General features: G+C 69.8%; 107 protein-coding genes and 1 pseudogene (2 of these 108 running past the window's edge). 68 read left to right on the plus strand and 40 right to left on the minus strand.

Annotated elements, in window-relative coordinates; genetic code table 11:
• Positions 1-165, minus strand: partial view of an endo-1,4-beta-xylanase gene (locus ACRSBM_RS14930; protein ID WP_434443975.1) — the beginning only. 1,179 nt of this gene lie to the left of the window's left edge; only the first 165 of its 1,344 coding nucleotides appear in the window; the start codon lies at positions 163-165; the stop codon falls past the left edge of the window.
• 403 nt (positions 166-568) lie between these two features.
• On the opposite strand from ACRSBM_RS14930, the gene ACRSBM_RS14935 reads away from it, so the two are divergent.
• Positions 569-1,105: an AAA family ATPase gene (locus tag ACRSBM_RS14935; RefSeq protein WP_434443976.1), complete on the plus strand. Its 537-nt coding sequence runs from the start codon at positions 569-571 to the stop codon at positions 1,103-1,105.
• On the opposite strand, the gene ACRSBM_RS14940 is transcribed toward ACRSBM_RS14935, so the two are convergent.
• Positions 1,094-1,729 carry a TetR/AcrR family transcriptional regulator gene (locus tag ACRSBM_RS14940; RefSeq protein ID WP_434443977.1) on the minus strand — a complete coding sequence of 212 codons (636 nt, stop codon included), beginning with the start codon at positions 1,727-1,729 and terminating at the stop codon, positions 1,094-1,096. The two genes, ACRSBM_RS14935 and ACRSBM_RS14940, sit on opposite strands and share 12 nt — an antisense overlap.
• Positions 1,730-1,817: 88 nt before the next feature.
• Here ACRSBM_RS14940 and ACRSBM_RS14945 point away from each other — a divergent pair, with 88 nt between their 5' ends.
• The 7 genes from ACRSBM_RS14945 to ACRSBM_RS14975 all read left to right on the plus strand — a co-directional run bounded on the left by ACRSBM_RS14945 (position 1,818) and on the right by ACRSBM_RS14975 (position 9,342).
• Entirely contained in the window at positions 1,818-3,830 is a 2,013-nt protein-coding gene (locus tag ACRSBM_RS14945; protein ID WP_434443978.1) for an FAD-binding oxidoreductase, read from the plus strand.
• 99 nt (positions 3,831-3,929) lie between these two features.
• Entirely contained in the window at positions 3,930-4,739 is an 810-nt protein-coding gene (locus tag ACRSBM_RS14950) for an SAM-dependent methyltransferase (RefSeq protein WP_434443979.1), read from the plus strand.
• 235 nt (positions 4,740-4,974) lie between these two features.
• The gene (locus ACRSBM_RS14955) at positions 4,975-5,886 is read left to right on the plus strand and encodes a DMT family transporter (protein ID WP_434443980.1); all 912 of its coding nucleotides are present in this window, start codon (positions 4,975-4,977) and stop codon (positions 5,884-5,886) included.
• Positions 5,883-6,524 carry a serine O-acetyltransferase EpsC gene (gene epsC / locus ACRSBM_RS14960; RefSeq protein ID WP_434443981.1) on the plus strand — a complete coding sequence of 214 codons (642 nt, stop codon included), beginning with the start codon at positions 5,883-5,885 and terminating at the stop codon, positions 6,522-6,524. The genes ACRSBM_RS14955 and epsC overlap by 4 nt, the downstream gene beginning before the upstream one ends.
• 22 nt (positions 6,525-6,546) lie before the next feature.
• Entirely contained in the window at positions 6,547-7,539 is a 993-nt protein-coding gene (gene cysK, locus ACRSBM_RS14965; RefSeq protein ID WP_434443982.1) for a cysteine synthase A, read from the plus strand.
• Between the two features lie 5 nt (positions 7,540-7,544).
• Positions 7,545-8,036, plus strand: a complete 492-nt coding sequence (locus tag ACRSBM_RS14970) for a cupin domain-containing protein (protein WP_434443983.1) — start codon at positions 7,545-7,547, stop codon at positions 8,034-8,036.
• 286 nt (positions 8,037-8,322) lie between these two features.
• Positions 8,323-9,342: a Ppx/GppA phosphatase family protein gene (locus tag ACRSBM_RS14975; RefSeq protein WP_434443984.1), complete on the plus strand. Its 1,020-nt coding sequence runs from the start codon at positions 8,323-8,325 to the stop codon at positions 9,340-9,342.
• 336 nt (positions 9,343-9,678) lie between these two features.
• On the opposite strand, the gene ACRSBM_RS14980 is transcribed toward ACRSBM_RS14975, so the two are convergent.
• On the minus strand, positions 9,679-12,171 hold the full coding sequence (locus ACRSBM_RS14980; RefSeq protein WP_434443985.1) for a transglycosylase domain-containing protein: 2,493 nt from the start codon (positions 12,169-12,171) through the stop codon (positions 9,679-9,681).
• A gap of 215 nt (positions 12,172-12,386) precedes the next feature.
• Here ACRSBM_RS14980 and ACRSBM_RS14985 point away from each other — a divergent pair, with 215 nt between their 5' ends.
• The 10 genes from ACRSBM_RS14985 to ACRSBM_RS15030 all read left to right on the plus strand — a co-directional run bounded on the left by ACRSBM_RS14985 (position 12,387) and on the right by ACRSBM_RS15030 (position 21,456).
• On the plus strand, positions 12,387-13,193 hold the full coding sequence (locus ACRSBM_RS14985) for a lysozyme (RefSeq protein ID WP_434443986.1): 807 nt from the start codon (positions 12,387-12,389) through the stop codon (positions 13,191-13,193).
• Positions 13,194-13,196: 3 nt separating this feature from the next.
• The gene (locus tag ACRSBM_RS14990; protein ID WP_434443987.1) at positions 13,197-13,586 is read left to right on the plus strand and encodes a hypothetical protein; all 390 of its coding nucleotides are present in this window, start codon (positions 13,197-13,199) and stop codon (positions 13,584-13,586) included.
• A 78-nt stretch (positions 13,587-13,664) separates the two neighbouring features.
• Positions 13,665-14,195, plus strand: a complete 531-nt coding sequence (locus ACRSBM_RS14995; protein WP_434443988.1) for a hypothetical protein — start codon at positions 13,665-13,667, stop codon at positions 14,193-14,195.
• Between the two features lie 101 nt (positions 14,196-14,296).
• Positions 14,297-15,427, plus strand: a complete 1,131-nt coding sequence (locus ACRSBM_RS15000; RefSeq protein ID WP_434443989.1) for a hypothetical protein — start codon at positions 14,297-14,299, stop codon at positions 15,425-15,427.
• The gene (locus ACRSBM_RS15005; RefSeq protein WP_434443990.1) at positions 15,424-16,134 is read left to right on the plus strand and encodes a hypothetical protein; all 711 of its coding nucleotides are present in this window, start codon (positions 15,424-15,426) and stop codon (positions 16,132-16,134) included. Before ACRSBM_RS15000 ends, ACRSBM_RS15005 begins: the two co-directional genes overlap by 4 nt.
• A gap of 17 nt (positions 16,135-16,151) precedes the next feature.
• Positions 16,152-17,030, plus strand: a complete 879-nt coding sequence (locus tag ACRSBM_RS15010; RefSeq protein WP_434443991.1) for a DUF3152 domain-containing protein — start codon at positions 16,152-16,154, stop codon at positions 17,028-17,030.
• The gene (locus ACRSBM_RS15015) at positions 17,027-18,253 is read left to right on the plus strand and encodes a glycosyltransferase (RefSeq protein WP_434443992.1); all 1,227 of its coding nucleotides are present in this window, start codon (positions 17,027-17,029) and stop codon (positions 18,251-18,253) included. The genes ACRSBM_RS15010 and ACRSBM_RS15015 overlap by 4 nt, the downstream gene beginning before the upstream one ends.
• Before the next feature lie 172 nt (positions 18,254-18,425).
• Positions 18,426-19,742: an extracellular solute-binding protein gene (locus ACRSBM_RS15020; RefSeq protein ID WP_434443993.1), complete on the plus strand. Its 1,317-nt coding sequence runs from the start codon at positions 18,426-18,428 to the stop codon at positions 19,740-19,742.
• Positions 19,742-20,638, plus strand: coding sequence for a carbohydrate ABC transporter permease (locus ACRSBM_RS15025; RefSeq protein WP_434443994.1), 897 nt, complete (start codon positions 19,742-19,744; stop codon positions 20,636-20,638). The genes ACRSBM_RS15020 and ACRSBM_RS15025 overlap by 1 nt, the downstream gene beginning before the upstream one ends.
• Positions 20,635-21,456: a carbohydrate ABC transporter permease gene (locus ACRSBM_RS15030; protein WP_434443995.1), complete on the plus strand. Its 822-nt coding sequence runs from the start codon at positions 20,635-20,637 to the stop codon at positions 21,454-21,456. The genes ACRSBM_RS15025 and ACRSBM_RS15030 overlap by 4 nt, the downstream gene beginning before the upstream one ends.
• A 44-nt stretch (positions 21,457-21,500) precedes the next feature.
• Here the strand turns inward: ACRSBM_RS15030 and ACRSBM_RS15035 are convergent, their stop codons facing one another.
• The gene (locus ACRSBM_RS15035; protein WP_434443996.1) at positions 21,501-22,010 is read right to left on the minus strand and encodes an SRPBCC family protein; all 510 of its coding nucleotides are present in this window, start codon (positions 22,008-22,010) and stop codon (positions 21,501-21,503) included.
• A gap of 130 nt (positions 22,011-22,140) precedes the next feature.
• Here ACRSBM_RS15035 and ACRSBM_RS15040 point away from each other — a divergent pair, with 130 nt between their 5' ends.
• Together ACRSBM_RS15040 and ACRSBM_RS15045 are read left to right on the plus strand one after the other, a co-directional pair.
• Complete coding sequence (locus ACRSBM_RS15040; RefSeq protein ID WP_434443997.1) at positions 22,141-23,016, plus strand: helix-turn-helix domain-containing protein; 876 nt, start codon at positions 22,141-22,143, stop codon at positions 23,014-23,016.
• A 63-nt stretch (positions 23,017-23,079) separates the two neighbouring features.
• Positions 23,080-24,042 (plus strand): SMP-30/gluconolactonase/LRE family protein, encoded by a 963-nt coding sequence (locus tag ACRSBM_RS15045; protein ID WP_434443998.1) that lies wholly within the window; start codon positions 23,080-23,082, stop codon positions 24,040-24,042.
• An 81-nt stretch (positions 24,043-24,123) separates the two neighbouring features.
• On the opposite strand, the gene ACRSBM_RS15050 is transcribed toward ACRSBM_RS15045, so the two are convergent.
• The 4 genes from ACRSBM_RS15050 to ACRSBM_RS15065 form a co-directional block, all read right to left on the minus strand.
• A complete protein-coding gene (locus tag ACRSBM_RS15050) occupies positions 24,124-25,545 on the minus strand; it encodes an FAD-dependent monooxygenase (protein ID WP_434443999.1) in 1,422 nt (473 codons plus the stop codon).
• A gap of 150 nt (positions 25,546-25,695) precedes the next feature.
• Positions 25,696-26,433, minus strand: a complete 738-nt coding sequence (locus tag ACRSBM_RS15055; RefSeq protein ID WP_434444000.1) for a D-Ala-D-Ala carboxypeptidase family metallohydrolase — start codon at positions 26,431-26,433, stop codon at positions 25,696-25,698.
• Between the two features lie 164 nt (positions 26,434-26,597).
• Positions 26,598-28,082 (minus strand): family 43 glycosylhydrolase, encoded by a 1,485-nt coding sequence (locus tag ACRSBM_RS15060; protein ID WP_434444001.1) that lies wholly within the window; start codon positions 28,080-28,082, stop codon positions 26,598-26,600.
• Positions 28,083-28,361: 279 nt separating this feature from the next.
• Positions 28,362-31,121, minus strand: coding sequence for a sensor domain-containing protein (locus tag ACRSBM_RS15065; protein ID WP_434444002.1), 2,760 nt, complete (start codon positions 31,119-31,121; stop codon positions 28,362-28,364).
• A gap of 204 nt (positions 31,122-31,325) precedes the next feature.
• Between ACRSBM_RS15065 and ACRSBM_RS15070 the strand changes: the two genes are divergently transcribed.
• The 10 genes from ACRSBM_RS15070 to ACRSBM_RS15115 all read left to right on the plus strand — a co-directional run bounded on the left by ACRSBM_RS15070 (position 31,326) and on the right by ACRSBM_RS15115 (position 42,414).
• Positions 31,326-32,486 carry a beta-ketoacyl synthase N-terminal-like domain-containing protein gene (locus ACRSBM_RS15070; protein ID WP_434444003.1) on the plus strand — a complete coding sequence of 387 codons (1,161 nt, stop codon included), beginning with the start codon at positions 31,326-31,328 and terminating at the stop codon, positions 32,484-32,486.
• A 468-nt stretch (positions 32,487-32,954) separates the two neighbouring features.
• A complete protein-coding gene (locus ACRSBM_RS15075) occupies positions 32,955-33,893 on the plus strand; it encodes a ParB N-terminal domain-containing protein (protein WP_434444004.1) in 939 nt (312 codons plus the stop codon).
• A 277-nt stretch (positions 33,894-34,170) separates the two neighbouring features.
• Entirely contained in the window at positions 34,171-35,412 is a 1,242-nt protein-coding gene (locus tag ACRSBM_RS15080; RefSeq protein ID WP_434444005.1) for an MFS transporter, read from the plus strand.
• 11 nt (positions 35,413-35,423) lie between these two features.
• Positions 35,424-36,599 carry a radical SAM protein gene (locus ACRSBM_RS15085; protein ID WP_434444006.1) on the plus strand — a complete coding sequence of 392 codons (1,176 nt, stop codon included), beginning with the start codon at positions 35,424-35,426 and terminating at the stop codon, positions 36,597-36,599.
• Between the two features lies 1 nt (position 36,600).
• On the plus strand, positions 36,601-36,861 hold the full coding sequence (locus tag ACRSBM_RS15090) for an acyl carrier protein (RefSeq protein ID WP_434444007.1): 261 nt from the start codon (positions 36,601-36,603) through the stop codon (positions 36,859-36,861).
• On the plus strand, positions 36,858-38,120 hold the full coding sequence (locus ACRSBM_RS15095; protein WP_434444008.1) for a hypothetical protein: 1,263 nt from the start codon (positions 36,858-36,860) through the stop codon (positions 38,118-38,120). Before ACRSBM_RS15090 ends, ACRSBM_RS15095 begins: the two co-directional genes overlap by 4 nt.
• Positions 38,110-39,105, plus strand: a complete 996-nt coding sequence (locus ACRSBM_RS15100; RefSeq protein ID WP_434444009.1) for a Gfo/Idh/MocA family protein — start codon at positions 38,110-38,112, stop codon at positions 39,103-39,105. The genes ACRSBM_RS15095 and ACRSBM_RS15100 overlap by 11 nt, the downstream gene beginning before the upstream one ends.
• Positions 39,102-40,061: a phosphotransferase family protein gene (locus ACRSBM_RS15105; RefSeq protein WP_434444010.1), complete on the plus strand. Its 960-nt coding sequence runs from the start codon at positions 39,102-39,104 to the stop codon at positions 40,059-40,061. Before ACRSBM_RS15100 ends, ACRSBM_RS15105 begins: the two co-directional genes overlap by 4 nt.
• Entirely contained in the window at positions 40,058-41,116 is a 1,059-nt protein-coding gene (locus ACRSBM_RS15110) for a hypothetical protein (protein ID WP_434444011.1), read from the plus strand. The genes ACRSBM_RS15105 and ACRSBM_RS15110 overlap by 4 nt, the downstream gene beginning before the upstream one ends.
• On the plus strand, positions 41,113-42,414 hold the full coding sequence (locus ACRSBM_RS15115) for a condensation domain-containing protein (protein WP_434444012.1): 1,302 nt from the start codon (positions 41,113-41,115) through the stop codon (positions 42,412-42,414). The genes ACRSBM_RS15110 and ACRSBM_RS15115 overlap by 4 nt, the downstream gene beginning before the upstream one ends.
• A gap of 179 nt (positions 42,415-42,593) precedes the next feature.
• Here ACRSBM_RS15115 and ACRSBM_RS15120 read toward each other — a convergent pair whose 3' ends face one another.
• From ACRSBM_RS15120 to ACRSBM_RS15160, 9 genes are all read right to left on the minus strand, one after another.
• The gene (locus ACRSBM_RS15120) at positions 42,594-43,604 is read right to left on the minus strand and encodes a UDP-glucuronic acid decarboxylase family protein (RefSeq protein ID WP_434444013.1); all 1,011 of its coding nucleotides are present in this window, start codon (positions 43,602-43,604) and stop codon (positions 42,594-42,596) included.
• A gap of 246 nt (positions 43,605-43,850) precedes the next feature.
• Positions 43,851-45,158 (minus strand): glycosyltransferase family 2 protein, encoded by a 1,308-nt coding sequence (locus tag ACRSBM_RS15125; protein WP_434444014.1) that lies wholly within the window; start codon positions 45,156-45,158, stop codon positions 43,851-43,853.
• Positions 45,159-45,283: 125 nt separating this feature from the next.
• Entirely contained in the window at positions 45,284-46,804 is a 1,521-nt protein-coding gene (locus ACRSBM_RS15130) for a carbamoyltransferase C-terminal domain-containing protein (RefSeq protein ID WP_434444015.1), read from the minus strand.
• Positions 46,805-46,813: 9 nt separating this feature from the next.
• Positions 46,814-48,313, minus strand: coding sequence for a glycosyltransferase (locus ACRSBM_RS15135; protein WP_434444016.1), 1,500 nt, complete (start codon positions 48,311-48,313; stop codon positions 46,814-46,816).
• Between the two features lie 37 nt (positions 48,314-48,350).
• Entirely contained in the window at positions 48,351-49,598 is a 1,248-nt protein-coding gene (gene ectB / locus ACRSBM_RS15140) for a diaminobutyrate--2-oxoglutarate transaminase (RefSeq protein WP_434444017.1), read from the minus strand.
• Positions 49,595-50,545: an ornithine carbamoyltransferase gene (locus tag ACRSBM_RS15145; protein ID WP_434444018.1), complete on the minus strand. Its 951-nt coding sequence runs from the start codon at positions 50,543-50,545 to the stop codon at positions 49,595-49,597. The genes ectB and ACRSBM_RS15145 overlap by 4 nt, the downstream gene beginning before the upstream one ends.
• 20 nt (positions 50,546-50,565) lie before the next feature.
• The gene (locus ACRSBM_RS15150) at positions 50,566-51,696 is read right to left on the minus strand and encodes an inosamine-phosphate amidinotransferase 1 (RefSeq protein ID WP_434444019.1); all 1,131 of its coding nucleotides are present in this window, start codon (positions 51,694-51,696) and stop codon (positions 50,566-50,568) included.
• Positions 51,697-51,738: 42 nt separating this feature from the next.
• Positions 51,739-52,719 (minus strand): TauD/TfdA family dioxygenase, encoded by a 981-nt coding sequence (locus ACRSBM_RS15155; protein ID WP_434444020.1) that lies wholly within the window; start codon positions 52,717-52,719, stop codon positions 51,739-51,741.
• Positions 52,720-52,729: 10 nt separating this feature from the next.
• Positions 52,730-53,854, minus strand: coding sequence for a glycosyltransferase family 2 protein (locus tag ACRSBM_RS15160; RefSeq protein ID WP_434444021.1), 1,125 nt, complete (start codon positions 53,852-53,854; stop codon positions 52,730-52,732).
• 76 nt (positions 53,855-53,930) lie between these two features.
• Between ACRSBM_RS15160 and ACRSBM_RS15165 the strand changes: the two genes are divergently transcribed.
• The 5 genes from ACRSBM_RS15165 to ACRSBM_RS15185 all read left to right on the plus strand — a co-directional run bounded on the left by ACRSBM_RS15165 (position 53,931) and on the right by ACRSBM_RS15185 (position 60,098).
• The gene (locus ACRSBM_RS15165) at positions 53,931-54,950 is read left to right on the plus strand and encodes an ABC transporter ATP-binding protein (protein ID WP_434444022.1); all 1,020 of its coding nucleotides are present in this window, start codon (positions 53,931-53,933) and stop codon (positions 54,948-54,950) included.
• Entirely contained in the window at positions 54,947-55,732 is a 786-nt protein-coding gene (locus ACRSBM_RS15170) for an ABC transporter permease (protein ID WP_434444023.1), read from the plus strand. The genes ACRSBM_RS15165 and ACRSBM_RS15170 overlap by 4 nt, the downstream gene beginning before the upstream one ends.
• A gap of 4 nt (positions 55,733-55,736) precedes the next feature.
• A complete protein-coding gene (locus ACRSBM_RS15175) occupies positions 55,737-56,525 on the plus strand; it encodes an ABC transporter permease (RefSeq protein ID WP_434444024.1) in 789 nt (262 codons plus the stop codon).
• A 573-nt stretch (positions 56,526-57,098) separates the two neighbouring features.
• Positions 57,099-59,471 carry a dTDP-4-amino-4,6-dideoxy-D-glucose ammonia-lyase gene (gene desII, locus ACRSBM_RS15180; RefSeq protein WP_434444025.1) on the plus strand — a complete coding sequence of 791 codons (2,373 nt, stop codon included), beginning with the start codon at positions 57,099-57,101 and terminating at the stop codon, positions 59,469-59,471.
• A gap of 147 nt (positions 59,472-59,618) precedes the next feature.
• Positions 59,619-60,098 (plus strand): hypothetical protein, encoded by a 480-nt coding sequence (locus tag ACRSBM_RS15185; protein WP_434444026.1) that lies wholly within the window; start codon positions 59,619-59,621, stop codon positions 60,096-60,098.
• A gap of 272 nt (positions 60,099-60,370) precedes the next feature.
• Here the strand turns inward: ACRSBM_RS15185 and ACRSBM_RS15190 are convergent, their stop codons facing one another.
• On the minus strand, positions 60,371-60,742 hold the full coding sequence (locus tag ACRSBM_RS15190; protein ID WP_434444027.1) for a MerR family transcriptional regulator: 372 nt from the start codon (positions 60,740-60,742) through the stop codon (positions 60,371-60,373).
• A gap of 761 nt (positions 60,743-61,503) precedes the next feature.
• On the opposite strand from ACRSBM_RS15190, the gene ACRSBM_RS15195 reads away from it, so the two are divergent.
• The 9 genes from ACRSBM_RS15195 to ACRSBM_RS15235 all read left to right on the plus strand — a co-directional run bounded on the left by ACRSBM_RS15195 (position 61,504) and on the right by ACRSBM_RS15235 (position 71,315).
• Complete coding sequence (locus tag ACRSBM_RS15195; RefSeq protein ID WP_434444028.1) at positions 61,504-63,012, plus strand: sugar ABC transporter ATP-binding protein; 1,509 nt, start codon at positions 61,504-61,506, stop codon at positions 63,010-63,012.
• Positions 63,009-64,040: an ABC transporter permease gene (locus ACRSBM_RS15200; RefSeq protein ID WP_434444029.1), complete on the plus strand. Its 1,032-nt coding sequence runs from the start codon at positions 63,009-63,011 to the stop codon at positions 64,038-64,040. Before ACRSBM_RS15195 ends, ACRSBM_RS15200 begins: the two co-directional genes overlap by 4 nt.
• Positions 64,041-64,083: 43 nt before the next feature.
• Complete coding sequence (locus ACRSBM_RS15205; protein WP_434444030.1) at positions 64,084-65,115, plus strand: substrate-binding domain-containing protein; 1,032 nt, start codon at positions 64,084-64,086, stop codon at positions 65,113-65,115.
• A 53-nt stretch (positions 65,116-65,168) separates the two neighbouring features.
• The gene (locus ACRSBM_RS15210) at positions 65,169-66,308 is read left to right on the plus strand and encodes a Gfo/Idh/MocA family protein (protein ID WP_434453085.1); all 1,140 of its coding nucleotides are present in this window, start codon (positions 65,169-65,171) and stop codon (positions 66,306-66,308) included.
• Positions 66,309-66,322: 14 nt separating this feature from the next.
• Positions 66,323-67,330, plus strand: coding sequence for a sugar phosphate isomerase/epimerase family protein (locus ACRSBM_RS15215; protein WP_434444031.1), 1,008 nt, complete (start codon positions 66,323-66,325; stop codon positions 67,328-67,330).
• Between the two features lie 89 nt (positions 67,331-67,419).
• Positions 67,420-68,652 carry an ROK family protein gene (locus tag ACRSBM_RS15220; protein ID WP_434444032.1) on the plus strand — a complete coding sequence of 411 codons (1,233 nt, stop codon included), beginning with the start codon at positions 67,420-67,422 and terminating at the stop codon, positions 68,650-68,652.
• Between the two features lie 317 nt (positions 68,653-68,969).
• Positions 68,970-69,173, plus strand: coding sequence for a hypothetical protein (locus ACRSBM_RS15225; RefSeq protein ID WP_434444033.1), 204 nt, complete (start codon positions 68,970-68,972; stop codon positions 69,171-69,173).
• A 199-nt stretch (positions 69,174-69,372) separates the two neighbouring features.
• Positions 69,373-70,632 (plus strand): IS701 family transposase, encoded by a 1,260-nt coding sequence (locus tag ACRSBM_RS15230; protein ID WP_434444034.1) that lies wholly within the window; start codon positions 69,373-69,375, stop codon positions 70,630-70,632.
• Positions 70,633-70,934: 302 nt separating this feature from the next.
• A complete protein-coding gene (locus ACRSBM_RS15235) occupies positions 70,935-71,315 on the plus strand; it encodes an ISL3 family transposase (protein ID WP_434444035.1) in 381 nt (126 codons plus the stop codon).
• Here the strand turns inward: ACRSBM_RS15235 and ACRSBM_RS15240 are convergent.
• From ACRSBM_RS15240 to ACRSBM_RS15255, 4 genes are all read right to left on the minus strand, one after another.
• The gene (locus ACRSBM_RS15240) at positions 71,209-71,565 is read right to left on the minus strand and encodes a transposase family protein (RefSeq protein WP_434444036.1); all 357 of its coding nucleotides are present in this window, start codon (positions 71,563-71,565) and stop codon (positions 71,209-71,211) included. The genes ACRSBM_RS15235 and ACRSBM_RS15240 overlap by 107 nt on opposite strands.
• Before the next feature lie 492 nt (positions 71,566-72,057).
• Positions 72,058-72,552, minus strand: coding sequence for a peptidase inhibitor family I36 protein (locus ACRSBM_RS15245; RefSeq protein ID WP_434444037.1), 495 nt, complete (start codon positions 72,550-72,552; stop codon positions 72,058-72,060).
• A 458-nt stretch (positions 72,553-73,010) separates the two neighbouring features.
• A complete protein-coding gene (locus ACRSBM_RS15250) occupies positions 73,011-73,439 on the minus strand; it encodes a hypothetical protein (protein ID WP_434444038.1) in 429 nt (142 codons plus the stop codon).
• A gap of 42 nt (positions 73,440-73,481) precedes the next feature.
• On the minus strand, positions 73,482-73,667 hold the full coding sequence (locus ACRSBM_RS15255; protein ID WP_434444039.1) for a hypothetical protein: 186 nt from the start codon (positions 73,665-73,667) through the stop codon (positions 73,482-73,484).
• Between the two features lie 651 nt (positions 73,668-74,318).
• Here ACRSBM_RS15255 and ACRSBM_RS15260 point away from each other — a divergent pair.
• The gene (locus ACRSBM_RS15260; RefSeq protein ID WP_434444040.1) at positions 74,319-74,642 is read left to right on the plus strand and encodes a LuxR C-terminal-related transcriptional regulator; all 324 of its coding nucleotides are present in this window, start codon (positions 74,319-74,321) and stop codon (positions 74,640-74,642) included.
• A 284-nt stretch (positions 74,643-74,926) separates the two neighbouring features.
• On the plus strand, positions 74,927-76,864 hold the full coding sequence (locus ACRSBM_RS15265) for a protein kinase domain-containing protein (protein ID WP_434444041.1): 1,938 nt from the start codon (positions 74,927-74,929) through the stop codon (positions 76,862-76,864).
• A gap of 57 nt (positions 76,865-76,921) precedes the next feature.
• On the opposite strand, the gene ACRSBM_RS15270 is transcribed toward ACRSBM_RS15265, so the two are convergent.
• The gene (locus tag ACRSBM_RS15270; RefSeq protein WP_434444042.1) at positions 76,922-78,445 is read right to left on the minus strand and encodes a carboxylesterase/lipase family protein; all 1,524 of its coding nucleotides are present in this window, start codon (positions 78,443-78,445) and stop codon (positions 76,922-76,924) included.
• Positions 78,446-78,474: 29 nt separating this feature from the next.
• Entirely contained in the window at positions 78,475-79,386 is a 912-nt protein-coding gene (locus ACRSBM_RS15275; RefSeq protein ID WP_434444043.1) for an NmrA family NAD(P)-binding protein, read from the minus strand.
• Between the two features lie 95 nt (positions 79,387-79,481).
• Here ACRSBM_RS15275 and ACRSBM_RS15280 point away from each other — a divergent pair, with 95 nt between their 5' ends.
• Positions 79,482-80,054 carry a TetR/AcrR family transcriptional regulator gene (locus ACRSBM_RS15280; RefSeq protein WP_434444044.1) on the plus strand — a complete coding sequence of 191 codons (573 nt, stop codon included), beginning with the start codon at positions 79,482-79,484 and terminating at the stop codon, positions 80,052-80,054.
• Positions 80,055-80,071: 17 nt separating this feature from the next.
• Here ACRSBM_RS15280 and ACRSBM_RS15285 read toward each other — a convergent pair whose 3' ends face one another.
• The 4 genes from ACRSBM_RS15285 to ACRSBM_RS15300 form a co-directional block, all read right to left on the minus strand.
• Positions 80,072-80,431 carry a hypothetical protein gene (locus ACRSBM_RS15285; RefSeq protein WP_434444045.1) on the minus strand — a complete coding sequence of 120 codons (360 nt, stop codon included), beginning with the start codon at positions 80,429-80,431 and terminating at the stop codon, positions 80,072-80,074.
• A complete protein-coding gene (locus ACRSBM_RS15290; RefSeq protein WP_434444046.1) occupies positions 80,431-80,928 on the minus strand; it encodes a SigE family RNA polymerase sigma factor in 498 nt (165 codons plus the stop codon). The genes ACRSBM_RS15285 and ACRSBM_RS15290 overlap by 1 nt, the downstream gene beginning before the upstream one ends.
• 6 nt (positions 80,929-80,934) lie before the next feature.
• Positions 80,935-81,126: a hypothetical protein gene (locus ACRSBM_RS15295; RefSeq protein ID WP_434444047.1), complete on the minus strand. Its 192-nt coding sequence runs from the start codon at positions 81,124-81,126 to the stop codon at positions 80,935-80,937.
• 133 nt (positions 81,127-81,259) lie between these two features.
• Positions 81,260-81,991, minus strand: coding sequence for a TetR/AcrR family transcriptional regulator (locus ACRSBM_RS15300; protein WP_434444048.1), 732 nt, complete (start codon positions 81,989-81,991; stop codon positions 81,260-81,262).
• 85 nt (positions 81,992-82,076) lie between these two features.
• On the opposite strand from ACRSBM_RS15300, the gene ACRSBM_RS15305 reads away from it, so the two are divergent.
• Positions 82,077-82,940, plus strand: coding sequence for an NAD(P)H-binding protein (locus ACRSBM_RS15305; protein ID WP_434444049.1), 864 nt, complete (start codon positions 82,077-82,079; stop codon positions 82,938-82,940).
• A gap of 7 nt (positions 82,941-82,947) precedes the next feature.
• On the opposite strand, the gene ACRSBM_RS15310 is transcribed toward ACRSBM_RS15305, so the two are convergent.
• Genes ACRSBM_RS15310 through ACRSBM_RS15320 form a run of 3 tightly spaced genes read right to left on the minus strand, consistent with a single transcriptional unit; the run spans position 82,948 to position 84,492 of the window.
• Entirely contained in the window at positions 82,948-83,262 is a 315-nt protein-coding gene (locus ACRSBM_RS15310; protein WP_434444050.1) for an NIPSNAP family protein, read from the minus strand.
• Between the two features lie 23 nt (positions 83,263-83,285).
• A complete protein-coding gene (locus tag ACRSBM_RS15315; RefSeq protein WP_434444051.1) occupies positions 83,286-83,717 on the minus strand; it encodes a nuclear transport factor 2 family protein in 432 nt (143 codons plus the stop codon).
• Entirely contained in the window at positions 83,680-84,492 is an 813-nt protein-coding gene (locus ACRSBM_RS15320; protein WP_434444052.1) for an MOSC domain-containing protein, read from the minus strand. The genes ACRSBM_RS15315 and ACRSBM_RS15320 overlap by 38 nt, the downstream gene beginning before the upstream one ends.
• A 397-nt stretch (positions 84,493-84,889) precedes the next feature.
• On the opposite strand from ACRSBM_RS15320, the gene ACRSBM_RS15325 reads away from it, so the two are divergent.
• Together ACRSBM_RS15325 and ACRSBM_RS15330 are read left to right on the plus strand one after the other, a co-directional pair.
• Positions 84,890-86,215: an FAD-dependent oxidoreductase gene (locus tag ACRSBM_RS15325; RefSeq protein WP_434444053.1), complete on the plus strand. Its 1,326-nt coding sequence runs from the start codon at positions 84,890-84,892 to the stop codon at positions 86,213-86,215.
• The gene (locus ACRSBM_RS15330; RefSeq protein WP_434444054.1) at positions 86,205-87,392 is read left to right on the plus strand and encodes an MFS transporter; all 1,188 of its coding nucleotides are present in this window, start codon (positions 86,205-86,207) and stop codon (positions 87,390-87,392) included. Before ACRSBM_RS15325 ends, ACRSBM_RS15330 begins: the two co-directional genes overlap by 11 nt.
• Here the strand turns inward: ACRSBM_RS15330 and ACRSBM_RS15335 are convergent.
• Entirely contained in the window at positions 87,389-87,790 is a 402-nt protein-coding gene (locus tag ACRSBM_RS15335) for an arsenate reductase ArsC (RefSeq protein ID WP_434453087.1), read from the minus strand. The two genes, ACRSBM_RS15330 and ACRSBM_RS15335, sit on opposite strands and share 4 nt — an antisense overlap.
• Positions 87,791-88,198: 408 nt before the next feature.
• Positions 88,199-88,426, minus strand: a pseudogene (locus tag ACRSBM_RS15340) (hypothetical protein); the annotation flags it as partial.
• On the opposite strand from ACRSBM_RS15340, the gene ACRSBM_RS15345 reads away from it, so the two are divergent.
• The 3 genes from ACRSBM_RS15345 to ACRSBM_RS15355 all read left to right on the plus strand — a co-directional run bounded on the left by ACRSBM_RS15345 (position 88,425) and on the right by ACRSBM_RS15355 (position 90,865).
• Positions 88,425-88,754 (plus strand): ArsR/SmtB family transcription factor, encoded by a 330-nt coding sequence (locus ACRSBM_RS15345; protein ID WP_434444055.1) that lies wholly within the window; start codon positions 88,425-88,427, stop codon positions 88,752-88,754. The pseudogene ACRSBM_RS15340 and the gene ACRSBM_RS15345 overlap by 2 nt on opposite strands.
• Before the next feature lie 70 nt (positions 88,755-88,824).
• On the plus strand, positions 88,825-89,898 hold the full coding sequence (gene arsB / locus ACRSBM_RS15350; RefSeq protein WP_434444056.1) for an ACR3 family arsenite efflux transporter: 1,074 nt from the start codon (positions 88,825-88,827) through the stop codon (positions 89,896-89,898).
• Positions 89,885-90,865 (plus strand): ArsO family NAD(P)H-dependent flavin-containing monooxygenase, encoded by a 981-nt coding sequence (locus ACRSBM_RS15355; protein WP_434444057.1) that lies wholly within the window; start codon positions 89,885-89,887, stop codon positions 90,863-90,865. The genes arsB and ACRSBM_RS15355 overlap by 14 nt, the downstream gene beginning before the upstream one ends.
• On the opposite strand, the gene ACRSBM_RS15360 is transcribed toward ACRSBM_RS15355, so the two are convergent.
• The 3 genes from ACRSBM_RS15360 to ACRSBM_RS15370 all read right to left on the minus strand — a co-directional run bounded on the left by ACRSBM_RS15360 (position 90,855) and on the right by ACRSBM_RS15370 (position 92,248).
• Complete coding sequence (locus tag ACRSBM_RS15360) at positions 90,855-91,211, minus strand: ArsR/SmtB family transcription factor (protein WP_434444058.1); 357 nt, start codon at positions 91,209-91,211, stop codon at positions 90,855-90,857. The two genes, ACRSBM_RS15355 and ACRSBM_RS15360, sit on opposite strands and share 11 nt — an antisense overlap.
• Before the next feature lie 540 nt (positions 91,212-91,751).
• Positions 91,752-91,955 (minus strand): cold-shock protein, encoded by a 204-nt coding sequence (locus ACRSBM_RS15365; RefSeq protein ID WP_434444059.1) that lies wholly within the window; start codon positions 91,953-91,955, stop codon positions 91,752-91,754.
• Complete coding sequence (locus tag ACRSBM_RS15370) at positions 91,952-92,248, minus strand: hypothetical protein (protein WP_434444060.1); 297 nt, start codon at positions 92,246-92,248, stop codon at positions 91,952-91,954. Before ACRSBM_RS15370 ends, ACRSBM_RS15365 begins: the two co-directional genes overlap by 4 nt.
• A gap of 1,666 nt (positions 92,249-93,914) precedes the next feature.
• Between ACRSBM_RS15370 and ACRSBM_RS15375 the strand changes: the two genes are divergently transcribed.
• From ACRSBM_RS15375 to ACRSBM_RS15405, 7 genes are all read left to right on the plus strand, one after another.
• Entirely contained in the window at positions 93,915-94,376 is a 462-nt protein-coding gene (locus ACRSBM_RS15375; RefSeq protein ID WP_434444061.1) for a DUF6292 family protein, read from the plus strand.
• 193 nt (positions 94,377-94,569) lie between these two features.
• A complete protein-coding gene (locus tag ACRSBM_RS15380; RefSeq protein ID WP_434444062.1) occupies positions 94,570-95,082 on the plus strand; it encodes a DUF5994 family protein in 513 nt (170 codons plus the stop codon).
• A complete protein-coding gene (locus ACRSBM_RS15385; protein ID WP_434444063.1) occupies positions 95,079-95,234 on the plus strand; it encodes a DUF6307 family protein in 156 nt (51 codons plus the stop codon). The genes ACRSBM_RS15380 and ACRSBM_RS15385 overlap by 4 nt, the downstream gene beginning before the upstream one ends.
• Before the next feature lie 23 nt (positions 95,235-95,257).
• Complete coding sequence (locus ACRSBM_RS15390; protein ID WP_434444064.1) at positions 95,258-96,100, plus strand: transglutaminase-like domain-containing protein; 843 nt, start codon at positions 95,258-95,260, stop codon at positions 96,098-96,100.
• A gap of 139 nt (positions 96,101-96,239) precedes the next feature.
• Entirely contained in the window at positions 96,240-96,398 is a 159-nt protein-coding gene (locus tag ACRSBM_RS15395; RefSeq protein WP_434444065.1) for a hypothetical protein, read from the plus strand.
• Between the two features lie 62 nt (positions 96,399-96,460).
• On the plus strand, positions 96,461-96,607 hold the full coding sequence (locus ACRSBM_RS15400) for an RGCVC family protein (RefSeq protein WP_434453088.1): 147 nt from the start codon (positions 96,461-96,463) through the stop codon (positions 96,605-96,607).
• Positions 96,604-97,188: a GNAT family N-acetyltransferase gene (locus tag ACRSBM_RS15405; protein WP_434444066.1), complete on the plus strand. Its 585-nt coding sequence runs from the start codon at positions 96,604-96,606 to the stop codon at positions 97,186-97,188. The genes ACRSBM_RS15400 and ACRSBM_RS15405 overlap by 4 nt, the downstream gene beginning before the upstream one ends.
• 16 nt (positions 97,189-97,204) lie before the next feature.
• Here the strand turns inward: ACRSBM_RS15405 and ACRSBM_RS15410 are convergent, their stop codons facing one another.
• Entirely contained in the window at positions 97,205-97,435 is a 231-nt protein-coding gene (locus tag ACRSBM_RS15410; RefSeq protein WP_434444067.1) for a hypothetical protein, read from the minus strand.
• 77 nt (positions 97,436-97,512) lie between these two features.
• A complete protein-coding gene (locus tag ACRSBM_RS15415; protein ID WP_434444068.1) occupies positions 97,513-99,525 on the minus strand; it encodes an ATP-dependent Clp protease ATP-binding subunit in 2,013 nt (670 codons plus the stop codon).
• Positions 99,526-99,727: 202 nt separating this feature from the next.
• Here ACRSBM_RS15415 and ACRSBM_RS15420 point away from each other — a divergent pair, with 202 nt between their 5' ends.
• The 3 genes from ACRSBM_RS15420 to ACRSBM_RS15430 are packed head-to-tail and all read left to right on the plus strand — an operon-like array spanning position 99,728 to position 103,066.
• On the plus strand, positions 99,728-100,783 hold the full coding sequence (locus ACRSBM_RS15420; protein WP_434444069.1) for an NAD(P)/FAD-dependent oxidoreductase: 1,056 nt from the start codon (positions 99,728-99,730) through the stop codon (positions 100,781-100,783).
• On the plus strand, positions 100,780-102,141 hold the full coding sequence (locus ACRSBM_RS15425; RefSeq protein ID WP_434444070.1) for an amidohydrolase family protein: 1,362 nt from the start codon (positions 100,780-100,782) through the stop codon (positions 102,139-102,141). The genes ACRSBM_RS15420 and ACRSBM_RS15425 overlap by 4 nt, the downstream gene beginning before the upstream one ends.
• Entirely contained in the window at positions 102,119-103,066 is a 948-nt protein-coding gene (locus tag ACRSBM_RS15430) for a LacI family DNA-binding transcriptional regulator (protein ID WP_434444071.1), read from the plus strand. Before ACRSBM_RS15425 ends, ACRSBM_RS15430 begins: the two co-directional genes overlap by 23 nt.
• 35 nt (positions 103,067-103,101) lie before the next feature.
• Here the strand turns inward: ACRSBM_RS15430 and ACRSBM_RS15435 are convergent, their stop codons facing one another.
• Positions 103,102-103,746 (minus strand): dihydrofolate reductase family protein, encoded by a 645-nt coding sequence (locus tag ACRSBM_RS15435; RefSeq protein ID WP_434444072.1) that lies wholly within the window; start codon positions 103,744-103,746, stop codon positions 103,102-103,104.
• A gap of 186 nt (positions 103,747-103,932) precedes the next feature.
• Between ACRSBM_RS15435 and ACRSBM_RS15440 the strand changes: the two genes are divergently transcribed.
• The 4 genes from ACRSBM_RS15440 (at position 103,933) to ACRSBM_RS15455 (ending at position 109,167) form a co-directional block, all read left to right on the plus strand.
• A complete protein-coding gene (locus ACRSBM_RS15440) occupies positions 103,933-104,760 on the plus strand; it encodes a class I SAM-dependent methyltransferase (protein WP_434444073.1) in 828 nt (275 codons plus the stop codon).
• Positions 104,753-105,559 carry a class I SAM-dependent methyltransferase gene (locus ACRSBM_RS15445; protein ID WP_434444074.1) on the plus strand — a complete coding sequence of 269 codons (807 nt, stop codon included), beginning with the start codon at positions 104,753-104,755 and terminating at the stop codon, positions 105,557-105,559. Before ACRSBM_RS15440 ends, ACRSBM_RS15445 begins: the two co-directional genes overlap by 8 nt.
• Before the next feature lie 324 nt (positions 105,560-105,883).
• Positions 105,884-107,380, plus strand: coding sequence for an ABC transporter substrate-binding protein (locus ACRSBM_RS15450; RefSeq protein ID WP_434444075.1), 1,497 nt, complete (start codon positions 105,884-105,886; stop codon positions 107,378-107,380).
• An 11-nt stretch (positions 107,381-107,391) separates the two neighbouring features.
• Entirely contained in the window at positions 107,392-109,167 is a 1,776-nt protein-coding gene (locus ACRSBM_RS15455; protein WP_434444076.1) for an ABC transporter permease subunit, read from the plus strand.
• On the opposite strand, the gene ACRSBM_RS15460 is transcribed toward ACRSBM_RS15455, so the two are convergent.
• A complete protein-coding gene (locus ACRSBM_RS15460) occupies positions 109,124-111,004 on the minus strand; it encodes a heavy metal translocating P-type ATPase (RefSeq protein WP_434444077.1) in 1,881 nt (626 codons plus the stop codon). The two genes, ACRSBM_RS15455 and ACRSBM_RS15460, sit on opposite strands and share 44 nt — an antisense overlap.
• Positions 111,005-111,054: 50 nt before the next feature.
• Between ACRSBM_RS15460 and ACRSBM_RS15465 the strand changes: the two genes are divergently transcribed.
• Positions 111,055-111,287 carry the 5' portion of an ArsR/SmtB family transcription factor gene (locus ACRSBM_RS15465; RefSeq protein WP_434444078.1) on the plus strand. Its footprint extends 130 nt past the window's final position, so only the first 233 of its 363 coding nucleotides appear in the window; it begins with the start codon at positions 111,055-111,057; the stop codon falls past the right edge of the window.

Consider the following 111,287-nt stretch of genomic DNA (forward strand, 5'->3'; position numbering starts at 1 on the left):
CGAGACGGCGGTGCCGAAGTACCGGCCGCTCTGCTGGGCCGCCGCGGCGAGCGTGGAAGCGGCGCCACTGGCGGGCGACGCGGCGATGACCGCGGCACCCACAGTGGCGGCGACCAGGGAGGACACGAGCGCGACCCGTGCGACTGACTTCGCTGTCAGCGTCATATTCGGCGCTTTCTGAGTAGCACCCGCGCGACTGCGGGTGGAATGGGTTCAATCGATCTCCAGCTCGGTTCGAGCGACCGGGATTGCGCCATGTCCACAAGTCGCTCGACTCGAACTCCCAGCAGTATCGACCGGGTACTTCGACCGGGCAAGGCTCGCTTCTGCGCTGCTCAAGCACTGTGTTCACACCCTTGGGCACCTGCGACGCGGCTCGTTGGTTATCGAATATTTTGTCGAACGTCCAAGTGAACGGCCTGTTTGAAAGTGCCGAGACAATCCGGCGACGATGCGTCGGAGAGGGTGTGCGGGGCGATATTTGTGAATGTTTCGAAACGTTGGCGGCCGAGGCCTGCCACGAACACCGGGTGGTCGTCGCGGTTGATCACGACTAGTTTCGGCGGACGTGAACGGCGAAGTGATCATCCTGACCGGCCCGCCCGGCGCGGGGAAGACCTCGGTGGCCGGACTCCTCGCCGCCGGCGCCGGCTCCCCGGCCGTGCACCTCGTGACCGACCAGTTCTACCGTTCGATCCGCACCGGCTTCGTCCTGCCGTTCCTGCCCGAGGCGCAGCGGCAGAACGAGGTCGTCATCGACGCGATCGTGGCGACCGCCGCGACGTTCGCGCGCGGTGGTTACGACGTCGTGGTCGACGGCATCGTCGGGCCTTGGTTCCTGGCGCCGTTCCGCGCGCTGGCGGAGGAGCTGGCGGTGTCCTATGTGGTCCTCAGGCCGAGCCTGGACGTCACGCTGGCGCGCGCGAGGGCACGCGCTGCCGACGAGCTCAAGGACGTCGAAGCGATCACCGGCCTGCACACCGCGTTCGCCCATCTCGGCGACCTCGAGGGCCACGTGATCGACAGCGGGGACCTCGACGCGGAACGGACGGCCGCCGAGGTCCGGCGCGTGCTCACAGCCGGAGCCCACCGGCTAGTCCACTGAGGACGGACGCGCACCACCCAGGTACCTGGTCACCATGTCCACGAGCTCGTTCTCGAACGTCTCGACGGCAATGCTCTGGGGGAAGGCCATGATCCGGTGCGTGTTCACCTCGACGGTGAACACGACGAGATCGGCCGCGGTGTCGAGATCGCGCACGCGGACGTCGGGGTGGCGGGCGAGCGCGTCGCGGACCTGGGCGACGCGCTGCTCGCCGTGCCGGGTGATCGTGTCGCGCAGTTCCTGGGACAGCTGGCCCTCCTCGATCATGATCCGGAGCAGCTGCGGGTCGTCGCGGTGGTTGTCGATCGCGTCCCGGACCAGCGCCCGCACCCCGGACTCCAGGGACCCCGGCGAGTAGTCCAGCTGGTCGGCCTGGGGCCAGGCGCCGCGGTCGATGTGGCGCACCAGCAGCTCGGCGAGGATCGCGTCCTTGTTCGGGAAGTACTGGTACAGCGAGCCGATCGAGACGCGGGCCTGGTCGGCGATGCGGTTGGTGGTGCCCGCCGCGAACCCGTACTCGGAGAAAACGTGAGCAGCCGCGGTCAGGATGCGGTCGCGGGTGAGCTCCGCGCGGACCTGCCGAGGCTTCCGACGTGGTTCGACGTCGCGGTTGGACGAGGGCATGGCGTCCTTTCCGTGGAGCTCGCGAAAGCGAGTACCCAAGACGTGAGCAAAAGCTCATAATAGTGCTATGAGCTGCGAAAATACTACTTTGAACCGGCTTGGCACCGTGGCGGAGGTGGAGGCCGTCGTCGGGCGCCCGGCGTCGATGGTCATGCTCAAGCAACTCGCCGCGCTCGACGAGGGATGCGTGGACGTGCTCGCCCGCAGCCCGATCGCGGGGTTCGGCTACCGGGACGCGGAAGGCCTGAGCAGGACGACGTTCGTCGGCGGCTCACCGGGTTTCGTGCGCGTGCAGTCGCCGACGCGGATCTCCTTCGCGCCGAACGAGGCCGCCGACGGCCCGGCGTCGCTGCTCTTCCTCCTGCCGGGAACCGGGGAGACCCTGCGGGTCAACGGTGTCGTGCGCGGTGACGGCTTCGACGTCGAGGAGGTGTACGTGCACTGCGCCCAGGCCGTTCTGCGGTCCGGGCTGTGGCAACCACCCTCCCCGGCGCAGTCCGCTCCCGAGGTGGGCGACGGACCGCTCGCGCTGCCCGGTGTCGCGGACTTCCTCGCTGCCGCACCGTTTCTGGCGCTGTCCACATGGGACTCGTCGGGCGGCAGTGACACCAGTCCGCGTGGCGAGCAGCGGGCGGTCGCGCGGATCCTGGACGGCCGCACGCTCGTGATCGCGGACCGCAAGGGCAACAGGCGCGCGGACACGTTCCACAACCTGCTGGAGGACGACCGGCTCTCGTTCGCCGCGCTCGTGCCGGGACGCACCGGTGTGCTGCACGTCCGTGGCCGGGGAACGATCACCGTGGATCCCGCCGTGCTGAAGCCGTTGTCGTTGCGCGGCCTGCCACCGCACGCCGCTCTGCTGATCGACGTCGAAGCCGCCGAACTCACCGCCGGCGACGCGGTGACGCGGTCCAGGCTGTGGAACCCGGCGGCACGCGCCGACGCGCCGGACCTGATGGCCCTGGCGAGCCGCCACCTCGCCGCGAACTCCGCGCGGAGCAACGTGCCCGCGTTCCTGCTCAAGATCGCGGCGCTGGTGCCGGCCAGGTGGCTGCGGGCGGTGATGAACCTGGCCTACCGCTCGGGCCTGCGCAAGGAGGGGTACGAGGTCGGTTCCCTCGACCCTCGCGCCGTCGCGCCGGAAGAGGACCCGTTGCGGGAGGTGCGCGTCGCCGAGGTGCGCCACGAGACGCCGAGCGCCGTCACGCTGGTGCTGGAGGACGGCCGGCCGTTCGACTTCCGGCCAGGCCAGTTCTTCACGCTGGTGACCGACATCGGCGGCAACCAGGTGCGGCGGCCCTACTCGGCGTCGTCGGTACCGGGCTCCGCGCGGCTGGAGGTCACGGTCAAGCAGGTGGAGGGTGGCCGGTTCTCCGCCCACGTCCGTTCGCTCGCGGCCGGCGACCGGTTGTTCGTCCGCGGCCCGTCCGGCGCTTTCCAGGTCGGAACCGGCCACGACGTGGTGCTGGTCGCCGCGGGCAGCGGAGTGACGCCGATGATGAGCATGATCCGCACCTTGCTGGCCGAACCGGCCGGGCACCGAGTCGCCCTGCTCTACAGCAACCGGACCGCGGAGGAGACCATCTTCGCCGCCGAGCTCGCCGGACTGGCGGAGCGGCACCCCGGCCGATTCTCGGTCACGCACGTGCTGACGTCCCGCGACGGCCGCCTCGACGGTCCCCGCGTCCGGCAGTGGACGGCGGACCTCGCCCTGTCGCCGGACGCGCGGTTCTACCTCTGCGGTCCCGCACCACTCATGGACACCGTGCGGCAGGCACTCGACGAGCTCGGCGTTCCCGGTGACCACGTCCAGGCCGAGAGCTATGTCAGCGCATCGACCGCGACAGGATCCGCCACGCCGCAACGGATGCGCGTCGAGAGCGGCGGCCGGCCGGTCGGCACCGCGGTGGTCGAGGCGGGCCAGACGCTGCTCGACGCCGGGCTCGCCGCCGGACTGCCCATGCCGTACTCCTGCACGGTCGGCAGCTGCCGGGAGTGCGTGGTCAAGCTCCTCGCCGGAAAGGTGTCCCGGCTGGAAGCCGACGGCCAGGTCCTCGCCTGCACGAGCTCACCGCTGACGGACGTCACCCTGGAGGTGTGACCGGCGAACCATCCCGGCCGCTGTCGCGTCCGGCGGGTTGATCTTTCCGCCGCACCCGGTAGCGTGCCCGGAACGGCTTCGATCTCGTTGGGGGCGGGCATGGCGGACGAAACTGCCGAGCGGCTGGGCGGTGTTGACCTGAGTCGCCCGAGCGCGGCGCGGGTCTACGACTACTACCTGGGCGGCGCGCACAACTTCGCCGTGGACCGGGAGATGGCCGAGCGGGCGATCGGGCTGTGGCCGGACCTGCCGCTGATCATGCAGGCGAACCGGGCGTTCCTGCGGCGCGCGGTGCGGTTCTGCGTCGACGCCGGCATCCGGCAGTTCCTCGACCTGGGCTCGGGCATCCCCACGGTGGGCAACGTGCACGAGGTCGCCCAGGACGCGGCGCCCGACGCCAGGGTCGTGTACGTGGACAACGATCCCGTCGCCACGGCGTACAGCGAGAACATCCTGCGCGGCAACGACCTCGCCACCGTCGTCCAGGCCGACCTGCGCAGGCCGGAGCAGGTCCTGGACAGCCCCGCGGTGCGCTCGCTGCTGGACTTCGACGAGCCGGTCGCGGTGATGATGGTCGCGGTGCTGCACTTCGTGCCGGACAGCGACGACCCGGCGGCCATCATCGCCCGGTACCGCGACGCGATGGCGCCGGGCAGCTTCCTGGTCCTGTCCCACGCGAGCCAGGACGGCCAGCCGGGACAGGCGGACTCGCACCAGGACCTCTACCGCCGCACGGCGACCCCGATGACCATGCGCTCCAGGGCACAGGTCACGGCGCTGTTCGAGGGCTTCGACGTGGTGGAGCCGGGCGTGGTGTTCTTCCCGCAGTGGAGGCCCGTCGCGCCCGAGGACGTCGACGACAACCCGGAGCGCTTCACCGGGCTCGCGGCGGTGGGCCGCAAGAACTGAGCGCACGCGTGGTCCGCTGACCCGTCCGGGCGCCGCCCGTACGGATTCTCGTCAGACCTGCTACCCGGCCGCGACGACGGTCGTCTTTGCCACGCGCTCGTTGTCGGTCGGGCTGTTGTCCTCGCTGCCGGCCGAACGCGATCACCTCGAGTGCCCGGTCGGCTCCAGCGCGCCCCGAGCACCATCTGCTGAAGTGTCCAAACGACTTCTGACAGATGACCCGAATCGAGAAGCAATGGACAAGGCATCCGTCGCGCGCTTCCTTCTGCTGGCGCTGCTGTGGGGGAGCAGTTTCACCTTCATCAAGGTGTCCCTCGAAGGTTTGACACCGGGGCAGCTCGTGCTGAGCAGACTCGTGCTGGGCGCGGCGGTGCTGCTCTCGATCGCCGCCCTCCGCAAGGTCGCCCTGCCGCGTTCCGCCCAGATCTGGGGCCACATCGCCGCAGCGGGCCTGTTCGGCAACGTGATCCCGTTCCTGCTGCTGTCCTACGGCGAGAAGACCACCGGCGCCGGCATCGCGGGCGTTCTGATCGGCGCCACCCCGCTGTTGACGCTGGCGCTCGCCACAGCCGCACTGCCGACCGAGCGGGCGACGTCGCGCAAGGCGATCGGCCTGGCGCTCGGCTTCGTCGGCGTGGTGCTGCTGATCGGCCCGTGGCACGAGTCGCTCGGTTCGCTCGACGGCCGGCTGGCCTGCTTCGGCGCCGCCGTCAGCTACGCGATCGGCTTCGTGTACGTCCGGAAGTACCTCTCGCCGCTCGGCCTCGCCCCGCTGGCACTGGCCGCGTCGCAGCTCGTCTCGGCGGCCGTGCTGCAGGCGGTGGTGACGCCGTTCCTCGAGTGGCGCACCCCGTCCTTCACCGGCCCGGTGACGTTGAGCATCGTGCTCCTCGGCCTGTTCAGCACCGGTCTGGCCTACGTGCTCTACTTCCGCCTGATCGGCGACGTCGGCGCCACCACCGCGTCGGCGGTCAACTACGTGGTGCCGGTGTTCGCGGTGCTCGTCAGCGTGCTGTTCCTCGGTGAGCCCGTCACGTGGAACCTCCTGGCCGGCGGCCTGGTGGTGCTCGTCGGCGTGGCCTACGCGGAGAACAGGCTCGGGCAGCTCCGCAAGAACGCCGCGGAGAACGCGGGAGCGGTCCGGTGAAGCCCAGGGCGCTGCTCCGAGTGCTCACCGCCGACCTGGACATGGTCATGGACCGCGACCCGTCGATCCTGTCGCGCAGCGAGGCGTTGCTGCACCCGACGGTCATCGCGATCTGGGGGCACCGCGTGTCGCACTGGTTGCACCTGCGGGGGCACCGGCGCGGCGCCCGGTTGGTCATGGTGGTCGCCAGGCTGCTGACCGGTGGCATCGAGATCCACCCCGGTGCCCGGATCGGCCGCGGTTTCTTCATCGACCACGGCGCGGGCGTGGTGATCGGCGAGACGGTCGTCATCGGTGACGACGTCACGATCTTCCACCAGGTGACGCTCGGGGCGGTCGGCTGGTGGCACGACAACCAGCGGCCGGAGGGTTCCCGCCGGCACCCGAAGCTCGGCGACCGGGTGGTCGTCGGGGCCAACGCGACGCTGCTCGGCCCGATCACCGTCGGCCACGACTCCGTGGTGGGCGCCCAGGCCCTCGTCATCCGCGACGTGCCGGCGGACTCGCGCGTCCTGGCGCCGTTCTCCATCCCGAACCTGAGGTCGAGCCGCAGCGTGGCGAAGGCCGCCCGGCCGCGCCAGTCCGTGGTGGTCGCGGGACAGCGGCACAAGGGTGCGGCCGTCTTCCCCAGCTGGTGACAACCTACCGATCGGAGTGCTCGTGCAGACCCGAGTCAGTCAGCCCCTCACCACACGACCACCGGCCCAGTCACTCGAACACCTCATCGGCGGCACACCGATCGTCCGGCTCGACCTCGGCGTCACGACCGCGACCCTGTACGCGAAGCTGGAGATGGCCAACCCCCTGTCCAGCGTGAAGGACCGCGCCGCACTCTTCATGATCAACGGCGCGGAAGAGCGCGGGCAGCTGGTCAGGGGCTCCGGCACGATCGTCGAGGCGACGTCGGGCAACACGGGGATCTCCCTGGCGGCGCTCGCCGCCGCCCGCGGCTACCGGTGCGTGATCGTCCTGCCGGACAGCGCGACCACCGAGCGCCTGCAGCTGCTGCGCGCGTTCGGCGCGGAGATCGTGCTGACCCCGTACCAGGAGGGGTACGCGGCCGCGATCGCCAAGGCCGAGGAGCTCCACCGCGAGCGGCCGGGGTCGTGGTTCGCCTGCCAGCACGAGAACCCGGACAACGTGGCGGCGCACTACGCCACCACCGGGCCGGAGATCTGGAACGACACCGACGGCGAGGTGGACGTCTTCGTCTGCGGTGTGGGCACCGGCGGCACGCTCAGCGGCACCGCCCGGTACCTGAAGGAACGCAACCCCGCCATCCGCGTGGTCGCGGTCGAACCGGAGGGGTCGCCCGTGCTCAGCCAGGGGTGGGGCGGTCTGCACCGCATCCCCGGCCTCAACGGCGGCTTCGTCGCGCCGACGACCGACGTCGACCTGATCGACGAGGTCCTGCCGGTGTCCAACGAGGACGCCTACAGCACCGCACGGGAACTCGCGCGAACGGCGGGGTTGCTGGTCGGCGTCTCCTCCGGAGCGGCGGCGCACGCCTGCCGGGTGCTCGCCTCCCGGCCCGAGTACGCGGGCAAGAACTTGGTCACCGTCTTCCCCGACACGGGCGAGCGGTACCTCTCGTGGTTCAACCAGGACGACACGACCGACAGCGGCGAGACGCACGCCATCAACGAGGAGTGACAGACATGACGCAAGTGTCCAACATCCTGCTTCCCGGCGAAGGCGAGTCGGTGCAGATCGGCACGACCACCCACACCACCTTCAAGGCCAGGGGCAGCGAGACGGACGGCAAGCTCGGTCTGTACGAGCACCGGATGGCCCCGGGAGCCCCCGGCGCCTCGCCGCACGTCCACAACGAGCAGCTGGAGGCGTTCTACGTCCTGCACGGCATGGTGGAGCTCCACCTCGACGGCAAATCGTTCGCCGCGCCCCCCGGCACCTACGTGAACGTCCCGATGGGGGTGTCGCACGGCTTCCGCAACCCGTACCAGGACCAGGCCACGATGCTCATCATCTTCACCCCCGCGCTCAACCGCGAGGAGTACTTCCGGGGCCTCGCCGAGATGTACGCGGACGGCAACCAGCCCACCGAGGACGAACTGCTGACCCTGATGGCGAAGTACGACCAGTTCGAGGTGACGATCGACGGCACCGTTCCTGGCTGGGGCAGGCACTGAGGACGAGGCGGGTGCCCGACTGCGGGCACCCGCCTCACCCCGTGGACGTCGGTGGCGCGGACCAGGGTCGGGTCGTCGCAGGGGTGCCCCGGCTCCGGTTCGTCGGGGGAACTGACGAGCGCACGTTCCTCGCTGGTCGACGCATGGCTTCAGCGATGGTGGACGTCCCGGCCGGGACGGCACTGGCGGAGTTACCTAGGCGCGAGGGCGTGCCGCTCGGAAACCCCGGTGACACGAACGGCGTGCGCCGCGATTGATCCGCCGCGTGCGCGGGTATGCGCCCTGCATGCGTCTTGGTGTGCTGGACATCGGGTCGAACTCCGCGCAGCTCCAGGTGGTCGACATGTGGCCGGGCGCCCCACCGCTCCCGGCCCACTCGGTGAAGGCACCGACACTGCTGGGCGAGGAGATCATGCCGGACGGCTCGGTGAGCCCCGAGGGCGTGGAACGCGTCGCGGTCGCGGTGGGAGACGCCGTGGCCGCCGCCCACCGCCTCGGCGTCGACCAGCTGTACCCGTTCGCCACGTCCGCGGTGCGCGACGCGACCAACCGCGCGGAGATCATCGACAACATCCAGCGAACGGTGGGCATCCGGCCGCAGTTCCTTGCTGGGGAAGAGGAAGCGCGCCTCACCTACCTGGCCGCGCACCGCTGGTACGGGTGGTCGGTCGGCCGGCTGCTGCTGCTCGACATCGGCGGCGGCTCGATGGAGATCGCGCTCGGCCGCGACGCCGACCCCGAGCTCGCCCTGTCACTACCGGTGGGCGCCGGCCGGCTGACGAGGGCGTACCTGCACCACGACCCGCCGAAGCGGTCGGAGATCAAGGCGTTGCGCAGGTACGTCCAGGAGACCCTGGGCGAGGTGGTCGACCGGCTGCGCTGGGAGGGCACACCCCGCAGGATCGTCGGCACGTCCAAGACCTTCAAACAACTCGCCCGGCTCGCCGGCGCTCCGCCTCAGCGCGAGGGTCCGTTCGTGCGGCGGGAACTGACCATCGAGCACATCCAGGGGTGGATTCCGCGGCTGGCGGCGATGTCGGCGGCTCAGCGCGCCCGGCTTCGTGGCGTGTCGCAGCCGAGGGCCAGGCAGATCCTGGCGGGTGCGGTCGTGGCGCACGTGACCATGAGCGCGCTGGGGGTGCAACGCCTGCGGATCTGCCCTTGGGCGCTGCGGGAGGGGATCATGTTGCAGCACCTGGAGACCGTGTCCGACACGAACGTCGCGCTGCCGCTGCAGCCGCTGGTGCGCACGCCTGAGCCTCCGTCTGCCACCGTGACCCCGTTGCGGGACAACCCGGTCGGCTGACCCGGCCGTGCTGTTGGTGGTGCGGCGGGCGCACCCGGTGGACGGAGGGGCTGAGCCCGTGGGGTCCGTGGAGTCGGTTTAGTTCGTGGAGCCCGTGAGGCCGGTCAAGTTCGTGGGCGCCGTGGAGTCCGCAGGGGCCGTCGAGTCGATGGGCGCTGTGGGCGCCGTGGAGCCCGTGCGGCCCGTGGAGCCCGTGCGGCCCGTGGAGTCGGTCGAGCCCGTGCGGCCCGTGGAGTCCGGTCGAGCCCGTCGAGCTTGATGAGGTCACACGACGGCACCGGTGCTCGACAGCTTCGAGCACCGGTGCCGTGTCCTGGTCCACCCGACGCACCCGCGTCAGGTAGTAGGCGGTGAAGACACCGCCGCCGGCGGAGCCGAACTCGAGGGAGCCGGTGTCCCAGGAGCCGGTGTCCCTGGAGCCGGTGTCCCTGGAGCCGGTGTCCCTGGAGCCGGTGTAGCGGGAGCCGGTGTAGCGGGAGTCGACGTCGGCCGGGCAGGGCCGTTGCTCACCGACAGCGTGACCGGGGTGCCCTTGGGTGCGGCGCCCTGGGGCGACTGGGCGACCACGGCTCCCACCGGCTGCGGCGAGTCGACGCGTACCGCGGTCACCTGGTAGCCCGCGTCACGCAGCATCGCCGAGGCCTTCTCGACGTCGGAACCGACGACGTCGGGAATCTTCACCCGCGGGTCGCCCTGCAGGAAGCGTTCCTCGACCTGGGGCATCGGCTTCTCCGGCAGGCCCGCGTGCACCTTCATCATCGTCTCGTACCAGGTGGCCGCGGGAACGGTGCCGCCGTAGATGTTGCCCTCCGAGCACAGCTGGGGCGGGCCCGAACCGACGCAGATGCCCTTCGGCGAGGTGCTGTCGTTGAACACCTGCACGGCGCCGGCGTAGTCGGGCGTGGCGCCGAGGTAGGCGGCGGACTTGTACTCCTCGGTCGTGCCGGTCTTGCCCATCATCGGGCGTGTCCATCCGGCCTTGCGCGCGGTGTACGCCGCCGTGCCCCTGTCCTTGCTGTCGCCGCTGAGGCCGACCGCGAGGGCGTTGGCGAGAGCTTCGGACACGACCTGCTCGCACGGCGGGCGCTTCAGGTCCACCGGCTTGCCGTCGCGGTCGAGGACCCGCCGGATCGGGGTCGGCTGGCACCACACGCCACCGCTGATGATCGTCGCGGCCACGTTGGCGAGCTCGAGCGTGCTCGACGGTGCCGGGCCCAGCGTGAACGAGGCGTTGCCGTTGGACTTGTAGTACTCGGCCTGGGAGACGCGAAGTTCCTTCGACGCCTTGGGGTCCGGTGGCACGCCGGCGATGTTCGTCGCCATCGTCTTGCGCATGCCGAGCTTGGACGCCATGTCGACGACATTGTCGAGGCCCGCGCGTTCCTCCAGGATGACGAACGCCGTGTTCGGTGAGGTCGCGAGCGCCTCCCTCAGCGGCATCTGCGGCGGGTAGCGGTCGTTGTGGTTGGACAGGCAGTACCAGTAGGTGTTCGGTTCCCCGGTCGCCGGGCAGGACGCGGCGCCGCCCTTGAACACCCTCGAGGTGTAGGTGTTGGGGGAGGGGATCACCGTGTCGATGCCGAATCCCTTCTGCAGTGCGGCGGCCGCGGTGAAGACCTTGTAGACCGACCCCGTGCCGAACTTGTTCTCCACTCCGCTCGGCAGGTCGAACTGGGTCTGGAACTCCTCCTTGTTGAGGCCGTAGTCGCGGTTCGCCACCAGCGCCACGACCTCGTGCGAGTTCTTGCCGGGCCGTACGACCGCCATGGTGTTCGCGACACCGGGGGTGTTCTTCGGCGCCTGCGCCTCGACGGCCTGCTTCGCGTGCTCGGTGATCTTCGGGTCCAGCGTGGTCTCGATCCGGTAGCCGCCGATCTTCAGCTCCTCCAGGTTGAAGCCCGCCTCGGTCAGGTACTCGACGAGGAACGAGCAGAAGAAGCCGTACGACGGGCCGGCGCCGACGCAGCCGGTCTGCAGTGGACGGACGGGTTTGCTGAGGCCGAGAGGACCGGCCTTGAGCGGGTCCGCCTCCTCGTTCGAGAGCTTCCCGTCGGCCACCATGGCGTCGATCACGAGGTTCCTGCGCTCGATCGCCTTGTCCGGCCGTGCTTCGGGGTCCAGCGCGGTCGGGCTGTTCACCATGCCCGCGAGCGTCGCGGCCTGGGTGATGGTCAGCTTGTCCGGCGTCGTTTCGAAGTAGGCCTGCGCGGCCGCGGCGATCCCGAAGATCGTCGAACCGAACGGGACGAGGTCGAGGTACCGGGCGAGGATCTCGTCCTTGCTCAGCGCCGCCTCCAGGCCCACCGCGATGCGTGCCTCGCGGAGCTTGCGGCTGATGGTCTGTTCCTGGGCGGCGCGTTGCGCGTTCTTGTCGTTCCGGGCGAGCACGTGCACCAGGTAGTTCTTCACATACTGCTGGGTCAGGGTGGACGCGCCCTGCTGCACCTCACCGCTGGAGTTGTTGCGCGCCAACGCACGCATCGACGCGAACCAGTCGACTCCCTGGTGGTCGTAGAAGCGGCGGTCCTCGATCGCGAACAACGCTGACTTCATGTGCGGAGAGATCTTTTCCGGTGGCGTCCGCACGCGGTACTGGTCGTACAGGTGCGCGATCGGCGCACCGTCCTTGTCCGTCACGGTCGTCATCAGCGGCGGCTCGTTGGTGAGCATGAGGTCGAGCGTCGACTTCACCTGGTCGCTGAGGTTGTTGGACAGGGCGCCGAGTGTCGCGGTGGCGGGCAGGAGAAGCCCGGCGACCAGCAGTCCGGCGAGCAGGCAGAAGCCGGCCAGCTTCCCGACGCTGCGCGTGATCCTCTTGCGTTGCACCATGGAACTCCCCTCGCCGAATGCGACGTCCGGCGGTTACCCGGCAGGGCAGAGATCAGGCGCCCATAACGAATGAACTGGGTACGAAAAATGGTCACCCGGAGTGGTGGAAGGCAGTTCTGGTCACCCGCTCGTGTCAACAAGGCGGTGTCCGGTTTTTCCGTTCCCGTCACGGGTAGCTGGCCTTCAAGACCATTCACGCACGGGGAGGAATACCAATGCCGTCGCAATCACGTGCTGGCCACTTCGTTATTCGCACCGCTGCGATCGCGTTGGTCGTGAGCATTCTGAGTCCGGTGAACGCCGAAGCGGCCGAAGGCTCGGAAGATCACTCCGCGGGCTCGCAGATCGCCAAGCACGAAGGTACTTCCGAGATGCTCCTGTCGCCACCCGACCTCGGCGTGGGCCGGGTGGACGGCATCGACGTCAGCAGCCACCAGGGCGACGTCGACTGGGGACACTGGTGGCGCTCGGGCAAGAAGTTCGCCTACATCAAGGCGACCGAGGGGACCACCTACCGCAACCCGAAGTTCACCCAGCAGTACAACGGTTCCGCGGCCGTCGGGATGATCAGGGGCTCCTACCACTTCGCCCTGCCGAACCGCTCGGACGGCGCGACGCAGGCCCGGTTCTTCGTGCAGAACGGCGGCGGCTGGTCGCGTGACGGCCGGACGCTGCCGGGAGTGCTCGACATCGAGTACAACCCGTACGGCGGGGACACCTGCTACGGCCTGAGCCACGGCGCGATGGTGGGCTGGATCCGCAGCTTCAGCGACACCTACCACGCGCTCACCAAGCGGTGGCCGGTCATCTACACGTCCACGCAGTGGTGGGACAAGTGCACGGGCCGCGGCGGTGACTTCAGCTCCACGAACGCGCTGTGGCTCGCCCGGTACGCGGCCTCGGTCGGCCCGATGCCCTTCCGCTGGCCGTTCCATACGATCTGGCAGTACACGTCGTCCCCGATCGACCAGAACGTGTTCAACGGGGGCGCTGACCGGCTTGCCGCACTGGCCACGGGATGACCGATGCGTTCCTCACCCCGCAGGTCGGAGGTCGTCCTGCTCGCGTTCCTCGCCGTGGTGTTCGCCGTGTCGGCGACCGTCGTGGTGGGCTCGGTGGTGCACATCGAGCGAGCGGCCCTCACCGTCGACGGTCTCGAGGACGGTGCGGTGCTGACGGCGGCGACCGTGCCCGACATCAGCGTCACGGCAGGTGACCTGGACATCCTGGATCAGGTGGAGGTCCTCGTCGACGACACTGCGGTCGCCACCCACCGCGAGGGCGGAAGGGTGACCCTGGAGGGCTTCGAGCCCGAGGTGGGCGACCACACCCTGCTCGCCCGCGTCCGCAGCGCCACGCCCTTGTTGCTGGACGCGACAGTCGAACACGAGTTCACCGTCACCCGATGCGGTTGAGCTCGACGGGCCGCGTGCATTTCGGCGTTGCCCGGGTATCAGCCGGAGGACCGTTCGGCTGGTACCCAGGAGGGCGACATGAAAACCAGGACGACCGCACTGGCCGCGTTGTTCGCGGCGATTCCGCTGGTGCTCGCTCCCGCGGCCGCGAACGCGGTCTCGTGCCTCGGCGACCTGAGTGACACCGTCGGCGCGCTGACGAAGATCACGCGGGAGGAGTTCATGTCGCGCGTGTGCGCCGAGCAGCTCCAACCTGGGACCGAGCGCAAGGACGTGCAGGCGCTCAAGGACGTCGTCCTCCCGAAAGCGGTGTCCGGGCTCGGTGGGATGGAACTGATCTACGCGCGCAGCAAACCCGTTCTCGACAAGGTGGTCGAGAAGTGTTACTCGCCGGACGACTACTGCAATCCCGAGGCCGTCGGACGAGCCACCAGGTGCATGAAGGCCGAAGTGCCCGGCATCGCCATGGACGTGCTCGGGCCCGACGAGCTCGCCGCGAGTTGTGAGGGCCTCGAGGCCGCGGCGGCGACGGACCCGAAGGCGTTGCGGGAGAGGGCACGCGCCGGCGCCGAGTCGTACATCAACTCGTTGCGGAGCGAGCGCGGCTGAACCCTGACCCCCCTGTCAAGGCGCGCCGGGCCACGGTCCGGCGCGCCTTTCTCATCCGCGGTCCAGGTCGATGACGCTCCGTGAGGGATTCACCGGACAGGGTGCTATCCGGTCAGGAGCGACTGGCGGGTCGGAGCAGGGGGTATTTGCCACGACAAGAGCACCAATGCAAGAGCACCACCGCCCACGTTCAGGAAGGGACACGGGCCATGGCTTTCGACGAACTCCTGAACGAGGGTTCCACGATGTTCCGCACCCGTTGGCTCGGCTACGACCGCGCCCAGGTCGACGAGGAGTACGGCCGGCTGGAAGAGATGCTTCTGACCGTTTGCGCCGACCGTGACGCCGCACTCGCGACGGCCGAGGACCTTGCCCGGCACCTCGAGCAAGCGCGTTCGGAACTCGCCGAGTACCGCGGGATCCACGCGGGACACAGCAAGGACGACGCCGTCGCCGGCTGCATGCGCTACCTCATGCACATCGCGAAGCGCAAGGCGGAGGAGATCGAGGTCGACGCCCGTGCGCGCACCGAACAGGCGGTCAGCCGGGCCGAGGACGCCGTCGGCCGTCAGGCCCGTCTCCTCGACGAGACCGAGCAGGAGACCCAGCGCCGGCTGGCGGAGGCGACCCAGCGCGCCAGGCAGATCGTCGGCGACGCCCTGGAGCAGTCCCGCGCCATGCTCGCCGAAATGGCCGAGCAGCAGCGGTTGCTGGACCAGTGGTACGGCGAGGTCTCCTCGACGTCGGACCTGCCGTTGCCCAGGATCGGCGAACCGGACCCGGCCGAACCGCAGCCGGTCTGGACGGCGCCGGGCGAATCGAGGCCGGCTGACTCCACGCCGGCTGATTCCACGTCGGCTGATTCAGTACCGAATGATTCCAGGCCGAATGATTCCAGCCTGGCCGATTCCGTGCCGGGTAATTCCACGCTGGTCGAACCCTCGTTGACCGAATCCAGGCTGACCGAATCCAGGTTGGCCGAACCCGCGCTGTGCGATTCCGCGTTGGCCGGATCCGCGTCGGCTGATTCCGCGCCGGCGGAATCGGCCGTAGCTGATTCCGCCCTGACCGATTCTACGCCGGACGAATCCGCGCCTGCCGATTCCGCGCCTGCCGATTCCGTGCCTGCCGATTCCGCGTTGACCAAATCCACGCTGACCGATTCCACGCTCGCCCTACCCACACCGGTCGAGGTGGAGCAGGCCGCCGACGCCCGGAGCGTGACGCGATGACCGCGCTCGCCCATGAACCGGTCAGGATGACGGCCACCTGCGTGCTGGTCGACGTCCGCGACTGCGGTGTCGTCGGCGTCCAGTGGGCGGCGGCGTGTGCCGACGCGCTCGGCGTCGGCCTCGTGGTGCAGGCCGCCGCACAGAACGACCCCGCGCACAACGACATCGCGGCGCTGCTGTCCGAGCACCCGAACCTGTCCGTCCACATCGAACACCACGACCACTCCGCGGCGCGCTGGGAAGGCGCCCTGGTGGTCGTCTCGCGGTCCTCCGCCCTGGCCGTGCCGCCACTCGCCGGCAACGACCTCCGCGATGTCGTGGTCCTCGGCGGTTCGCCCACCGCGATCGCCGGTCGTTTCGGCGTGGTGACGGCGGTCGTCGACCCGGTGGGGAGCGAGGGTGTCCTGCGGAGGGCCGTCGCGCTGTGCCACGTGCGACGGGCGACCCGGCTGCGGGTGCTGACCCGTCCGTGCTGGGAGACGTGCGCGGAGTTCGACGCCGTCGCCGACCTCGTCCACGCCGCCTGTCCCGACGTGATCGTCGAGCTGGTGCGGGAAGCCAGGTCCGTGCACGACGAGACGCGGCTGTTCCCGAGCGACCTGCTCGTCGTGTCCGGCAGGGAACGCGGTCCCGCGGAAGGTCTGCAACCGGCAGCCAGGGCGGCGTTGCACCACGCGCAGTGCCCGGTGCTGTTCAGCTGTTCGTGACCAGGGGGAGTGACCTCATGAGCGTCGGCAGAATCGTCATGTACGTCTTCGCCGCGATGCTGGCAGGGGTGACGATCGGCCTGCTGAGGATTTGGCCCGAACACGAGCCGGCCCGGCACGACGTCGCGCAGCCGACACCGCCCGCGGTGGCGAGCATCTCGGTGAAGGCGCCGCCTCCGTCGTCCTCGTCCGTGCCCTCGTCGTCGCCATCTTCGAGTGACCCGAAGCCCGACGCGGTGGCGGGCCAGCCCGCGCCCCTGCCGGGTCCGGAGCTGCCGCCGGGTGTGGCGGTGCGCGCCCAGGGCGAAGGCTGGTGGCGGACCGTCGCGGGCACGACCGAGCAGGTGGGCACCGGCCCCGTGCGCACCTACACCGTCGAGGTCGAGCAGGGAGCCGTGCTGCCCAGTGCTCATCAGCCCTTCGCGGCGGCGGTGGACGCGGCCCTCGCGGACCCGCGCGGGTGGACCGCGTCCGGTGAGGTCGCTTTCCGCCGCGTGGACGTGGTCCAGCCGGACGTGCGAATCCGGCTCACCGCAACGGAAACGGCCCGGGCCATCTGCGGGTACGAGCTGCCCTACGACACGTCCTGCTACAGCAACGGCGCCGTGTACGTGAGCGCGCCACGGTGGTTTCGGGGCGCCCAGTCGTTCGGCGGTGACCTGGCGGGTTACCGGAAGTACCTGATCAACCACGAGATCGGGCACTTCCTCGGCCACGGCCACGAGTTCTGCCCCGCCGACGGCGCTCTCGCGCCGGTGATGATGCAGCAGACGTTCTCGGTCTCGAACGACGAGCTCGCCAGGATCACCGCCGGAACGCCCCAAAGCCTGACCGTTCCGCGGGACGGCAAGACGTGCCGCGCGAACCCGTGGCCCCATCCGGAGGTGACCAGGTGAAGATCGCCATGATCTCGTTGCGGGACAACCCGCTGACCGCGCTGCGCGACGCGGACGCGGACGGACGGCGCCTGCACGTCGCCAAGCTGTCGGAGGCGTTGCACGGGCTCGGGCACGAGCTGACGATCTACACCCGCCAGACCGACCGGCGCCTGCCGCACCAGGTGCGGATCGACGACGCCCTCGAGGTCGTGCACGTGCCGGCCGGCCCCCTGCGGTACCTCGGTCAGGAGGAGGTCATCCAGCACATCGGGGAGTTCGCGTGGTCCCTGAACTCCCGGTGGGAGGACGACGCCCCGGACGTCATCCACGCCCACCACTGGACGTCCGGACTGGGCGCGGTGCTCAGCGCGCGCCGCACCACGATCCCGATCGTGCAGAGCTACCACGGGCTCGTCGGTGGCGAGTCCACCGGGATCGAGCGGCTGGTCGGCCGCGGGGTCGCGGGCGTGCTCGCCACGTCCGGGCAGGAAGCCGACGAGCTCGCACGGCTGGGTGTGCGCCGCTCCAGGATCTCGACGGTCCCGTGCGGCGTGGACACGCTGATGTTCTCGCCCAACGGTCCTGCCGCGGTGCGCAACGGCAACCGCCGCGTGCTCACCGCGGGAGGTCTGGGGTCGCAGGACGGCGTCGACGACCTGATCACCGCGCTCGCCGCGGTGAGCTGCACCGAACTGGTGGTCGCCGGCGGCTGCGGCAAGTCCGACCTGCCCGGCGACGCGGACTTCCAGCGCCTGCGGGAGCTGGCGGACCGGCACGGCGTCGCGGACAGGGTCAGCTTCCTCGGACGCGTGCCGCACGCGGACATGCCCGCGCTGATCCGTTCCGCCGACGTCGTGGCGTGTCCTCAGTCGGGTGCCACGTCCGGGGTGGTGTCGCTCGAAGCCATGGCGTGCGGCGTGCCGGTCGTGGCGTCCGCGGTCGGCGGTCTCGCCGAGTCCGTGGTGCACGGCGTGACGGGCCTGCACGTTCCGCCACGCAAGCCCGCCCTGCTGGCGCGGGCACTGCGCGCGCTTCTGGGAGACGACGTCCGGCGACAGGAGATGGGTGCGGCGGCCAGGGACCGGACTCAGGTCCGCTACGCGTGGGACCGGGTGGCGCTCGACGTCGTCCGGGCCTACCAGCACGCGGCGGGACCAGAGGTGATCGCCGCCCAGCGCGGGCCCGCGCAGGTCTACGCGCGCCTTCGCCGGGCGCTCGCCCAGGACGACCGCGCCAGGTGACGACGCAGCCGCTGTAACCGTTGTCGTTTCGGTCCGTGCGGAACGGGGTAGCCGCGATCTGCGCCGAGCAATCGGCGGTCCTGTCGCGGCTGCTTTCGGGGGCGATCACGATGCGGCACAGCTCGGTGGAACAGACGAAGGAAGCGCACACGCCGCTGACCATCGCACGCCCATGATCCGGTGGCCGGTCGTTCCGCTGCTGGTGCTGCTCGTGGCGGGCTGTGGCGGTCTCGGCCCGAGTGCCGCCGATCGGCCGAACGCCTTGGTCACCACGGGATTCGGGCTGCCGGACGAACACGCCACCGCGCGGGTGGACGTGTTCAGGAGCAGGCATCCCGAGGTCGACCTGCGGATCAACGAGGGCGCGTTCGACGAGCAGCAGTTCCTCTCGTCCGTCGCCGCGGGTGATCCGCCGGACCTGGTGTACGCGGACCGGCGCAAGCTCGGCGGTTACGCGGCCAGGGGAGCGGTGCAGGACCTCGGCCCGTGTCTGCGCCGGAACGGTGTCGACCTGAAGCAGTACCGCGAAGCGGCCGTGCGGCAGGTGACGTACGAGAACACGGTGTACGGGGTGCCGGACTTCTTCACCGTCAAGGTGCTGATTCTGAACAACCCGGTACTGCGCCAGGCGGGCGTCGACCCGGCGACACTGTCCACAACGGACTGGAACGCGCTGGCCGCACTGACGGCGAAGCTGGCGCGCGTGCGGGACGGCCGGATCCAGCGGATCGGGTTCGACCCCCGCATGCCGGAGTTCGTGGCGTTGTGGGCCAAGGCCAACGGCGCCGACCTGGTGGGGGACGAGCCGCACCTCGACGACCCGCGCGTCGTCGAGGCCGTGCGGTACACCGCTGGTCTCGTGCGGGCACAAGGTGGCTGGGCCGCGTTCAAAGCGTTCCGTGACACGTTCGACTCGTTCGGCGCGAACAACGAGTTCGTCACGGGACAGGTGGCCGCGATGGCGATGGACTCCTGGTACGTCAACACACTTGCCGCCAACTCGCCGGACGTCGACGTCACGGTCGCGCCGTTCACGGACCGGCAGGGCACCCCGCTCACCGAGGCCGGCGGTCAGGCGTGGGCCATCCCCAAGGGAGCCCGGCATCCGGAGACGGCCTGCGAGTTCATCACGACGATGACCGCGGCGGACACCTGGGTCACCGCGGCGAAGGCGCGCCGCGACGCCCTCGCGAAGAAGGGGAAGCCCTACAGCGGAACGTTCACCGCGAACCGCGCCGCCGACGAGAAGATCTTCAGCGAGGTGTACGACCCGCGTGGCATCCGTGTGCTCGAACAGGGCGTGCAAGTGCTGCGGGCGGTGCAGGACAAGGCATTCGCGCTGCCACCGAGCCCGGCCGCCAGTGATCTCGTGCGCTCCTGGGAGTCCGCGGTCACCCGAGCGCTCCTCGGCGGTCAGTCCCCGGACGAGGCGATGGCGCAGGCGCAGCGCGAGGCGGAGCGGGCGATCGCCCGCGTGGGAGGCCGTTGATGGCGAGCACACGCGAGGCACGCGCCGGGTGGTTGTTCGTGCTGCCGTGGGTCGCCGGTTTCCTGCTGCTCACCGCCGGACCGATGCTCTACAGCCTGTTCCTGTCGTTCACGCACTACGACCTGCTCAAGCCGGCACGGTTCACGGGCCTCACGAACTACCGGGAGATCCTTTCGGACGGGCGGGCGGCGACCGCGTTGTGGAACACCGTGTTCTTCACGCTGCTGCATGTTCCGGCGCAGATCGTGCTCGCACTGGGACTCGCCTCGCTGCTGCGGCGCGCAGGACGGTCGGCGGGCTTCTTCCGCACCGTGTTGTTCCTGCCGACGATGACACCGCCGGTCGCGCTCGCGGCCTTGTTCCTGTTGCTGCTCAACGGGCAGAACGGCGCGGTCAACGCCGCACTGGGCTGGTTCGGGTTCACCGGACCGCAGTGGACGACCGACCCGGCGTGGATCAAACCCGGTCTGGTGCTGATGAGCCTGTGGACGATCGGCAGCACCGCCGTGCTGTACCTGGCGGCGCTCACCAGGGTGCCGGGGGAGCGCTACGAGGCGGCGCGGCTGGACGGGGCGTCGCCGTGGCGGCAGTTCTGGCACGTCACGCTGCCCGGCATCAGCGGCACCGTGTACTTCACGCTGATCGTGAACACCATCGCGTCGCTGCAGGTGTTCACCGAGGCGTACACGATGTTCTTCGGCGCCCGCCCCTCCACCCCGGCGGAGGGCGACGCGGCGTTGTTCTACGTGATCTACCTGTTCCAGGAGGCGTTCGGCTCGCTGCGGATGGGCTACGCCTCGGCGCTGGCGTGGGTGCTGTTCCTCGTGATCGCCGCGATCACGGCACTGCAGGTGCGGCTGTCGCGCGACTACGTCCACTACGAGGACAGGTCATGATCCGCCGCGCACCGGTCCTGCTCGCACTCGCCGCCGTCGGCGTGCTGTTCGCCTACCCGTTCTGGTGGCTGCTCAGCGCGTCGCTGAAGGACCGCTCGCGCGTCTTCGACAACGCCCTGCTGCCCTCACCGGTCAACCTGGCCAGCTACGCCGAGGTGTGGCGCGCCGTGCCGCTCCTGACCTGGGTGGGCAACAGCGTGGCCGTCGGCGTCGCCGCCGCGCTCGCCGCCACCGTGTCGAGCGCGGTCGTGGCGTTCGGCTTCGCCCGCTTCCGGTTCCGCGGCCGCACCGTCCTGTTCGGACTCGTGCTCGCCACGATGATGCTGCCCGCCGCCGTGACGATGGTGCCGGTGTACCTGGAGTGGCACGCGGTGGGGCTCGCGACGACGCAGATCCCGTTGTGGGCGGGCAACCTCTTCGGCTCGGCGTTCTACGTGTTCCTGCTGCGCCAGTTCTTCCTCGGCCTGCCCGCGGAGGTCTTCGACGCGGCACGGGTGGACGGGGCAGGGCCGTGGCGGCAGTTCCGGTCCATTGCGCTGCCGCTGGCCAGGCCGGGGCTGGTCGTCGTCTTCGTGTTCGAGCTCAAGGCCGCGTGGACGGACCTGATCCGGCCGTTGATCTACCTGCGCGAGCCGGAGCTGTACACGTTGCCGCGCGGGTTGAAGGCGGTGCTCGACCGGTTCGGGCAGGGCGGCGAGGCGCAGTGGGAGCTGGTGATGGCGGCGAGCGTCGTCGCCACCGTGCCGATGATCCTGCTGTTCCTGGTGGCGCAGCGGTACTTCGTGCGCGGCGTGGTCACCCAGCGGGTGGAGGAGTGACGCCGGCTGTTCCGTGGCCACGGACACCCTCCTGCTGACCGGGGTCACCTCTGGCGGTTGTTCGCGATCCATTCCGCGAGGGACGTGAGGGTGGCTTCAGCGCTCGCCGCCATGTAGTCGCGCAACGCGTTCACCTCCTCCCAGGTGCTCCCGAGGACCGGGTCCATGCGGAGCAGCCGCCACGACTGCGCCGCCACGGACCCGCGGCCGCTGGCGCGGAACGTCCAGCTCCACTCGACGATGCCGTTCTCGGCTCCGCCGACCACGAAGGCGAAAGCGGCACCGGGTTCGGCCCGCACCACCTGTGAGCGGGTGGTCCACTCCTTGCCGTCCCTGCGGTTGTGGCCGCTGAACCACGAGCCGGCCTCGGGTCCGGAACCTTCGTCGAAAGCGACTTCGCTCGCGTTGGGACTCCACCGGCTGATCGAGGACACGTCACTGACGAGGCGGTAGACCTCGGCAGGAGTGGCGTCGACCCACGCATGACGCGTGAAGGCGAAGTCGGACGCATCGATCGTCTCGGTGCCGTCGTGCAGTTCGTTGGCGGTGCTCATGGAATCTCCTTGCTCGAGGTGTGCCTGCGGGTTCGATTCCAGCGGCTGTCCCGCGTGCGCACCATTCCCGGCTCTGCGTATCCCTGGCTGGGGCAGGTAGCTCGCTCAGGTCCCGGACATACTCGGTTCCATGAGCGACACCGCGGTGCTGGGCGAGTTCCTCAAGACGCGGCGCTCGCAGCTTCGTCCCGAGGAGATCGGTGTACCGACCTACGACGAACGGCGCCGCGTGCCGGGGCTGCGGCGCGAGGAACTCGCGCACCTGGCCGGTGTGAGCGTCTCCTACTACACGAGGCTCGAACAGGGGCACTCGACGAGCGCCTCGCCCGAGGTGCTGGACGCTCTCGCCACCGCCCTGCGGCTCGACGAGGCAGAACGGCAGCACCTGCACGCCCTGGCGAGGCCGGCGAGGCAAGCCCGCCGGGCGCGGCGGCCAGCACCCGAACGGGTCTCGGAGGCGACCGGTCAGCTGCTCGACGCGCTGGACGCCGTCCCCGCGATCGTGGTCGGCCGCCGCACCGACGTGCTGGCCTGGAACAGGCTGGGGCACGCGTTGTTCGCGGGTCACCTGGACTTCGGCGCGGCGCGACGTCCGAACATGGCCCAGTCGGTGTTCCTCGACCCGCACACCCGCGAGCTCTACGCGGACTGGCCGAGCAAGGCCAGGGCGGTGGTGGGGAACCTGCGCCTGGTGGCGGGGCAGCACCCCGACGACGCGGCGCTGCACGAACTGGTGGGACAGCTCAGCGCGAGGAGCGCCGAGTTCGCCTCGATGTGGGCCGACCACCGCGTCAAAGCCTGCGCCACGGCCGACTACGAGATGAGGCATCCCCTGGTCGGTCCGCTGACCGTCACGCAGCAGACCCTGAGCAACGGCCTGGGGCCGAGCATCGTGGTCGCCACCGCATCGCCCGGCACACCGTCGCACACCACGCTGGCCCTGCTCGCCCAAGCCACGGCGTCGGCCACGTCGGCCTCGACGGCGCACCGGATCAGCACCACCTGATCCCTGCGGCAATCACACCCGAAGGGCGCGGCGCTGCCGCCTGCCCGGAAACAGTGAGGAAACTTGTCCACGAAACCTGTCGGCCGGGCACTCGCAGCCGCGGTACTGGCCGCGAGCACCCTCGTCGCGTTCGGTGCCGCTCCGGCGTCGGCCGTCTCGTCCCCGCTGTACGCGGCCCGCGTCGTCCAGCACTTCGACCTGGCCAAGGGGCAGACGCCCGAAAGCATCGTGCTGGCTCCGGACGGTACCGCCTACGTGGCCTTCGCCAAGGCACGGCAGATCGCCGCGATCTCGCCCACGGGAGCCGTCCGGATCCTGGCCACGTTGCCCGCGCCCGCGGACGGCGGGGGCAACACGCCCGCTCTGGGCTTCCCGTTGACGGTCGGCATCGACCGAGCCCACGACGGCACCCTGTACTTCCTGTACGCCACCGGTACCGCTGATCTGAACGGGGTGTGGAGCCTGCGTCCCGGTGGTACCCCGCGGCGCATCGCGCCCCTGCCCGCCACCAGCCTGCCGAACGGTCTCGCACTGGACCACCGCACCCGCACCCTGTACGTCGCGGACTCGACGGGCGTCGTCTGGCGGGTGCCCACCACCGGCGCCGGCGCCGGTGTCTGGTCGTCCGGCCGGGAGCTCGCACCGGCCGGCTTCCTCGGCGCGAACGGGCTCAAGCTCCGCGACGGAGCGGTCTGGGTGACCAACCTCGACCAGGGCACCATCGTGCGCATCCCATTGCAGGCCAACGGGAAGGCAGGTCCCGCACGGATCGCCGCCACCGGTCTGACCGGAGTCGACGACTTCGCCTTCACCGGCAGGGGCAACGAGATCATCGCCGCGTTGAACACCGCCAACCAGGTCGCGCTCGTTAAACCCGACGGCACGCACACCGTGGTCCTGACCGGTGCCGACGGCCTCCAGGGCCCGACGACGATCGCGCTGCGCGGCCGCACGGTGTACGTGCCGAGCGCCGCCTACCTCACCGCGGAGGACCCGAACCTGCTGCTGGCCCACCTGGGTCGCTGACCGGGGTTCGCGCCACTGGAGAACTGCCGTAGAGCTGGCCTTCTTCTCTATAGCTTCAGTGTTGACCAAATCTCGTCGCGGTCAGGCGGCAGGCTTGCTGAACCAGCGAGCGAGGTGGTCGTTCAGCTCCTCCTGCCGCTCCCCGACCCAGGCGACGTGACCGTCGGGGCGCAGCAGGACGGCCGGAGCGTCCAGCGCCGCGGCGGGATCCGCGATGAGGTCGACCCGGTCCGCCCAGCCTTCGACGGTCAGGCTTCCGGTGCGGTCGAGCACCAGGCCGCGGCCACGGCGCAGCCGGTCGTAGAGGCGGCCCTCGGTCAGGTCGACGTCGCGCAGGCGGCGGCCGAGCAGGTCGGGACCGGCACCGAAGTCGTAGCGGACGCCGAGAGCGGTGATCTTCTCGATCAGGTGCCGGTTCACCTCGTTGAGGCCCATCAGTTCGGTGAGCAGCCCGCGCACGGCCCGCGGGCCTGGTTCGCCGGACGCCAGCAGGACCTGGGCGCGGGTGTTGTTCAGGACGTCCTCGGCGACCGGATGACGTTCGGCGTGGTAGGTGTCGAGCAACGTGTCCGGCGCCCAGCCGCGGGTCTGCGCGGCCAGTTTCCAGCCGAGGTTGACCGCGTCCTGCACGCCCAGGTTCAGGCCCTGGCCGCCGGCGGGCGGGTGGATGTGCGCCGCGTCGCCCGCCAGCAGCACCCGTCCTACCCGGTAGTGCTCGGCCTGCCGGGTGGCGTCGCCGAAGCGGGACAGCCAACGCGGGGAGTGCACGCCGAAGTCGGTTCCGGCGATGGCGCGCAACTGCCGGCTGAAATCGTCGAGCGTCGGCGGATCTTCGGTGGCTCCCGTGACGGGGACGACGACGCGGTAGACCCCTTCACCGAACGGCGCGATGCTGAACACCGGATCGCTCCCGCGGATCTCGTTCACCCTGGCCGCGATCTCCTCCGGCGACACACCCATTCCCATCTCGCCCATCAGCGTGTGGGTCCGGGACGGCTCGCCGGGAAAGCCGACGCCGAGCAGCTTGCGCACCGTGCTGCGGGCGCCGTCGCAGCCGACGAGGTAGCGCGACCGCAGCAGCTCGCCGCCGGCCAGTTCGACGGTCACCCCCTCGTCGTCCTGTTCGAGACCGGCCACCGCACAGCCGCGCCGGACCCGCGCACCCAGGTCGGCCGCGTGGTGCTCGAGCAGACGATCGACGATCGGCTGCGGGATGCCCAGCAAGTAGGAGTACGCGGAATCCAGGCCGTCGGGCGCGGGTGCGGGGATGGCGGCGAAGATGCCGCCGACCGGCCGCTGCCTGCCGTGTTCGAGAAAACGGTCCAGCAGGCCCCGCATCGCCATGATCTCGAGACTGCGAATGTGCAGACTCACTATGCGGACGAACGACGATACCGGCTCGGGCTCCTTCTCCAGAACGAGTACCAGCACGTCGTGAAGCCGCAGCTCGGCCGCCAGCATTGCGCCGGTCGGCCCGCAGCCTGCGACGATCACATCGAACATGAACCACCTATTCGGCAAGAAGTCCGTGACAACGGCGGCTCATTGTGTGGCTGCTGAAGATCTCCAGCAAGCGATATAGGTGGGAAGGAAGAGCGGGGAACTCGCGGTGCGGCGGCCGCCGGTCAGCCGCCGCATCGGTCGGCAGTGCGCTCAGCCGGACACGCCGCAGTTCGGGGCGGACCAGAAGCGGGTGGAGCGGTGGGCGACGTGCACGTGGTCGTTGTGGCCGGTGTAGCCCGGTCCGAGGATCTCGCGGAAGCCGTGGTTGCGTGCCTGCTTCGCCAACGCGCAGAAGCCCTGCGGGCCCGCGCCCAGATCGACGGCGTCGCCGTACAGGTGACGGCTCGTGGGCGAGCCGCCGACGGCGTTGTTGCAGGCGACACTGCGGAAGCCGCCGTTGACGTCGATCGGCCTGTCACCCATGGCGTGCCGCATGGCCTGCAGCTTCCACATGGACACCAGGGCGTTGGCGCGCGCGGTGGCCGCGGAGACGTTGCCGCCCGACCAGGTGGAGTTGCAGTTGTTCAGCTCGTCGTAGGAGAAGTTGACCGGCGTGCAGTCGTTGTCCTGCAACGCGTAGATCTTCGAGAACGTCGCGGACCCGGCGATGCCGTCGGCACCGAGGCCGTAGGCCTGCTGGAAACGGGTGACGGCCGCCTTGGTCGCGGGCCCGTACTGTCCGTCGAGGCCCAGCACGCCGCCGTAGCCGGGATAACCGGCCACCCGGATCTGCAGCTGGCGCACGTCCTCGCCCGATGCTCCTTCCGAGAGGGTGCGTCCCCAGGTGTAGCAGGCGTCGGCCGCCTGCGGATCCGCCGCGGCCGGCGCGACACCGACACCGAGACCGGCGAGCAGGGCGAGCAGGGGTAAGAGGAAGCGGAGTTTCATGACAACGGCACCTTTCGGTCACAGGGAGGTGCAGCGTGTCGAGTCCACGGCCGAGCTGTCAATGAGCAACCAACCGAACTCTTAGTTCGGCGCCGAAAAACCACCCGGACAGCCGTCACCGCGGGTGCTCCGGGCCGGCCCCGGTCAGGGCCGGCCCGGGAGGATCACCGGTGGCTGACGGCGAAGTTGTCGAAGCGCGCGCCGGTGTTGAAGACGCGCACGCCGTTGGCCCCGCTGGTGTAGCTCGTGTCGGTCACGGAGATCTTCGGCGTGGCCATGTCGCCGACGTACACCTTGATCGCCGAGCCGATCGCCTCCACGCGCAGGTGGTGCCAGGCGTTCGGCCTGACGGTCACCGGGGCCGACGCCAGCCGCGTCCAGTTGTTGTCGGCCTTGCCCAGCACGACCTGGCCGGTCGCGCTGATCCCCGCGTAGTAACCGCGGTAGCTGTCCGTCCCGGTGCTCGCCTGCGTCACGCGGAACACGACCCCGCTGTCACCGGCGGCGGACCTCGGCATGACGTCGGCGTCCTGGACGAAGTCGGAGAAGTTCGTGTCCAGCAACGACTTGCCGCCGAAGGAAGGCCCGGTCTCGTACCGGCCGCGGCTCGCCGACCAGGTGCCGCCGTGCGTGGTCCAGCCCACGGCGTCGTTGTCGGCGAAGTTGTCCTTGACCCGCATGGTCACCGGCTGGATGGTCCCGTCGGCGTTGAAGGTCATCCGGTCGTAGGCGAGCTGCCGGTCGTTGGCGCCCGTGCGGCTCAACGGGCGCCGGTGGTAGAAGATGTACCAGATGTCCGTGCCCGGCACGTTGAGCACCGTGTTGTGGCCGGAACCCCTTGCCACGGCGGCATCCTGGCTCAGCACCCGGCTGATCTTGGTGAACGGCCCGGTGGGGGAGTCGGAGATCGCGTAGGACACCGCGTAGTTCGGGCCGGTCCAGCCGTCCTCGGACCACATGAAGTAGTACTTGCCGTTCCGCTTGAACATCTGCGAACCCTCGGTGAAGTTCGCCGGGGTGATCTCCTTGTACGTGCTGCCGTCGGCGAACCGGCCGAGGCTCGTCATGTCCTCGTTGAGCTTGACCACGTTGGCGTGTCCCCAGCCGCCGTAGTACATGTAGGCCTGACCGTCGGTGTCGATGAACACGTCCTGGTCGATGGGCTGCGCGCCGTTGACGAACTGGCTGATCAACGGCTTGCCGATCGCGTCGCGGTACGGGCCCTCCGGACGGTCGGCGACCGCGACGCCGATGCCGCCCAGTTCGGAGTTGCTCTGGATGTCGTTCGCGCCGAAGTACAGGTAGTACTTGCCGTTGCGCTGCACGGGCGCGGGCGCCCAGACCGCACGACGTGCCCACGACACGGTGGCGGTGGTGAGGACGTTGGGGTGCTTGGTCCAGTTGACCAGGTCGGTCGAGGAGAAGGCGTCGAGGTAGGTCTGCTCGTCGTACGGTCGCGACGACGTGGGGAAGACCCAGTACTTGTTGTCGTAGACCGCGACATCGGGGTCGGCGTACCACCCGTCCACGAACGGGTTGCCGGCCTCCGCCGTCGAGAAGTCGGGTACGGCGGGCGCCGACGAGGCCACGGCGGGCACGCTCCCGAGGAGCAGGGCAGCCAGGGCGGCGGCGACGATTCTTTGTGTCAACGTCTCGTCCAATCTGCAGGGGCGGACTAGTTACAACGTTGTAAACACTGCGTTGATCGATCCAAACACCACTGTGCACCGCTGTCCAGCGCCTGACCGTTGGCAGACACGCACCACGCACCGCGGACGAGGTCGATGGAACGAAGGGTGGGTCAGGGACGTCACCGGGCGGCAGTCGACCGTCGAGCGTCAGCCCCGGACACAGGCCAGCGCCGTCGGCGAAAACCCTTGCGGCGGCCTTTCAACCGCAGGTCGTCCGCGGCTGGTGCTTTCCCGGGCTCACAGCTCGGTCCCCGGTGCCGGCCTTCCGAGGAGGAACCCCTGCGCCTGGTCGCACCCGAGCGCCCGCAGGATGTCCAGCTGTTCCATCTGCTCCACCCCTTCGGCGATCACGGTCAGGTCGACCGCGTGGGCCATGGCGATGATGCTCGTGACGATCGCCTCGGCCTCGTCCGACCGGCCCAGCCCCGCCGTGAAGGAACGGTCGATCTTGAGCGTGTCCAGCGGCAGCGTGAGCAGCTGGGCGAGTGACGAGTGGCCGGTGCCGAAGTCGTCGATCGCGAGCTGCACGCCCAGGTCGCGCAACGCCGCGAGGGTGCGGGCGGCGAGCGCCGGGTCGCGCATCAGGGCGCTCTCGGTGATCTCCAGGCACAGCGCGCTGGGGGGCAGCCCCGCCTTGTGCGCGGCGTTGCGGACCGAGGACACGAGCCACGGGTCGTCGAGCTGGCGGGCCGACAGGTTCACGGTCAGCTGGAGCTCCGGCGCCAGCGTGGCGATCTCGCGGGCGGCGGTGTGCAGCATGTGGGCGCCGATGATGGTGATCAGGTCGCTTTCCTCGGCGAGCGGGATGAACTCGACGGGGGAGATGAGGCCGTAGCGGGGATGCGTCCAGCGCAGCAGGCCCTCGACGGCCGTGCGCTTGTCCGTCCGGAGGTCGATGATCGGCTGGTAGGCGAGCCACAGCTCGTCGTTGAGCGGTGCCGTGCGGAGGTCCTGCTCCAGCTGCAGGCGGCGCTGGATGCGTTCGCGCAGCTCGACGTCGAAGAACGCGATGCGGCCCCGGCCCTCGGTCTTCGCCTGGTACATCGCCAGGTCGGCGTCACGGAGCAGGTCGGAGCCGTCGCGGGAGTCGGCCGGTTCGGCGAGCACGATGCCCACGCTCGCGTCGACGTGCAGATGCCGTCCCCCGACCGAGATCGGCTGGTTGAGCTCGGCGCGGATGTGGTCCGCGAGAGCCGTCGCCTCGTCCGGTCCGGTCACGCCGTAGGCGATGACGGTGAACTCGTCGCCGCCGAGCCTGCCGACGACGTCACCGCGGCGGGAGCTCTGGCTGAGCCGCGCGCCGACGACCCGGAGCACCTCGTCACCGGTGCTGTGGCCGAGGGAGTCGTTGATGACCTTGAACTTGTCCAGGTCGATGAACAGCACCGCGGTGAGCCCCGACCGGTGCGCCCTGGCGGGTGGACTGAGCCGGTTGATGGTCACCGTCCGGTTGCACAGGCCGGTCAGCGCGTCGTGCGTCGCCTCGTGCTCCAGCCGGCTGTCGATCCTGCGGCGTTCGGTGATGTCGGTGAACGACACCACGGTCGCCGACGGCAGCTTTCCGTCCTGGGTGAGTGCGCGGGCGCTCAGCGACAACCAGACGCGGCTGCCGTCCGGCCGGAGGGCGCGGACGATCCGCCCGTGCTGCGACCTGCCCGTGGCACGGGTGATGGCCGACGGGAAGAGTGCGGGCGGGATGGGCCGGCCGGCCTCGTCGTGCAGTTCGGTCAACGACGCAGCTTGGCCGATCGCCTCCTTCGCGCTGACGCCGAGGATCCGTTCGGCCGCGGGGTTGACGGACTCGACGAGGCCCGTGGGCCCCACGACGAGCACACCCTCGCCGATGGCGGCGACCACCGCCGTGAAGTGGTGTTCCGCTCGTCTGCGGGCGGTCTCGTCCGCGCAGATCAGCACATAGCCGTCGTCCATCCGGGCGACCGACACCCGCACCGCCAGCGCCTCGCCGTCGGATCTGCGGTGCTCCGCCTGGACCACGCCTCCCGCAGCCAGTACCGCGACCGGGTCGAGCGGCGCGCCCACGACGTGACCGATGACCTGTCCGATCGCGTCGGCGGCGCGCCGGCCGTAGACGTTCTCGGCGCTGGGGTTCCAGCTCGTCACGACACCGTCGGACGTGGTGGCGATGAGCGCGTCGCTGACGTGCGCGACGAGCGCCGCCTGGTAGCGCAACGCCGCCGCGGCCGCCTTCTGCTCGGTGACGTCCCGCATGATCACCTGGAACGCCGGCCTGCCCTCCCACGTCGTGCGCACCGAGACCGACTCGATGTCGGTGACGCCCCCGTCGAACCGGAGCAGCACCGCGTCCGACGGGTCACTCGTCGCGCCCGGCACCTTCAGCCGCGCGATCCGCCGCAGCATGTCCGCCTGCGAGTCCGGATGGACGAAGTCGGTGATCGGCCGCCCGAGGACCTCACCGGCCGAGCGAGCCCGCACGAACCGGACCGCCGCCGGGTTCGCGTACACGAGCAACCCGGCCTCGTGCACGACGATCGCCTCGGGGGAGAGCTCCACCAGCAGCCGGTAGCGGTCGGCGAGGTCCGCGAGCTCCTGCTGCTGGGCGTGCCGCCGGGTCACGTCGGCGACGACCCCGACCAGGGCCCGTGCGGAACCGCGGGTCGACACACGGGCGCGGAACTGGAGCCGGCGCGGGCCGCCCGGCGTCTCGAGGGGCTGTTCCAGCTCGAAGTCCTGCCAGGCCGGCGCCGTTCGCGCGGCCACGGTCAACGGAGCGACCAGTTCGGCGAGCCGGGCGCGCACGGTGTCGGTGTCCGAGCCGGGCACCCCGATCACCACGTCGAGGCCCGGCATCCAGCCGAGCTGGTCCGCGTCGAGGTCCAGCCACCACACCACGGCGGCGCCGACCGAGAGCGCGAGGTCGGCCAGCAGCTCGTGCTCGAAGTCGGCGTCACCGATCAGGCCGCTCACGTCGTGGCTCGCAGAACCGGCGTCTCCTCGTATTCGTGGTGGCGTGGCCATCGTGAAGTCCTACCGCAGACCTGACCAGAGCCGCATCCGTCTGGCGTGAACATGGTGTGCCGTTATATCGGGTAGCCGGATCCAACCGGTGATCAGGGTCCATTTCGGCGTCCATTGTGGACTAATGAATTCCTCGCCGCACGGCGGCCGGCGCGGTTACCCTGGGAGGGAGGCGTCGACCCTCGGTGTGGGGGGAGCTGGACTATGGTCGCGCGAGGTGTGGGTATCTGCGGAATCGGCGTGGTCAGCGCGTACGGATGGGGCCGCGGTTGTTTCTGGGACGGTCTGGTCAGCGGTAAGCCCGCGGCCGCCGTCGTTCCGGAACTGGGCCGGTTCCCCGGCGACACGGTGTGGGCGGCGCGTGTCGGCGCCGGCGGTGACCCGGTGGACGGTCCGAGCAGGTTCGCCCAGGCCATGCGCGCCGCCGCCAGGGAGGCCATCGAGGACGCGGGCACCCGTGGCTGGCAGCCCGGCCGCCGGGTCGGGCTCCTGCACGCGGTCGTGCTGGGCGAGGTGGACCTGTGGCGCGACTTCTACGTCACGCGCGGCGGCAAGCTCGCGGTGCACGACTACCTGGCGTTGATGCCGTCCACGCCGATGTCGACGTTCATGCAGGAATACGGTTTCCACGGTCCCGCGATGAACGTCTCGGCGATGTGCGCGTCGGGCAACGCCGGCCTGATCACCGCGAAGGCGTGGCTGGACGCGGGAATCGTCGACGACGTCGTGTTCGTCGCGACGGATCTCTCCCTCACCCCGGAGAACGTCGCCCACTTCGTCCGGCTCGGCGTGGCGATCGTCGACGCGGAGCCGCTCGACGCGTGCCGCCCGTTCCAGCAGGGCAGCAGGGGTTTCGTGATGGGCGAGGCGTCAGTGGCGTTCGTCCTTTCCCGCCGTGCGTCGCGTCCGTACGCTCTCGCGCTCGGCGGTGCGATGTCGCACGACGCGTACCACGTGACGTCGATCGATCCCGCGCTCGACCAGATCACCGCGTGCTTCACCGACGCGCTGGACAACGCCGCGGTGAGCGCGGCCGACGTGCGCTACCTCAACGCGCACGGTCCGGGCACCGCGCAGTGCGACGCCGCCGAGGCGGCCGTGCTGGAGCAGCTGTTCGCGCCGGAGACCGGGATCTACTCGGTGAAACCCATGACGGGACACTGCCAGGGAGCGGCGTCGGCGATCGAGGTCGCGGTGACCGCGATGGCGTACGACAGCGGGGTGGTCCCGGCGCCACCGGTGGTCGCACCCGGACACCCGCGACTGCTGGACGGGCTCACGCCCCTCGCCGACGGCCTCACGATCAAGTCGTCGCTCGGCATGGGCGGGCACAACTCGGCGGTCGTGCTCGCGCCACCCGCCTGACGGGACAGTCCACTCGGCACAGCGCGTGTCACCTTCCCGCGCCGGCGGCCCGACGTGACCTGCTGTCCCGGACCGAGTACCGGTTTTTGTTCCGGTACCTCATGGGGCGGCGCGGCGGGCGTTTTCCGGGACAATGCTCCGACAACAATGCGGCTGCGTGCAGGTTTTCCGTGGTGCCTACGCTTTGCGTCCAATTGACTGCCTTGCGCGACTGTGGTTATAGTCGGAGCTATTCCATGTCGTGCGAGTGAGACTGCTCAGGGATTTCTCAGGGGGCCGCCGACTGCGTGTCGGCGTGTTGTCCTTTCTGGGTGCAATGCGTTGTACACGTGCATCACTGGGGGTTCATTGATGTCGTACGCGGACGACGTCGAAATGACGATGCCGCAAGCAACCAGGCCGCAGTCACCAGGCGCCGGAGTGCTGGAAGAGGAGGGATCGTCCGGCGGCGAAACGGATGGATCGGTTGTGCGGGTTCCCATCAGTTCGCTGAAGATGACCGGGTCGCTGCGGGTCGACGGCGAGGATCCGACGCACGTCAGGCTGCTCGCCGAGGTGGCGGCGCCACTGCCGCCCGTGCTGGTGCACCGGCCGACCATGTGCGTCGTGGACGGCAAGCACCGGATGCGCGCGGCCATGTTGCGCGGCGAGCAGACGCTGCTGGTCAGGTTCGTCGACTGCGATGAGGATCGGGCCTTCCTGCTGTCCGTGGAAGCCAACATCAAGCACGGCCTGCCGCTGTCGCTGGCCGACCGCAAGGCGGCCGCGGGCCGCATCGTCGAGCGTCATCCCGCGTGGTCGGACCGCCGGGTGGCCGCCGTCGTCGGGCTGTCCGCCGACTGCGTCGCGGGTATCCGGCGCGCGGTGCGTCCCGGCTCTGACCAGGTCACGACCAGGGTCGGGCGGGACGGCCGGGTCCGGCCGATCGACTCGGCCCAGGGCAGGCTGCGGGCCGGCCGGGTGCTGGCCGACCGGCCCGACGCGTCGTTGCGGGAGATCGCGAGAGAGGCGGGCATCGCGGTCGGCACGGCGCGCGACGTGCGCAACCGGGTCCGGCAGGGCCTCGACCCCGTCCCGGTGCGCCGCCGCAAGGTGCCGGACGCCGCGACGCCGGTCCCCGAGCCCCGTGGGCGGGAGGAGCCGCCCTCGGTGCAGATGGACGTGGACGAGGTCATCGCGGCGCTGCAGTCGCTGAAGAAGGACCCGTCGCTGCGGTTCTCGGAGTCCGGGCGGAGATTGCTGCGCTGGCTGGACGGTCACGCGGTCAGGCCGGAGGACCAGGCCTGGATCGTGCCGTCCGTTCCGCCGCACTGTGCAGTCGTCATCGCCGATCTCGCCCGTCAGTACGCGCTGATGTGGCACGGGTTCGCGGAGGTGCTGGAACAACAGGAACGCAAGGAGATGTGACGCGGCCTGTCGTTCACCGCCGTGTTCAAGCGTCGGTCCCCGCCAGTTGAACAGCCGGCCGGGCCCGGCATGCGCATCCGGGCATGGCCGTGGAAACGTGTCGTGATGTTTTGCCGGTGAGAAAGGGCAAATCGCATCGACATTTCGTTCCACTTCTCGCCCGTCGCCTTCCCAGGGCAATGGTGTGCTCGTACAACTGGCTTTGCCGACCACAGGCAAGGGAGATCCGTACATTGACCGAGAAGACGGCGGCGGGTAGTCGTGCCGTGCGAACTCCATGAGCGCGGTGTTGCCCGCACCCGTGTTGCCCATTCGTTTCGGGTGGTTCTGGACGGGCAGCGCGCTCAGCGCGATCGGTGATCGGCTCACCGGGTTCGCGGTGCCGAGCCTCGCGATTCTCGTGCTCGACGCGTCCGGCACCGAGGTCGGTGTGCTGGCCGCGCTGGGATGGCTGGCCTACCCGGTGTTCGGCATGGTGGCCGGAGCGCTGGTGGCCCACGCGCCGCAGCGCCGGGTGATGGTCGCGGGCGAGCTGATCCGGCTGGCGGCGTTCGCGAGCATTCCGCTCGCGGCCGTGTTCGGCGTGCTCACGCTGGCGCAGCTGTTCGCGGTGGTGGCGATCGCGGGTGTGGCGACGGTGTTCGTCGACATCGCGGGGTTCGCGTACCTGCCGGGCCTGGTCGGCACCGAGTTCCTGGTCGGCGCGAACTCCCGGCTGCAGGCGACGGACAGCCTGTCCAAACTGGCCGGTCCGGCGCTGGCGGGCGCGGCGATGCAGTTCGCGGGTCCGTTCCTCGGGCTGCTGTTCAGCTCGCTGCCGTTCGCCGGTTCGGCGTACGCCCGGTCGCGCCTGCCGGAGAACCGCACGACGGTGGCCGTCGCCGCCGCCCCGCCGATCGGCGAGCGGATCCGGCAGGGGCTGAGTTTCCTGTGGGGGCACGCGTTGCTGCGCCCGCTGGTCGTGGCGTCGGCGGTGCGGAACTTCGGCATGGGCGCGGTGGACGCGGTGCTGCTGCTGTTCGCCTACCGCGTGCTCGGCCTGTCCAGCCTGACCGGCGGGCTGCTGCTCGCCGCCGGCGCGGTCGGCGCCGTCACCGGGACGTTCCTGGTGAGCCGGATGAGTCACCGGATCGGCGTGCGGCCCACCCTGCTGCTGACCGGACTGGAAGGCATGACCTGGCTGTTCGTCCCGCTCTGCCTGGTCGTGCCGGCGCTGGCGTTGCCGCTGCTGGTCGTCATCCGCATGTTCTCCGCGTTCTGGATGCCGATGTGGAACGTGGTCACGACCAGCGTCCGGCAGGCCGTCACACCACCGGACCGGCAGAGCACCGTGCACGCCGCGGCCAGGACGGTGATGTCGTCACCCATCCCGCTGGGATCCGTCCTGGGTGGCGTGCTCGGCAGCGCGCTCAGCGCGGGCCTGGGCAGTGCGACGGGTCTCGTCCTGGTGCTCGCCACCGGCGGCACGTGTGCGGGCCTGAGCGTCTTGTTGATCAACCGTGTCGCAGTGGACCTGTAGGAGGAGATCGGATGCGTCCCAGCACCACGCGCACCTTGAACGCCAAGGAGTTCGCGGACATCAAACACACCGTGGCCATCCGGTCGTCGGCGCGCAGGAACCTGCTGGCCGATCCCGGATACGCCGCGCCGCTTCCGCAGGAGATCAGTCTCCAGCTCACCTACAAGTGCAACCTGCGGTGCACCCACTGCTACCAGTGGAACGAGCAGGGCTTCTTCCGCGACTTCAGCGTCCAGCAGCAGAGGACCGAACTCGACATCACGATCATCGAGGACGTGCTGAGGATGACCGCACCGCTGCGGTCGAAGCTCTTCCTCTGGGGCGGCGAACCGTTGATGCACAGCGGGTTCAGCGAGGTCGCCGCCCTGGTCGAGCGATACCCGCGCACGGTCAACATGTGCACGAACGGCCTGCTGTTCAAGCGCAACATGGAACACCTGCTGCGCATCGGGGAGAACCTGAACCTCCTGGTGAGCCTCGACGGACTGGGGGAGGACCACGAGGCGTTGCGCGGCAAGGGGACCTTCAAGCGCACGATGGAGAATATCCGGACCATGCTGGACCTCAAGCGGTCCGGAGCCTGGGACGGCGAACTGTCGTTGTCCTGCATGGTCTCCCACGTGACCGTGGGCAAGATGTACGAGTTCATGGAGTGGGCGGAGGAGCTCGGCGTCAACACCGTCTACTTCCAGTTCCCGTGGTTCATCAGCCCCGAGGTGGCCGAGGCCATGGACCGGTTGTACGACGAGGCGTTCGCCTGGCTCAACCCGGCGACCGGCACCAAGAAGCCGACCTGGCACTCCTACACCTACCGGCTGCCACCGGAGCAGTTGCCGGTGCTGCGCGAGTCGATGGCGCGGCTCGCGGCCCGGCAGTGGCGGGTGCGGGTGCGCTACCAGCCGCAGCTGGAGGCCGATGAGGTCGCCGACTTCATCCTGGGCACGTCCCGGCCCGCGCAGCACCGCAACAAGTGCCTCGCCGTGTCGAACCGGATGGAGGTGCACGCCGACGGCAACGTCAGCTCGTGCAAGTTCTTCCCCGAGTTCGTGGTGGGCAACCTCTACGACACCCCGGCGGCCGAGCTCTGGCAGAGCCCGTCGTTCCGCGAGATCCGCAAGATCATGTCGGCCAACGGGATGATGCCCGTCTGTTCCAAGTGCATTCTTCTTTACCTGAACGGAGTGTGACATGTCCGAGCATGTCCAGGAGAAGATCAAGACCGTCCTGGCGGCGGTGCTCGCCAACGGGATCGAGCCCGCCGGCATCTCGTCCGACGCCGACCTGGTGGACGACTACGGGCTCGACTCACTGCAGATGATCTCGTTCCTGCTCGGCATCGAGGACACCTTCGACGTCGCGCTCGACTACGAGAACCTCGAACTGGACGACCTGCGGTCCGTGCGGCAGTTCGCGGACTTCGTGAGCCGGCTGGCACCGATCGCCCGATGACCGGGAAACAGGTCCGGCTCGGCACCTTCGACGCGGAGTCCCGGTGGCGCCCGGCAGACTTGGCGAACCTGCCGTCGATCGGGCGGGCCGGCACCGACCACACCGTCGCGGGCATGGACGAGCTGCTCGCGGGCTTCTGCGCGCCTGGCGACCTGCTCGTGACCCGGTGGCCGATGAACGACGTGCTCCGGTCCGGCCTGGCCGAGGCGGGCATCACGTTCGACCACGTCTGGACGGGCGGTGGTGCCGACGGCACCGTCGAAAGCCAGGTGGCCCGCGACAGCACGGTTCTGGACGCGCTGCGCGGATTCGTCGGCCTGGCGCCGTACGCGGTCCTGCCGGACACCGTCGCGCTCGCGGAACGCCTTGGCTTGACCGGGTTGCCGGACCTCGGCGTCGTGGCGGAGGTCAACTCGAAGACGTGGTCCAACGACCTGGTGCACCGGCTGGAGCTGCCCGGTGCGGCGCGACGCGTCGACTCGGTGGACGGTCTGGTCGCCGCGGTGTCCGATCTGGACGGTCCGGCGGTGGTGAAGGACCCGTACGGGGTGTCCGGCCGGGGGACCGTCGAGATCGGCACGCCGGGTGTGCTCGCCGCGGTCGAGCGGTTCCTGCGCCGACAGGTCGCCGGCGGCCGGCGGGTCGAGCTGCTGGTGCAGGAGAAGTTCCTGGTGCTGCACGACTTCTCCGCGCACCTGGAGATCCACCGCGACGGGACGTGGGTGTGGCTGGGCGTGCAGGCGATGACCAACCGGGGGTTCCGGCACCTGGGATCCGGCCCGGCGTGGCCGGGACTGGTCGACGAGGAGAGCTACCGTGCCATGCTCGCCCCGGTCGCCGACGCCGTCGGCGCGACGGGCTACTCCGGCCCTGCCTGCGTCGACTCGGCGGTGCTGGCGGACGGCAGGATCGTGCCGGTGCTGGAAGTCAACGCCCGGCACTCGCTCGGCCTGCTGACTAGGAGGCTCGACGAGCGCGGCACGCTGCCGGGGCTGCGCTGCCACCTGGTGCAGCTGGAACTGGTCGTGCCGCCCGGCGCTGGGGTGGCGGACCTGGTGGCGGCGCTGGGTTCCGCCCGCTGTCAGCACGGCGGGGCGGGCGTGACCGTGCTCAGCGGCAGTGCGCTGGCCGCGCCCGGAGGCCGGGTCTACGCGGCGGTGTTCTGCGCACCGGCCGAGCTGCCCGTCTGGCGCGACCGGCTGCACGCGGCCGTCGCCGCGGCGGGAATGAGCCTGAGGGGAGCGGCTCGTGCGGCTTGAGCTGGGTCTCATCGGCGCGACCGCGATCGCCGAACGAGCGATCGTGCGTCCGAGCGCCGCACACGACGACATCCACGTCCGAGCTGTCGCCGCGAGCGATGTGACTCGCGCCCGGGAGTTCGCGCACCGCAACGACATCCCTGTCGTGCATGCCACCTACGACGCACTCGTCGCCGACCCGGCCATCAACACGGTGTACATCTCGCTGCACAACTCCGCTCACCACCAGTGGGTCGTCCGCGCGGCGCGTGCGGGCAAGCACGTCATCGTGGAGAAGCCGTTGTGCCTCAACGAGAACGAGCTCGCCGAGATCCAGTCGGCGAGCGGTGACGTGAGGGTCGCGGAGGCGGTGCCCACCGCGGGTCACCCGTGGCAGGAGACGGTCCGGCGGGCGATCGCGGACCGGGGGTGCGGCGAGCTGCTCCAGGTCCGCACCGAGCTGGTCTTCGCCCCACCCACGCCCGGCGGCTACCGCGACCGCCCCGATCTCGGCGGTGGGATCTTCCTCGACACCGCGAGCTACTGGCTGCAGGCGGTGCAGGCGACGGTGGGACTGGGCGGGGTCACCGCGAGCGGCGAGTCGGCGTTCGACGGCCCGAACGGCGTCGACAGGTCGTTCGAGGCCCGGCTGGACTGGCCGGACGGCCGGCGGGCGAACCTGCACTGCGCGGTCGGGGACACCCACGTGGCGACCCACGAGTTCGTGTTCGAGCAGGCCACCATGAGCATCCGGAACTTCCTGCGCCCGGTGCTCGGACCGGTGCCGCTGAACCTCGTGGTGCGGAAGGAGGATCGGGAGGTGATCGGCTTCCCGGCCCGCTCGTACTACGCCGAGCAGATCACCGCCTTGCGAGACTGGCTGGTGGACGGCACGCCGTGGGGTGGCGAGCTGCCGGCGGCAGTAGAACGCGTCACCGCGATGGCGGCCGTGTACCGCGCCGCACAGCGGCGTGCAGCAGAGCGTGAACATCAGGGAGTCCGATGAACAACGAGCACCGCCTGCGGCTGGACGAGCACACGCTGCACCGTGTTCTGGACGTGTCCGGAGTCGATCCCGGCACGGTGACCGGGTGGGCAGAGCTGACCGAGGGCACCTTCAACACCGCCTACCGGATCACGACGTCCGGCGGCGGACTGGTGCTCAAGGTCGCGCCGAGCCCGGATGCCCCGGGGCTCACCTACGAGCGGGACCTGATGAAGACCGAGACCACCTTCTACCGCGCCGCTCACGGGCACGCGGTGGTGCCCGAGGTCGTGCACGCCGATTTCACCCGCACCGCGGTGGCGGCCGACTTCCTGTTGATGACAGAGATCGCGGGGGACAACCTGGCGGCGCGGAACCGAGCGCTCACCGCGTCGCAACGGGCCGCGTTGCGGGCGGACCTGGGCCAGGTCGTCGCGGGTCTGCACGAGGTCACCGGCACCGGCTTCGGCTACCCGCAGCTGGGTCTCGCGCGCACCTGGCGGGAGGGTTTCCTGGCCATGGTGGACGTCCTGGTCGCGGACGCGGACAGGTTCGCCGTCACCCTGCCCGAGCCCGCCGGGCGGATCGCGGACCTGATGCGCTCGCACGCTGATCTGCTCGACGAGGTCGAACGGCCCGTGCTCGTGCACTTCGACCTGTGGGACGGCAACGTCATGGTCGACGACCACCGGGTGACCGGGCTGGTCGACGGCGAACGCGCGTTCTTCGGCGACCCGCTCGCCGAGCTGGTCTCGCCCGCGTTGTTCGGCGACATCGAGCGGGATCGTGAGTTCCTGGCGGGCTACGGTGCCGCGCCGTTCACCCGGAGTGCCCGGCTGAGGCTGGCGATGTACCGCAGCTACCTCTACCTGATCATGCTGGTCGAGGGCACGCCGCGGCGGTGCTCGGGTCCCGGGCACGAGGAGCAGAAGAGGCTGGTGCAGAAGCACTTGAGCGCTGAGCTGGGGGCGCTGTGATCCAGATCCTCACCTCCGGGGTCGCGTTGGGCGTGCACGTCCCCGGGCTGCTGCTCGCGGACCGGTTGCGCGAGCAGGGTGCCGAGGTCGGCGTGAGCGTCGTCGAACGGCTGCTGCCCGAGCACAAGCTGCGGACCACGGCGGAGATGAAGGTGGCTTTCCACCGGGACTTCCGGCTCGCGCGCGCGGGCCAGCAGGTGCGCTCGGACCCGGTCAGCGTCGCGTCCGAGGAAGCGGTGTCCGCGGAGCTGGCGCACTGGCGAAACCTGCGCGTGCGGCAGTTCGTCGTGTTCTCCGGTTTCTGGTTGCCCGTGCTGGAACGGTATCTGTCCACTTGCGACAGCAAGCCGCTGGTCGACGTGTGCCATGTGGACTCCGTCGAGTCACCGTCGTTCCGCGGCAGCCCGGACGTCGGTGCCCGGCAGAGGTGGCTCATGCACGCGGACTCACGGACCCTCCCGTGCAGCATCCCGGTGACGAGGCAGCCGCCCGTTTCGTGGGAGGCCAGGGAGAACCGGCTCCTCGTGCACGGCGGTGGCTGGGGGATGGGCACCTATCGGGACAAGGCGCTCGACCTGCGAGCACGGGGCTTCGAACTGGACGTCGTCGCTTATGAGCTCGCCGACGTGTCGCACGACGACGACGGCGTTCGTCACCACCTGATGGACCCGAGCTGGCACCCGTGGCTGGACGACGGCTATCCACCGTTCTGCCAGGTCGAACCGGGTCACCCACCACGATACCGGCGCCGCACCGGCCATCACGGCTCGTTCGACCTGTGCCGGGTGGCGCGGGCGATGGTGAGCAAGCCCGGCGGCGGCACGCTGCTGGACTCGCTGTGGTCGGCCACCCCCGTCGTGTTGCTGGACCCGTTCGGCGACCACGAGCGGCGCAACGCCCGGCTGTGGCAGGACCTCGGGTTCGGTGTGCCGTTCGACGACTGGCAGGACTCCGGGTTCTCCCCGGAAATGCTCCGGCGCGCACACGAAGCACTGCTCGTGGCCCGCGATGACGTCCCCGACTACTCCCACGTGCTGATGGCAGGTGCCCGATGACGGATTGGCCGCTTTCCCTCTGGCAGACGTACGCACTCGGCCTGAACGACCGCATGCCGGGGTTCACCCGCGGCTCCTGGTTCACGATGAACGCGGTCGTCGAACTGCGCGGGCCTCTCGACCAGGCGCGCCTCGCGGCCGCTGTCGACCGGCTGGTGCGGCGGCACGAGATCCTGCGCACCGAGGTGACCGCGGCCGGCCAGGTCGTCAGCGCGCAACCGGGCGCGGGGCTGGAGGTTCATGACGACGACGAGTGGACGCACGTGCCGGTGCCGCTCGGCAACCCGGTGCGGGTCCGGCTGGCCAGGACCGGGCGGTCGACCCACGTCCTCTCGCTGCACGTGCACCACCTGGTCTCGGATCCGGCGACGCTGTGGATCCTGCTCGCCGACCTCGGTGCCCTTTACGCCGCCGAGGCAGGGGGAGCGGCCGCACCAGAGCCGGTGGCGCAGTTCGGCGAGTACGTCGCCGCCGAGGCCGAACAGGTCAGCCGAGGCCGCACGGCCGCGGAGGCGTGGTGGAGCCGGGCGATCGGCACAGCCGACCTGGCTTCGATCTCCGGCGCGCTGACGAGTCCGGCGTTCGCCTACCGCGAGGAGGTGCTGACCGCTGACGAGTTCGCGAGGGCGGAGCGGGCGTTCACGGCCCGGCGCAGCACGCCGCTGGTGTCACTGCTGGCCGCGATGGGCGACGGCATGGCAGCCCACGTCGACGGCGGCGACACCTTCGCGTTCACCACGATGTTCAGCAAACGCGACCGCCCGCGCTGGCAACGCGTGGCCGGCCCGTGCATGGTCCCGTCCTACCTGGTCGTGCCCGTCACCGACGACCATCGGCTCGTTCGCGACGCCGTGCTGGGCTGCGCGGCGCACGCCCGTTTCCCGGCGGACACCATCCGCACGATGAACCCGGCCATGGCCGACAAGATCATCCCGTTCTTCGAGTACATCACGCAGCAGCGGCCCGCCACTGTCGACTTCGGACCGATGACCGGACACGTCATCGCCGCCGCGGGCGCGAAGGACGTCGGAAAGGCCAAGGAACTCGGCATCCGGCTGCGAAAGACGAACGAGGGCGCGCTGCACGGCCATTTCAGCGCGGACGGGAACGGCTGGTCGGAGACGGCGACCCGCGCGGTCGTCGCCCATGTCGTCGATCAGATCCGCGGGCCAGGCGCAAGCTCTCACTCGGCGTCCCGCGCCGCTTCACCGGCGGGCTCCGGCGGACACACCGTCACCGGCACGTCGTTGGACCACGACGCCGAGTCCCGGTCCGACTCGATCACCATGCGCACGTAGTCCGCGTTCACCTGCGATCGCGGCACCCCGGCGACCATCGCGATGATCCGCGCGATCGACGCCGCGTCCCGCTCCTGCCGTGTCGCGGCCCGCCGAGCGCGCGATGGCTCCACGCGGCCGCCGACCGCCTTTCCCGCCGCTGACAGTCGCTGCACGACCGTTCCCCCTGGTTTCCGGACCTACGACTGCGCGGTGCCGAAGAGCACGCGGCCTTCCCGCGGATCACCCGTGTGCGCGCCGAACCACGCGATCGTCCGGCGCAGCCCCTCCTCGATGCCGACCGCCGGGCTCCACCCGAGCTCCTGTCCGGCCAGCGAGATGTCCGGGCAGCGGCGCTTCGGATCGTCCTCGGCCGCGTCGGTGAAGTGCAGCGGCGACCGGCTGTCCGTGAGCTCGCGAATCCGCAGTGCGAGCTCCCGGACGGTGATCTCCTGCGGGTTGCCGATGTTGACCGGCCCCCGGTGCTCGCTCGACGCCATCGCGAGCACACCGCGCACGAGGTCGTCCACGTAGCACAGGGAACGGGTCTGCTCGCCGGTTCCCATGACGGTCAACGGTTCACCGGCCAGCGCCTGCCGGATGAAGTTCGGCACCGCCCGGCCGTCGTACGGGCGCAGCCGCGGCCCGTAGGTGTTGAAGATCCGCACGATGCCCACGTCGACCCCCTCGGCTCGCCCGACGGACACCGTCAGCGCCTCCGCGAAGCGCTTGGCCTCGTCGTACATCGACCGGGGCCCGACCGGGTTGACGTTGCCCCAGTAGTCCTCCCGCTGCGGGTGCTGGTGCGGGTCTCCGTAGACCTCCGACGTCGAGGCCAGCACGAACCGCGCGCCGCGGTCGCGGGCCAGGCACAACGCGTGAAAGGTGCCGTTGCTGCCGACCCGCAGCGTCTCCACGGGGCGCGCCATGTACTGCGGCGGCGAAGCCGGCGAGGCGAAATGCAGGACGAGGTCCACGGGCCCGTCGACCGCGAGTCCGCCGCTGACGTCCGCCACGACCAGGTCGAACAGCGGGTCGTCGCGCAGGTGCGCCACCGCGCTCGGAGAACCGGTGGAGTAGTCGTCCACGCACACCACCTCTGTGCCGGCCGCTACGAGCGCCTCGCACAGGTGCGAGCCGAGGAAGCCGGCCCCGCCCGTGACGACAGCACGGTCGAAGCGCCTGTCTCGCGCACCGGGGTACACCTTCATCTGCGGTACCGACCCTCCTGGTTTGCCGGGCTCGTGTCAGCGACATCGGCGGGAGTGAGGTGACGGGAGGTCCTCGCTTCGTCCCTGACCGGCCAGAGCCCTGGCTCGGGAACGTTGCCGGGCGAGTTCGCGGTCGGACGGGTGCGTCGTGGTGTCGCCCGCACGCCCTCGAACCGGTTGCACGGGCGGTGCGGTGAGGCGCTCTGCTGAGCGTGAACTACCCAGCCGACGTTCCGGACCGCGCCATCAGGTGACGTGCAGGACGTCCGCGCCGTCGACCGTGGACCGCGTCACCGAACGGTTGTGGCCGAGCATGTCGGCCACGTAGTCGACGGTGGCGCAGGAGGACAGTGGACCGTCGCCGGACCCGTGCGTCTGGACGAGGACCAACCGCTGGGCGACCCTGAGCGACTCCTCGACCAGCTTGTTGAGGTCGAACGGCAACAAGAACCGCCAGAAGTCCACGTTCACGACGGCTTCCAGCGTGCGGTCCTCCAGCAGCGTGACGATGCCGAACAGGTGCTTGTTGTCCTCGGACACCGGTCGCGAGTGGTCGTAGCGGATGGTCTTGCCCGAAGGGCTCGGCCCGTCAGCGGGCCAGGTTCCCACGACCAGCGACGGCACGTCCTGGGGGACGAGATCGAGGATGCCCGTCGTGACGACGCCCAGGCCCTGTTCCAGGAAGCGGCCGACCATCTCCTCGTAGATCGGGATCTTGAGCGAGGCCGTCGCCTCCGAGGAGTAGCTGAACACCTCCACGTCGTACATGCCGTGTTTCTGGATGAAGTACTCGGTGTTGCGCTGCATCGACCTGTGGTTCTTGGACCACTCCGCGTAGTGCGGAATGTGGTAGGAGATCGTCTTGGAGTCGTACGTGAAGATCTCCGGCCTGCGTCCACTGTGGACGTAGAGGCGGTAGCCCAGCTCCAGGTCCTCGGGCCCCCAGCCCTGGAAGCTCTCGTCGAACCCGCCCACCTCGAGAAGCATGCTCTTCGGCAGCGACAGGCTGTTGGAGTAGACCCAGAGCCACGGGGCCCTCGTCTTGGCCAGGCTCTCGTGCGGAATGCGCTCGCGCTGGTCGAACTCGACCGGGCTCTCCGGTGGCGTGGTGTCCCCGGCCATCACGCGGTTCAGCGTCAGCCAGCTCGACTCGAACCTGGCTCCCATGTAGACCGATCCGGGAAACCGTTGGTGGAACTCGTAGTTCCGTTGTACCGAATCCGGCGCGATGACCATGTCCGCGTCGTGGAACACCAGGATGTCCCCCTCGGCGTTCGACGCGCCCAGGTTCCGGGCGGCCGCGCGACCCACGTTCCGTTCCGCCGTCACCACCCTCGTGGTGACCTCGCCGCCGATGTCGTCGAGCAGGCTGCCGACGGGCAACCCGGAGTCGTCGTCCACCACGACGATCTCCCAGAGCGCGGGGTCCAGGGTTTGTTTCTGCAGAGACCGGACCGTCCAGTCCAGACACTGCGGGACGCTGCGGAACGGCAGTACCACCGACAGCTTTTTCCGGTTGCGATTCAACGTCGAATGACCTTCCGCGAAGCTCATGTCGCCATGCTAGTGAGGGTGAACATGGGTGTCCATTTCGCAATGTATACGGTCAATGGACTGGATTGACGTGTTTCAGATTGGGAACCGGCGCGAAACGGCAGATCACCGGCGAAAGCATTCGGTCACGAGGACTGGCGGACGAGCCGCTGATCTCCGAGGTAGAGCACGTCCACCTCGGTCTCGGCGAGGAACTGCCGCGCGTCGTCAGGCGTGTCGACCATGGGGCTGCCGGCCACGTTCATCGACGTGTTGAGCAGCACCGGGGCCTCACCACGCTCCTCCAGGGCCGTCAGGACGGAATGCAGGTACGGGTGCTGGTCGGCGCCGACGGTCTGGACCCGGCTGGTCCCGTCCGCGTGCACGATGGCCGGGGCCCGGTCCATGGTCTCCTCCCTGGCCATGTACGCGTAGGTCATGTACGGGGACAGGAGTTTGCCGTCGAAGAAACGCTTCAGGTCTTCGGCCCGCACCATCGGTGCGACTGGCCGGTACGATTCCCGGCGTTTGATCTGCTCGCTCACGCGCACCCGGATCTCGTCGTTGCGCGGGACAGCCAGGATCGACCTGTTGCCCAGTGCCCTGGGGCCGGATTCCGACGCGCCGGTGTAGAGCGCGACGACGCGGCCCGCGACCAGGTCGTCGGCCATCGTGGTGACGGACGTCCTGGTCGCCCTGATTCCGTAGTCGCGGCCCAGGTACGGGCTTGATGTCACCGTCTCGGGGTAGCGGTTCCACACCGCGCCCAGCGACTGGCCGGTGTCGGACGGCATGGAGGGGATGAAGAAGTCGCTGTAGATTCCGCTGTTCGCCAGCCGGCCGTTCGCCACCACGTTCATCGCGCAACCGCCGACCAGGGCGAGGCGAGGCGACAGTGGACGGAACCGGGCGGCGACCTCCAGCAGTTCTTCCTCCCATTCCTTCTGCACGGTGGCAGCCAGGTGGCGGCGTTTCTCGTCGGGCGTGCGGGAGTAGACGTCGCTGATGCCGTAACGCCGGCGGAGGTGGTCGACACCGTCGAGGTTCGCCCGGTTGAAGTCGTCGACATCGGCTCGGATGCGGGCGGCGAGCGCGGGGTCGTGCTGGCCGAACGCCGACAGCCCCAGCATCTTCCCGCTGTCGGAGGCGTTGGCGATCATGTAGTCCGGCTGGACGGTGATCTGGGTCGCGGTCCCGTACACCCGCCCGGTCAGGAAGGTGTGCTGGAGAACGGCGACGCGGTCCACCCGGCCGTGGTCGTAGAGGTACATCGAGGTGGCACCGTCCTCCGACCAGCCGTCGGCGCACAGCACGAGACACTGGTCGAAGCCGGACGGCAGGGCGGTGCCGATGTGGTTGAGGTGATGACCGGTGATCACCGGGGTGAACTCCCGCCGGCCGATCCTGATCGGGTGCGCCAGGTCGTACTTGGCACTCCACTTGGCGACCAGCACCTCGTCGACGTCGTCTGCGTCGGCGCCGACATAGCGGAGGGCGGCCTCGACCGTGTCGTCCATCTGCTCGGCGGTGGCCGCGACGTGCTTGATCCCGAGCACCCGTTCGGACTCGAGGTGGAGCAGCACCCGGCCGTTGGAGGCGATCGTGACGTTCGAGTCGTGATCGCCGAAGAACATTGATACGACAAGCCGACCGTGCCGATTCTTCATGTGGAATCCTTAACGGTGCGCCAACGGAAGTGGAAATGCGTACCCCTGAGCCACGAGTTCCCGGAGAAGGCTCTCCGGCAGGCGACACGTCTTCAGGGAAGGGCACATCGCGACATCCACCGGTGCGGAGCCCTCCGCGTCGACGGTGAAACTCCGCGGCCCGCGATGCGGGTCATCGATTCGCAGGACCTGGCCGGAGTAGCTCACCCACGGCACGAGGACGTAGGAGGCATCCTCGTCGAACGTGAGCGGTTCCTTCATGCCGTAAGCCTCGAAGAAGACCTGTGCGGCAGGGTCTTCGTAGTCCTCGTAGATCCTGCGCCCACCGCCGAGCAACGCCCTCCGCTCGTCGAGGTGCTCCAGGACCGGCGACTTCTTCAGCGGCGCGGGATCGCCGTGCAGCCCATCGACGATGTCGTAGGTCCGCGTGGCCACAGCGCTCGCCGAGAACTCGACGCGGGCCCGCTCGAGGGCGGCGTCCTCCACGACAACGGTCGACATCCTGTGCACCGCCCCCAGGACGGCGTCCGCCAGCGCGACGGGGTCCACGACAGGCCCTCTGACCGACCGGCGGACGGGCACCAGCGTCAGCTGCTGGGGAAACCACTCCTGCCACCCGCGGGGACCGCCCCATTCCGACGTCACCACCTGATGACCGTTGACCAGGGACGCCAGGATGGACGCGCCGAAGTTCTCGTCGGAGAGCAACGTCGGATGCACGAAGATGTACGGCTCAAGGTGCACGTTGTAGAACAGCCAGTCCCGCGGTTTGGTCCCGTGCCACGTCACCACGTCGCCCAGGCCCAACGTCTCCGCGAGCTCTCGCAGGAACGCGCCGTAGTCCGGATGTTTGATGCCCATCATCGGACTGCCACCGCTGTTGTCGCCGCCGAAGACGTCGAACGTGATCGTCGGCGCGGAGTCGTGCGAGGTGCGCAGGATCCACATGGCGAGCAACACCGTGTGCAGGTTCTTCTGCTCCGCGACGCGCCCGACGTAGGCCAGCCGGGTGGTCCGGGGCCTGGTCTCCCGTTCCCCGCCGTTGAGCTTGAACTGGTCCACCAGGGGGAACGGGATGACGCGGACCTGGGCGTTCGGGAAGCAAAGACGGGTCGCGGCCGCTTCCGACTCGGAGGACGTCACGAACACGTCCTTCTCGGTCAGGGCGTCCGGGAGATCACCGAAGGCGTGAAAGCCCTCGGTGGAGTCGCCGTGGACGTAGAGGATCATCGGCGCGTCCACCCCCAACTGCGAGCGCAGGCGGAGTGCGATCTCCACGGTCGCCGGTATCACGGTGATCAGGACGATGACCTTCAACCGCGCGGCGGTGGCTTCGACGTCCCGCTGGATCTCCGGCAGGACGGGCACGCACAGGGTGCGGACGTTCTCCGGCTTGAACCGGCCGATGTCCGCCCAGACGCGCTCGATGGACGGGAAGATCTCCTGCATGCTCCACCACCAGTCCTTCTCCCGGGTGGTCAGCACCAGTACGTCATCGTGGTTCGACATGTACTTTTCCCCAGATCCGATGTCGGTGCCGTCCGGTTCAGGTACGCCCGGCGAGAGCTGATTTCACAGCCGCGTCAAGGGTTTCCAGCGCGCGGTCGATGTCGCCGGTGGAGACGGTGAGTGGCGGCAGGAGCTTCACGACCTCGCCCTCCGCACCACAGGTCTCCACCAGCAGACCCCGCTCGAACGCCGCGGTGCTCACCTGGCCGGCCATCTCGCCGCCCGCGGTGCGCAGGCCCCAGACGAGGCCACGGCCCCAGGCCGTCAGCCCCGCCTCGGGATAGGACGCCGCGATCTGCTCGAGCCCGCCGGCGACGCGTTCGCCCTTGGCCCTGGTGGACTTCTCGAGCCGGTCGTCGCTCCAGTAGGCGCGCAGCGCCTCGGCCGCGGTCACGAACGCCAGGCTGAACCCGCGGAAGGTGCCGTTGTGCTCCGCCGGCTTCCACACGTCCAGCTCGGGCCGGACCAGCGTGAGCGCCATCGGCAGCCCGTAGCCGCTGATGCTCTTCGACAGGCACACGATGTCCGGCTCGATCCCGGCGTCCTCGAAGCTGAAGAAGGAACCGACGCGACCGCAACCCATCTGGATGTCGTCGACGATGAGGAGGATGCCGTGAGCCCGGCACACGTCGGCGAGATTCCGCAGCCACCCGGCGCGGGCGACGTTGATCCCGCCTTCGCCCTGCACGGTCTCCACGATGACGGCGGCCGTCCCGCCGAGGCCGCCGGCGGAGGCCGCCAGCAGTCCCTCGACGTCCGCGATGCCGGCGCTGTGCTCGTCGTAGGGCAGTTCCACGCGGTTCGGAAGTGGGACCCCGGCACTGCGGCGGATCGCCGGGCTGCCGTTCACCGAGAGCGCTCCCAGGGTCATGCCGTGGAACGCGTTGCTGAAGTGGGCCAGCCATTTCCTCCCGGTGACCCGGCGCGCGAGCTTGAGCGCCGCCTCCACCGCGTTCGCGCCCGACGGACCGGGGAAGACGACCTTGTAGTCCAGCCCCCGCGGAGCGAGGATCTTCTCCTCCAGCGTCTCCAGCAGGTCCGCTCTGGCCACCGTCCACATGTCCAGGGCGTGCGTGACCCCGTCCTGTTCCAGGTAGTCGATGAGCGCCTGCTTGAGAACCGGATCGTTGTGCCCGTAGTTGAGAGTGCCGGCCCCGGCGAAGAAATCCAGGTACGGCGTGCCGTCCACGCCGTAGAGCCGGCTCCCCGCCGCCCGGTCGAACACCACCGGCCACCGCCGGCTGTAGCTGCGCACCTCGGAGTCGAGCCGTTCGGCGGTGCTCATGATGACGCGCCAGTCGTCCACAGCAACGCCGCGGCCGCGGCGGACGCCTTGTGGTACGCCTGCCGCTGCACGAGCGAGGTCACGCTGTTGCCGTCCAGGACGTCGGACGTGACCTCCTGACCCCGGACCGCGGGCAGGTCGTGCATGAACACCGCTTCCGCCGATCCGCTGAAGCGCCTCATCAGGTCCTTGGTGATGGCGAAGCCCGCGAAACGGGACAGCCAGTCCTGGTCCTCACGGGCAGCGCTCATCGAGTGCCACCGCGTCGTGTAGACCGCGTCGGCCGGAGCCGGTGCGGCAGGCACTTCGTGGTGCTGTCGAACGACTTCTCCGCCGCGGATGGCGTTCAGCGACTCGATCTCGTGCGCCGGGAAGCCCGAGCCGTCCGGGCTGTACACGTCGAGCCCGCCGAACGGCAGCTTGCCGACGAGCAGTGCCAGCGCCCGAGCCGTGTTGTTCACCTCGCCCAGGTAGGCGAGGCGCAGGCCCTCGACGTCACCGAAATGTTCGCGCAGCGCACAGAGGTCCGCGATCGCCTGGGTGGGATGCTCCTCGTAGGTCAGGGCGTCGATCGTCGCCGGCACGTGCACCGCGAGCTCGGCCAGGTCGCGCTGCGGGCCGTTGGTGCGGGCGACGACGACGTCGAGGTGGTTCGCCAGCATGGCGCCCGTGTCGCTCCATGTCTCACCCGTGGAGATCTGCAGATCGGCCTGTCCGAGGTGCAGCACGTCGCAGCCGAGGGTCAGCGCCGCGCTCCAGAACGAGATCCGGGTCCTGGTCGACGGCGCGGTGAACACCAGGCCCACCCTCGTTCCGGCCAGTCGGCCCGCGAACGTCTCCGGCGCCTGTCCGTAGCGGAACGCGATGTCGCCGATCGTCGTGATGTCCTTCGCGCTGAGGTCCGCCAGGCTCAGCAGTGGTCGTCGGTTCGAACGTCCAGCAGTCACGGAAAACCCCAGTCCTCTGCTCAGTCCAGATAGCGTTCGGGACCGCCGTCGCGCACGGTGTCCAGGGTGACGCAGTGGAATCCGCCGCCGAGCACCCGTGAATGGCGCAGCCGGCGCGGCGCGACCGTGATGCCCTTGGACTCGAGCAACCGGATCAGGTCCGGCTGGTTTTGATCGACGATGGCCAGTTCCGGGCTGACCATCAGCAGGTTCATCCCCACCCAGGGCGTGCTCAGCGTGCGGGACAGCAGTGGTGCCACCGGTTCGTTGATCGGCGGGCACCAGATCACGTCCCAGCCCCGCAGCACGTCCGGGATGGTGTCCGGCCGCACGCGCTCGGGGTTGAGCAGCACCAGACCCGGCCGCAGGAAGCAGATCGTGCTGTCGATGTGCGTGCCCTGGTACAGGCCGCGCAACGGATGCACCCGGATGTCGCCGAGCAACCGCAACGTCGACTGCAACCAGCGCAGGCCGATCTCGTTGCCGCTGCGGGAGACCTGGTAGAAGACGTCACGACCGAGACGCAGGACGTTGGCCGCCTCGAACGCGGGTTCCGCCTCGCCCAGTGTCGGGTTGCCCGCCTCGTCGGTGAGGAACAGCTCGTCCCGCAGCTGTGGCCGCGGGGCGCCGAGCCAGTGCGCACCGCGCAGCAGGTAGTCCTGGAACAGTTCCCTCAGGTTCGACAGCTCGAAGTACCGGCCACGCGACGGGCTCGGCGTCTCGATGATCGTCGAGCCGACGACGAGGGCGAGGTCGCGCGGGCAGTACGAGTGACGGCCCCGAGTGCGCCAGCCGGGACCACCGAACTCCTGCTCATGATCGGACGCGGGCGGCTGGTGCACCACCACACCCATCTCGCGCAGTGTCACGACGAGATCGGCCAGGTCCTCGTTCGTCTCCTCGATCACCCGCTGGGGGAACTGCCCGCCGACCTGTTCCCGTTCGGACGGTGAGAGCTCGGGATAGTCGTTGAGCCAGGCCGAGAGATCGGTCTGCGCCGGAACTCCCGCGCGCGTGGCGTCACCGACGATGATCTCCCGCAGCGGGTTGAACTCGTCCCACGAGTTCACCGCTTTCGGCCGGTACTCCGGTGGCACCACCTGATCGATGCCGGGGTCTGCTGTGGACTGTGTGCCGGGCAGCACTGCCATGTGTTCGTTCCTCCTGTGCGCTCTTCGGCTGTTCTGGCGCTGCTACTCCGGTACGCGCGTGCCCCAGCGGCGGAACGTCAGGGCGGATGCGCAGATCATGGTCCGCATCAGCCAGCGGTCCGTTCCGTCGAAGCGCGCCGTGAACGGGGTGCGGGCGTGCACGACCCGCTTGTTGTCGAAGATCAGCAGGTCGCCCCTCTCCATCACGTGCGAGATCGCGGCTTTGTCCAGCGCCACACCGAGTTCACGCAACGCGTCCGCGGCCTCGGTGTCGGCCTCGTCGAGAGGTTCCAGGTGGTGCGTGTCGTAGGCGATCTCCGGCGAGGACTCCGATCCGGACAGGATCGCGAGGCGGCGCATCGACACCTCGCCCGGCAGCACGTGCGCGGGGTCCGGGCGCACGTGATAGCGCGGCTGGCGGAGCACCGCGATCTGGTCGGGGGAGAGGTCGACGTCCTTCGCCTGGGAGTACTTGGACGCCCCGGAGGGATCGCCCCGCAGGCACAGCAGGCCGGCGTAGTCGCAGCGGTCGTCGCGGAAGCTGTCCTCGCAGTGCCAGTCGAGCATGCCGGTGCTGCTCTGGCTGGTCTGGGTGAACTCCATCTTCCGCACCGGCACCATGTTCTGGACGATGCGGCCGTGGTAGAGGCTCGCGTAGTTGAAGGGCTCCCCGAGCATGACCGTCACCGAGGTGAGCAGCAACGAGGCGTACTGCGCCGGCCCTGGAGGCGGTGGCGCGTACGGGGCGACCGCCGTCGCGGGAAGCTCGGCGCTGTCCGGCAGCAGCCCCCGCAGCAGGATCACGTCCCCCTCCGGCGCGTAGCGGCGGTACTCGATGACGCGGCGGCGCAGCTCGGCGGGCAGGAGCTGGTTCACCTGGAGTGCCAGGTCGACGAACTCGTCCGGCGTGAGCGTCTCGAGGTCCCTGCCGTCGACGAGCCCGCCGATCCCGGTCCACAGCTCTTCGGCCTCGTGCGGCTGGAGCCCGATCGACGACGTCGGTTGCTTCGTGCTAGTTCCCACTTCGGTCCCCTCATCCACTGGAAACGTCGAACCGCGCGAAAAGCCGCTCGCGCGTCGGCGCGTCCGGAGTTCGGAAATACAACAGATCGTGAGACGTCTTCGTGGTCTGCACGCGAATCGCGAGATCCGCGTCGTCGGTCCAGTCGAAGACGATGCAGGGTCCGGACGCGATTTGCCCCGATAATTGCTCCAGCGCGCTGGAGATGTTCGCCTCGGTGATTTCGATCAGCAGCCATTTGTTCGGATTCGGCACCCGGCCGTCGAGTGCGCGTACCGCGTACTCGAACCGGAGTATCGCGTCGAGCGGCTTCAAATCACCATGCTGCAGGTCGAAGCTCCTGTCAAGGATCCACTGCACCGCCGAATCCGGGCCGCAATGCTTGGACGTGAAGTAGGTGAGGTTCCTGCGCCACTCCTCGTAGTGCAGGTCCGCGGACGGGTCGGCGGCGTACTCGTGATAGGTGGCCGCCCGCGGGTTGTACGCGAACAGCAGGCCGCGCTTGCGCAGCCGATAGCCCAGCTCGGAGTCCTCCAGGCCCCAGCCCAGGAAGTTCTCGTCGAACCCTCCAGCCTCCAGGAGGTGCTCTCTGCGCACGGACGCGTTGCACGTGAACATGTAGTGCCAGCACGTGGCGATGTCGTTCAGGTTCTCGGAGAGAGCGGCCCAGATCCGCTCCCGGTGGTCCCTCTCCCCGATGGGCGGATGGTCCCGGCCGTGCGCCATCCGGGTGACGGCCGCCGCGCCGGAGTCGCCTTTCGCCAGGTAGTGGCGCGGTCCGATGACCACGAGGTCGCGGTGCAAGGCGTGCGAGCGGATGTGGTGACCCACGAAGTCCGGCGGCAGGACCTGGTCGGCGTCGACGAAGATGACGAGATCACCGCCTGCCGCGGACACCCCGCGGTTGCGCGCACGTGCCCTGCTCGACAGCTCCGTTCTGGGAATGAACTCGTGGCGGATTCCGCGTTCAACGGGCAGGCTTGACAGCAGGTCCGATGTCCCGTCGTCGGAACCGTCGTCCACGACCACCACGTCGAACTTGTCGTGACAGCTCAGGCGTTGCCGGTCCAAAGAATTCAAACAGGCTTCGAGGGATGCGCGCGCGTTGTAGGAGGGAATGACGACCGAGGCGTGCATGGGCTCCGTTCTAGCACGACGGAGTGGACATTGGTACGGGTCAAAGAATCAGCGGTGTCCCGGTAGTGTCCGCGCCATGCCCATTGTGGAAGCACTGAATCTCACGAAAGTGTTCCGCCGGCCGGAGAAGGGACCTGGCCTGGCCGGGGCGTTGAAACACCTGGTCACCCGGCGATACCGGGAAAAAGTCGCGGTCGACGGCGTCGACCTGTCGATCGAGGCCGGCGAGGCGGTGGCCTACGTGGGTCCCAACGGTGCGGGGAAGTCCACCACGGTCAAGCTGCTCAGCGGCATCCTCGTGCCGACGTCGGGCACGGTCCGCATCGACGGCCTGCATCCGCAGCGCGACAGGATGGCGATCGCGCACCGCATCGGGGTGCTGTTCGGCCAGCGCACGCAGCTGTGGTGGGACCTGCCGGTGGGGGAGTCGTTCGCCGTGCTGCGCGACATGTACGGCGTCGACCACGCCACCTATCGCCGGCGACTGGCCCGCTTCGACGAGGTCCTCGAACTGGGCGAGATCCTGCCGACGCTCGGTCGCAAGTTGTCGCTGGGGCAACGGATGCGGGCGGATCTCGCGGCGGCGCTGCTGCACGGCCCGCGGGTCGTCTACCTCGACGAGCCCACCATCGGGCTGGACCTCGCCGTCAAATCGCGGGTGCACGAGTTCTTCCGGGTCCTGCGCGACGAGGGCACCACCGTCATGCTGACCAGCCATGACCTGGCTGACATCGAGGGGTTCTGCCACCGGCTCGTGATCATCGACTCGGGCCGGATCATCTTCGACGGCGCCCTGGAGGCGGTGAAGGACGAGTTCGCCCGTGAGCGGGTCCTGCACGTCGAGACCGAGAAACCGGTTCCTCTCAACGCTTTGCGGGCGTCGCTGCCGAGCGCCGAGATCACCGTCGAGGACGTGCCGACGCACTACGCGGTGCGCTTCGACCGGTTCGCGATGACGGCAGGGCAGGCGATCACCGCACTGGCCGGTCTGGCGAACATCGTCGACGTCCGCGTCGACGAGCCGAACATCGAGGACGTCATCCGCCGCGTCTACTCCGGCGAGCTCGTGCTGAACGCGCGGGGCCCGGCTCAGTGAAGGCGTACCGGGCGCTGGCCCGTGCGACCGCGGCGAGCGCGCTGACCTACCGGGCCAACTTCCTGCTGGGCCTCGGCGGCGTGTTCTTCCAGCTCGTCGCCTTGCTGGCGGTGTGGCGGGTGTTGCTGGCGGACTCGGAGGTGCAGGGCTTCACCTGGCCGCAGATGCGCGGCTACCTGCTGGTGGCGTTCGCCGCCGGGACGCTGGTGTCGATGCAGGGCGACTTCCGGATGGCGTTCCGGATCCGCAGCGGCATGGTGGCGCTGGACCTGGTCAAGCCGGTCGACTACCAGAAGGCGCGGTTCGCCGAGACGCTCGGCGGGGTGTGGGTCGAGGTGCTGGTGGTGGCCGTCGTCGGCGGTGCCACGCTCGTGCTCGCCGGTGGAGTCGGCGCACCCCCGGTGCCGTACCTGATGCTCTTCGTGCTGAGCATGGTCCTCCTGGTGCCGCTGAAGTTCCTCATCGTCTACGTCAGCACGCTGGCCTGCTTCTGGACGGAGAACTACATGGGAGTGCAGTGGGCCCGCGTCGCCGTGATCAACTTGTTCTCCGGCGCCCTGATCCCGTTGGCGTACCTGCCGGGCTGGCTTGCCGCGGTGGCCCAGTGGTCACCGTTCGCCGGTCTCACCTCGACCCCGGCGCTGATCTTCACCGGCCACGTCGACGGCGCCCGCGCGCTGACGCTGGTGGCGGTCCAGCTCGGTTGGGTGCTCGCGCTCTGGTTCGCCGCCCGCCCGATCTGGCGCGCCGCGGTGCGCCGGCTCACGGTCAACGGAGGCTGAGCCGATGCGCACCGCCCGCCTGTACCTGCGACTGCTGGGCGCGCACCTGCGCGCGCTGCTGGAGTACGAGGCCGACTTCTGGATCCTGGCGGCGGCCACGGTGCTCACGCAGGTGGTCAACGTCGTGTTCCTGTCCGCCCTGTTCGCCAAGGTGCCGACACTCAACGGGTGGACCTTCTGGCCGGTCCTCATGATGTTCGGCGCCGTGGCGCTGGCCGAGGGCGCGGGCTCGCTGTTCTTCGAGGGCATGTGGAACCTCGCCCTGCGGATCAACACCGGCGAGCTCGACTACTACCTCGTGCGCCCGTACCCGGTCGTGCTGCAGGCGAGCAGTGCCGAGATCGGGATCAACGGCCTGAGCAACATCGTCATCGGCGGCCTGATGATCGGCACGGCGGTCGTGCACGCGGACGTCGCCTGGTCGCCCGGCACGGCCCTGTTCGGCGTCGTGCTGCTGCTGAGCGCGATCGTGATCAAGGTGTCGATCAACCTGGCCACCAACTCGATGTCGTTCTGGCTCTCGAGCCCCGAACCGCTGTTCGCGTTCGCCGTGCACCAGGTCGGCGATCTGGCGCGGTTCCCGTTGTCGATCTACCCGTTCGCGCTCAAGGCGGTGCTCGGCTTCGTCTTGCCGTTCGCCTTCATCGGGTTCTTTCCCGTCGCGTTCCTGCTCGGCGACGGCAACCTCGGCTGGGTCGGGCTGCTGACCCCGGTGGTCGCGGTCTATTGCGCCGCGGTCGCGCTGGTCATCTTTCAGCGAGGGCTGCGCCGATATGACAGTGCGGGCAACTGAAGGGTGGTGTGCGACTGCCGGAAAACGACAGTTGAACGACGACTTATGCCACGAACGCTGGAATTGAATGCGTCACCCGTGCCGCTTCGCTGCATGCTGCGGGGCGATGTCCGCGACCGGCACCGCGGTGGAATGGACGGCACGATCCGCTTCCCGTCCTCGGGTTCGACCGCATGATCGTCCAGCCGGTGCAGCGGTAGCCTGCCGGATTCCCAGAGCCGTGGCGACGGGTTTCCCCAGCGCCCGCAGGGCGGCGATGACGTCCTCCGCGCTCACACCGGTCGGTTGTACGCGGACCCGCCAGGCCGCCTCCCGCGCCGCTGTTCCCCGTTTACGCGCACATTCCGGCCTCGGTTGACCACTTCCCGACGTCGTGGTTATGGTCACCGTATTCCGCTCGAGCACTACGAGCACAAAGCGATGTGACCGGTGATCCGCCGACGCGGGTTCCCGATTCAGCTGGTCACCGCTTCACTCCCACCTCTCATGCGTTGAGAAATGTGAATCGGCCGACGCCGCACCATCGGCTCGGCGGCTTGTTCACCCCGGAACACGCGAGTGATTGGGCGCCGAATGAACAATGTTCTGCTGATAGGTGGTGGGCGCTGGGGGCGCATCGTCGCCGGCACGGTGCTCGGCCACCGCCTGGCCGACCGGATCACCCTGGTCACGGAGCACAACCTCGACAGATGCCGGCGGTGGGCAGAGGGCAGGGACGGGGTCCAGGTCGTGCGAGAGGTTCCCGCCGACCTGGCCGGGTTCGACGCGGGAATCATCGCGAACCGGCCCTCGCGGCACGCCGGCGCCGCCACGACCCTGCTGCGCGGAAACCTGCCGGTTCTGGTGGAGAAGCCGTTCGCGGCGCACCCCGACGACGAGCGGGCCCTGCTGGACCTCGCCGATCGCACGGGAACACCGCTGGCGATCGACCACGAGTTCCTGCTCGCGTCCTGGGCGGCGGAACTCTGCCGGCTGCTCGGCGAGGTGAAGAAGCTGCACATCGTCTGGCGTGAGCAGCGGTCAGCCACCTACGGCACCGAAGTGCGGACCACGGACCTGAGCGTCACGGCCGTACGGGACCTGATGCCGCACGTGCTCAGCATCCTGACTGTCCTGTTGGGAGCGTCCGATCCCGTTGGGATCAGCCTCTCCCAGCGTGCTGAGGAGGACGGGTTCGAGGCCGAGTTCGGCTACGCCGGGGTCGAGGTCACCTGCGAGGTGCTGCGGAACTCCACGGGGCGCCATCGCAGGGTGTACGTGAACACCGACGAGTTCACAGTGGACTGGGACTCCGACAAGGCGACGGTGACCCGAGCCGGTGGCGAACCGGCACCTCTCGGTGGCGACCAGCCGGGCGCCCTGGTGCGCGCGTTGACCGCGTTCCTCGGCGAGGCGGATGACCGGTCGGTCCTGCTTGCCGGGAACTGCCGGCACATCCTCGACGGGACGTGGGCTTTCGAGAACGCGTTGATCGCCGACATCGAGCACACGCTGACCACGATGGACCCCGGCAAAGCCGACGTGGTCGATCGCGTTGCCGTGGTGGTCCGCACCAGAGTCGCGGGCGCCCTCGAACGAGCCGGGCTCGTCGCCCACGCCGGCGACTGGAACGGCGTGGCGGAACTCGCGCGCGAGCTGGCCACGATCACGACGCGGATGGCGGACACCCCGTTCGCCCCGCTGGAGGACCTGCGGGCGCGGCTCGGCCGGGACCGCGAGTCCTTCGCGTCGCTGATCCAGGTGTTCGGGCAGGTGCCCGACCTGAGCGTGCCGCTGTTGTCCGGGCAGTCGGCGAAGTACTGGCACAACACCCTGTTGCCGATGGAGTCGGCGGGGGTCTTCGACGCCGTGCTGGCGGGCAAGCCCCGTCACCCGTACCGGGTCGGCCTGTACCCAGGGCCCGTCTGCATGTTCCACTGCACCTTCTGCGCCAGGGTCGAGGGCGAGCGCTACGACACGGCCGAGATCGCCACCGGCGAGGAACTGCTCGGCAAGGTGATCGACGAGGCCCCTGCGGACGACCCGGCCACCTTCTACATCTCCGGCGGCCTCGAACCGCTGACCAACCCGTCCCTGGGCCGGCTGGTCGAGCGGGCGGCGGCGCGTGGTTTCGCACCGGTCTGCTACTCGAACGGGTTCGCGCTCACGCCGCAGATCCTCACCAGGCAGCCGGGCCTGTGGGACCTCAGCGCGATCCGGATCTCGCTGTACGGGCTGGACGAGCAGGAGTACGCCGCGACCACCCGGCGCACCGGGGCGTTCAGCCGGGTGCAGGGCAACGTGGCCCGGTTCCTCCGCCTCCGCGAGGAGCGGGGCGCACCTGTGCGGGTCGGCATGAACTACGTCGTGCTGCCCGGCCGGGTGGAACGGCTGCCCCGGCTGATCGACCACATCGCGAAGATCAACGAAACCGCGCCGGACCGGCCGATCGACTACCTGACCCTGCGCGAGGACTACAGCGGACGCGACGGCGGACGGCTGTCGGAGTCCGAGCGCGTGGAGTTGCTCAGCGCGTTGTGCGCGCTGGAGGACCGGGCCGCCGAACTGACGCCGACGTTGCACGTCGACTACGGGTACGCGCTGCAGGCCGTTCGCCGGGGCGGTTCGGCGACGCTGCCCTACTCCTCGCCGGAGCTGATGCGGGGCAGAGGCTATCCGCAGGCATCGGTGGTAGTGGATCTTCGTGGCGACGTCTACCTCTACCGCGAGGCGGCTTTCCCCGGTCTGCCGGGCGCGCTGCGTTACGTGATCGGCCGGGTGTCGCCGACCCTCGGACTGGAGGAGATCGTCTCGGACTTCCTGGCGGACCCGGCCAGGACGGTCGAACCGATCGAGGGCGACGAGCTCTTCCTGGATGCCTTCGACCAGGTCGTCACCGCGCGGCTGCGCCAGCTCGACGCGGACGTGGACGCGGGCTGGGCGAGCTACCGGGGGTTGCTGCGGTGACCCGGCCGGCGACCCACGGCGTGCGGATGAGGTGCCTTGCCGTCGGGGCTGAAGTTTCACCGGCGGCCAGTGTCCCTTGTGGAGGTGGAACAGCCATCCGACTCTCGGAAGAGTTGAGGCGGCGGCCGTTCTGGCACGATCGCGGTCATGAAGCGCGTGGTGGTCCTCGGACGTGGCGGCGCGGGCAAGTCCACCCTCGCCGCCACCCTGGGCACCGCGACCGGGCTCCCCGTAGTCGAGCTCGACCAGCACTTCTGGGGACCGGCCCTGGAGGCGACCCCACCCGACCGCTGGGCGGTCGTCCAAGGCGAACTCGCGGCCGCCGACCAGTGGATCATGGACGGCGACCTCGGCCCCTACGACGTGCTCGGCGTCCGTCTCCGCAGGGCGGACACCGTCCTGCTGCTCGACTACTCCTTCCCGCGTTGCGCCTGGCAGGCGCTGCGCCGCTCGCGGGAGCGCGCAGACTTCTGGCTCTGGGTGTGGTCGTGGCGCCGCCGGCACCGGCCGCTCCTCCTCGACGCGCTCACCACTCACGCCCGCGGCGCGGAGCTGCGCGTGTTCCGGAATCCCCGTGCGACGGCACGGTTCGTGGCACAGGTCCGGCGCGACCACACCCGGTCGTGACGGTCCGTCACCAGGGCACAGGTGTTCCGGGCAGATCCGCCCGGTCCAAGCTCCCGGGCACCGCACCAAGACCACCTGGGAGCCGGCACGCCGCGCATGTCCTCCTGGTGCCGGAGGACGACCCGGAAGTCGTCCTCATCACGGCGGACGCCGGGTCGTCCGCCGCACGGACCGTGCGCCGGCTGGACAGGCGGACGGTCTGAACCGACGCTGTGACCGCCTCTGGCCGGGGACTGCCTCTGGCCGGGGCTGGGAACCACTCGCCCGAATGGTCACACGCCCTGAAGAGGCGGGTGCGGCTCGTCCGGGGTGGGCGGTGTCCGGGCGTTGAGGTCTCGCGCTTCCTGAAGTTGGTCTTCCAGTGTGACGATGCGGCAGGCGGCGTCCATCCCGATGCCTTCGTCGACCAGTTTGCGGACACGGGCGGCCAGGCGCAGCTGGTCGCGGGAGTAGCGGCGGTGCCCGCCGGGGGAGCGTTGCGGCTCGATGAGCTTCGCCTCGCCGAGGCTGCGCAGGAACGCCGCGGTGGTGTTGAGCATCTCCGCGGCGCGGCCCATGGTGTACGCGGGGTAGTGGTCGTCATCGAGGTTCTCGGCCGCGTTCTGCGGCTCGCTGGATTCGGGCCGGGGTGTCTCAGGGGTCATCGCGCCTCCGCATCACGAGGGGCCCCGATGCCGTAAGCACCGGGGCCCCAAGGGTTTGTTGGGTTTCACTTCCATCAACCGGCCGTGAGGCCGGTTTTGCATGTCCGCGTGACCCGCTTCGAAGCCGGGACCCGCGGGGATCGTTGCTTGTGCGTAACCGGAGACCACCTGCCAATCTGATGGAACTGCGGTACCCGCTCGGCGGTGTTCTGCCGGAGGCGGGCGATCCGATGGTGTGCGACCCTTCCCTTCTCCTCTGGTACTGACTTCCTGCTGACTTGCGCTTGCCTTGTCGAACGACGTTCTCTCTCTACCTACATGCAGGATATTACACCTTACCGACCGAGGATATCTACCCTCGTCGCTGTAGTTTTTCTCGATCAGGTGGTGCGGCGCCTGTCGGTCCTGGTCACGGCCGCGCGGAAGCGTGGAAGGGGAGCGCCACGAGGTCGGACCGGTGCCCCCTGGAGATCAGGACGCCGGGTCTCGGCGGACGTGGGTGGCACGCCCTCGCGAGACCGTGACCCGGGGCCCGTGAGCGCGCGACCCGTGAGGCCGCGAGCCCGCCCGCCGGTCAAGCGAAAAGTTGGCCGATATGCGCCACCCGGCAACCTTGACCGGGTCGGAAAAGGCTCATTAGCTTGACTTTCCTCAGGAACGAATCCCTGCTGGCACAACGATTGCCGGCACCCGGAGGACTCAATGGTGAGCTCGCCCGCGCGTGGTCGCGCGCCTGTTCGGCCGTGGACCGGAGTGACCCGATGACGGCCGCGGCACTGCTGTCGGTCAGCGGACTGGTGAAGCGCTTTCCCGGCGTGATCGCCCTGCAGGGCGTCGACTTCGAGGTCCGCGCGGGTGAGGTGCACTGCCTGCTCGGGCAGAACGGCGCGGGCAAGTCGACGCTGATCAAGGTGCTGTCCGGCGCGCACCGACCCGACGAGGGCGAGATCCGCTGGCGGGGCGAGGTCGTGTCGTTCGGCAACCCGACCGCCGCGATGCGCAGCGGCGTGGCCGCCATCTACCAGGAGCTGGACCTCGTGGCGGGACTGTCGGTGTCCGACAACGTGTTCCTCGGCCACGAACTGTCCACAGCGGGCTTCACCCGGCGGGCGGACGCGCGGCGCAGGACCCGCGCGTTGCTCGACCGGCTGGGGCACCCGGACATCTCGCCCGACCGCGATGTCGGGCGGTTGTCCGTGGCCCACCAGCAGGTCGTGAGCATGGCGCGGGCGCTGTCGCTGGACGGGCAGCTGCTGATCATGGACGAGCCGTCGGCCGTGCTGGACCCGGACGAGGTGCGGGTGCTGTTCGGTGTCATCAGGGAGCTCACCGCCCAGGGCGTGGCCGTGGTCTACATCTCGCACCGCCTGGCGGAGATCAGGGAGATCGGCGACCGGGTGACCGTGCTCAAGGACGGCCGCACCGTCGCGACAGGACTGTCCGCACGCGAGGTGAAGACCTCGGAACTGATCGCGTTGATGACCGGGCGCGTCCTGGACAACGTGTTCCCGCAACGGAAACCGGTCGATCCGGCCGCGCGGGAGGTGCTGGTGGCGCGCGGCCTGTCCGACGGTGACCGCTTCCGCGGGGTGGACCTCACGGTCCGCGCCGGTGAGGTGGTCGGGCTCGCGGGCCTCGTCGGGTCGGGCCGCTCGGAGATCCTCGAAACCGTCTACGGTGCGCGCAAAGCGGCCGAGGGCACCGTCGCCGTCGACGGGAAACCGTTGCGGCGGGGGAGTGTCGGCGCGGCCGTGCGCGCGGGGATGGGCCTGTGCCCGGAGGAGCGCAAGAGCCAGGGGTTGCTGCTGGACCAGGCCGTGTACCGCAACATCACCGTCTCGTCGATGTCGTCGTTCGCCCGCTTCGGGTTCCTGGACGACCGCGCCGAACGCGTCCGCGCCACGAAGCTCACCGAGGCGCTGGACGTCCGGCCGGCCGGTGTCGACCGCGTCGTGCGCGGTCTGTCCGGGGGCAACCAGCAGAAGGTGGTGCTCGCGCGGTGGCTCCTGAGGGAGTGCCGGGTGCTGCTGCTGGACGAACCCACCCGCGGCGTGGACGTGGGCGCGCGCAGCGAGATCTACGAGCTCGTCCGCGAGCTGGCGGACTCCGGCGTCGCCGTGGTCATCGTGTCCAGCGACGTCGAGGAGGTCCTGGGCCTGGCCGACCGGGTCCTGGTGGTGCGTGAGGGCCGCGTGGTCCACGACGGTCCGGCCGACGAGATCGACGAGTCCCGGGTCCTCGACCTGGTCATGGAAGGACATGCCGCATGAGCGAGGACACCGCCGCCGTGGCCACGCAGGAAAGAACTCCGGTCGTCAAGGGCAACGGCCGCGGCATCTCGGCCCTGCTCGCCTCCCCGGCCGGGCGCAACACCGGTCTCGTGGTCGCACTGGTCCTGTTGTGCCTGGGCGGTGTGGTCACCGCGGGCGACCGGTTCGCCGACGTCGACAACCTGCTCACCATCCTGCGGCTCGCGGCGGTGATCGGCGTCGTGAGCATCGGCATGACGTTCGTGATCACCGGCGGAGGGATCGACCTGTCGGTGGGCGCGATCGTCGCGCTGTCGTCGGTGTGGGCCACAACCCTTGCCACCCAAGGGATCGCCAACGACGTGCACTGGATCGTCATCGTGTTCACCGCGCTGGTGGTCGGCGGGGCCTGCGGACTGGTCAACGGCGTGCTCATCGCCTACGGCCGGGTCGTGGCGTTCATCGCGACCCTGGCGAGCCTGGCCGCCGCCCGCGGTCTCGCCGAGATCATCTCCAACCGCCGCACGCAGATCGTCGACGTGCCCGGCTTCACCGCGTTCTTCGACGCATCGGTGCTGGGGGTACCGGTGCTCGTGGTGATCTTCGCGGTGGTCGCGGTGGCCGGATGGGTGCTGCTCAACCGGACCACGTTCGGGCGCCGGACGTTCGCCGTCGGCGGCAACCCGGAGGCGGCCAGGCTCGCCGGCATCGACGTGCGGCGGCACACGGTGATGCTCTACTCGTTGCTCGGCCTGTGCTGCGGGCTGGCCGCCGTCATGCTCATCGCCCGCACCACGACCGGCAGCGCCACCCACGGCGGGCTGTACGAGCTCGACGCGATCGCCGCGGTCGTGATCGGCGGCACGCTGCTGTCCGGCGGCCGCGGCACGATCGCGGGCACCGTCTTCGGCGTCCTGATCTTCACCACGCTGTCGAACGTGTTCACCCTCAACAACCTCTCCATCTCCGCCCAGGCCGTCGCGAAGGGAGCGATCATCGTGGTCGCCGTCCTCCTCCAGCAGCGGCTCGCCCGACGCAGCGGCGCCTGACGCCGCGACCACGACCGCCGCCACCCGAGGGAGACAGAAACCCATGCCACACAAGAGAACCGCTCTTCTCGCCGTCGCACTGACAGTGGGACTCACGCTCACCGCGTGCACGGGCAACACGCCGCAGACCCAGAGCGGCGGCAACCAGGGCGGCGTGAAGGTCGCCAACGACGAGCCGGGCGAGAAGGTCGTCATCGGTTTCTCCGCGCCGGCCGCGGACCACGGCTGGATGGCCGCGATCACCAACGCCGCCAAGGCGGAGGCGGGCAAGTACTCCGACGTCGAGCTGCGCGTCGTCGAGGGCACCAACGACGTCAACCTCCAGATCAGCCAGGTCGAGACGTTCATCAACGACAAGGTGGACGCGATCGTGCTGCTGCCGTTCGACGGCGCGGCACTCACCCCGGTCGCGCTCAAGGCCATGCAGGCCGGCATCACCGTGATCAACGTCGACCGCGAGTTCGACAGCCCGTTCGCCGCGCGGTCCACCGTGCTGGGCGACAACCACGGCATGGGCGTGTCCGCGGGCATGTACGTCTGCGACCGGCTGAAGGGCAAGGCGGACGCCGTGGTCGCGGAGATCGCCGGCATCGACTCGCTGCCGCTGACCCAGGACCGCAGCAGGGGCTTCGCGGAGGCGCTCGCGGGCTGCGGGCTGAAGGTCGCCAACCGCGTGGCGGCCGAGTTCACCGTGGAGAGCGGCGAGCGAGCCGCCGCGAACCTGCTGCAGGCCGCGCCGCGCATCGACGCCATCTGGAACCACGACGACGACCAGGGCGTCGGCGTGACCGCCGCCATCAAGAACTCCGGCCGCACCGAGTTCTTCATGGTCGGTGGCGCGGGATCGGCCAACGTGATGCGGGAGATCAAGGCGGACAACGGCCCGCACAAGGCGACTGTCATCTACCCGTCCACGCAGGGCGCCGACGGTATCCGGCTCGCGCGGCTCGCGGTGCAGAACAAGAGCCTCGGCGACCTGGTCGAGGTGGAGATCCCCCGGCAGGTCCAGCTCTACGCCCCGGTCGTCACGAAGGACAACGTCGACCGCTACCTGCCGACCGCGTTCGAGTCCTGAGTGGACAGCGACGAGATGATGAGGACCGCACGGTGACTGAACTTGGCATCGCGATGATCGGCCACGCCTTCATGGGAGCCGCGCACTCCCAGGCGTGGCGGGTCGCGCCGCGCTTCTTCGACCTGCCGCTGCGGCCGGTGATGTCCGTGCTGGCCGGCCGGGACCCCGGCCGGACCAGGGCAGCCGCCGAACGCCTGGGGTGGGCGGAGTCCGTGACCGACTGGAAGTCCGTGCTGGACCGCGACGACGTGCACGTGGTGGACATCTGCACGCCGGGTGACACGCACGCCGAGATCGCGGTCGCCGCCCTGGACGCGGGCAAGCACGTGCTGTGCGAGAAGCCGATGGCCAACAGCGTCGCCGAGGCGGTCACCATGGCGGAGGCCGCCGAACGCGCCGCCCGGCGCGGCGTGCGCGCGATGGTCGGGTTCAGCTACCGGCGGGTGCCCGCCCTCGGCCTGGCCCGCGACCTGGTCGCCCAGGGCAGGCTGGGACGCATCCACCACGTGCGCGCCCAGTACCTGCAGGACTGGATCGTCGATCCCTCCGCGCCGCTGTCCTGGCGGCTCGACAAGGACAAGGCGGGCTCGGGCGCACTGGGCGACATCGGCGCGCACATCGTGGACGCCACCCAGTTCATCCTCGGCGACACCGTCACCGAGGTGTCCGGGACGCTGGAAACCTTTGTGTCGCAACGCCCGCTGGCGTCCGCTCACGCCGGGCTGTCCGGCACCGCCGCGTCCGGGGAGACCGGCCCGGTCACCGTGGACGACGCCGCGTTGTTCCTGGCGCGCTTCGCCGGCGGCGCGCTCGGCTCGTTCGAGGCGACGCGGTTCGCCAACGGGCGCAAGAACGCGCTGCGCATCGAGGTCAACGGCTCGGCAGGCAGCCTGGCGTTCGACTTCGAGGACATGAACGTTCTGCAGTTCTTCGACGGCACCGAGGACTCCGCCGTCGCCGGGTTCCGCCGGATCATGGTCACCGAGCCGGGACATCCGTACGTGGCAGCCTGGTGGCCTGCCGGGCACGGCCTCGGCTACGAGCACGCGTTCACCCACCAGGCCGTCGACCTCGTGCGGGCCATCGCGGAGGGCACCGACCCCACGCCGACGTTCGCCGACGGGCTCCAGGTGCAGCGCGTCCTCGCCGCCGTCGAGGCGAGCGCGGAGTCCCGCACGTGGCAGCAGGTTTGAGGAAGGAACCGGAGATGGCACGTCCGATCACGTTGTTCACCGGGCAGTGGGCCGACCTGCCGTTCGAGGAGGTCTGCCGGCTGGCTTCCAGCTGGGGCTACGACGGCCTGGAGATCGCCTGCTGGGGCGACCACCTCGACCCGTGGCGGGCCGCGGAGGACGACGACTACGTCGCGGACCGGCTCGCGATCCTCGCCAAGCACGACCTGAAGGTGTGGGCGATCTCCAACCACCTCACCGGTCAGGCCGTCTGCGACGATCCCATCGACGAGCGGCACCAGGGCATCCTGTCCGCCCGCAACTGGGGTGACGGCGATCCCGAGGGGGTGCGGCAGCGGGCAGCGGAGGAGATGAAGGCGACCGCGCGGGCCGCGGCCAGGCTCGGCGTCGACACCGTCGTCGGGTTCACCGGCTCGTCGATCTGGAAGGCCGTCGCGATGTTCCCGCCGGCGCCCGCCTCGATGATCGACGCGGGCTACCAGGACTTCGCTGACCGCTGGAACCCGATCCTGGACGTGTTCGACGAGGTGGGCGTGCGGTTCGCGCACGAGGTTCACCCGTCGGAGATCGCCTACGACTACTGGACCACCGTCCGGGCGCTGGAGGCGATCGGGCACCGGCCCGCGTTCGGCCTCAACTGGGACCCGTCGCACTTCGTCTGGCAGGACCTCGACCCGGTCGGGTTCCTGTGGGACTTCCGCGACCGGATCTACCACGTCGACTGCAAGGACGCCCGGCGCCAGGTCGGCAACGGCCGCAACGGGCGCCTCGGCTCGCACCTGGCGTGGGCGGACCCGCGGCGCGGCTGGGACTTCGTCTCGACCGGACGCGGTGACGTGCCGTGGGAGCAGTCGTTCCGGATGCTCAACACCATCGGCTACGCCGGCCCGATCAGCGTCGAGTGGGAGGACGCGGGGATGGACCGGCTCGTCGGTGCGCCCGAGGCGCTGGAGTTCATCCGCCGCAACGCCTTCGACCCGCCGTCGGCCTCGTTCGACGCCGCGTTCAGCTCTGGCGGCTGACGCGCATCCGTGTCACCGCTTCGGGCGGCGGTGACACGGATGCGGGACGACCGCGCCCTGACTTCCGGCGCCGATGGGACAATTGATCGATGGAGAGCACCTTGGGTGTCGAGGCGGGTTCGCCGGCCGCTGTGCTGCGCATGCTGATGGACGGCAGCCCGCGCACCCGAGCGGAGATCGTGGCCGCGACCGGCCTCGCCCGATCCACGGTGCGGGCCAGGCTGGACCTGCTCGTGGCGGCCGGGCTGGTGACGGGCAGCGGCACCGGTGAGTCGACCGGCGGACGCCCGGCCGGCCGGTTCGGGTTCAACCCCGGCGCCCAGCACGTGCTCGCGGCCGAGGTGGGCGCCACCCACGCCACCGTCGCCGTGTCCGACCTGGGCTGCCGCTTGCTGGCCGCCGACCAGGTGGACCTCGACGTGGCGGACGGCCCGGCGGCCATCCTGCCGCTCCTGGTCACGACCTGGCGCTCGTTGCTGCGGACCGTGGACGCCGCGGAGGTCGCCGGTGTGGGCATCGGACTCCCGGGGCCGGTCGAGCACTCCACCGGCCGCCCGAACAACCCGCCGATCATGCCCGGCTGGGACGGGTTCGACGTGCCGGCGGCGATCGCGGCGGAGTTCGGCGTGCCGGTGCTGGTCGACAACGAGGTCAACCTGATGGCGCTGGGCGAGCACACCGCCTCGCACCCGGACGTGCGGCACATGATCGTGGTGAAGGCGGCGACCGGCATCGGCGCCGGGCTGATCAGCAACGGCGTGCTGCACCGCGGCGCGGCGGGCGCGGCGGGGGACCTCGGGCACATCAGGGTGCCCCAGCGGGGCGAGCCACTCGAGGTCCTGTGCCGGTGCGGCAACACCGAGTGTCTGGAGGCCGTCGCCGCCGGCCCGGCCCTGGCGGCGAAACTGCGGGAGCTGGGCCATCCCGCGCACTCGACGGCCGACGTGGTCAACCTGGTCCGTTCCGGCAACCTCGAGGCCGGCCGGGTCGTTCGGCAGGCGGGCAGGGACATCGGCGAGGTGCTCGCCGGGTGCGTCAGCATGTTCAACCCGTCGCTCGTGGTCATCGGTGGCCTGCTGGCGGAGGCGGGCGAGATGCTGCTGGCGGGCGTGCGCGAGTCGATCTACCGGCGCTCACTCCCGCTGGCCACGGAGAACCTGCGCATCGTCGCGTCGGGCGCCGGTGTGACCGCCGGGGCACTGGGCGCGGCGGCGATGGTGGTGCGGCACGTGCTGTCGCCGGAGGTGCTGGACGCGCGGCTGGATGAGGTCGCCGCCGCCGGTTCGTCGGCTGAGGTGCAGCTGTCCTCTCACGCCACCTAGTGCGCTGACCACGAACGTTCACCGGGTGGTGACACGCCGGTCGAGGTGCTGGACTCCTGACCCGTGTTGATCTCACGCTCGACAGCGACGAAGTCGTTGTCGAGCGTGAGGAACGTCGATGGCCGAGCCGGTCAGAGCACGGCGGCTAACCGAGGATGAGGGCCGCACGCTGCTGCGGATCACTCGTCGTGGCAAGCCTGAGTCGATCCGGGTGCGGCGGGCGACGATCATCATGGCCTCGGCCTCGGGGACGCCGCCTCGCCGCCCTCAAGTCGATCAGAGCGGCGAGACCGGACGGCGCCCAGATCTACGTGATCATGGACAACCTCTCGGCGAACAAGACCCCGAAAATCAGGACATGGGCCGCACGCAACACCGTCGAGCTCTGCCTGACGCCGACCTACGCCTCCTGGGCCAACCCGATCGAGGCCCAGTTCGGGCCGCTACGCACGTTCACGATGAGCAACTCCAACGACCCCAACCACACCGTGCTCGCCCGAGTGACCCGGGCGTATCTGTGATGGCGCAACGCCAACGCACGCCATCCCGATGTCCTGGCGGCCCAACGCAAAGACGAGCCCGCATCCGCAGCGAACGCCAACAACGCTGGGCCGCCCACGAGCAGCCTGACCACCCCGGCGAACCTAAGTGGTCAACGCACTAGTAGTGCTTTGTTAGGTGGGATGTTCGGGTGGCTGTCGTGTGTGATCTTCTTGCCGGGTGACTCCGGAGGAGATGGCTCGGGTTCGGCCGGTGATCGAGGACTTCGCCGCGGCGATGTTCGGCGGGTTCGCGCGGCGTGACCAGCGGGCGAAGGGTGAGCTGTATCTGCGCGGGTTGATGCTGGACGGCAGGCGCAAGTCGATGCAGCCGATGGCGGAGCGGCTCGGGGTCGATCATCAGCAGTTGCAGCAGTTCGTGAGCACCTCGACGTGGGATCACGTCGAGGTGCGGCGACGCCTGGCGGCCTGGGCCGGCAAGTTCGTCGACCCGGACGCGCTGGTCATCGACGACACCGGTTTTCCCAAGGACGGCAAGGATTCCCCCGGTGTGGCACGCATGTATTGCGGCGCGCTGGGCAAGACCGGGAACTGTCAGATCGGGGTGAGCGTGCACGCGGTCACCGACTGGGCCTCGGCCGCGATCGACTGGCGGTTGTTCCTGCCGGAATCGTGGGACGACGAGAAAACCGCCGATGACACAACGGCCGCCGAGATCCGGACGCGCCGGGCCCGCAGTGTGATCCCGGACGAGGTGCGGCATCGGGAGAAGTGGCGCCTCGCGCTGGACATGCTCGACGAGGTCACCGGCGACTGGGGCCTGCCGCAGCGGCCGGTGGTGGCCGACGCCGGTTACGGCGATGCCACCGAGTTCCGGCTCGGCCTGACCGAACGCGGCCTGACCTACGTGCTGGCCGTCAGCCCGGCCGCGACCGCCCACCCCGCCGAGGCGATGCCGACGACCGCGGCCTGGGCCGGCAACGGCCGCCCGCCGGGGCCGCGCTACCAGGACAAACCTGTCGACCTGAAGACTCTGGTCATGAACGCGGGCCGATCGGCCGGCAGGTTCGTGGTCTGGCGCCACGGAACCAAGAAGTCACCGGGCAATCCGACCGCGAGCATGCGGTCACGGTTCCTCACGCTGCGAGTCCGGCCGGCCAACCGCAACATCCCCCGCGCCGCCGACGGGAGCCTGCCCGAGTGCTGGCTGCTGGCCGAATGGCCGCCCGGCGCACCCGAGCCCACCGACTACTGGCTCTCCACCCTGCCCGCCGACATCCGGCTGCGGGACCTGGTGCGGCTGGCCAAGATCCGCTGGCGCATCGAGCACGACTACCGCGAACTCAAAGACGGCCTCGGCCTGGACCACTTCGAAGGCCGCTCCTGGCTCGGCTGGCACCGCCACGTCACCCTCGCCGCCGTCGCCCAAGCCATCTGCACCCAGCTCCGCCGCACCCCAAAAGCCCCTGCGCAGGCCTGACGCTCTACGCGGTCCTGCGCGAACTCCAGGCCTTACTCGCGGTCTGGACAGGCGTCTGCCACACCTGCCGACAACCCGTCCAGACCCCAACACCCACAACAACACCCCAGGTCAGCAACACCTAACAAAGCACTACTAGCGCCTTGGGTGACCGCCTGTCACCATCGCGCACCTGACTCTTGTCGACGATCCGACCCACTGCTCGGCGTGTGGACAGCCAGGAGGTCTGATCAGCGCCCTGCGGGTGTGCTTAATCGCCTCGGCCATCTCGCCGTGCCCGTGATGCCGTAGTCCGGCGCAGCGTGCAGGCCATCGTGGTGCGGGTGGTGGTCGAGGTAGCTGGCCACTCCAACCGGCTGGGAGGGGTGCGCCGGGCTGGTTTCGACGAGATCGCCTACCGGAAAGGGCACCGGTACTTGCTGGTCGCGGTCAACCACGACACCGGGCGCCTGGTGTGGGCCGGCGAAGGCCGCAACGCCGAGACACTGGGCAAGTTCTTCGGCGCGCTCGGCCCGGACCGGGCCGCACTACTGACCCACGTCACTGCCGACGGCGCGGAGTGGATCCACGACGTGGTCACCGACCGTGCCCCGCAGGCGACGGTGTGTTTGGACGCCTTCCACGTGGTGGCCTTGGCGACCAAGGCCCTGGAGGAGCTGCGGCGACGCACCGCAGCCACGTGATGCGCAGCAACTCGGCGACCCGGCTGCCCGCCATGTGCGCGGCCAGCCACGCCGCCTGATCCTCCGCGGCGCGGGTGAACCTCGCGCCCGGCCGCACCCATGGCGTCGCGGCCACCAAACACCCCGTGCACCGGGCACCGCACCCCAGCCAGCGGCGACGACCACCCCCGTTGTCGTAGCGGAAACACCGGCGGCCGCACCGCAAGCACCGATCCTGGCGCCGGGCCGCCGGTCGCACCCGCGCCACCACCGCCTCCGGTCACCCTCCCGTTCCAGCTCGACCGACTCGATCACCGCTTGTTCGACACCTGACATCCGCTGGAATACCGTGGCCTCCGCACGCCGTACCTCACGCTATGGGCCTTGGCCTTCGACAGGCCAGGACCCTAGCCACGAGGTACGGCGTGCCTCGTCTCAGCGATCAGAAGCCCGGGCAAAACGAAGATCAACAACCCACAACTGCGGCAGAAGAGCCGGAATAACGTGAGCGCAAGCCAGGGGAATTAAGTGAGCGTTGAATCGCCGACGGCCGCCGGCATGGCCAGCGCAAAGCTCCTGGTCGGCGTCGGTTCTTGATCGTGATTCCCGATGCCGCCAGGAGCTTTGCTGCGTTCAAGGGTCGCGGACTACATCGATCCGATCTCATAACCATAATGTCAGAGCGAAAGCGTACTATCCGCCAACTGGCTACGCCCGCTCCGCTACTCAAATCGAACATGTAAACAATTGCGGAGAACCCAGGTCAGTTGAATTTATAAACACAAGTCTGTTGGTAATAGTCCCTACGGACGGACGTGGCCTTATCGTTAAACTCTCCGACGCTCCACGACGATGCCCCCGGAGCTATGACGGCACAATAGACAGCGGGGGGACAGCCCACGCATGGCGCGTACGCATCGCTCTCGAAATTGGCATGTTGATGCACTGTGACCCACACATTTGACCGATTCCAGAAAGAAGTCGCCTTGTCGTTGAAGCCGTCAACATTAGCATCACTCGAGTAAGTGTTGTAGAACATGCCCTCGTAGTTACTGTGCTCCCACATGCAGAATCCTCCTGCGGGACACTGGCTGTAGTGAGCGCTGGCGGACTGGGGAGCAACAAATGCTGCCGAAACGGCTGCTAGCAGCACCGCCAGAGTTCTGTAGATTCTTCGCTTAGTCTGCATGACTGCTCCTTGCTGGTTCTGTATCCACACTGCGCCGCGCGCGCCTGGAGAGTGTGCGTCCGCGTACATTTATGCGCCTGACACGATGGCGCTTATAACCACTCGCTTCCAAATTGTGTTCGATGTGTTGCGGCAGAGGACTGGGTTATGCGTGTTCGTTCCTGCCGCGCGTTGAACTCAGGGTGTGTTCGTGGCAGTCGGGTGGCGTATTTGCTTGGCGAACACGCCTGCGGTTGTGTCGTATCGTGCGCGACCGATTAGTGCGGTCTAGGCCCGGAGGGGTAGTTGGCTGGCAGGACCGTCCAGGCGACCAAAGCTTTTAGCCCAGTCGACTTGGTCGCGGAAGGTGTCAATGTCCGCGCGCGCTCACCTGCCGGAGCGGCGCAACGCCATCATTGACCAGTGATTGCGATATAACCTGGCTGGAATACGCTGAAGGCCATCCGGCGACACCACCTTCGAGGTGAGTTGCATTGCAGAGTGCTGTATCAGCGATAGTTTCCTACCTCCTGAATGGCAACCTAGACCTACCGCGTGACTATTTCCCGTTTGACCAGGGAGCCGTGCACGATCGGGTCGACCTCGTCGAAAAGCCTGCTCGACCACAGTGGATGCGCGTGCAGAAAGTCGTGTGCGGCGTTCACCTGCAGCGGCGAAGCATCCGCACGACTCATCCGAACCGCTTGCCGTGCACGGCCTGAGAAGTCGCCCAGTTCCGCATGCTCGACCGCCGCCAACTCCTCCCGGACCTCCGCGACGACAGCGTCCGAGAGCGCTGGGTCACCGAACGCGTGCAGGGCTCGCCCGACGCGGTGGACAGCTTCCTCGACCGGCCTGTACGACTGAACGATGGATCCTTGCTCATCGGGCAGATGGGGCTTCCTCACGTGGTCGAGCACCTCGGCGAACGCGTCCCGCTCTCCCTGCCGACGCCAGCCTTCGGTGTTCGGCTCCACGCTCTCGGAGGCGCTCGCCGGATGGGTGTAGGTCCGCCACGCTCACCGGGACAAGGTCGTGAGACTGGCCGAGAGCCGCAACGCCGCTTCCTGGTTCAGCACTGGCGGCAACACCGCGACCGTGCGAGCCAACTGCCCATCACCGGTCTCCCAGACGGCCATCAGCGCGCGGCGGGTTTCGTCGAAGGCGTACTGCGTCATGCCGCCGTCTTGGCGGATCAACAGCACTCGCTCGGAGCGTTCGCGATACAGGCCAGGTCGGCACGCTGCTGTGGACGCGCACTTCGATCACCTGCGCGGTGAGCGCGGTGGTGGCAGCGGGCTGCACCCGGTCACCGGGATGACCCATGCCGAGGCCTCCGAGATCGCCCGCGTCCTGGGTGGGCGATCTCGGCGGAGTGGGAGTGGAGGGCGGGCGGAGCCGCCCGGCGGCGCTGGCCGTGGGGTGACCAGGACTGGACGCCTGAGTTGGCGAACCTGCGCGACTGCGGCCTCGGCGCCACCTGCCCGGTCGACGCCCACCCGGACGGGGCGACCCCGGAGGGGCTGCTGGACGTGGCGGGCAACCTTGTCAAGTGATGAACGGCGAATGTGGCGCAACTTTCTCTGGTGGAGCGAAGGCGTCACTACGGGTGTCACGCGCGCTCGTGGCTATGGGAAGCCTCCGTGCAGGCGTCTGCACCCGCACGGAGGCTTTCGTGTTCTGTAGTAATGGCGACGTTCATCCTTAAGATCCGTTCAATCTGACAGCTAAGTGCGGACTTTTGATTGACAGCCGCCAATAGTCCGGCCTACCGTCGCCTCATGACCGTGACCCGCGTAACACCGAGGGTGGCCACACACCGTCAGTTGGACGCGCGCGCTCGTGGGGAAGAGCCGATGACCAGGCCGGTGACGTCGCTCGGCGGCCGGCCGGACGGACACCTGACCGCGGTCACGGGGCCGGGGCCCAGAGCTGATCGGCCCAGCGTGTCCGTGGGCAAGGAGCCCACCACGGCGACCCAGCACCTGCTTCGGCTCATGCGCACCGGCGCGACCGACCGCGCGATCGCCCGCGAGCTGGACATCAGCCTGCGCACCCTGAACCGGCGCATCGCGCGCCTGCAGTCGTTGCTGGGCGTGCAGTCGCGGTTCCAGCTCGGCGTGCTCGCCGCGGAGCTGGAGTGGCTCGCGGTGGCTCCGCCGCAGGCCGTCGGCGAGTGACCGGTAGGCCCGCTGCGGTCTGCTCGTCCTCGTCGGCCGTATCGAGTGCTTCGCGGGCGTGATCAGCCTGCCGTTGACGCTGCGCTGATCCCCTTGGCGCCGGCCGGCTGTCGAACAGGTCCCGGATCCTGGCCTACCCGGCCGCCCGGATGAGCCGCGACCACGTCCTCCGCGACCGTGTCGGGTCACCGATTTGTAGGCTGCTCACGCGGGCGGCCGGGCGGAACCCGCGGCGGTCGGCGCGCGTCGACTCCGACGGACAAGGCTCTCGGGACACGAGGACGATGACGGAAGAGACGTTCGGGCCGTACCGGATCGAGCAGTTGCTCGGCCGCGGCGGGATGGGCGAGGTGCACCGGGCCTACGACACGGCGCACGACCGGTTCGTGGCGCTCAAGAGGCTGTCGCCCGGCTACCACGACGACGAGGACTACCGCGCCCGCTTCCGCCGTGAGGCGCGGATCGTCGCACGGCTGCGCGAGCCGCACGTCATCCCCATCCACGCCTACGGTGAGATCGACGACCGGCTCTACCTGGACATGCGGCTGGTGGAGGGCGCCGACCTGTCGGACGTCATCCGCGAGGGAACCATCGAGCCGGCGCGGGCCGTGCGCATCGTCGAGCAGGTGGCGAGCGCCCTGGACGCCGCGCACGCCGACGGGCTCGTCCACCGCGACGTGAAGCCGTCGAACATCCTCGTGACCGCCGGCGACTTCGTGTACCTCGTGGACTTCGGCATCGCCCGCAGCGTCTCGCCGTCCGCGACGGGCCTGACGGCGTCCGGCTCGGTGGTCGGCACCCTCGACTACATGGCCCCGGAACGCTTCGAGAGCGGCCCGGTGGACGGCCGCGCGGACGTGTACGCCCTGGCCTGCGTCCTGTTCGCCTGCCTGGCGGGCCGGCGCCCGTTCACCGCGGAGGGCACCGCCGCCCAGATCTGGGCGCACATGAAGGAAGCGCCGCCCAAGGCCTCCCCGCTGAACCCGGCGGTCCCGGCGGCGCTGGACGACGTCATCGCGACGGGCATGGCCAAGGACCCCGCCGACCGCTACGCCAGCGCGGGCGCGTTGGCGCGGGCGGCGGCCCAGGCTCTGACCACCTCCGCGACCGGCCTTGCGACTCCGTCGGCCGGACTCGCCACCCCGCCCTCGGGACCGCCCGGACAGCCTGGACATGCCACGCCCGCGACTCCTCCGCCGGCCGGCCAGCCCGGACTCGCGAGCCCCGTGACCCCGCCCGCCGGCCAGCCTGGGCTCGCCATCCCGGCGACCCCGTCCTCGGGACAGCCCCGACCCGCGACCCCGCCCGCCGGTCAACCTGGGCTCGCGACCTCCGCGACCCCGCCCGCCGGACTCTCTCCACTGGCGAGCCCTCCGGGCGGCCTGCCACAGCCCGCCGGGCCGGGGCAGCAGGGGCGGTCCGCCTGGCCGGCGGCACCCGAACCCCGGCACGGGACCCCGCCCGCCTTCCAGCGCACCGCGACCGGCCCCCAGCCCGTCCCCGCCCAGTATTCGCAGCCGTACCCGCCCACCCGCACCCAGCCCGGCGCGGCGTCACCGGGCAAGCGGGTCGCTCTCGTCGGCGGCGCACTTGCGGCCGTGGTGGGGATCGTCGCGGCGGTGTTGTTCGTCGCGAACGGTTACAAGATGGCCGGCTCCGGCACGTCCAGCAGCACCCCGACCAGCACCCCGGTCAGCACTACGACAAGTACGGACGCCACCACCAAGGTCACCACCACGACCCGGTCCCCGCAGGTCGACGCGCTGCTGGCCGCCCTGCCGACCGTCTACCGGACCACCGAACTGTGCGTGCCCGCCACCCCCGACAACGGCCCGGTCGCCGCGGTCCGCTGCGGCAAACCGAACTCCTATGACCCCAGGTTCCCGCCACCGGTCGAGGCCGAGTTCCGGCTGTTCGGCGACCGCGCCGCCCAGGACGCGTACTTCCAGGCGCTGGTGACCAGCCGGGGCATCCCGCGGATGGACGAGCGCGGCGGGTGCCGGCCCAAGTCGGACCCCATCCACTACGCGCTCTACTACCGCGAGGTCTCCGGCCCGCTGGCCGGCGAGTTCACCACGTGCTTCCTCGCCGACGGCAACGCCCAGGTCTGGTGGGTCGACAGCCGCACCCTCACCATCGGCGTGCTGAAGACGCCGGGCGACATCGACACCCTCGACAAGCTCGACCTGTGGTGGAACGTCTCGATCCTGTCGGCGCCCTAGCCACGTGTCGTTGCTGAGGGTTCGGCGCCTTGTTGCTTCACAGGCGAGCCGCTGCCTTCACAGTTCGCGGGGGTCCGGCGCGCTCGACGGCAGGTGCGTACCGTCCCAGGCTCGCCGTTCGGCACCCGCTGGATCGACCTCGTGTCGCAGGTCCTCAGCGAGCACGCCCACGCACCGCTCGTCCGTCCGGTAGACGGGCCAGCCCGGATCGCCATCCCGGATGAAGCGCACCCACGTGCCGTGGACGGTGTCGGCCACATCGCGCGAAGGCGAGTTGCCGATGAGCGCATGGGTGGGCTGCTGGTGGATCGTGTCGAAGACGTAGGGAAGCTCGGCGGCGTGCGCCGGGCCGAACCCGTGGTTCGAACGGTCCTGCGGGTGGTCGAACCGGTAGACCCAGGTCTGCGCCGCGCTCCCGCGGGCTTCGGCCACCCGGATCGCGGGGATCGCGAACATCCAGTCACCGAAGACCGCCGCCAGCACGTCACCCGCCGAGGCGCCGGGCCGGTTGCGGCGATACAACGAGAGGCCGCTCTCCGGCAGTCCGTAGCTCCGGGCGGACGCGGCCAGCGTCGCGTCGTCGATGGCGCCGATCGACCCGTCCGCGACGAGGAAGAAGCGTCCTTCGTCGCGGTTCCAGCCGGTCAGCAAAGGTACCGAGGAACCTGCCCCGGACCGGTACGCCACCAGCGGATGGACTGGCAGCACCTCGCCGTCGACGGTGGGGGCGAAGGGGGTCAGCGTCAGTGCCAGGGACCCCCACTGGACGGGGTCGGACATCGCCTTGACGTCGCGCACCACCCCGTCGGCGGCGCGGGCCAGCACCGCGGGGTCGACCTGCCGCAAGGCGGCGCGGGTGGGTTCCACCGCCAGGCGCTCGGCGAGGCGCAGACCGACAGTTCGCCCCAGTTCGCCGGTGAGGATGTGCAGTGCCCCACCGCTTTGCGCGATGGCCTGGGCGAAGAGACCGCGGCCGCGCTCCAGGGAGAGCAGGGTGGTCACGCTCATCGCCCCCGCGGACTCTCCGGCCAGCGTGACCCTGCCGGGGTCACCGCCGAAGGCCGCGATGTTCTCCTGCACCCACTCGAGTGCGGCGAGCTGGTCGAGGAGGCCGAGGTTGGCCCCGCCGTCACCGAGGAGGAGGAAGCCCTCCGCGCCCAGCCGGTAGTTGATGGTGACGCAGACGACGCCGTCGCGGGCGAACGCCGAGCCGTCGTACTGGTGCACCGATCCGGAGCCCGCCACGAACGCGCCGCCGTGGATGAACACCAGCACCGGCAGGCCCTCGGCGGCGGGGTCGGGGGTCCAGATGTTGAGGTTCAGGCAGTCTTCGCCCGGAATGTCGATCTCCGGCAGCAGGACCCGGAACTGGGGTGCGTACGGCTCTTTCGGTGCCGTCGGCCCGTAGTCGAGCGCGGGCCGTACCCCGTCCCACGGCTCGGCCGGTTGGGGTGGGGCCATTCGGTGTGCTCCGAAGGGAGCCGCGGCGTAGGGGATGCCGAGAAAGCGCGCCACGCCCCCGTCGGCCGATCCCTCCACGATCCCCGAACGCACCCGCACACGCGCCGGCGTCATTGCCATCGTTCCTCCTACGACCTCTGGGCAGCCGGTCAGATCCCGGCCGAGCCGTGGGCCATCGCCCAGCGGCGGAAGGGCGTCGTCGCCACACCCAGTTCGATGGCGAACTCGGGATGCGCAGGTGCCGGATGCGCACTCATGTACCGCTGGCCCTGGAAGAACGCCGCCAGGGGACCGTCCGCAGGCACGTCGTCCGGGCTCGCGGGAAGCTCGATGGTCGTCCCGAAAGCCTGCGACAGCATTTGTGCGGCCGCGCGGAAGCTCAACACGTCACCAGCCAGTTCGAGTTCGACGCGGTGGAACCGCTCCGGCTCGGCGAAGACCGCGGCGGCGGCCCTTCCGATGTCGTCGACCGCGACGAAGGGGAGCCGGACGTCGGGGTCGACGGCGACGAGGAGCCGGTCCGAGGTCATGTCGGCGAAGTAGAACGACGGCCGGAGGAAGTTCTCCATGAAGGTGGCCGGGCGCAGGATCGTCCACCGCGGGAAACCCGCGGCGCGCACGAGATCTTCGACCTCGCGCTTGTTGCGGTAGTACTGCCCCGTGTGCGCGCCCCAGCGGGAATCGTCGAAGTTGTCGAGGTCGACGGTCCCCGCGCCCGAGACCGAGGTGTGCAGGACGTGGTCGACACCGGCCGCGAGCGCGGCCTGGACGAGATTGTGTCCGCGCCGGACCTCGGAGTCGCCGGACGGATCGGTGAGGTCGGGCGTCTGCACGGAGAACACCGCGCGGGTGCCGTCCAGGGCCGCTTTGAGCGATGGGAGGTCGTCGAGGTCGCCGCGGACGAGAACGGCACCGAGGGCGGCGAGGGCGGCGGCCTGCTCCGAGGAGGGGTCGCGGACCAGGGCGCGGACCGGAACGCCGGACCTGAGCAGGGCGCGGGCTACGGCGCCGCCCTGCTTCCCGGTCGCTCCGGTGATCAGTGCGGCAGATGGCGTGGGCACAGCAGATCCTCTCGAACCATGAAATAGGGGGGGACACCCCGTTTTGCGTTCGCTACAATATGGGGTGCCCCACCATTTGTCCACAGTGAGAGGCCGTGCGGGTGGTCAACCCCAAGAACAGGTCGCAGCGCGCGGACTGGCAGCGCAACCACGAACGGCTGGTCGCGACCGCCGCGGCGCTCGTCGCCCGGGACGGCGCCGAGGTCTCCCTCGAGGAGATCGCCCGCGAGGCCGGCGTCGGCTCCGCGACCCTGCACCGGCACTTCGCCTCCCGGCACGCGCTGCTCGAAGAGGTCTTCCAGGACTCGTTCGACCACCTGCGCCGACGAGCCGAGGAGCTGGCGGATGGTGAGCCTCGGACGGGACTCATCAGCTGGCTGGAAGAGTTGACGGCCGCCGCGGCGGACACCCGTGGCCTGGCTGCCTCACTCGGCGTCGGCGAGGCTTGTCACGCCATGATCCGCGACGCGACGACGGTCCTGGTGAACCGCGCGCGGACTGTGGCCGCCGTCCGGCCGGAGGTCTCCGCGGGCGACCTGCTGACGTTGGTGACGGCCGTATCCCTCGTCACCGAAGGCGACGCGTCGGCAGCCCGGCGCCTGCTCGATCTGGCCCTCGTCGGCGCGTTGAGCCGACTGCCGTCACCGGGCCAGTCGAAGGGACTCTGAGGCTGCCGTCACGCAGGTCATCGTGTCGGCGGGGGCGCCGCTCCCGTCGTGGTCGTGACCGTCGTGGTTGTGACCGTCGTGGTTCCGTGCGAGCCGGGCACGCCGTCGGGAGTGGTGAGCACACCATTGGTGGTCGAGGTCGGCTGCAGGGACGGGCCAGGCTCCACCGGAGTGCTGGGCGGTTCGGGCAGCAACGCGAGTCCCAGCGCCAGAACCGCGACCGTGGCCACGGCGCTGCCCACCACCGCGGCGGTACGGCGTCGTGACCGTGCCGCCCGGCTGCGCCTGATCAGCTCGGTGGCGGAACTGGAGCCCGGTGGCGCCGCCTGCGTTCGCAATGCGGAGAAGATCGCTCGGAGTTCGTCCTCGTGCACCATCAGACCTCCAGCCTCGATCCAGGCCCGAGCCTGCGCCGCAGCGCCGTCAGTCCCTTGCTGCTCTGCGACTTCACCGTGCCGGTCGAGCAGCCGAGGGTGGCGGCGACGTCCTCCACGCTCATGTCGTTCCAGTAGCGCAGCACCAGCACCGCACGTTGACGCGCGGGCAGGGTGGACAAGGCCTCCCACACCACGAGCCCGTCCTCGGCGCCCGGCGCGGTGAACAGTTCCTCGGGCGGTGCGTCGGTCAGCTCCTCCCTGCGCCAGCGCAGGCGTCTGCGTTCGGCGAGGAACGTCCGGACGACGACCTGCCGCAGGTACGCCTCGATCCCGTTCCGGTCGGCCAGCTTCGGCCCGGCCTGGTAGAGCTTCATGAACGCCGACTGCATGACGTCCTCGGCCTCGTGCCAGTTGCCGCACAGCAGGTAGGCCGTGAACCGCATCGACTCGGCGCACCGGTCGAAGAGTTCGGCGAACTCCGTTTCCCAGCTCAGCATCGTCCCCTATCCGATGGGCCGTGGCTGTGCCGACGGCACGGATGAGGGCGTCCGCTGCCACGTCATGTCGTCCGTCCGGACCACCGTGGGACGTTGCTCCGGAGGTCGTTCGGCGTCGCTGAGCGTGAGCACCGGAATCGCGAGAACGGCGAGGGCGAGCAGGAACACCGCCACCGCGATCACCCGGCCCGCTCGCACCGCGACTCTCCCCAAGGGTCAGTGGCTCCAGCAGACGCCCTCACCCTTATTCATGCGATGGGACACCGGTTTGGTTGCCCGCGTGTTCCCGGATCTTGCGCGCTCGTCCTTTGTGGACGAGCCAGGGCGGGCGTCACTGCCTTCGCTGGTCCTGGAGTTCGGCGACCGTGCGAGCGAGCCACTCGGACAGGAGCGTTCGCTCACCATCGCTGAGAGCGGGAAGCTGGGGGACGGCTTCCCTGAACGCGACCACGAGCGCCATGGGATCGGTGGCGGCCGGCACCGGCGCCGAGGTGAGGATCTCGGCGAGCACCGCGTCCAGCAGCACGTCGGTGAGCTCCGGGTCGCGCTGGTCCTCCGGCCGGCCCAGCAGCGTGAGCACGGCGCCGCTGCCGGCGGCCCGGATCATGTCGACCGCGCGCGCCACCGAGACGTTCAGCAACCCCGCCGCTGCCAGCCGTGCCACCCGAGCCCGCAGGACCTCGGTCCCGGCTGTGGAGGCGGCGGAGCGCTGCGCGCGCCCCGGGTCGACGAGCAGCAGGAACACGTCCGGGTTGGCGAGGCTGAAGTCGATGTGGCTGTGCCACGCGAGGCGCAGGTCCTCGACCGGGTCACCGTTCTCGCCGGCGGCTTTGGCGGTCTTGCCGGCGACGTGGTCGGCCATCACCTGCTCCGCGACCGCCTCCAGGAGGCCGTCCTTGTCCCCGAAGAGCCGGAAGATCGTCGGGGCCGGTATCCCCGCCTCCTGGGCGACCGCGCGGGTCGTCACCGCCTTGGCGCCGCTGGTGCGGAGCAGGTGGGCGGCGGCAGCGACGATCCTGGAGCGGGCGTCGGCGCGGGTCTCGACGATGGGCGACTCCGTCATGGATCGATGATATCAGTGTTCCGCTATCATTGATTCGGATCAGTGATAGCGTAGAGATGAATCGTTGATTCAGGGAGAGGAAGTCATGATCATCGTCACGGGTGCCACCGGCAGGCTCGGTCGCCAGATCGTGGAGAAGCTGCTCGAGAGCGTTCCTGCCGAGACCATCGGGGTGAGCGTGCGTGAGCCGGACAAGGCGGCGGCCTTCGCTGATCGCGGCGTACGTGTGCGGGCCGGCGACTTCACCGAACCGTCGACTTTGGACCGCGCCTTCGAAGGTGCCGACGAGGTGCTCCTCGTCTCGGCCGCGATCCGTGGTCCGCAGGCCGCCGAGGCGAGCAGGGCGGCGGTCGACGCCGCCGTGCGAGCGGGCGCGTCACGGGTGCTCTACACCAGCCATCAGGCGGCCTCGTTCGGCTCGTTGTTCGACCCGGCCCGGCAGCACGCGGCAACCGAGAAGTACCTGGCTGAGCAGAACGTCGCGTACACCGCACTGCGTCACGGCTTCTACACGAGCACCTTGGAACACTATGTGCCCGCGGCGCTGCAGTCCGGCGAGTTCCGCCTCCCGGCCGACGGCCCGGTCTCGTGGACCGCGCACGCCGACCTGGTCGAGGCGGATGTCGCGGCCTTGACGAAGCCCGGCCTGTTCGACGGTGCGAGCCCGCCGCTCACCGCCCCCGGCTTGCTCGACTTCTCCGACGTGGCAGGCATTCTCAGCGAGATCACCGGACGCACGATCACCCGAGTCGTCATGGACGACGAGGAGTGGAAGGCGACCGTGATCGCCCAGGGCATGCCGGAAGCGGCGGCGGAGTTCACCCTCGGCATGTTCCGCGCGGCACGAGCCGGTCAGTTCGCGGTGACCGACGCCGCTCTGGAAAACCTGTTGGGACGCCCGGTGATCTCGGTGCGCACCGTGATCGAGGAGAACCTGCGGCGCGGATGATGGCAGGTCAGCGGAGCCCGGATCCGGCGGTCGGTGCCAGGCGGATCGTGGATTCGATCCTGCCCACCAGTGCGGAAACGGTGTCGGAGATGGCCGGGCAGCGGGGGTGGCCGTGGACGGCGTCCAGGACGCGTTCGCGGTCCGCGGCGTCCTCGAAGCGCCGAATCCAGACGAAGGCGTCCTCGTCGCCGACCACGGTGAAGGACCCGGCCACGGTCATCCCCATCTCCTGGTGCAGCGGAATCACGGTCTCCTCCATGTAGCGGGCCAGTTCCGGGCCGAAGCCGGCGCGGGCATGTTCCGTACGGATCTCGTAGAACATCGGCTGTTCTCCTTGATGGCGGATCAGGGCTTGGGTGCGACGCGTGCGGCGGCGAGCGCGTAGACGTCCGGAGATCCTTCCCACGGGCAGGTGCGCAGCACGGCCCAGCGGGTGATCAGCCAGCATCCGTCCACTTTGCACAGTGTGAGCCGCCAATATCCCCGCATGGTGCAGAAGTCGACGACGCCGGGGTCCGCGGGCACGTGGTGGTAGGCGACCACGTGCGTGCGGCACTCCGCTTCGTCCCCCGACTGCCGCACGACCGGGTTCGAGGTGGCGTGGTGGGTGCTGTCGAAGCCTTCGAGTGTGCTGCGGGCCAGTTCGACCAGGTCGGCGGCCGCCACGGTCGTCGGCGGCCGGTCGAAGTGGTGGGCCGACAGGTCCAGCAGCACCTCGTCGGCGACGGTCGGCGTGAGGTCAGTCAGGCTGGTGATCCTGAGGCGAAGCTCGGACAACGACCTCACCACCCTTCTCCACGACTCCGGCGGTGAGGACCTCCACGTGGATCCCCATGACCTGGTGCCCGTACGTCCTGCGGATCATGGTCACGACCGGCAGGTCACGCCAGCCAGTCGCGGGATCGACCTCGGTCGCGGCGCAGCGCCGGGTCTGCCGGACGCCCCGGACGCGCACACCGCCCAGTTCGAACTCCTGACCGACCAGGTCCAGTTCGGACCATGGGGGCAGGCCGTCCACCAGGACGTTGGCGCGAAACCGCAGGGGATCGACCGTGGTGCCCGTGCGTGACTCCAGGTCGCGGACCGACGCCAGGTTGATCACCGAGAGCCAGTGCATCGCTCCGTCCCCGAGCGCGTTCGCGTCGGTGAAACGCCTGCCCGGTTCCCGCGCGAGCACCGGCGCCACGCCTGGGGGCAGGTCGAGCACGCGGGCGAAGAACCGCACCGCGTCGGCGACGCCGTTCTCCGTCCTCAGGTCGGCTTTCAGTACGTCGTGTCCCGCGACTCGCGCGGTGAGGACCTCCGTCCGGACGTCGAGGTGCGTGCCGAGCCCGGCGAGGCGGTGATCCGAGACGAGGGCGAAGAACTCCTTTTTCGGCAGCCCCGCACGGGTTCCTGGCCGGTATTCGCCGTCCGGCCGGGCGAGCGCGAACACCCGGTCGTCCGGAATGCCGTGGCCAGGGCGGAGCGTGACACGGTCCAGCGGCTGTGCGCTGAGCCCTTTCACCGGGTAGACGAGCAGTTCCCGCACCGAGCCTCGTTCCCTCACCATGTAGGCGGCTCCACCCCGGTTGCGGCTGACGGCATGGGTCTGCTCATAGAAGTATTGCCGGACAAGGATTTCTCGCTTTTCTGTCGCCGCCGATATTTTGCGATCGCCGTGCTTGTGAAACTAGGCACGCGGGGATACGACGACAAGTGCGTTCTCGGCAATGGAATGTTCGCTTTCGCGCAATCCGGTCGGTTCGCCGCAGAGGAACGCCAGGTTTCATGAGTCGGACCATCGTGCGTGCCTGGACCTGGTCCGCTGGCTGTTCCGCGGCGACGCGCACGGTGGCGGCACAGGCCGGCGCCCGAAGCATCGACGCAGATCGATGATTGCGTTAATCGACCGCGGTCGATACAGTCCCTGAGGTTGATTCGAAATCCTTCGATGCAAGGGGTGCGCGGTGAGCGAGTTGCCAGTCGTCGTGGTCGGTGCCGGACCTGCGGGTTTGTCCGCGGCGGCGCATCTGGTCGGGCGTGGTGAGCAGGTGCTCGTGCTGGAGGCGGGCGAACGGGCTGGTGCGGCGGTGTCGCAGTGGAACCACGTCCGGCTGTTCTCCCGGTGGAGCGAACTGGTCGACCCGGCTGCGGAGCGGCTGCTCGCGCCGACCGGGTGGACGCGGCCTGACGGTGACGCCTATCCGACCGGTGCGGAGTGGGCCGACCTCTACCTCGCGCCACTGGCGGCGGTTCTTGGTGACCGGGTGCGCTTCGGGGCGCGCGTGGTCGGTGTCGCGCGGCGAGGGCGGGACCGGGTCGTGGACGCGGGCCGCGAGGAGGAGCCGCTGACGGTGCATGTGCGGACCGCGGCCGGTGAGGAACGCGTCTCGGCGCGCGCGGTGATCGACGCGTCCGGAACGTGGGGCTCACCCAACCCGCTGGGCGGCGATGGCCTGCCCGCGGTGGGGGAGGAGGCAGCGGCGGCGCAGATCGGTTACCGCGTGCCGGATGTCGCGACCGAACGCGAGCGGTACGCGGGCAAGCGGATCGCGGTCGCGGGTAGCGGGCACTCGGCGCTCACGGCGCTGGTCGCGCTCGCTGACCTCGCCGAGCAGGAGCCGGGCACGAAGATCGTGTGGCTGCTGCGCCGGGGTGCGGTCGGGAACGCGTTCGGTGGCGGCGAGGCAGACCAGCTGCCCGCGCGCGGCGCACTCGGCCTGCGGGCGAGGAAGGCGGCCGAGGCCGGTCACATCGAGACCGTCACCGGGTTTCGGGCCGCCGCGGTCGAGCGGGATGCCGACGGCAGGCTCACGCTGGAGTCGTTCGACGGCCGGCGTGTCGGCGGCGTCGACGAGGTCGTGGTGCTGACCGGGTTCCGGCCGGACCTGTCGTGGCTGTCGGAGATCCGGCTCGACCTCGACCCGGTGCTGCAGGCGCCGGCGAGGCTCGCGCCGTTGATCGATCCGAACGTCCACTCGTGCGGCACCGTCTACCCGCACGGGGAACGCGAGTTGCGGCACCCCGAGCCGAACGTTTACCTGGTGGGCATGAAGAGCTACGGACGCGCGCCGACGTTCTTGTCGCTGACCGGCTACGAGCAGGTCCGCTCGGTGGTCGCGGCGCTCACCGGCGACCACGAGGCCGCCGGACGGGTCGAGCTCGTGCTGCCCGAGACCGGGGTCTGCGGCGGCGCGGGCGTGTTCGACGCTCCCGAGGAGCAGAAGAACAGCGGCGGATGCTGCGGCACGCCAGAAGCGGTGACGATCGGCCTCGCGCCCGGTGCACGCTGACACGTCGGCGCGGCCCGGCATCGACGCCGGGCCGCGCCGCGTGCTGATCGTGTTGTGCGCCACCGAGATCATCAGCTGGGGCGTGCTCTACTACGCCTTTCCCGTGCTGTTGCCGACGATCAGCTCGCGAAGCGGGTGGTCGCTCGCGGCGATCACGGCCGGGTTCTCCGCGAGCCAGATCGTCGCGGGCCTGGTGGGAGTGCCGGTGGGCAAGCTGCTCGACCGGCACGGCCCGCGGGCCATCATGACCACCGGCTCGGTCCTCGCCGTCCTCGCGCTCGCGGCACTGGCGAGCGCGCGTTCGCTGGCCTGGTTCACCGCGGCCTGGCTACTGGCCGGGGTCGCCATGGCGGGAGTCTTCTACGCACCCGCTTTCGCCGCGTTGACCCGCTGGTACGGACCACGCCGAGTGTCCGCGCTGACCGCGCTCACCTTGGTGGCCGGGTTGGCCAGCACCGTGTTCGCGCCACTGACCGCCGTGCTGAACGACCACGTGGGTTGGCGTGGCACTTACCTCGCGCTCGCGGGATTTCTCGCTGTCACCACGATTCCGCTGCATCTGTGGGGTCTGCGACTGCCATGGCCGGCCGTTGAGCACGACGGCGGTCACACGCCGTCGGCGGTGGCGCGCAGCAGGCCGTTCCTGGTGCTCGTGGTGGCGATGAGCCTGGCCGCGTTCAGCGTGTACGCCGTCGTGATCAACCTCGTCCCGCTGCTGACCGAACGCGGCATGACGACCTCGGCCGCCGCGGTCGCGCTCGGTCTGGGTGGCGTCGGCCAGGTGCTCGGCCGCCTCGGTTACGCCAGGCTGGCCGCGCGGACGTCGGTGCGCACCCGAACGCTGCTCGTCCTCCTGGTCAGCGCTGTCGTGACCGTGCTGCTGGGGGTGGTGCCCGGTCCGGCTCTGCTGTTGGTCGCGGGTTCGGTGCTCGCCGGCGTCATGCGCGGGATCTTCACGCTGGTGCAGGCGACCGCGATCACCGACCGGTGGGGCTCCGTCCACTACGGACAGCTCAACGGCCTGCTCACCGCGCCGGTCATGCTCACGGCAGCCGTCGCGCCGTGGGCGGGCAGCGCCCTGGCGGCCTGGCTGGGCGGCTACCCGGCGGTGTTCGTCGTGCTGGGGGTGGTCGGGGTGCTGGCGGCCGCGTTGTCGACCGCCAGCGTGCCGCGTTAGCCGAGCAGTTCGGTGACCAGGCCGCGCACGCGGCGGTCGATGTCGTCGCGGATCGGCCGCACGGCGTCGATGCCCTGGCCGGCCGGGTCCTCGAGCTGCCAGTCGAGGTAGCGCTTGCCGGGGAAGACCGGGCAGGTGTCGCCGCAGCCCATCGTGATCACCACGTCGGACGCTTCGACGTCCTCGGTCGTGAGCTTCGACGGCACCTCGGCGGTGATGTCGAGGCCCCACTCCGCCAATGCCGCCGCGGCGGCCGGGTTGACCTTCTCGGCGGGTTCGGAGCCCGCGGAGCGCACGGCGATGCGGCCCATGCCGTAGTGCTGCAGCAGTGCCGCGGCCATCTGGGAACGGCCCGCGTTGTGCACGCAGACGAACAGCACCTCGGGGGTGTGGGACACGGCGGTACTCCTTGTTGCTTCGAGGTCTTCAGTCGTGGAGCAGTTCGGACAGCAGGCCGCGGACGCGGCGGTCGATGTCGTCGCGGACCGCCCGGACGGTGTCGAGCGAGGCACCGGCTGGGTGGCGACCGCCCAGTCGAGGTAGCGCTTGCCGGGGAGGACCGGGCAGCTGTCGCCGCAACCCATGGTGACGACCACGTCGGCGGCGCGCACGACCTCGTCGGTCAGCGGCTTGGGGAACGCCTCCTCGGTCAGCTCGATCCCGAGTTCGGCCAGGGCGTCCGTGACGGTCCGCGGGATGGCGCCGGTCGGCTTGCTGCCCGCGGAGCGCACGGACACCTTGCCGAACGCGCGGGCGAACCGCCCGGTCAGGACCGGCAGGTAGGTGGTGACGGTGGCGTTCCCGGCGAGCAGGTCGTAGGTCTCGTCCACGACCTGCGCGACGGTCTCGCGGCTGAACACCCCGTGGAAGGAGTCGTTGAGTTCGTCGGTGATCCGGAGCAGCTGAGCGGTGAGCTCGTGCTGGGGGAGTCCGCGGGTGCGGGACATCAGCTCTCCTTGGACCGAAGTTCGTCGATGCAGATCACACCCTCTGTATCGACATTTGTCAATCCAAACCGCTATGGTGCTGGTCATGACGCGCCCGGACCAGACGCTGCTCGACTCGACGGCCGCCGCGCGCCTGTTCAAGGCACTCGGCGACCCGGTACGGGTCGAGCTGGTCGGCCTGGTGCGCCGGACCGAGGGGCAGGAGGCGTGCTTCTGCGACCTCGCCGACCAGTTCGACATGCCCCAGTCGTCGCTGAGCCACCACCTCAAGATCCTCGTCAACGCCGGTGTGCTCAGCCGGGAACGCCGCGGCACGTGGAGCTGGTACCGCGTCGACAACGCCGCCATCGACACCCTCGCGGCCGTGCTGGCGCCAGGAGGACCGCTGCGCGACACCAGCGCCTGCTGCGACTGACCTGATCACGCTCGTAGTCACCGATGCCCGTCATCGGGCGACCACGCCTGTCCACACCCAGGAGAACCTGTTGAGCACCACGGAAACCGCGGCACCGGACGTGCTGCACCGACTGTCCTTCTTGGACAGGTTCCTGCCGGTGTGGATCGGCGTCGCCATGGTCGCCGGCCTGCTGCTCGGCCGCTTCGTCCCCGGCCTGCAGGGCGTCCTGGACGCGGTGAAGATCGGCGAGGTGTCGCTGCCGATCGCGCTGGGCCTGTTGCTGATGATGTACCCGGTGCTCGCGAAGGTCCGCTACGACAAGCTCGACACCGTCACCCGCGACCGCCGCACGATGGTCCTGTCGCTGGTGTTGAACTGGGTTCTCGGCCCGGCGCTGATGTTCGCGCTGGCGTGGATCTTCCTCGCGGACCTGCCCGAGTACCGCACCGGCCTGATCATCGTCGGCCTCGCCCGGTGCATCGCCATGGTCATCATCTGGAACGACCTGGCGTGCGGCGACCGCGAGGCCGCCGCCGTGCTCGTCGCGCTCAACTCCGTGTTCCAGGTCGTCATGTTCGGTGTGCTCGGCTGGTTCTACCTCGACCTGCTGCCCGGCTGGCTCGGTCTCGACACCGCAGCCGTGGACTTCTCGGCGTGGGAGATCGCCCAGTCGGTGCTCATCTTCCTCGGTATTCCTCTGCTGGCCGGATATCTGAGCCGCAAGCTGGGGGAGCGGTCCCGCGGCCGCGAGTGGTACGAGTCGAGGTTCCTGCCGCGCGTCGGCCCGATCGCCTTGTACGGCCTGCTGTTCACGATCGTCATCCTGTTCGCGCTGCAGGGCGAGACCATCACCAGCCAGCCGTTGGACGTCGTGCGGATCGCGCTGCCGCTGTTGGTCTACTTCGCCATCATGTGGGCGGGCTCGTACGCGCTCGGCAAGGCGTCCGGGCTGTCCTACGAGCGCACCACGACGCTCGCGTTCACCGCGGCGGGCAACAACTTCGAGCTCGCCATCGCCGTCGCGATCGGCGTGTTCGGCGTGACGTCCGGGCAGGCGCTGGCGGGTGTCGTGGGTCCGCTGATCGAGGTGCCCGTGCTGGTCGCGCTCGTCTACGTCAGCCTGTGGTTGCGGCGTCGCTGGATGGCACGTGCTGACGTCTGACGTCGTGGTGATAGGCGGTGGCCAGGCGGGCCTGGCCACCGCCTACTACCTGCGCCGCGCGGGCATCGACCACGTCGTTCTCGACGCGCGGCCGGTGCCGGGAGGGGCGTGGCCGCACGCGTGGAACTCCCTGCGGCTGTTCTCCGTCGCCCGCCACAGCTCGTTGCCCGGCTGGCCCATGCCGTCCTTTTCGGACGGTTACCCGACCGCACAGCACGTCGTCGACTACCTCACCGCCTACGAGAAGCGCTACGACGTGCCCGTCCAGCGGCCGGTCCAGGTGACGGAGGTCAGCCACGGTCCCGACGGGCTGCTGGTCCACACCGATGCCGGCACGTGGGCGGCGCGGCACGTCATCAGCGCGACCGGCACGTGGTGGCGGCCGTTCCGGCCGTTGACCGGGCTGCCCGGCCGTCAGCTGCACACCGCGGACTACGCCGACCCGCTCGAGTTCGCGAGCCGGCGGGTCGTCGTGGTCGGCGGCGGCAACTCCGGTGCGCAGATCGCGGCCGACCTGTTGCCCCACACCGACCTGACCTGGATGACCCGCCGGCCACCGCGGTACATGCCCGACGAGATCGACGGCAAAGCCCTGTTCGACATCGCCACCCGCCGCGGCGGCGTCGGTGAACTCGGCGACATCGTCGCGGTACCGCCGGTGCGCGAGGCACGTGACAGCGGACTGCTCGTCGCCACGCCGGTGGACGACGACGTTCTTGCCGCTGCCGACGTCGTCGTGTGGTGCACGGGATTCCGGGCGGCCCTCAGCCATCTCTCGCCGTTGCGGCTGCGTGACGCCGACGGTCACATCGCGGTCGACGGCACCACCGCGCTGGATGAACCACGCCTGCACCTGGTCGGGTACGGCGGCTGGACGGGTCCCGCGTCCGCGACGCTCATCGGCGTCGGGCCCACCGCCAAGGCAACGGTCGCGAAGATCGCCGCGGACCTGGCGATCAGGCGGTGACCGGACGGCGGTCGCCGCGCACGCCGATCAGCGCGGCGGCCATCCGGTCGGTCGTCTCCGGCCGGACGCGGTAGTACACCCACGTGCCACGGCGCTCGGCGTCGACCAGGCCGGCCTGCCGCAGCAGCTTGAGGTGGTGCGAAATCGTCGGCTGCGACAGGTCGAACGCCGGCGTCAGCTCACAGACGCAGACCTCGCCGTCAGGCCCCGAGGCGATCATCGACAGCAACCGCAGGCGCACCGGATCGCCGAGCGCCTTGAACATCGTCGACAGCTCCGCCATCTTCGCCGCGGCGAGCGGCTCTTCCGACAGCGGCTCGCAGCAGCCCGCGTTCTGCTTCGACATCTTTCAATGTTGACGGCACTTCGCGCTCCACGCAAACAGCGGGGGCGTCAGTGGCTGCCGGTGAGTTCGCTGCTGAGGGTGTCGGCGACCACGCCGATCGCGAGGTTGGCGGTGGCCACGGCGACCGCGACGGTGATGGCCATGACGCTGATCTCGCCGGCGGGCATGCGCCTGAGATGTCGGACACCAGCGCTCGAACACGATGCACAGGATCATCAGGAACGGGATGTCGTCGACCAGCTTGGCCGTCATCAACGACTCCATGAGTCCCACCAGCGCGAACGCGATCGCGTACGGCAGGATCGAGGTCAGGGTCGCCCACGTGAACGGCACGTCCGGGATACCGGGAATCGGCAGCTTGCCCTCGTCGCCCATGGTGGGCACGGCGATGCCGGGGGCCGGTGGTGAGCGCGGTCAAAGAGCTGCCGTGACGAGGACGCCTTCGAGCTCGTTCATTCACAATGGACCTAGCGCGGCCGGCGTTCCTCAGTGTGGGAAGGAAAGGCGGGGACCCACACGGGCGCCCCGCCCCTGTCGAACTCAGAGAACGCGGACGGACACGGCCTGCGGCCCCTTGGGGCCTGAGGCGACCTCGAACTCCACCGGCTGGTCGTCCGGGATGCCCTGATAGGCGTATCCCTGGATTTCCGTGTGGTGCACGAAGAGATCAGGGCCGCCGCCCGCCGGAGCGATGAAGCCGAATCCCTTGCTGCCGTTGAACCACTTGACGGTTCCCTGAGTCATCGACGAGCTCCTTCGGTCGACCGGAGCACGCCGAGCGCCGCCGGGAAAGTCGAGTCCACGATCTGGTCGTCGCGCACCGGGTGCGCCGAACGGGGTTCGGCACTCGACGTGATGCCCGACAGGCCCAGCATCAGCAGCAGGTCCCGGCAGTCGTCCACGTCGCGGGAGTGCTCCGCCACCCGGCGGGCGGCCTGGCGTTGCTGGACGGCTTCCGCTGCCTCCGCGGCGAGGCGAGCCTCTGCGAAGCAGACGGCTGCGCCTTTCGCGCCGCCGTGCGGTGCGGGTCGTGTCATGGGTGCATCAGCCCCGTGGAGGACCAGATTCCGTGAAAGACCGAAAAGAACAAGGGGAAATGCGGGCGATCCGGCGACAAGCCGGTGCTCCAATCTCCGGCCGGAGGAGACGTGCACCGGACCGGACTGGATGGGGCCCGCGGCGGCTGGATGCCGGCAACTGGAACCCCAACGATCCCGACCCTACCCGACGGGCCACAGGACCTCGGGTGTGACGTGGTGTTTCGCCGCGGCCGCGTCTGGTAGCCGGCAGTCCCGACCGCTCCGGAACCGGCGGCGTTCCCGGAGTCCGGGACGGGCCACGACGGGTGCTCACGGGCGAGAAGGCTCGTTCCAGATGCTGCCGGGGTCATCCCGAGCTGCCGCTCGCCGTCGCCTTCCGCACGTTCACGTGCCTAGGAGTGACGGCCGGGCTTCACTACGGCGTCTTCAATGCCCACCGCGCCTGGCGGGTCGCGCTCGCGATGACCGGCAGCATGGCGACGCAAGGCCGGATCATCAGGCGCTGCTCATGCGCTCTTTCAGCGTTCTGAGGACGGCCGCTGGGCCGGTACCGGCTCCTGGAAGAGATTCGTCCAGGACGGCTGATCGAGCTCGGGTGAACTCGACGTCGCGTGTGGATCGTGTGTTTCGGGGTGGCTGAACAGGTGGTTCGTCTGGTGCAGAGTCACTGGATGCTTTCCGTTCGAGGACAGGGCGGGTAGTGGTTTTCTCATCGGTCCGATCTTCTTCGCGGCCTGGGCGTGGTCATGGCGAGTGGTGCGGAGCCAGAGCGACTGCACGGCGCGAGGGATACGAGGACTCGAAGCACATCTACCTCGTGCCGCCAACGGTACACCTCATTGTCGTTCTGTGTGGTTTGTATGCAGTTTCTTGCGCCGCGAGTTCTCGGTGGCCAGGAGGCGGGCGAGCCGTTGGGCCGTACGGAGTGATGTAGGCCATCCACACCGCTGGGGCGCGCACCGGGTCGATGCCGCCTGGACGCGGGGCGGAACGATCACGTGGTCGCCGTACGGTGCCGTACCGGCTCTGTAGGAAGGTCGGCACCACCCGAGTCTGGGTCTCCTGGCGCGAGACCAGCCACCTCGGGGCCGACCGCCCCCGCGAACTTGGAGTTGCGCGAACTCGGATCGCGTCAACGGGACCAGCTCCTCCAGGAGAAACGCCGAGGTGGCCTCGGAGTCGTTGGCCGGCAACGCTTCCAGCCGCACGCCGGAGTACGTCAGCAGGCCGCGTGGGCCGCTCTTCCACCGCTGCCGGACCCCCGACACCTGGCGAACCTGCCGGAAGGCCGGCGACGCAGGCCGGACCGCTGGCGATCGACGCGCCCTTGACGGACTGCTGAAACAGATCGCGAGGCGGAGGCCGCAGAAACCCCGGATTCGACCCCGAACTGCCGGAGCCGGCCATCGGCGAATTCCTCAACCAAGCCGATCCGGACGGCGCCGCGACACAGGTTCCCGCTCATCCCACAACATCCATCCACAATGGAATGCATGGTCGGAGCTGGCACCGCCGATGGTCGCGACACCACCTGTTTCCGGCCGCATCGGCTACAGTGTGGGGCGCAGGGTCGTTGATCGGCCCGTCCACTCGCTTCGTCACCGCCGCGGTCCGCGTGCACCAGGCCGCGGCTCCGCAGCGATCTGAGGAAGACGGAGTTCGCATGGCACCGACCGCGTCCATCGCCGATGATCGAGTCGGCCGCAACGTCGTCCCCGCCGCCACGTCGGAGGGCACGTACCTGCTGGCCGGGGCTTTGGAGCGGTATGTGTGGAAGGTCGCCGGGGTTCTCGGTGTGCCGCGCGACGGCGCCAGCTTCGAGGTCACCGACACCGCCACGGCCTACATCGCGCTCGGCTGCCGTGCCGTCGCTCATCCGGACCGCGACGTCATGCTCGTCTGGAGTGCGACGCAGGGCTGGGCGGTGTCGATCGAGACCGACCCGGCCGAGTCGTTGATCGTGCTCGCCCGGCTCTCCGGGGACATCGTGCAGGCGCCGGAGGTGGTGGCTGGTTTCGTCGCCGAATCAATGGCGCTCCCCGGCGCCCGGCAGCTGCCGGCGGCCCGCCCGGCGCTCCTGGGCTGGTCAGACCTCGCCGAGTGCATGGAACGCTACGCACCCTGAGCCGCGCCGGAAATCCGCGCCGAATGACTGATCGGCGGATTTTTGAAAATGAAAGACGATATTTCGGTCGGCCTGCGGAAAATGGTGTAGGGTGAATTTTGTCGAGAGCATCTCGCACTTGAGCGTTCAAGCTCACGTCGCACTCGGCGAAACCTGAACCGGTCTTTTCCAGACCGGAGACGGGAGTCCCGGCATGACGTCGGCTCCTCACCACTCCATCGCCCCTCCGGCTGTCCAAGCCAACGAGCTGCCTCGGTGTCCGCTGCGATTGCGGTTGCGGCCGAAGGCGCTCACCACGGGGTATGTCGACGGTGCCTGGTGGCCGCGTTCCCGGGACCTCGCCGCCGAACTGCCCGCGCTGCTCGCGGTGCTGGCGGTTCGGCTGGGCGAGATCCCGCGGGTGAGCTACAACCTGACCGAGTGGGAGACCGCGCCGCGCCAGATCGCCGTCGACGGCGTGCGGGTCCGGCTCAACGGGTTCTGGTCCCGGCCGCCGCACACCGTGGACGTCATCGCGGGAGACCGGCGCCGGCTGACACTGCTCCTCGTCCCGCCGGACACCGGCCCTTCCGCCGCCCACCACGCCATGATGCGCGCCGCCCAGCGTGACAACACCGACACCGCCGAGGGTCTCCTCCGCGGTGATGAGTCCACTGTGGTCGGCAGCGCCTGCATACCCGAGCAAACAAGGCAAGGAGTTCGATGACGACACCGATCCACACCTCCGCGTACGAGCGCAGGCTCAAGATGGTGGAGGACGTGCTGACCGGCCAGGCGAAACTGGGCGGCAAGGCAGCACGGGATCTCGCGGTGCACGTGTTGCGCGCGCTGGACCACATTCCCGAGCGGGTGCGTTGACCTCGCGCCACTACGACAACGGCGTGGCACAGCTGATGTGGGGCACTCGACTGCTCCGCGTCGGTTGTGCGTTCACCTATCGCGCCGAAGTGCCCACGCCGGCGGTGTTCCTCGTGCGGCCGCTGTGGAGCGCGGACGTGCGGGTGAGCCAGGAACATCTGGACGTGAAGCCGGACGTCCCGCTGCGGCACCACTTCGACCTGTACGGCAACCGGAACACCCGCGTGGTGCTGCCCCCTGGTCTGTCCACAGTGCACTACAGCGCGTGGGTGGACGTGCCGGACAGGACGGAGGACGTGGACGAGACCGTTGCGGAGACACTGCCCGACGGCCTTCCGGACGACGTCCTGCTGTACACGCTGCCCAGCCGGTACTGCGTGTCCGACGTGCTGGGCGACGAGGCCTGGTCGCGGTTCGGCGCTCATCCGCCCGGCTACGGCCGGGTGCGGGAGATCTGCCGGCACGTCCACCGGTCGCTTAGCTTCGGCTACGGCACCTCCACCGCGTTGTCCACGGCGGCCGACGTCAACGCCGCGGGATTCGGCGTCTGCCGCGACTACGCGCACCTGGCGATCTCGTTCTGCCGTGCGCTCAACATCCCCGCCCGGTACGTCTTCGGCTACCTGCCGGACCTGGACGTGCCGACCGACGGCACGGCGATGGACTTCGCGGCGTGGATGGAGGTGTGGCTGGGGGACCGCTGGTGGACCTTCGACCCGCGCGCCAACGAGCCGCGCAAGGGCCGCGTCGTCATCGGCCGGGGGCGCGACGCCGCCGATGTGGCCATGGTGACGACGTTCGGTGGCCCGGTGCTCGAGTCGATGGTCGTGCAGGCCGAGGAAGACCTGGCACCGCGGTGGCGCTGAGCAGGGACATCCGCGCGGATCGTCGTCGGGGGAGTAGGATCGGGGTACCGAGGGCACGTCGTGCAGCAGCGTTCAAGCTGGTGCCGCCTTGGGCGCATCAGGAAGCCCGGCCGTTTCGGCTGGAGGCGGGAGCGCCGAGATGAACTCGGAGCAGCTCTGCACCACTGCGGCGTTGGCCGTGTCGCGCGGTCATCGGCTGACGCGGAATCCGAACTTCGCCGGGGGCTGGCGGCCGTTGTCGACCGACCCGGCCATCGCCGTGCCGCCGCTCGTCCCCCGGGTCCGGCGCACGCGCTGACGCACGCCGTCACCACTCGCACCACTCGTTCCAACACCGACCATCGGAGTGCCCGCATGTCCATGCCCGAGTCCCGCACCGCCCAGCTCGACACCGACGCGGCCTGCGACGTGTGTCCCCACCCGCGGCAGGACCACGACCCGATCGGTGTGCGGTACTGCACCGCGACCACGGCTTCCGCGCTTCCCCGAGGCTGTATCTGCCCATGACCGCGACCGTGACGGCGAACGTGCTGACCACGGCCCGGCTGACGTTGCGACCATGGCGGGTCGACGACGCGCCGGCCGCGCTGGAGGTCTACGGGCACGCCGAGGTGACGCGCTGGCTCAGTCCCGAGATGGACCGGGTCCCGGACCGGGCGGCCATGAGGTTGCTGCTGCAGCAGTGGATCGCCGAAAGCGCCCGGCTGCCGGCACCGGCCGGCCGATGGGCGATCGAACATGCCGCGGACGGTCAGGTGATCGGTGGCGCCGTTCTGCTCCCGCTGCCGCCCGGCCGGGAGGACCTGGAGATCGGCTGGCAACTCCGTCCGGACGCGTGGGGCTACGGTTACGCCACCGAGACGACCCTCGCGCTCGCCGGGTGGGCGTTCAGCCACGACGTGGACGAGGTGTTCGCCGTCGTCCGGCCGGGCAACACCCGCGCCTCCTCGACCGTGCGCAACAACGGAATGCAGTGGGTGGGCGAGACCGAGAAGTACTTCGGCCTCACGCTGCAGGTGTTCCGGCTTCGCCTGGCGGACCTCGATCCGGCCGCACCCACGTCGCCGGAGCCACCCGGACGCGACTGAACGACCGGCCGCGCGCTCAGCGGTTCGACGACGGGAACCTGCCGTCCGGAGTGCCGAGCGCGACCAGTTCCGTGTACTGGTCCTGCCACGACCGTTCGGTCGCGAGGAGGTCGGCGAGCCGCTGCACCCAGTTCTCGTCCACGGTCCGAGGGGTGCCGGTGGCCAGGTGGCGGGCGGTCTCCTCCCGTGCCTTGAGCCATTCGGACAGCGTGGGCTCCAGCGTGGGGCCGCCTTGTTCTTCCGACATGGATCCCGACACTACGCGCGGTGCTCACGCAGGACCGGGTTCGTTCGGCCCACCGCGGAGAAGACCGGTGAGCCCTCTCAGACCGGTTGATCGGTGACGGTCAGCGCCAGGTCCGAGTCGGTGACCGTGACGACGACGTGCTGGCCGCCGCGCAACTCGCCCGCCAGCAGCGCGCGGGACAGCCGCCGGTCGAGTTCCCTGGAGATGGTGCGGCGCAGCGGCCGGGCGCCGTACTCGGGCACGTAGCCGCGGGCCGCGAGCCAGTCGACGGCCTGGTCGTCCACGTCCAGCGTGATGTCCTGTTCGCGCAGCCGCTGGCGGGTGCGTTCGAGCAACAGCGCGGTGATCTGCCGCAGCTGGCCGGAGTCCAGGCCGCGGAACAGGATGATCTCGTCGAGGCGGTTGAGGAACTCCGGGCGGAAACACCGGCGGACCGTGGCCATCAACGGCTCGCGCAGCTGCTCGGCCGGGACGCCCGAGGTGGCCGCGGCGAGAAGCTGGTCGGCGCCGATGTTGCTGGTCATGATGATCACGGTGTTGGCGAAGTCGGCGGTGCGCCCCTGGGCGTCGGTGAGCCTGCCCGCGTCGAGCACCTGCAGCAGGGTGTTGAAGACGGCGGTGTGCGCCTTCTCGATCTCGTCCAGCAGCAGGACCGAGTACGGAACGCGCCGGACGGCGCCGGTGAGCTGGCCGGCGTCCTCGTAGCCGACGTACCCCGGCGGCGCGCCGATCAGCCGGGCGACCGTGTGCTGCTGCGAGAACTCGCTCATGTCGAACCGGATCAGCCGGTCCTGCGAACCGAAGAGCGCCTCCGCCAGCGCTCGGGCGACCTCGGTCTTGCCCACCCCGGTCGGGCCGAGGAACAGGAAGGACCCGATGGGCCGATGCGGGTGCTTGAGGCCGGCCCTGCCCTGGCGGACCGCGTCGGCCACCGCCTCCACCGCCTCGTCCTGCCCGACGATCCGCTGGTGCAGATGCTCCTCCAGGTGCAGCAACCGGTGCCGTTCGGCCTCGGTGAGCTGGGCGACCGGGATGCCCGTGCTGCGGGACACGATCTCGGCGACGTCGTTCGCCCCGACCTCGGGTGCGTTGGCCAGCGCGAGGCGAGCGGCCTCCAGGTCGGCGACCGCCCGGTCGAGCTCGTCGTCGAGGAACGGCACCTCCTCGTCCTGTGCGGCGGTCCTGTCCCGCTTCAGCCGGCTCACCCGCTGTTCGAGCCGCACCGGATCCGGTGGCATCGGGGACTTCTCCCGCAACCGGACCCGCGCGCCCGCGCGGTCCACCAGGTCGACCGCCTTGTCCGGCAGGAACCGATCGGTGACGTAGCGGGCCGACAGCTCCACGGCGGACACGATGGCCTCGTCCGTGATCCGCACGCCGTGGTGCGTCTCGTACCGGCTGCGCAGGCCGCGCAGGATGGCGATCGCCTCGTCGGCCGACGGTTCGGCGACCAGGATCGGCTGGAAGCGCCGCTCGAACGCGGCGTCCTTCGCGACGTGCCGCCGGTAGTCCTCCGCCGTGGTGGCCCCGATGACCTGGAGCCGTCCGGTCGTGAGCACGGGTTTGAGCATGTTCGCGGCGTCCATCGGCGCGCCCTCGGCACTGCCCGCGCCCACCACCGTGTGCAGCTCGTCGATGAACAGGACCACCATCCGGTTCGTCGCGGCCACCTCCGCGATGACGGCCTCCAGCCGTTCCTCGAACTCGCCCCGGTACTTCGCTCCGGCCACCATGCCCGCCAGATCGAGCGAGATCAGCCGCCTGCCACTCAGCGTGGCGGGCACGTCGCCACTCGCGATGCGTGCCGCGATGCCCTCGACGACGGCGGTCTTGCCCACTCCCGGATCGCCGATCAGGACGGGATTGTTCTTGGTGCGCCGGGACAACACCTCGAGCACCTCGTCGATCACGTCCTCCCGGCCGATCACCGGATCGAGCAGGCCGTCCCGTGCCGCGGCGGTGAGATCGCGCCCGTAGTGGTCCGTGCGTCTCGTCGCGGACGAGGGCTGCCCCGTCTCGCCGAACAGCTTTCCGATCAGGTCCTCCAGCGAGTTGGACCCGAAGCCGAACAGCCAGTCGTCACCACCCACGGCCTGTCACCTCCACCCGATCGAGGGACACCTCTGTCTCCGATCCTCCCCCTCGCGGCCCATGAGCACAGGCCAGGACGGGGCATCTTCGCCGGATGTCCGGGTGGGCGCCGTGATTGACCACGCCCGGTTCGCGGCGCTACGGTGTAACTAGTTTCATGCAACTAGTTACACAGAAGTGAACTGGGCTGCGGGAGGCGAGATGCGGGTTGTCGTGGTGGGTGCGGGTCTCTACGGAGCCGCGGTGGGAGCGGCACTGGCTCGTCGGGGTGCGGCGGTGACGGTCGTCGACGCCGGCGCGCCGGGTTCGGGAACCTCCGGCACGACGTTCGCGTGGGTCAACTCGCGCAACAAACAGCCGCTGATCTACCACGAGCTCAACGTCGCCGGAATGGCAGCGCACCGGCGGCTGGCGGCCGAGGTCCCGCCCAACGACTGGTACCACGGTGGCGGCGGCATCGAGTGGGGCGCCGACGAAGCAGCGCTGCACGCGAAGGTCGAGGCGCTTTGTTCACTCGGCTACGAGGCCACGTGGCTGACCCTTGCCGAGGCGCTGGAACTGGAACAGGGCATCGATCCGGACCGGGTCCCGGCCGGCGGGGTCGCGTACTTCCCCGGCGAGGCGTGGGTCGATCCCGCGCGGTTGATCGCACATCTGCTGTCCGGCGGTGTCGACGTGGTGGCTGACGACGCGGTGGCCGGGCTGGACATGAGCGGCGCCGTGGTGCGGGCCGTCCGGCTGGAGTCCGGGCGGGTGCTCGCCGCGGACGCGGTCGTGAACTGCGCCGGGCCACAGGCGGCCGGGGTGGCCGCGATGGCGGGGCTCGCGCTGCCGATGCGCAACCTGCCCTGCGTGCTCGTGTACACATCGCCCGTCGCGGTCCCGGTGTCGAGGGTGGTGCACGCTCCGGGTGCCCACTTGCGACCGGAGAGTGGCGGACGGATCCTGTTGCACTCCGGCGAGGTCGACCAGGGCGGGCAGGAAGCGGTCGACCAGCTGGTGCGTTCCGCCAGGTCGCTCTACCGGGGTATCCGGGCCGTCGAGAGCGTGCGCACGGGGGAGCGGCCGATACCCGGCGACGGGCTGCCGGTTCTCGGGCGGGCTGCCGACGTGCGCAACTACTTCTTCGCCGTGTCGCACAGCGGAGTGACGCTGTGCCTGCACGCGGGCGAACTCGTCGCCGCCGAGGTGCTCGGTGACGACCAGGACGACGCACTGGCGGCGTTCCGCTTCGAGCGGTTCCAGGAGTGGCGATGACGATCGTCGTGCGTGGCTGCGATCTGGTCGACGGCCGGGGCACCGAACCGCGGCACGGGGTCGACATCGTGATCGAGGGCGACACGGTCCGGGAGATCGCCGAGCCCGGCAACGGTGCCTACCCGTCGGCGGAAGTCGTCGCGGCGACGGGAATGCTGGTGATTCCCGGACTGATCAACAACCACACGCACGGCACGGCGTACGGTCCGCTGTTCCCCAGCGGTCATGAGCCGTTGCCGCTCGCGCAGGTGCACGCGAACCTCGACCGGCATCTGCTGGAGGGCACGACGACGCTGCTCTGCGTCGACGGGTTCATCACCGCGGAAGCGGTGGCCAGGACCGACGACGCGCATCCGGTCAACGTGAAAGCGGCCTCTTGTAACACACCCGCGTGCCTGGAGGCGGCGACCATCGCCGACGGAGGCGGGCTCACCGACGCGCACCGCGCGTTCACAGCGCGCCAGGCCGTGGCCGAAGGGGCGGTCGCGCTGGGTGAGATCGGCGCGGGACACACGCTCGGCGGTGGCGGGGCGAGCTACCTGTACATCCCCCAGGAGATCGCGCGGCGCACCGGCGTGACGGTGACGGCGTGGCAGGCCAACGAGATCAAGGTCGCGGTGCTGGGCCGGCACATCACCACCTCGGCGTTCGACCGCGACGCGGTGGAGGAGGCGTTGGCGGGCGCGGGACTGACCGGAAAGCTGTCGGTCGAGGACGCCCGCGAGATCGTGTCGGGAGTGGTGCTGCCTGCGTTCGACGTCGCGCTGCGCGGCTTGGCCGAAGCGGCTGACGAGGCTCGGGCTCTGGGTGTTCCGGTGCTCGTGCACAACGCGGCCGCGTCGATGACGCAGGTCGCCGCGATCGCCAGGACGGACGTGCGGATGATCGCCGGGCACTCCAACCACCCCAGCTTCACCACGCGGGAGGCCCTCGACCACGCGGAGCGGTTGAAGGAGCGGGGAGTGGTGATCGACGTGTCCATTCTGGACACGTTCGGCGGCCGGCGGCCGAACATGACTCCGGACCTGCTCTACGCCATGTTCGAGGCCGGCCTGGTGGACACGATCTCGACCGACTACGCGGCCGGCCACCACGACCCGATCCTGCTGGCGATCGACCGCGCCACCAAGGCGGGCGTGGTCGGTCTGCCCGCCGCGATCGCGATGGCCACGTCCACTGTCGCCGACGTGTTCCCCGGGCTCGCGCCCCGGCGTGGCCGGATCGTGCCGGGCGCGATCGCCGACCTGGTGGTGACCGACCCGGCGGCGCTGGAGAATGTCCGGACCGTCATGATCGGCGGCAGGATCGTCGTGCGGGAAGGCAGGCGGGTCACGGATGAAGCGAGTGACGATCGGTGACGTCGCCGCCCACGCGGGAGTGTCCACGGCGACGGTCTCCCGCGTCCTGAACGGCGGTCTCGTCGCCGAGTCGACGGCCGCCAGGGTGTGGGAGGCCACCGAGAGCCTCGGCTACAGCCCGAACGCGTTGACCAGGAGCATCTTCGCCGGGCGCTCCAGCACGATCGGCGTGGTCGTCCGGGACCTGAGCAGCCCGTTCTACCTGGACCTGATCCGAGGGATCGACGAGGTCGCCGCCGCCAACGACAGTCCCGTCATGCTGGCCAACACCGACCGCCGTGCCGACCGGGAAGCCGCCCAGGTGCGGGCGATGGACCAGCAACGGGTGCGCGGCCTGGTCATCACCGCCGACGAGACCGCGGACAGCCACGCACGGCGGATGGCGGAGAACGGCACGCCGTGCGTGATCATCGCGCGGACGGCGCCGGGTCTGCATTCGGTCAGCCTCGACGACGTCGCGGCCGGGCGGTTGATGGCTGGGCATCTGGCCGGCTGCGGCCGGTCGCGGGTGGGAGTCGTCAGTGGACGCGATCGGCCGACGCAGGTCAAGCGGGCGGAGGGGCTGCGGCAGGGGCTCGCCGAGCGTGGCCTGCGACAGCCCGAGGAAGTCCTGGTGGGGAACGAGGACGAGGTCGATGACGCGGTCGGCTCGTTGCTGCGGCGCAACGACACCGTCGTGTGCACGACCGGCCGGTTGACCGTGGCCGTCCACACGGCACTGACCGCACGAGGCCTCAGGATGCCCGACGACGTCGGGTTCCTGACCATGGACGACTTCCCGTGGGCGAGCGCGCTCGGCATCAGCGTGATCGCCCAGCCTTCGTACGAGATGGGGCGCAGGGCCGCGGAACTCGTCGTCGAGGAGCCCGCGGCCCCGGCCAGGATCGTCTTCCAGCCCACCCTGATCGCGCGCGGTTCCTGCTGATCGGGAGGCACGGACCCCACCGCGGCGGCCTGGCGTCACCTCCGCCAGAACAGGTGGTGGGTCACGCCGCTCGGGCTGGGCACGACGTCGAGGTGGAACCGGTCGAGCAGCTCGTCGGGCGTCTTCCACAGCCGCACCCCGGAACCGAGCTCGACCGGGGACACCGCGACGTGCAGGGTGTCGATGAGGTCGGCGTCGAGGAACGACCGGATGGTGGTGGCGCCGCCGCCGATCCGGACGTCCTTGCCCTGCGCGGCCTCTTTCGCGAGCCGCAGGACGTCGGCCGGGTCGCCGTTCACGAAGTGGAAGGTCGTGTCGGAGAGGGTGAACGACGGCCGTTCGTGGTGGGTCAGGACGAAGACCGGGGTGTGGAACGGCGGTTCGTCGCCCCACCAGCCCTGCCAGTCGTGGTTCTGCCAGGGGCCGCGGTGCGGGCTGAACTTGTTGGCGCCCATGATCTCCGCGCCGATGTTGTGGCTGAAGTCGCGCGTGAGGTAGTCGTCGAGGCCGCGGCTGCCACCGGGGTCGGTGCGGTTGGGCCAGCTCGCCGTGGCGCCTGCCCACGCGAACATGGTGCCGGGATCGGCGTGGCCGAACGGCCGTTCGAGGGTCTGGTCCTCACCCGCGCCGAACCCGTCCCGTGACACGACGAAGTTCTGGACCTTCACCAGCTGGGTCATGGGGCTTCCTTCCGTTCTTGGTCGATCATTGGACCGCGGCGGCCGCGCGAACTCATCGGTCCCGGCCGAAAAGATCATGCGCCTCCGTCGGATCGAGAACATCGCCCTCCCCAGAGGCGAATATGGTTATCATGTGCATATGGCTCTGACTGGCCGGTGTGGAGCGACAACCGAAGAGCGTGTCCTGTGACCGGCCCCTCGACGGCTGATCCCGCGGCGGCCGAGGCGGTGTTCGCGGCCGCGGAGCACGTGCTCCTGGACGCACTGCCGGTCGCACGAGTGGTGGCCGATGTCGGGCCGGGGTCCGGGACGTCCACGGTGCGGCTGGCGGAGCGTGCTGAGCGGGTGTACGCCGTGGACAACGACGAGGCGATGCTCGCCCTGGTCCGCGAACGCGCTGAGCGTGCCGGCGTGGGGGACCGGGTGCGCACGGTGGTCCACGACCTCGACGACGGGCCCGTTCCGTTGCCGGAACCTGTGTCGTTGATCTGGTCGGGCGCCTGTGTGCACCACGCCTTATCGTGGCAGGACGCGGTGTCCGGGCTTGCCGGGCTGCTGGAGTCCGGCGGGGTGCTCGCGCTGGGTGAGGGCGGGCTGCCGGCGAGGTGCCTGCCGTGGGACGTCGGTGTGGGCAGACCGGGACTCGAAGCGAGGCTCGACGCGGCGCACAACGAGTGGTTCACGGAGTGGTTCGAGAGCCGGGCGGGTTACGTGCGTGAGCCGCGGGGATGGCCGGAGTTGCTGAGGTCCGCGGGGCTGGTCGAGGTCACCAGCCGCAGTGCGCTGCTCGACGTGCCCGGTCCGCTCGGTGCGGACGTGCGGGAGGTCGTGCTCGCGGAACTGGCCGCGCGAGCCGGCCGGGCTTCCGCTTTCCTGGACGAGGACGACCGCGTGGCGTGGAAGGCGTTGCTCGACCGCGCGTCACCGGTGTGGCTGGGCGACCGCGACGACCTGGCGCTGCTCACCGCGCGGACGCTCCACATCGGAAACAAGGCATGGGGGGATCATGGCTGACGAACGGCAGGCCGGCATTCGTGGCGCGTTCGACGCCGCGGCGGCGGACTTCACCGCGCTGGGGCGGCATCTGTGGGACCCGATCGGCAGGACCGCGGTCGGGCTGGTGGATCCACGGCCTGGTGAACGAGTTCTCGATGCCTGCTGCGGTACCGGCGCTTCGGCGATTCCCTCCGCGCGGCTCGTCGGGCCTGCCGGGCTCGTCGACGCTGTCGACCTGTCCGCACCGATGGTCGAGGAGTTGCGGCGGTTGTCGGCGGACATTCCTGTGCTGCACGCTCATCAGGCCGACGTGACCACCTGGGAGCCGGACGGCTACGACGTGGTCCAGTCCGCTCTCGGCATCTTCTTCTTCCCCGACATGACGGCCGGAACCGAGCACCTGATCAGCCGGGCACGCCCCGGTGGGCGGGTGGTGTTCACCATCTGGCGCGGGGACTCGATGGCCGTGGCCGGCCGCCACATCGGGCGTGCCGTCGCGGAGGTCATGGGCACCCCACCGCCCGCACCGCGTCCGCCCCACCTGGTCGACCGGATCAACCAGGCCGACACCTACGCGGCCTGGCTGACCGAGCGGGGGCTCGCCGACGTCGGAGTGACGGTCAGCGAACTGGCGCTGCCGGTGACTCCCGAGGTCGCCTGGCTGGTCGTCGTCGGGTCCGGCTTCCGCGGGGCGCTGGCCAAGGTGCCCGAGGACGCGGTGGACGCGGTGCGCGAGACCTACCTGGCGTCGCTGCGGGACGGCGGTGTGACGGAGTTCGACGCCACCACCCTGATCGGCACCGGGCGCCGGGCGTGACCAGGACCGGCCCGGTCGAGTCGCCGCCTCCGCGCTGACGACGTCCCATCCGCCGAAGTCCAGGAGCGCGGCCGGGTTGCCGCCGATGACCTCGGACCAGATCGTGGACACCGCGTTCGGCGCCGCCGCGGTGTCGCGGAGGAGCTGCTCGATGGAGGGGGCCACTCTCGTGGATTCCCGACGCGCGCTGGTGTTGGGGCGGTGTCCTGATGCTCACCTGAGCGACTCCGGTGCCGCGCCACGTGATGTACGCCTCGTGCGTAGATGCAAATGATTGTCATGAGCTAACGTCGGCGTGTTGCCGCTCTCATGACAGGAAGCCTCATGCATCACCGCGCATTCCGGACCGCCGCCGGACTGACCGCCGTCTCGGCCCTCCTCGCCGGATGCTTCGCCTCCGGAGCGGATGGGACGGCGGGTTCGGCCGGAGAGCGCAGGATCAAGCTGGCCATGATGCAGCCGCCGCGGTCCGGCCTGTCGCCGTTCAGCGACGACGCGTTCAAGCTGTCCCGCTGGTCCACCGCGGAGACGCTGGTGACGCTGGACGACAACGGGGACGCCCTTCCGGGGCTCGCGACCGAGTGGAAGCGCACCTCGGACACCGCCTGGGAGTTCACCGTCCGCGGCGGCGTGAGCTTTCACGACGGCAGCGCCCTGACGCCGGCGGTCGCCGTGAACACGCTCACCAGGGCGACGAAGGCGGTGCCGAAACCGCGCATCCTCGACGGCGTCACGCTGACCGCGTCGGTGGCGGGGGAGAAGCTGGTCGTCACGACCGCGACGCCGGATCCGCTGTTGCCGCAACGGTTGTCGTCACCGCAGCTGTCCATTCTGGCCGAGAGCGCGTACGCCGCGGACGGCAAGGTCAACCCGGTGGGCACCGGCAGCGGGCCGTTCAGGCTGGTGCGGGTCGGCGGGACCACGAGTGCCACCCTCGACCGCCACGACGGGTACTGGGGTGAGAAGGCGAAGGCCGCGGGGATCGACGTGTCGTTCGTGCCGGACGGCACCGCGCGGGCGGCCGCCATCCGCAGCGGAGAGGCGCACATCGCCGAGGCCGTCCCGGTCTCGCAGGCGGCGCTGCTCGATCCGGGGACCATCAGCGAGGTGCCGATGCCGCGCACCAACACGCTGTACCTGAACACGAAGTCCGGGCCTTTCGCCGATCCCGCGAAGCGGGCCCTCGTGCGCGAGACGATCGACGGCGGCCAGCTCGTCGGCAGCGTCTACGAGAACCGCGCCGACGTCGCCAAGGGGCTGCTCGGGCCGGCGCTGCCGTGGACGGTGCAGGCCCGGCAGGAGGTGACCGGCCGGATCGCCGCCGGTCGGGCGGATGGTGCCACGATCACGCTGGCGACCTTCACCGACCGCGCGGAGCTGCCCGAGGTCGCCTCGGTCGTCCAGCAACAGCTGCAGGACGCGGGGTTCACGGTGAACCAGGTCGTGCGCGAGTACGCGCACATCGAGCAGGACATGCTCGCGGGCAAGTTCGACGCGTTCATCCTGTCCAGGGCGACCGTGCTCGACTCGGGTGACCCGGTGGCCTACCTGAAGTCGGACTTTACCTGCGCCGGCTCGTTCAACATCGCGCGGCTGTGCGACGAGAACGTCGACCGGGCCGTGCGCGAGGCGGAGGCCGCGGAGGCCGGTGATCAGCGTCGTGCGGCGATCCTCGCGGCGGAGGCGGCGGTGCTGCGCACCGACGCCGCCATCCCGATGCTGCACGAACGCGTCATCCAGGGTGACGCCACCACGGTCGCCGGCTCCGTGAAGGACCCGCGCGAGCGGGCGCTCGTCACCGCGGCCACGCACCTGAAGTGAGGGCCGGGTCGATGCGCGGGCACGCCGGAGTCGTGCTCGCCCGGCTCGGCGCGCTCGGGCTGATCAGCGTCGTGATCGGACTCCTGCCCTGGTTGTCCGGGCGCGATCCGGCGCTGTCGGTGCTGCGGGCGCGGTCGGCCGAGCAGGAGCCCACGCCGGAAGCGCTGGACGCGGTGCGCCGGCAGCTCGGGCTCGACGCCGGTCCCGTCGACATCCTCACCGGCTGGGCGTGGGGACTGGTGCGCGGCGACCTCGGGCGGTCCTGGATCAGCGGTGCCGAGGTGTTGCCGGCCGTGCTGTCCAGTCTCGGCGTGTCGCTGACGCTCATGGGCGCGGCGGTCGTCGTCGCGCTCGTTGTGGCGTCCGCGTTGTGCGTGCCGGGCTTGCTGCGGGGCGCACGCGGCGATGGCGCCGGAGCGACCGGAGGTGCGGGTGCGGCGTTGGCCGCGCTGCCCGAGTTCCTTTTGGCGGCGGTGCTGCTGGTGGTCCTGTCGGTGTGGCTGGGCTGGTTCCCGCCGTACGGCTGGCACGGCCCGCAACACCTCGTGCTGCCCGCGCTCGCGCTCGGCATCCCCGCGGGTGCGGTGCTGGGCACGTTGTTCGCTGACGCCGTCCCCGCTGTTCTTCGCGAACCCTGGGTCGCCGTGTGGCGGTCGTGGGGCTGCGGCCGATCGGTTCTCGTTCGTGGGGTCGTGCAGCGTGCCCTGCCTCCGCTGCTGCCGCAGGCCGGTCTGGTGCTGGTGGGCCTGACCGGCGGCGCTGTGGCGGTGGAAGCGGTCTTCGCGGTTCCCGGCATCGGCCGGGCGGCGCTGGGGGCGGCGCGCGCGCAGGACGTGCCGATGTTGCAGGGGTGTGTGCTCGCGCTCGTGCTGCTGGGTCTCCTGGCCGGTGCCGTGGTCGGTGGGGTGCGCCGGCGCCTGCTGGGACCCGCGTTGCGGGATGCCTCCCTTGCACTGCCCGCCGTCGTCCGATGGGCACCGACCAGGTGGCACGTCGCGGTACCCGTGACGACGGCGGCGCTGACGGCGGCGGTGATCGGCTGGGGCCTGCTGCGCGACCCTCTGCGGATCGACACGGCGGCCCGGCTCGCGGCGCCGAGCTGGACGCATCCGCTGGGTACGGACGGGCTCGGCCGCGACGTCCTCGCACGGGTCGCGCACGGCGCACCGGCGACGATCGGTGTCGCTGTCGCGGTCTGCGCGTGCTCCTACGTCGCCGCCGTCGCCATCGGTTTCCTCCCCGGTGTGACGCGCGGTGCCGCGGAAGCCGCGAACGCGATGCCGCCGGTGATCGCCGGCATCCTCGTGGCCGCGGTGCTGGGCCCCGGCACGATCGGCGCCTCGCTCGCCGTCGCACTGGTCTCGTGGCCCGCCCTGGCCGCGCACGCCGCCGCACTCGTGGAGCAGACGCGAGCCTCGACCCACATCACCGCACATCGCGCACTGGGCGCGACACCGTCGTGGATCGAGCTCCGGCACGTCCTGCCCGCCGTCGCCGGTCCGGTCGCCCGCAACGCCGTGCTCCGGCTTCCCGGCATCGCGCTGGCCTTGGCCTCACTGGGTTTCCTCGGACTCGGCACCCAGCCGCCCGCGCCCGAGTGGGGCCTGATGCTGGCCGAGTCGCTGCCCTACGTCGAGCGGGCGCCGTTCGCGGCGTTGACCCCCGCCGTGATGCTGCTGCTGGTCGCCGTTCTCACCATGTCGTTGTCCGCCCTGCTCTCCTCGGGGGTCGTTCGTCGTCCACTCAGGACCTCCAGGCCCGCTTGCTCAGCATCCGCATCCCGTTGAGCGCGACCAGCACGGTCGACCCCTCGTGCCCGGCGACGCCGAGCGGGAGGGGGAGCGTGCCGAACAGGTCCCACGCGGACAGCACGACGATGAACGCGCCGGCGATCGTGAGGTTGGCGATCACGACCTTCCTGGCCCGGCGGGCCAGCGTCAGCAACTCCGGGACGACGGTCAGGTCGTCGCCCACGACCACGGCGTCCGCGGTGTCCACGGTGAGCGCGGAACCCTTGCGCCCCAAGGCGATGCCGCTGTGCGCCGTCGCGAGCGCGGGGGCGTCGTTGACGCCGTCTCCGACGAACAGCACCCTGCCCTCCATCTCGCTGACCGCCCGCACTTTGTCCTGGGGCAGCAGCTCCGCGCGCACGTCGGTGATGCCGACGGCGTCCGCGACGTCGCGAGCGGCGAGGTGGTTGTCCCCGGTCAGCAGCACCGGGCTTCGTCCAGTGAGGACACTGAGGGCACGAACGGCCGGTTCGCTGGACGGGCGGAGCCGGTCGGCCAGCTCGATGACACCGACCTGACGCTCGTCGACGGTGACGACGACCGCGGTGTTGCCGTTCGGTGCCGAGTCGGCCCGGTGCACCGAGACGACGTTCCGTGCGACGCGGGCCGACACCCCGATGCCCGGCGTGGCCCGGAAGTCCGTGGCGGATGCCAGTGCCAGACCACGGTGCCGCGCGGCCTCGACGATCGCGCGGCCGATGGGGTGCTCGCTGAACTGTTCGGCCGCGGCCGCCAGGGCGAGCACGTCGTCCTGGCTCTCGTCCGTGGTGATGCCGACGACCTGTGGTGTGCCTTCGGTGAGCGTGCCGGTCTTGTCGAACGCCACGGCGTCCACTGTGCCCAGCTGTTCCATCGCCACCGCGGATTTCACCAGCACGCCACGCTTTCCGGCGTTGGCGATCGCGGCCAGCAACGGCGGCATGGTGGCCAGCACCAGCGCGCACGGGGAAGCGACGATCATGAAGGTCATCGCCCGCAGCAACGTCGGTTCCAGTGCCGCGCCGAAGAGCAGCGGCACCCCGAACAACGCGAGCGTCGCGGCCACCACGCCGAACGAGTAGCGCTGCTCGACCTTCTCGATGAACAGCTGCGTCTTCGCCTTCGTGGCGGACGCCTGCTCGACCATCGTCACGATCCTCGCGATCACCGTGTCCCTGGCGGGGCGGGTGACGCGGACGTGGAGCGCGCCGGTGCCGTTGAGCGATCCCGCGAACACCTCCGAGCCGGGTTGTTTCGGCACGGGCAGGGACTCGCCGGTGATCGACGCCTGGTCGGCCTCGCTGCGACCGGACACGACCACGCCGTCCCCGCCGATCCGTTCACCCGGCCGCACGAGGATCTCGTCACCGATCCGCAGCGTCGCCGCGTCCACCTCGCGTTCGCCGTCGTCCGGCAGCAGGAGGGTGGCCCGTTGCGGTGCGAGGTCGAGCAGCCCGCGCACGGAGTCGGCGGTCCGTTGGGTGAGCACGGCCTCCAGCGCGCCGGAGGTGGCGAAGATGACGATCAGCAGGCCACCGTCGACCACCTGGCCGATCGCGGCCGCGCCGATCGCGGCGACGATCATCAGCAGGTCGACGTCGAGGGTCCGCTCGCGCAGCGCCCCGATCCCGGCGAGCGCGGGTTCCCAGCCACCGGCGGCATAACACCCCAGCAGCAACGCCCACCAGCTCCACGACGGCCCGCCGGCGAGGTTGACCGCGAGTCCGGCCAGGAACAGCGCGGTGGCCACGGCCGCCCATCTGACCTCGGGGAGGGTGAAGGCGGAGCGGTGCCGAAGTGGTGGTGTGTGCTGGGGCGCGTCCACGGCAAGCGTCGAAGTCACGCCCAGCACCATACAGGAACATCTGAAGACCTCTTCATGTGTTCACTGAGTAGGATGCTGTCATGGGTCACGGAGTCGAGGGCAGGGCCACACCGCCGGCACAGCTGGACGCGGAGTCGGCGGCGACGGTGGCGGCCACGCTCCAGGCCCTCGCGACGCCGAGCCGCCTGCGCATCCTGACCCGGCTGCGGCACGGCGCCTGCCCGGTCGGCGAGCTGGCGGAGGCCGTGGACATGGAACAGTCCGCGGTGTCGCACCAGTTGCGGTTGCTGCGCGCGCTCGGACTGGTGACGGG

The sequence above is a fragment of the Lentzea xerophila genome (genome assembly GCF_051094245.1).
Lineage (GTDB): Bacteria > Actinomycetota > Actinomycetes > Mycobacteriales > Pseudonocardiaceae > Lentzea > Lentzea xerophila.

What these genes read in the sequence shown, in the direction of transcription:
- ACRSBM_RS15260 (WP_434444040.1), top strand. Translation starts at nt 74,319, where the DNA reads ATGACCAGGCCGGTGACGTCGCTCGGCGGCCGGCCGGACGGACACCTG.
- ACRSBM_RS15290 (WP_434444046.1), bottom strand. Translation starts at nt 80,928, where the DNA reads ATGCTGAGCTGGGAAACGGAGTTCGCCGAACTCTTCGACCGGTGCGCC.
- ACRSBM_RS15430 (WP_434444071.1), top strand. Translation starts at nt 102,119, where the DNA reads ATGAAGCGAGTGACGATCGGTGACGTCGCCGCCCACGCGGGAGTGTCC.
- ACRSBM_RS15010 (WP_434443991.1), top strand. Translation starts at nt 16,152, where the DNA reads ATGAGCGTCGGCAGAATCGTCATGTACGTCTTCGCCGCGATGCTGGCA.
- ACRSBM_RS14980 (WP_434443985.1), bottom strand. Translation starts at nt 12,171, where the DNA reads ATGGTGCAACGCAAGAGGATCACGCGCAGCGTCGGGAAGCTGGCCGGC.
- ACRSBM_RS15195 (WP_434444028.1), top strand. Translation starts at nt 61,504, where the DNA reads ATGACGGCCGCGGCACTGCTGTCGGTCAGCGGACTGGTGAAGCGCTTT.
- ACRSBM_RS15370 (WP_434444060.1), bottom strand. Translation starts at nt 92,248, where the DNA reads ATGACACGACCCGCACCGCACGGCGGCGCGAAAGGCGCAGCCGTCTGC.
- ACRSBM_RS15395 (WP_434444065.1), top strand. Translation starts at nt 96,240, where the DNA reads ATGAACTCGGAGCAGCTCTGCACCACTGCGGCGTTGGCCGTGTCGCGC.
- ACRSBM_RS15130 (WP_434444015.1), bottom strand. Translation starts at nt 46,804, where the DNA reads ATGAAGAATCGGCACGGTCGGCTTGTCGTATCAATGTTCTTCGGCGAT.
- ACRSBM_RS15455 (WP_434444076.1), top strand. Translation starts at nt 107,392, where the DNA reads ATGCGCGGGCACGCCGGAGTCGTGCTCGCCCGGCTCGGCGCGCTCGGG.
- ACRSBM_RS15120 (WP_434444013.1), bottom strand. Translation starts at nt 43,604, where the DNA reads ATGAAGGTGTACCCCGGTGCGCGAGACAGGCGCTTCGACCGTGCTGTC.
- ACRSBM_RS15065 (WP_434444002.1), bottom strand. Translation starts at nt 31,121, where the DNA reads ATGGCCACGCCACCACGAATACGAGGAGACGCCGGTTCTGCGAGCCAC.
- ACRSBM_RS14990 (WP_434443987.1), top strand. Translation starts at nt 13,197, where the DNA reads ATGCGTTCCTCACCCCGCAGGTCGGAGGTCGTCCTGCTCGCGTTCCTC.
- ACRSBM_RS15285 (WP_434444045.1), bottom strand. Translation starts at nt 80,431, where the DNA reads ATGGTGCACGAGGACGAACTCCGAGCGATCTTCTCCGCATTGCGAACG.
- ACRSBM_RS15040 (WP_434443997.1), top strand. Translation starts at nt 22,141, where the DNA reads ATGAGCGACACCGCGGTGCTGGGCGAGTTCCTCAAGACGCGGCGCTCG.
- ACRSBM_RS15420 (WP_434444069.1), top strand. Translation starts at nt 99,728, where the DNA reads ATGCGGGTTGTCGTGGTGGGTGCGGGTCTCTACGGAGCCGCGGTGGGA.
- ACRSBM_RS15125 (WP_434444014.1), bottom strand. Translation starts at nt 45,158, where the DNA reads ATGAGCTTCGCGGAAGGTCATTCGACGTTGAATCGCAACCGGAAAAAG.
- ACRSBM_RS15105 (WP_434444010.1), top strand. Translation starts at nt 39,102, where the DNA reads ATGAACAACGAGCACCGCCTGCGGCTGGACGAGCACACGCTGCACCGT.
- ACRSBM_RS15025 (WP_434443994.1), top strand. Translation starts at nt 19,742, where the DNA reads ATGGCGAGCACACGCGAGGCACGCGCCGGGTGGTTGTTCGTGCTGCCG.
- ACRSBM_RS15160 (WP_434444021.1), bottom strand. Translation starts at nt 53,854, where the DNA reads ATGCACGCCTCGGTCGTCATTCCCTCCTACAACGCGCGCGCATCCCTC.
- ACRSBM_RS15185 (WP_434444026.1), top strand. Translation starts at nt 59,619, where the DNA reads ATGAAGCGCGTGGTGGTCCTCGGACGTGGCGGCGCGGGCAAGTCCACC.
- ACRSBM_RS15205 (WP_434444030.1), top strand. Translation starts at nt 64,084, where the DNA reads ATGCCACACAAGAGAACCGCTCTTCTCGCCGTCGCACTGACAGTGGGA.
- ACRSBM_RS14955 (WP_434443980.1), top strand. Translation starts at nt 4,975, where the DNA reads ATGGACAAGGCATCCGTCGCGCGCTTCCTTCTGCTGGCGCTGCTGTGG.
- ACRSBM_RS15030 (WP_434443995.1), top strand. Translation starts at nt 20,635, where the DNA reads ATGATCCGCCGCGCACCGGTCCTGCTCGCACTCGCCGCCGTCGGCGTG.
- ACRSBM_RS15020 (WP_434443993.1), top strand. Translation starts at nt 18,426, where the DNA reads ATGATCCGGTGGCCGGTCGTTCCGCTGCTGGTGCTGCTCGTGGCGGGC.
- ACRSBM_RS15090 (WP_434444007.1), top strand. Translation starts at nt 36,601, where the DNA reads ATGTCCGAGCATGTCCAGGAGAAGATCAAGACCGTCCTGGCGGCGGTG.
- ACRSBM_RS14985 (WP_434443986.1), top strand. Translation starts at nt 12,387, where the DNA reads ATGCCGTCGCAATCACGTGCTGGCCACTTCGTTATTCGCACCGCTGCG.
- ACRSBM_RS15150 (WP_434444019.1), bottom strand. Translation starts at nt 51,696, where the DNA reads ATGGCAGTGCTGCCCGGCACACAGTCCACAGCAGACCCCGGCATCGAT.
- ACRSBM_RS15050 (WP_434443999.1), bottom strand. Translation starts at nt 25,545, where the DNA reads ATGTTCGATGTGATCGTCGCAGGCTGCGGGCCGACCGGCGCAATGCTG.
- ACRSBM_RS15365 (WP_434444059.1), bottom strand. Translation starts at nt 91,955, where the DNA reads ATGACTCAGGGAACCGTCAAGTGGTTCAACGGCAGCAAGGGATTCGGC.
- ACRSBM_RS15175 (WP_434444024.1), top strand. Translation starts at nt 55,737, where the DNA reads ATGCGCACCGCCCGCCTGTACCTGCGACTGCTGGGCGCGCACCTGCGC.
- ACRSBM_RS15385 (WP_434444063.1), top strand. Translation starts at nt 95,079, where the DNA reads ATGACGACACCGATCCACACCTCCGCGTACGAGCGCAGGCTCAAGATG.
- ACRSBM_RS15035 (WP_434443996.1), bottom strand. Translation starts at nt 22,010, where the DNA reads ATGAGCACCGCCAACGAACTGCACGACGGCACCGAGACGATCGATGCG.
- ACRSBM_RS15410 (WP_434444067.1), bottom strand. Translation starts at nt 97,435, where the DNA reads ATGTCGGAAGAACAAGGCGGCCCCACGCTGGAGCCCACGCTGTCCGAA.
- ACRSBM_RS15080 (WP_434444005.1), top strand. Translation starts at nt 34,171, where the DNA reads ATGAGCGCGGTGTTGCCCGCACCCGTGTTGCCCATTCGTTTCGGGTGG.
- ACRSBM_RS15345 (WP_434444055.1), top strand. Translation starts at nt 88,425, where the DNA reads ATGACGCGCCCGGACCAGACGCTGCTCGACTCGACGGCCGCCGCGCGC.
- ACRSBM_RS15190 (WP_434444027.1), bottom strand. Translation starts at nt 60,742, where the DNA reads ATGACCCCTGAGACACCCCGGCCCGAATCCAGCGAGCCGCAGAACGCG.
- ACRSBM_RS15165 (WP_434444022.1), top strand. Translation starts at nt 53,931, where the DNA reads ATGCCCATTGTGGAAGCACTGAATCTCACGAAAGTGTTCCGCCGGCCG.
- ACRSBM_RS15135 (WP_434444016.1), bottom strand. Translation starts at nt 48,313, where the DNA reads ATGTCGAACCACGATGACGTACTGGTGCTGACCACCCGGGAGAAGGAC.
- ACRSBM_RS15005 (WP_434443990.1), top strand. Translation starts at nt 15,424, where the DNA reads ATGACCGCGCTCGCCCATGAACCGGTCAGGATGACGGCCACCTGCGTG.
- ACRSBM_RS15115 (WP_434444012.1), top strand. Translation starts at nt 41,113, where the DNA reads ATGACGGATTGGCCGCTTTCCCTCTGGCAGACGTACGCACTCGGCCTG.
- ACRSBM_RS14995 (WP_434443988.1), top strand. Translation starts at nt 13,665, where the DNA reads ATGAAAACCAGGACGACCGCACTGGCCGCGTTGTTCGCGGCGATTCCG.
- ACRSBM_RS15360 (WP_434444058.1), bottom strand. Translation starts at nt 91,211, where the DNA reads ATGTCGAAGCAGAACGCGGGCTGCTGCGAGCCGCTGTCGGAAGAGCCG.
- ACRSBM_RS15300 (WP_434444048.1), bottom strand. Translation starts at nt 81,991, where the DNA reads ATGACGGAGTCGCCCATCGTCGAGACCCGCGCCGACGCCCGCTCCAGG.
- ACRSBM_RS15435 (WP_434444072.1), bottom strand. Translation starts at nt 103,746, where the DNA reads ATGACCCAGCTGGTGAAGGTCCAGAACTTCGTCGTGTCACGGGACGGG.
- ACRSBM_RS15070 (WP_434444003.1), top strand. Translation starts at nt 31,326, where the DNA reads ATGGTCGCGCGAGGTGTGGGTATCTGCGGAATCGGCGTGGTCAGCGCG.
- desII (WP_434444025.1), top strand. Translation starts at nt 57,099, where the DNA reads ATGAACAATGTTCTGCTGATAGGTGGTGGGCGCTGGGGGCGCATCGTC.
- ACRSBM_RS15210 (WP_434453085.1), top strand. Translation starts at nt 65,169, where the DNA reads ATGATCGGCCACGCCTTCATGGGAGCCGCGCACTCCCAGGCGTGGCGG.
- ACRSBM_RS14970 (WP_434443983.1), top strand. Translation starts at nt 7,545, where the DNA reads ATGACGCAAGTGTCCAACATCCTGCTTCCCGGCGAAGGCGAGTCGGTG.
- ACRSBM_RS15095 (WP_434444008.1), top strand. Translation starts at nt 36,858, where the DNA reads ATGACCGGGAAACAGGTCCGGCTCGGCACCTTCGACGCGGAGTCCCGG.
- ectB (WP_434444017.1), bottom strand. Translation starts at nt 49,598, where the DNA reads ATGAGCACCGCCGAACGGCTCGACTCCGAGGTGCGCAGCTACAGCCGG.
- ACRSBM_RS15220 (WP_434444032.1), top strand. Translation starts at nt 67,420, where the DNA reads ATGGAGAGCACCTTGGGTGTCGAGGCGGGTTCGCCGGCCGCTGTGCTG.
- ACRSBM_RS15400 (WP_434453088.1), top strand. Translation starts at nt 96,461, where the DNA reads ATGCCCGAGTCCCGCACCGCCCAGCTCGACACCGACGCGGCCTGCGAC.
- ACRSBM_RS15200 (WP_434444029.1), top strand. Translation starts at nt 63,009, where the DNA reads ATGAGCGAGGACACCGCCGCCGTGGCCACGCAGGAAAGAACTCCGGTC.
- ACRSBM_RS15055 (WP_434444000.1), bottom strand. Translation starts at nt 26,433, where the DNA reads ATGAAACTCCGCTTCCTCTTACCCCTGCTCGCCCTGCTCGCCGGTCTC.
- ACRSBM_RS15450 (WP_434444075.1), top strand. Translation starts at nt 105,884, where the DNA reads ATGCATCACCGCGCATTCCGGACCGCCGCCGGACTGACCGCCGTCTCG.
- ACRSBM_RS15270 (WP_434444042.1), bottom strand. Translation starts at nt 78,445, where the DNA reads ATGGCAATGACGCCGGCGCGTGTGCGGGTGCGTTCGGGGATCGTGGAG.
- ACRSBM_RS15425 (WP_434444070.1), top strand. Translation starts at nt 100,780, where the DNA reads ATGACGATCGTCGTGCGTGGCTGCGATCTGGTCGACGGCCGGGGCACC.
- ACRSBM_RS15215 (WP_434444031.1), top strand. Translation starts at nt 66,323, where the DNA reads ATGGCACGTCCGATCACGTTGTTCACCGGGCAGTGGGCCGACCTGCCG.
- ACRSBM_RS15265 (WP_434444041.1), top strand. Translation starts at nt 74,927, where the DNA reads ATGACGGAAGAGACGTTCGGGCCGTACCGGATCGAGCAGTTGCTCGGC.
- ACRSBM_RS15405 (WP_434444066.1), top strand. Translation starts at nt 96,604, where the DNA reads ATGACCGCGACCGTGACGGCGAACGTGCTGACCACGGCCCGGCTGACG.
- ACRSBM_RS14950 (WP_434443979.1), top strand. Translation starts at nt 3,930, where the DNA reads ATGGCGGACGAAACTGCCGAGCGGCTGGGCGGTGTTGACCTGAGTCGC.
- ACRSBM_RS15245 (WP_434444037.1), bottom strand. Translation starts at nt 72,552, where the DNA reads ATGTACGCGGACGCACACTCTCCAGGCGCGCGCGGCGCAGTGTGGATA.
- ACRSBM_RS15375 (WP_434444061.1), top strand. Translation starts at nt 93,915, where the DNA reads ATGGCACCGACCGCGTCCATCGCCGATGATCGAGTCGGCCGCAACGTC.
- ACRSBM_RS14940 (WP_434443977.1), bottom strand. Translation starts at nt 1,729, where the DNA reads ATGCCCTCGTCCAACCGCGACGTCGAACCACGTCGGAAGCCTCGGCAG.
- ACRSBM_RS15380 (WP_434444062.1), top strand. Translation starts at nt 94,570, where the DNA reads ATGACGTCGGCTCCTCACCACTCCATCGCCCCTCCGGCTGTCCAAGCC.
- ACRSBM_RS15305 (WP_434444049.1), top strand. Translation starts at nt 82,077, where the DNA reads ATGATCATCGTCACGGGTGCCACCGGCAGGCTCGGTCGCCAGATCGTG.
- ACRSBM_RS15225 (WP_434444033.1), top strand. Translation starts at nt 68,970, where the DNA reads ATGGACAACCTCTCGGCGAACAAGACCCCGAAAATCAGGACATGGGCC.
- ACRSBM_RS15445 (WP_434444074.1), top strand. Translation starts at nt 104,753, where the DNA reads ATGGCTGACGAACGGCAGGCCGGCATTCGTGGCGCGTTCGACGCCGCG.
- ACRSBM_RS15310 (WP_434444050.1), bottom strand. Translation starts at nt 83,262, where the DNA reads ATGTTCTACGAGATCCGTACGGAACATGCCCGCGCCGGCTTCGGCCCG.
- ACRSBM_RS15460 (WP_434444077.1), bottom strand. Translation starts at nt 111,004, where the DNA reads ATGGTGCTGGGCGTGACTTCGACGCTTGCCGTGGACGCGCCCCAGCAC.
- ACRSBM_RS15320 (WP_434444052.1), bottom strand. Translation starts at nt 84,492, where the DNA reads ATGGTGAGGGAACGAGGCTCGGTGCGGGAACTGCTCGTCTACCCGGTG.
- ACRSBM_RS14975 (WP_434443984.1), top strand. Translation starts at nt 8,323, where the DNA reads ATGCGTCTTGGTGTGCTGGACATCGGGTCGAACTCCGCGCAGCTCCAG.
- ACRSBM_RS15085 (WP_434444006.1), top strand. Translation starts at nt 35,424, where the DNA reads ATGCGTCCCAGCACCACGCGCACCTTGAACGCCAAGGAGTTCGCGGAC.